The following is a 111,491-nucleotide window of genomic DNA, read 5'->3' as shown; positions in this document are numbered from 1 at the left end:
CGTGCCGTGGTCGAGGAGAACCAGCGTCGGGATCGACTGGACCTCGAACCGCCGGCTCACCGCCGGGTTGGCGTCGGCGCTGACCTTGACCCGCTTCAGCCTGCCGGCCAGCTCCCCGACCAGCTTCTCCAAGGCCGGGCTCACCATCCGGCAGGGGCCGCACCACGGGGCCATACGACGACCAGCACTGGCAGGCTCGACTCGTCGACGACGTCGCGGAACTCGTCGTCGCTCGCGTCCACCACCCAGCGCAGCGGAGTCCCGCACTTCCCGCAGCGTGGCGTGCCCTCGGCGACCGCGGGAACGCGGTTCCTGGTTCCGCAGCTGCCGCATGGGACCCTCGTCGACCTCTGCGTGGTCGCGGTCATGCCACGGCGCGCCCCTCTGACGGAGCACCGTCCGCAGTCACCGTGATCCGTCCGTCGACGACGTCGACCGAGATCGCGCCACCGTCGACCGCGTCCCCGCGCAGCAGCGCGCGGCCGACCTCCGTCTCCACCTCACGGGAGATGTACCGTCGCATCGGGCGGGCGCCGTACGCCGGGTCGAAGCCCTGGTCGGCGATGAAGCGACGCGCTGCGTCCGTGACGTCGAGAGTGATCCGCATGTCGGCCAGCCGCTCGCGCAGCTCCTCCAGCTGGAGGTCGACGATGCGCTCGATCTCGGCCAGCGTCAGCGGCTTGAACATCACGATCTCGTCGACGCGGTTGAGGAACTCCGGGCGGAAGTGCGACTGCAGGGTGCGCATCACCATCGACCGCGCGTCGTCCTTGACCTCGCCGCCCGCAGTGACCCCCTCGAGGAGGTACTCCGAGCCGATGTTGGAGGTCATGATCAGCACCGTGTTGCGGAAGTCGACCGTGCGGCCACGGGAGTCGGTCAACCGGCCGTCGTCGAGCACCTGCAGCAGCGTGTTGAAGACATCGACGTGGGCCTTCTCGATCTCGTCGAACAGGACCACCGAGTAGGGCTTGCGACGCACGGCCTCGGTGAGCTGACCACCCTCCTCGTAGCCGACGTACCCGGGAGGTGCTCCGACCAGCCGGCTGATCGTGTGCCGCTCCTGGTACTCGCTCATGTCGATCCGGACCATGTTCTCCTCGGTGTCGAACAGGGCGGCCGCCAGCGTCTTGGCCAGCTCCGTCTTGCCGACGCCTGTGGGGCCCAGGAAGATGAACGACCCGATGGGCCGCTGGGGGTTCTTGATGCCGGAGCGGGCGCGGACGACGGCGTCAGCCACCAGCTGGACCGCCTCGTCCTGGCCGATGACGCGTTCGTGGAGCACCTCGTCGAGGCGGAGCAGCTTGTCGCGCTCCCCTTCCTGCAGACGCGTGACCGGGATGCCGGTCCAGCGCGCCACGATGTCGGCGATCTCGTCGGCCGTCACGACCTCGCGCAGTAGCCGACGGCCGCCCTGCTTGCCGGCGAGCCGGGCCTCGGCCGCCTCCAGCCGCCGCTGGATCTCTGGCAGCTTGCCGTGTCGCAGGGATGCCGCCCGGTTGAGGTCGTACTCGCGCTCGGCCCGCTCGCTCTCCAGCCGTACCTGTTCCAGCTCCTGGCGTAGAGACTGCACCTCGCGAAGCGCCGACCGCTCGGCCTCCCACTGCGCGCGCATCGCATCGGCCTCGGCCCGCGCGTCGGCCAGCTCCTTGCCCAGTCCCTCGAGGCGGGTCCTGCTCGCCTCGTCCTCCTCCTGCGCGAGTGCCGCCTCCTCGATCTCCATCCGGGTGACGCGCCTGGTGAGCTCGTCGAGCTCGGCCGGCATCGAGTCGATCTCGGTGCGCAGCATCGCGCAGGCCTCGTCGACGAGGTCGATGGCCTTGTCGGGCAGGAAGCGGTCGGAGATGTAGCGGTGGCTCAGGGTCACCGCGGCCACCAACGCGCCATCGTGGATCTTCACACCGTGGAAGACCTCGAATCGTTCGCGGAGCCCGCGCAGGATCGAGAGCGCGTCCTCCTCGTCGGGCTCGTCGACCAGGACCGGCTGGAATCGGCGCTCGAGGGCTGCGTCTTTCTCGATGTGCGTGCGGTACTCGTCCAGCGTGGTCGCGCCGATCATGTGCAGCTCACCGCGGGCGAGCAGGGGTTTGAGCATGTTGCCGGCATCCATCGCCCCCTCGGCCGCACCGGCACCCACCACGGTGTGCAGCTCGTCGACGAACAGCAGGATGTGGCCCTCGGCGCTCTGCACCTCGTTGAGCACGGCCTTGAGCCGTTCCTCGAACTCGCCGCGGTACTTCGCCCCGGCGATGAGGGCCCCCAGGTCCAAGGCGAACACGGTCTTGTCCCGCAGGCCCTCTGGCACGTCCCCGTCGGCGATCCGCTGGGCCAGACCTTCCACGATCGCCGTCTTCCCGACCCCCGGCTCGCCGATCAGTACCGGGTTGTTCTTGCTCTTGCGCGACAGGATCTGGACGGTCCGCCGGATCTCCGAATCCCGGCCGATCACCGGCTCGAGCTGGCCCGAGGCCGCCGCCACGACGAGGTCGCGGCCGTACTTCTCCAGCGCCTCGTAGGTTCCCTCGGGGGTCGCCGACGTCACGCGCTGGTGACCGCGCACGTCGGTCAGCGCCGCCAGGAAGCTGTCGCGGGTCAACCCCTGAGCGTGGAGGAGCCGGCCGGCGGCCGATCCCGAGCCCTCCTCCACCAGGGCGATCACGAGGTGCTCGACCGAGACGTACTCGTCCTTCAGCCTCCGGGCCTCGCGGTCGGCTGTGTCGAGCACCCGCGAGAGCCGCTGCGTGATGTGGACCTGCCCGGGCGCCACACCCGACCCACTGACCCGCGGGCGGCGTCCGAGCTCGGCCTCGAGCTCCTCGCGCAGCCGGTCCGGATCGGCTCCCGCCCGGGCGAGCAGTGGCGAGACCAAGCCCTCCGCCTGGTCGAGCAGTGCCAGCAGCAGGTGCTCCCCGTCCACCTCCACGTGGCCGAACCGCAACGCCTTGGTCTGGGCGTCGTGCAGGGCCTCCTGCGACTTCTGGGTCAATCTGTTCATGTCCATGGAGCGCCTCCTCGTCGTGACATGCGCCGCTGTGCCTTCTCCAGCTCTGCGATCCGGTCGAGCAGCTCGACGACCAGCCCGATGGCGCCGTAGCTGAGGTTCAGGCTCATCCGCAGCCGCTGGATCCTGGCCATCGCCTTCACCTCGGCGGGGTCGAACCACAAGCGCCCCTGCGCATCGCGGGAGACGTCCAGCAGGCCGAGGGCGACCAGGCGCCGTGCGTGCTCGGGATGGATGCCGGTGAGCTGCGCGTAGCTGTCCAGACTCAACCGGTAGGGCCGAGCCAGGGCGAAATGCGTGACCGCTGTCATCGTCGGCTCCTCGCGTCGAAACCGGACACCTTCGCGAGCTCCTCGAAGAGGCGTTGCTCCTCGTCGGTGAGACTCCTGGGCACACGGAGCTGCAGCTCGGCGTAGAAGTCACCCGGCGTGCCTCGTCGATGGGGCAGCCCGCGGCCCTTGAGCCGTAGCCGCCGGTGGCTGGACGAGCCGGCCGGCACCTTCACGTCGGCGGCCCCTCCAGGAGTGTCGACGGACACCGACGCACCCAGCGCGGCCTCCCAAGGGGCGACCGGCAGGAGGGCATGCAGATCGCGACCCTCGACCCGGTAGCGCGGGTGGTCGGCGATGCGGACGACCAGGAACAGGTCGCCGGCAGCGGCCGATCCGCTGCCGGGGCCGCCCTGCCCGCGCAGCCGGATCCGCTGGCCGTCGACCACGCCCGCCGGGATGGTGACGTCGAGCGCACGCGGACCGTCGGGACCATTGATCGTGAAGCTGCGCTCGGTGCCGTGGTAGGCCTCCTCGACCGACACCTCCACCTCGGCTTCGTGGTCGGAACCCGCGACCGGGCCCGGACCCCAGCCGGCCCGACCCCGACCTCCCCGTCCCCGCCCGCCGAAGATGCCGCCGAGCAGGTCCTCGAGGTCGACCTCGTCACCGAAGTCGCCGGCTCCGAAGCCTCCCGACGGGCCGGCTGACGACCAGCCGGCGCGAGTGCCGGCGCCGGAGTCCGCGTACGCCCGGGCCTGCCGCCAGGCGGCAGGATCCGTGTCCGGGGGGACCCGCCGGAAGTCCTCGCCGAAGGCGTCGTAGCGGCGTCGCTGCTCCGGGTCGGACAGCACGTCGTACGCCTCGGCGATGTCCTTGAAACGCTCCTCGGCCCCGACCTCCTTGTTGACGTCCGGATGGTTCTGGCGCGCCAGTCTGCGGTAGGCGCGTTGGATCTCGGCCGGGTCGGCATCACGCGATACCCCGAGTACCTCGTAGAAGTCCGTGGCCATCAGGACGCCCGGGTGGCCACCACGACCGCGGCCGGACGCAGGAGCCTGTCGTCGGGCCCGTAGCCGGGACGGACCACCTGGGCCACGGTGCCGGGCGTCAAGCCCTCACCGGACACCGTGCTGACCGCCTCGTGCACGGCCGGGTCGAACGCCCTGCCGGCGTCGTCGCGACGTGGATACCCGAGGTCGGTCAGGACGCCCACCGCCTGTGCCAGCACTGCTCCCACACCATCGACCACCGACTCCGGGTCGGACGACGCGTGCTCGATCGCCCGCTCAAGGTTGTCCAGGACCGGCAACCAGCTCGCGGCCACGGCCGCGCGCTCCTGCTCGCGGCCGCGGACCACGTCGCGCGCGCACTGCTTGCGGAAGTTCTCCAGCTCGGCGGCGGTACGCCGCCACGCGTCCTCCAGCTCGGCGATCTGGCGTTCGTGGTCGCCGCGCTCGGGCGCTTCGTCCACCGGCGTCCCGTCGTCCGTGGCCTCGGTCGTCGGTGCCTCGTGCTCGGACATGGCGGTCAGCGGGCCGTGAACTCGGCGTCGATGACGTCGTCGTCGCTGCCCGACGTCTCATCGGAAGCGCCTGCCGACCCGGTCGACGGTCCACCGCCACCCCGGCCTGCGGCGCTGAGCACCTGGGTCAGCTGGTGGAGCTCCCCGGTCAGGGCACGAAGGCGGTCCACGGGCCCGTCGTCCTCGACGGCCTGACGGGCCTCCTCGACCAGCATCTCGGCACGGGCGCGGTCGTGCTCCGGCACCGCCGCGCCGGCCTCGTCCAGCACCTTGCGCACCTGGTAGGCCACCGAGTCGAGCTCGTTGCGCGCATCGACCCGCTCACGAAGGGCGGCGTCCTCACCGCGGTGGGTCTCGGCGTCCTTGATCATCCGGTCGACCTCGTCCTGGCTGAGCGTGGAGGTCTCACTGATCGTCACCTCCTGCTCGGCACCGGTGTCCTTATCGCGCGCCGAGACGTGCAGGATGCCGTTGGCGTCGATGTCGAAGGTGACCTCGATCTGGGGCACCCCGCGCGGCGCGGGCCGGATGTTCTCAAGCCGGAACCGCGCCAGCACGCGGTTGTCGGCGGCTCTCTCCCGCTCGCCCTGGAGCACGACGATGTCGACGGCGGACTGGTTGTCCTCCGCGGTGCTGAAGATCTCGGTGCGGCGCGCCGGGATGGTGGTGTTGCGCTCGATGACCCTGGTCATCACCCCGCCCATCGTCTCCAGCCCCAGCGACAGGGGCGTGACGTCGAGCAGTAGCACGTCCTTCACGTCGCCCTTGACGATCGCGGCCTGGACAGCGGCACCGATGGCGACGACCTCATCCGGGTTGACGGTCATGTTGGGCTCCTTGCCGCCGGTCAGGCGGCGCACCAGTGCCTGCACGGCCGGGATCCGCGTCGAACCACCCACGAGTATGACCTCGTCGATGTCGTCGGCAGTGATCTTGGCGTCCTCCATCGCCTGCTCGACCGGGCCGAGGCAGCGATCGACGAGGTCGGAGGTGACCTGCTCGAAGGTGGACCTCATCAGGTTGATGTTGAGGTGCTTGGGCCCGGAGGCGTCAGCGGTGACGAAAGGGAGGTTGACAGCGGTCTGGGTGACCGCCGACAGCTCCACCTTGGCCTTCTCGGCAGCCTCGAACAGGCGCTGGAGAGCCTGGGAGTCGTCACGGAGGTCGATGCCGTTGGACTTCTTGAAGTCGTCGGCCAGGTGGTCGACGATCCGCCGGTCGAAGTCGTCGCCGCCCAGATGCGTGTCCCCGGCCGTGGACCGCACCTCGACCACTCCGTCCCCGACGGTCAGGATGCTCACGTCGAACGTGCCGCCGCCGAGGTCGAAGACCAGCACGGTCTCGTTGTCGAGCTTGTCCATCCCGTACGCGAGGGCTGCAGCAGTCGGCTCGTTGACGATCCGGAGGACCTCGAGCCCGGCGATCTTGCCGGCGTCCTTCGTGGCCTGACGCTGCGCGTCGTTGAAGTGCGCCGGCACGGTGATGACCGCCTCGGTGACCCGCTCGCCGAGGAACTTCCCGGCGTCGTCGACCAGCTTGCGGAGCACCTGGGCCGAGATCTCCTCGGGCGCGTAGAGCTTGCCGTTGATCTGGAAGCGCGCCGCGCCGTCGGGGCCGGCGACGACGTCGAAGGAGACGGTGTTCATCTCGCTGCTGACCTCGTCGAACCTGTGTCCGATGAAGCGCTTCGCGGAGTAGATCGTTCCCTTCGGGTTCAGGATCGCCTGCCGCCGGGCCATCTGGCCGACCAGCCGCTCGCCGTTCTCCAAGAAGGCGACCACGGACGGCGTCGTCCGGTCGCCCTCCGCGTTGGGGATCACCTGCGGCTGGCCACCGTCCATCGCCGCGATCACCGAGTTCGTCGTTCCCAGGTCGATGCCGACTGCCCTGCCCATGACCACTCCATTCGCCGGAAGCACTGTCCACGGCCATGCTTCTCGCAGCGAACGCCACCTGCATCCCGTGAACGGGTGCTCTCACGGCCGAGAAGCGAGGTCTATGTCGGGACCTTGTCGGCCAGGATGTCGATCTTCTCGATCCGCGGCTTGGAGAAGAGGACGCCAGTGTTGGGCCCGAGCGCCTGGCCGACGCCGCCGGCGAGATGGGCGTCTCGGGCCTCGTCGTCGGGGAACACGTCGTACACGCCGAAGGTCGATGGCCCGAACCGGATGGCAAACCACGCGATGGTGCCTGGCTCCTCCATGACGATCGACCTCGCCTGGGTGAGGAAGTCTGCGAGTTCCTCTTCCTTGCCCGGCAGTGCCTCGAGACGCACGAGGAGAGCTTTGGTCAGCATGGGTCGGACTCCTTGCCTTGCGGGCGTCGCGGCGGCCCGGCGGCCGCGAGTGGACGAAACCGAGCACTTGTCTCCCGCGATGCTCCTTCGGCGCCCCGCCTGCCTGCATCCCGTGAACGGGTGTGCTTGGCACCCGGGATTGCTCCCGGCTACTTGAGGGGGAGGCGATGCTGCATGGCGAGCACGGTCAGCTCAACGCGGGAATGGATGTCGAGCTTGAGGTAGACGTGCTTCAGATGGGCGTCCACCGTGTGATGGGAGAGGTGAAGATCAGCGGCGATGGTGCGGTTGGTCATCCCTTGAGCCACACCGCCCACCACGCGGAGCTCACCATCGGTGAGTGCCGCCCACCCTTGGTACGCGCCGTCCTCGCCCGAAGAACCCACCCTGACCATCGGGTACCGATACGCGTCGGAGACGCGGACGGCGGGGTACTCCGCCGGCGGCAGGTAATGGGGATTGTCGATCACCGTTCGATCCAGCAGGACCTTGGGGTGGGTGTGCAGCACCTGGACAAGCATGTCGGCCCCGAACTTCTGCAGGTCGTAGAGGCAGAGGAGGATGGCCGACATGTGCTCGACGGCGTCGTTGAGGGCCGACTCGTAGCGGAAGACGTCGTCCCACCCCCGTGGCCCTGGCAGCACCCACGACATCTCACCGGCGGCCCGGAGAAGGTCGAAGTCGTCACCTTTCGCCGCGTCCGCGCTGTCGGAGAGGAAGCTCATCATGCCTTCGGCGCTGAACTCTCCCGTTTGGAGGTAGACGTCCGATGATCGTTCGACGTCGAGCTGTGCCGATCGTCGCGGGTACGCTGGGCCGGGCTGTCCTAGGGCGCGGTCCCGGACCAGCACCGGATCGACATCGTCGATCAGGCACAGACACTTGTCGCCCTGCCGCAGCCCTTCCTCGAGGAAGGGGTACAACAGCCGGTCGCGCTCGATCGGACCCGAGTAGAGCGCGCAGAAGTGGGTTCCTGAGCTGACGTCGCCGACCCCGGGGATCCCGAGGCTCAGACCATCCATTCTGTCCACCGTTCACCGGATCCGAGAACAGTCTCGACACTACGCGCACTTGACAGGGGGCGCACCATGCGTCGGCGTTCGCCTGTGCCGAAAAGGAGTTCCCTCGCCACGACGTGGCGCCCCGCCAGGATTTCTCGAAGGTCCGTGAACCCCAGGTGGTCGATCCCGTCCGCACTGTGCGTCGAGCGGCCCGAGCACAGCAACGTAGGCGCGGTCCCGGCATATCACTGCGGCAAACGTCACTTCAGGATCAGGCTGGACGATCTCGAGAACGCTCTCGAGCGCATCCCGGCGGTCGGCTGGTGAGGCCGTTCTGCGGACAATTTCCCGGTTCCTTGAACTACGTGGGAACTACGCCGAGAAAAGCGAAAACCCTGAAATCATTGCGATTCCCGGGTTGTCCTCGGGTGGGCGATACTGGGTTCGAACCAGTGACCTCTTCGGTGTGAACGAAGCGCGCTACCACTGCGCCAATCGCCCGAGTGCGACGACCAGACTAACGCACACCTCCGGCGCAGCACGAATGGGGGCATCCCCGATGCCCCTCATCCCTACGCCACCGCGCGAATCGTGCCGTCGCGCGAGTGCACGTGCGTGTGGCACACGGCGCAGCGTCCGGTCATCACGCCGAGGTCGGTGGGTCCGCCGAGCGACCACGGGATCTCGTGGTGGACGTGGTCGATCGGATTGCGGCACCCCTCGGTGGCACACTCACCGCCCTGCCGGAGCCAGATCGCGTGCCGCTGCTTGCGGGTGGCGAGACGCTCGGTCCGTCCGACGTCGAGGATCTTCAGATTCGGCTCGATCCGTTCGACGAGCACCGGCGTGAGAGTGGCGCCGCAGGCCAGGTGACGCAGCAGGTTCCGGCCGATCATCCCGAAGCCGACCAGGACCGCGGGCTCGCCGGCCTCGAAGGACGACTGCGCGCCCGGGGCGAGTGCCTCGCGCAGGGTTCCCGCCTCGACGATGACGTGCAGCTGGGGCGCGACGGTGCCGTCGGTGGGCAGACCCTCGGCGAGGACACGGTCGAGGAGGTCGTCGAGCGCATCGACACGGCGTTGCGCGGCCGTGCGGTCGTCGCAGGCCTCGGCGGGCACGGACGCGGCCGTCATGAAGGCCTGGAGGCGCGCGCCGGTCTGGATGGGCAGAAAGCCGTTCACGTGCCAGCCGTCCTCGAACCGGTGGAGCTGGAGGTCGCGACGATCCATCCCGCGCAGCCAGGCCTCGTCCAGCGCTTCGGGGTGCGTGACGTCCTTGAACCGGCGGGCGACGCGCCGCAGCTCTGCGGGCTCGGCCGCGAGCGCCACGTCGAGCAGTGCGGGCTCGAGCTCGACCGTCTCGGGCTCCCCCACGTGCCGCAGCGCGAAGTCGAACGCCTTGGCGTGGTCGGCCGAGATCCGGCCCTGACGGTGGGCCTCGGCCATCGCCGGCAGCCGTCGCATCGCCCGCGCCGAGCGCAGCCGCGAGCGCGTGTCAGCAGCGTCGAGCCGCGCCTCGCGCCGCGCCCAGGTCTGCACGGTGGCCGCGTCCTCCTCGCGGTGGACACCGGACTCCTCGATCGCGAGCAGCGACTCGGAGATCGCCGCGTCGAGCGCATCGCGCGCCGCGACCATCGCGCGCACCTCGTCGAGGGCGGACGACGAGACCGACCGCAGCGTCTGCGCGGCGTCGCGCAGGCGAGCGATCACGGCGTCGCCGGCGGTCGTCGAGGTCATGGAATCGACACTAGGGACGACCACCGACACCGGGTCAGGGCGTCGTCACGGGTCGGTCGACTCGGCCTCCCGAGCACGCCAGATCTCCTGCGCGCGCTGGGTGATCGGGCCGGGAGCGGGCAGCTCGCGCTCGTCCACGTGACTGATCGCCTGGATCGTGCGCGTGGTCCCCACGAGCATCACCTCGTCGGCGTCGAAGAGGACCTCCAGCGGGGCGTCGCGCTCGACGACGTCGAGCTCGCCGGAGAGCCACTCGATGGCCAGTGCGCGAGTGATCCCCGCGAGACAGCCCGAGTGGAGCGTCGGCGTGACGACCTGCCCGTCGAGCACGTACATGACGTTGGAGCCGGTGCCCTCGCACAGGTGGCCCCGCGTGTTGGCCATGACGGCCTCCGAGGCGCCACGCGCCTTCGCGTACTCGACCATCTTGGCGTTCTCGGCGTACGACGTGGTCTTGAGTCCGGCCAGCGCGCCCCGCTCGTTGCGCGTCCACGGGACGGTCGCGATCCGGCTGACGGCGGGCGGACGCTCGGCCGGCTCGGTCACCACCACGTGCGTGAGGCCGCTGCTCCCCCGCGGCGAGCCCAGCGGGCCCCGGCCCGAGGTCACCGTGATGCGGATGCGACCGAACGGCAGCTCCTGGCCGTCCATCGTCGCGGCGACGCCCTCGCGGAGCGCCTCGACGTCGGGCCGGCCGATCCCGAGCCCCTCGGCGGACGTCACGAGGCGGTCGAGGTGGCGCGTCATCGCGAACGGCTCACCGTCGATCACGGCGGCCGTCTCGAACACTCCGTCGCCGACGACGAGCCCGTGATCGAGCACACTCAGGACCGGTTCGTCCGGTGATTGCAGCAGCTCGCCGTTGATCCACGCCTTCATGACTCGACTGTAGGCCGACCCGGTTTTGAGTGCGCCACGACCATCGGCTAATGTTTCTTCTCGGCCGGTAACGCGGCCAGCGCGGATGTGGCTCAGTGGTAGAGCATCACCTTGCCAAGGTGAGGGTCGCGGGTTCGAATCCCGTCATCCGCTCGGAGAGGGTCTCGCCGGACCCATCTGCGGTGGGTTGGCCGAGAGGCGAGGCAACGGACTGCAAATCCGTTTACACGGGTTCAAATCCCGTACCCACCTCGCTGAAAATTGAACACCACGGGCGATTGGCGCAGCGGTAGCGCGCTTCCCTGACACGGAAGAGGTCACTGGTTCAAACCCAGTATCGCCCACACCAAGAGAACCCCCGGGAGACCGGGGGTTCTCGCACGTTCAGGGCTGGTCCCCGGGGAGGAGTGACACCACGTGTTCGGCGAGGTCCCCGTGCTCCCTGTGGTGGTCCCGCTCGCGGCCGTGGTCCTCCTCGTCCTGTTGTGGATCCTGCACCGTCGGGAGCAGCTCAGCGCACCGCGCGCGGCGGTCGCGCTCGCGCTGTGCGTCTACGCCGGCGGCGTCGTGGCGAACACCGTGTTCCCGATCTACCTGGACATGCCCGGCGGCGATCGCCCCTGGCACGCGTCCCTGTCCACCGTGCCCCTCGTGGACTACGAGCTCGCGGACGCGGTGATGAACATCGCCGTCTTCGTGCCGGTCGGGGTGCTCGTCCCGCTGCTCGTGGCCGGTGCGTCCTGGCGGCGCGTCGTGGCGGTGGGGGCGGCGTTCAGCCTGGCGATCGAGGTCTCCCAGTACGTCGCGGCACACCTGTTCCACGGCGGCCACGTCGCCGACGTGAACGACCTCCTCTTCAACGTCCTGGGAGCCGTGCTCGGCTTCGGTCTCCTCACGGCGCTCTCGCGGGTGCCGCAGGTCGACGCTCTCGTGCGCCGCTTCAGCTGGCACTGACGCCATCGCGATTCGGGGACGAGGCCCTCGGCATGTGACAATCTCCGAGGCCCTTTCCGGGACCTCGTCCCGGATCCGGCCCACCCAGTGACGACACGCCGTCTCACTCCCGCGTGCCGAGGCACGGTCGGACGCGGCGGGCGCGCTATCTTCTACTGACTCAGCAGTAACGAACACTCGGAGGAACCGGCGTGACGAGCCGTGCTCACTTGCCCTGGCGGCGCCTCGGACTCGTGGCCCTGGCCATCGCCGGCACCCTGATCGCCCTCGTCACCGGCGCCGGAGCGGCCTCGCCGTCCACGACGCCCGCGGAGACCCCGACGATCGCCCCGGTCTCCGTCCCGGCGCAGCCCGAGACGATGCTCGTCATCGGCGACTCGTACTCCTCCTACTACGGCGACCGTCACAGCCGCTACCCCGGCTGGTGGGCCATGCTCGCCACCGATCTGGGCCTCGAGCCGCAGCTCGACGCGATGGGCGGCACCGGCTTCCTCTCGCGCAGCAGCAGCTGCGCGCACACCCGCTACAAGGCGCGCCTCGACACCGTGCGCGCCGTCGACCCGCGCATCCTGATGGTCGAGGGCGGCCGCAACGACTGGCGGCGCTGCACGCGCGACGGTCGTGTCGTCGAGGCCACCCGCACCGAGATCGAGCGGGCCACCGACGGCTTCTTCGCCGAGCTGGCCGGCGTCTGGGACGAGCTCGGCCACCCCCGCGCCGAGGTCTACGTCATGACGCCGTGGGGCACCACGAAGGCGCGCAAGGGCCGCATCATCCGCCCGATCGTGCAGGCGGCCGCCGAGCGCTACGGCTTCACGTGGGTGGACACCGAGTCCCTGACCCTGGCCCAGGCGCCCGACGGCATCCACCCCAACAACGACGGCAGCCGCTTCCTGCGCGACCAGGTCCTGCAGAACTCCGATCTCGCCGACCGCTTCCCCCGCGTCTGACGCCGTCGGGCAGGATCGACGCATGTCGATCGAGAGCGTGCAGGACTTCCTGAGCGAGCACGGCCGCGGCGGCGACATCCGCCGCACCGACGGATCCAGTGCCACCGTGGCCGAGGCCGCCGCGGCGTTCGGCGTCGAGCCGGCCCGCATCGCCAAGACGCTGTCCTTCCGCGGCGACTCCCCCGACACCTGCGTCCTGGTCGTGATGGCCGGGGACGCCCGCACCGACAACGCCGCGTTCAAGGCCCGCTTCGGCCGCAAGGCCTCGATGCTCAAGGCCGACGAGGTCGAGGCGCTCACGGGTCACCCCGTGGGCGGTGTCTGTCCCTTCGCGAACCCCGAGAGCGCCACCGTGTTCCTCGACACGTCGTTGAAGCGCTTCGACACGGTGTTCCCGGCAGCGGGCAGCCCCGACTCGGCGATCGAGCTCACGCCCGCCGAGCTGGAGGACCTCTCCGGCGCCTCCGCGTGGGTCACCGTGAGCCGACTGACCTGATCCTGCGACGCCGCGCAGCACGGAATTGGTGGGCCGACCAGCCGAACGAGACGTGCGTCACGTTCCACGCCGGTCGAAGGACGACACGATTTCTCCCTGGAATGACAGCATCGCGCTCGCAGATGTCTCGCGATACGGACGATCGTTCCATTATTCGAGACGTCCGTTTGTTGGACCACCATCTCACTGGACAGACTGTCTGCATGCTCGCCGCACAGACCACCTGGCTCGTGGAACGACTCCACGTCGACCTCGGTCGTGCGCGCTCCATGATGTGTCGTTGATCTGCCCCACCCCGCAGTCCTCAGCGCCGAGGCGACGACGCCCGCGCACCCGCACCGCGACAGAGAGCAACGATGTCCTCCTCCCCCGCAGCACCCGCACGTCCCCGCCGTCGTAAGGGCGAGGGCCAGTGGGCCCTGGGCTACCGCGAGCCCCTCAACGCCAACGAGCAGTCCAAGAAGGACGACAACCCGCTCAACGTGCGTGCTCGCATCGAGAACATCTACGCGCACCGTGGCTTCGAGAGCATCGACGGCGGCGACCTGCGCGGCCGCTTCCGCTGGTGGGGCCTCTACACCCAGCGCAAGGCCGGCATCGACGGCGGCAAGACCGCGACGCTCGAGCCCGAGGAGCTCGACGACTCCTACTTCATGATGCGCGTGCGCATCGACGGCGGTCAGCTCTCGCTCGAGCAGCTGCGCGCGATCGCCGACGTCTCGGTCGACTTCGGCCGCGGCTCCGCCGACGTCACCGACCGCCAGAACATCCAGTTCCACTGGATCGACGTCCGCGACGTCCCCACGATCTGGCAGCGACTCGAGTCGGTCGGCCTGTCCACCCAGGAGGCGTGCGGCGACTGCCCCCGCGTCATCATGGGCAGCCCGGTCGCCGGCGTCTCCGCCGACGAGCTGATCGACGGCCGCCCCGCGATCGACGCGATCGAGAGCCGCTACATCGGCGACCAGGCCTTCTCGAACCTGCCCCGCAAGTTCAAGACCGCGATCAGCGGCCACCCCGGCCACGACGTCGTCCCGCAGATCAACGACGTCGCGTTCGTCGGCGCGGTCCACCCCGAGCACGGCCCCGGCTTCGACGTCTGGGTCGGCGGCGGCCTGTCCACCAACCCGCACCTGGCCCTGCGCCTGGGCGCGTGGGTGCCCCTCGACGAGGTGCCCGAGGTGTGGGAGGGCGTCGTCAGCATCTTCCGCGACTACGGCTACCGCCGGCTGCGCTCGCGTGCCCGCCTGAAGTTCCTCGTGCAGGACTGGGGCATCGAGAAGTTCCGCGAGGTCCTGGAGACCAAGTACCTCGAGCGCTCGCTGATCGACCTCGACGCTCCCCCGGTCCCCGACACCCCGGTCGACCACGTGGGCGTGCACCGCCAGGTCGACGGCCGCTTCTACGTCGGCGCCGCCACCACGGTGGGCCGCATCTCCGGACCGCTGCTGCAGCGGCTCGCCGACGTCGTCGAGGCCCACGGCTCCGCCCGCGTCGCGCTCACGCCGATGCAGAAGATCGTCGTCCTCGACGTCGAGGAGGATCGCGTCGAGTCGCTCGTCGCGGCGCTCGCCGACCTCGGCCTGCACGCGCGTCCGTCGCAGTGGCGCCAGCACACGATGGCCTGCACCGGCATCGAGTACTGCAAGCTCGCGATCGTCAACACCAAGGACCGCGCCGCGGCCCTCATCGACGAGCTCGAGCAGCGCGTCCCCGAGCTCGACACGCCGATCACGGTCAACGTCAACGGCTGCCCGAACTCGTGCGCGCGGATCCAGACCGCCGACATCGGCCTCAAGGGCCAGCTGGTCCTGAACGACCAGGGACAGCAGGTCGAGGGCTTCCAGGTCCACCTCGGCGGCGCGCTCGGCATGGACGCCGGCTTCGGCCGCAAGCTGCGCGCCCACAAGGTCACCGGCGACGAGCTGCCCGACTACGTCGAGAAGCTCTCGCGCACCTACCTGGCGAACCGCGAGGACGGCGAGTCCTTCGCCGCGTGGGTCGCCCGGGCCGACGAGGAGGTCTTGCGATGAGCGAGCGACTCGTCCCCTATTCGTGCCCGTACTGCGCCGACGAGGACCTGCGTCCTCACGGCGAGACGCACGGCGAGTGGGAGTGCCGCAGCTGTCTGCGCGCGTTCCGACTCAAGTTCCTGGGCCACCTGGCCCGCACCGACATCACCAGCACAGCACCGCAGGAAGGGAGGAATGCACGATGACCGCACCCGCACTGATCGCCCTGGCCCATGGCAGCCGCGATCCGCGATCGGCCGAGACCATCAACGCCCTCACGGAGGTGGTGGCGTGCATGCGTCCCGACCTGCGTGTGGAGACGGCGTTCCTGGACCTGTGCGGCCCGAGCTTCGACGAGGTCGTCGAGCAGCTGGCCGCGGAGGGCTTCGGCGAGATCGTCGTCGTCCCGCTGCTGCTGACCGAGGCGTACCACGCCAAGGTCGACGTCCCGGAGGTCGCGAAGGCCGCCTCGGCGAAGCACGACGTCCGCATCGAGGTCACGAAGGTCCTGGGCATCGAGGGCACGTTCCTCAACGTCCTCGACCGTCGCCTGCGCGAGGCGCTGCGCGAGAACCGCGTGCGTGAGCTCGACGCGCTCGTGCTGACCGGCGCCGGCTCGTCCGACCCGATGGCCAACGCGATGATCTCCCGCGCCGCTCGGGCGTGGGGTGCGCACCACAAGCTGCCCACGATCGCCGCGTTCGCCTCCAGCGTCCCGCCGGCGGCCAGCGAGGCCGTGCGCGCGCACCGCGCGGACGGTCGTCGCCACATCGCCGTGGGCATGCTGTTCCTGGCGCCGGGCGTCCTGCCCGACCGCGCCAAGGAGCTGGCGCTCGAGGCCGGCGCCGTGGCGGTCGCCGAGCCGCTGGGCGTCGCCGACGAGGTGGCCGAGGTGATCCTGGCCCGCTACGCCGTGGGCGCGGTGGACCTGGTCCCGATGGACGCGCTCTTCGCCGACGTCTGAGAGCAACCGCCCGAGGGCGGAGGGAGGCGCCTGGTCACATCGTGGCCAGGCGCCTCTTCTGCTCCTCCACGTCGAAGTCGGCGGCGGGCCAGTCGAGGCCGAGCTCGGCCAGCGTCTCGCCGAGCATCGTGGCGATGGCCCAGTTGCGGTACCACTTGCGGCCCGCGGGAACCACGTGCCACGGGGCGTACGCGGTGGAGCACCGCTCGAGGACGATCTCGTAGGCCTGCTGGTACTGCGGCCACAGGCTGCGCTCGTCGAGGTCGCCCGGGTTGTACTTCCAGAACTTCGTGGGGTCCTCGAGCCGCTCGGCGAGGCGCTCGCGCTGATCGTCCGGGCTGATGTGCAGGAAGCACTTGAGCAGGACTCCCCCGCCGTCCGTGAACTCGCGCTCGAACGCGTTGATCTGCTCGTACCGCTGCTCGATCTCGTCGGCCGGAACCAGCTCGCGCACGCGGCCGATCAGCACGTCCTCGTACTGCGAGCGGTCGAAGACGCCGATCATGCCGGGCTCGGGCAGCCGCCGGGCGATCCTCCAGAGGAAGTCGTGCTCGCGCTCCTCCTCGGTGGGGGCCTTGAAGGCGGTGATCGCGAGGCCCTGCGGGTCGACGAGGCCGGCCACGTGGCGCAGCGTCCCGCCCTTGCCGGAGGTGTCCATGCCCTGCAGCAGCAGGAGCACCTTGCGGTCGGTGGTGCCCGCGCGGCCGTTGGCGAACAGCAGCTCCTGCAGGTCCATCAGCCGCTCCCCGATCTCGGGCAGCAGGCGCTTCGCGTCGCGCTTCGTCCCCGTGAATCCGGGGGTCGCGTCGGAGGGGTGCGCGGCGAGGTCGATCGGTCCGGTGGTCGCGAGGGTCGAGCGCAGGTCCGTCATCTCGGCAGTATGCCTCAGGTCGCCCTACGGTGGAGCCATGCCGGATCTGGATGAGCTCGCCGACCTGTACGCCTACCCCGAGTCCCACAAGCCGTGGCTGCGCACGAACTTCGTCGCCTCGGTCGACGGAGCGGTGCAGAACTCGCAGGGCCTCTCGGGCACCCTCGGTGGCGACCAGGACGCGCAGCTGTTCAAGGTGCTCCGCAGCCTCGCCGACGTCGTGGTCGTGGGCGCGGGCACCGCGCGGGCCGAGGGATACCGCCCGATCGGCGCCGACTCCATCCACGAGTCACTCCGCGAGGGCCGTCCGCGGGTGCCGCAGCTGGCGGTCGTCAGTCGCCACCTCGACATCCCCGAGTCGCTGCTGACGCCCGGGCTCATGGTGATCGCGCCGGCCTCCTCCGACGCGGAGCGGCGCCAGGAGCTGTCACAGTCCGTCGAGGTGATCGTCGCGGGCGAGAACGAGGTCGACTGGCCCGCGGTGCTCGACGCGTTCGCGGCGCGTGGCCTCGACCGGATCCTGTGCGAGGGCGGACCCGACCTGCACGGGACCCTGGTCGACCTGGACCTCGTCGACGAGGCCTGCCTGACCATCTCGCCGCACCTCCTGGGCGGCGCGGCGAAGCGGATGACCGAGGGCGCGCGGCCCGTGGAGCTGCCGATGCGACTGGGTCACGCGATCGACGACGACGGCGTGCTGCTCACACGCTGGGTCCGTGATCGGCGCGCGGCCTAGGCTGGGGACATGTACAACGTGGCCCTGCTGGTGGAGCGCCAGCTCATCGACCTCGACGCCGACCAGATCCTCGCCCTGCACGAGGGCGTCGACGACGAGGTCACCTATCACATGCTGCTGCCCGTGGACTCGTCCCCGGCGGCACTGAGCGCGTCCATGACGGCGTTCGGCGGGGCCCAGTTCGTCCCGCTCGAGGAGCCCGCCGCCTACACGCGCATCGAGGACGAGCTGCGCGCGGACGGTCAGCAGGAGCTCGACGCGTCCGCCGCCCTGCTCGTCGAGCGCGGTCAGAAGGTCACCACGAAGCTCGTGGAGTACGACCCGATCGACGCGCTGGTCGACCTCGTGAAGGAGCAGTCCTGCGACGAGGTCATCATCCTCACCGAGCCGCACGTCGTGCGTGAGTTCCTTCACCTCGACTGGACGTCGCGCGCGAGAAGAAAACTGGACGTCCCGACGTTGCACCTGTTGGAACACCTGACCTTCGACGAACAGGCGGAGATGTGAGCAACCCCACCGACAAGACCTACGCGGTCGACCGCAGCGACGACCAGTGGCGCGAGGACCTCAGCGCCGCCGAGTACCACGTGCTGCGCCAGGCCGGCACCGAGCGACCCTTCAGCAGCGACTACGAGCACGACCCCACGGTCGGCGTGTACCGCTGCCGCGGCTGCGGAGCCGAGCTGTTCCGCAGCGAGACCAAGTTCGACGCCCAGTGCGGCTGGCCGTCGTTCTACTCCCCCCTGGCCGAGGACCGCGTCGAGTACATCGAGGACTCCACGCTCGGCATGAAGCGCACCGAGGTCCGCTGCGCCAACTGCGGCTCCCACCTCGGCCACGTCTTCGCCGGCGAGGGCTTCGCCACCCCGACCGACCTGCGGTACTGCATCAACGGCATCGCGCTGGACCTCCAGGCCGACTGACCTTCGGCCACGTCGCGCCTCCGGCGCGCGAGATCTGTAGCGGTATCCACCCTTTTTCGGCCCTTCGGCCGGAATTCGGGTGGGTACCGCTACACATTTTCTGAGGGTCGTCGGATCGGCCGTCCACAGGGCTGAGACGGAGGCTCCCGCACGGCTCCTCCGCTCGCTAGGGTTCCTGCAACTCGGGTTCACACCATCGAGTCAGGGGGAACGATGCGGCTGGTCACGTCTGCCGTCTTGGCGACACTCGCGCTCACGCTGAGCGCCTGCGGCGGGGACGACCCCCCGCCACCCGAGCCAAGCACCACGGCGACCACTCGTGAGACTCCGAGCGTTCCGAGACCACCTGACTTACCGGCGCTCGCTTCTGAGAAGACGGCCACAGGTGCATCGGCGTTCGTGGGTCACTACGTTCAGTTGCTCGACTTCGCGGCACTGACAGGTCGAGTTACCGAGCTCGAGCGGCTCTCGGAGCCCGATTGCAAGGGATGTTGGTACTACATCGACCTTTTCGAGCGTATCCATTCCAGCGGCGGGTCGGTGATCGGCCGCCGATGGACGAATTCCGAATCAACGATTCACATGCACTCGTCGCCGCCGATCAAGGCGAAAGTGCGCACGAAACTTCGCGTGACTGCGGGAAAGATTCAGATGGCTGCCGGCGAGCCGCTGAACACTCACGGGAGCTTTTCACGGCCGATAGAACTCTCCCTTAGGAATGACGGCCGGTGGCACGTCTTGGCAATTTCGAGCGGACACAGCAATTGATCGCCGCGCTTATCGGCCTTCTATGGACCGTTACGGCAAAGGACCCGGTGATCACCCCCGACCCCGTCGATCCCGTCATCGGCATCGGAGACGAAACGGACAGGGCGCCAATCGATCCAGCCCCAGATCAAGTCGGTACAGAACCAGACCCAAACGAGAACGAACTGATCGACTACGACTTGTACATCTGCTGGCCTGATCGCCCCGGGGACAACTGTGTGCTTGTGGAGGAGCCGACCACGGAAGAAATCACCCCGACGCTGGTACTCGCGGAGACAAGGCGCGTCGGGCTGCCTCGACTCCATGTCGCGGTCCAGCCCGCCGGCTCGACGCTGGTCAACCTCGAGACGATCTTCCACACCACCGCCGCACCGTTCGAACGATCAGTCGACATCCTCGACTCCACCGTCGCCCTCCGCGCCACGCCAGCGAGCTACACCTGGCACCACGGCGACGGCACCACCCAGACCACCACCAGCCCCGGACGGCCCTACCCCGCGCTCGACATCGTCCACCGCTACCGCGAGCCCGGACGAGCCAGCGCCCGAGTCGACGTCACCTACCGCGTCGCCTACCGCATCGACGACGGCGCCTGGCAGCAGCTCGACACCACCATCACCGCCACCGGACCGGCCACGACTCTCCGCATCCGCGAGGCCCGCCCGGTGCTGACGCGCTGATCTCGTCCACAGGGCTGAGACGGAGGCTCCCGCCGGGCTCTCTCGCTCGCTAGGGTTCCTGCAACTCGGGTTCACACCATCGAGTCAGGGGGAACGATGCGGCTGGTCACGTCTGCCGTCTTGGCGACACTCGCGCTCACGCTGAGCGCCTGCGGCGGGGACGACCCGCCGCCACCCGAACCCACCACCACGGCGACCACTCCGGCCTCTGTCACCGAAGCTCCACCGGCACTTCCGCCGAGAGCTGGTGATGACTCAGCGCAGGGTGTGACCGACTTCGTCTCGTATTACCTCAAGGTCTTGTCCTACGCCCACCGGACCGGCGAGACGGGAGAGCTGACCAAGCTCTCCGATCCAGCTTGCGACGCCTGTCAGTCCTACATCACAGCGATCCAGGATCTAGCGAAGGCGGGCGGGGCGATCACGGGCGGAGCTCGCACCTTCGAAGGCGCGAAGGGAGGCTACGTGCGAGACGGCGAGAGTCTCGTGACGATCGACATGAAGATCGCAGAGGGAACACACCGCGAAGACCGTTCGTCCGAGCCAGAGAGCATTGCCGCATCGGAGATGCGACTCACCTTCGGAGTCACGGGCTCTGCGGACGGACGTCGCGTGACCGCGATCTATCGAGGCGACGCGGAGTGATCGGGAACTTCATCGCGGCATCAGCGATGTTGCTCAGCACGGTCCTCGCTGGTGACCCGGAGGTTGGCGAAGATCCGTTTCACGAGGAAGGCGTCGTGATCTGGGACGAGAAGGAGACGTCGCCCCGCGAGCAGGCGCCGGACTGGAACGTCGACTACCGGCAGCCTCCGCCGACCGAGCACGTCCCCGATCCGTTCTACTGCCGTCCTGAGGCGCCGTTCCCGAACGATGACTGCATCACCCGCCCCGAGCCGGTCGACCCGACCGAGGCTCCGGAGCGCGAGGTCGGGCCTGGGGACATCGTCGAGGCGATCGAGCGCGTCGGACTCCCCCAGCTTCAGGTCTCAGTCCAGCCCGCCGGGTCGACCCTCGTGAACCTCGAGACGATCTTCCACACCACGACCACGCCGTTCGAACAGACTGTGGACATCCTCGACTCCACCGTCGACCTCCGCGCCACGCCCGCGAGCTACACCTGGCACCACGGCGACGGCACCACCCAGACCACCACCAGCCCCGGACGGCCCTACCCCGCGCTCGACATCGTCCACCGCTACCGCGAGCCCGGACGCGCCAGCGCCCGCGTCGACGTCACCTACCGCGTCACCTACCGCATCGACGACGGCGACTGGCAGCAGCTCGACACCACCATCACCGCCACCGGACCCGCCACGACTCTCCGCATCCGCGAGGCCAGACCAGTACTCACCCGCTCGCGAGAAGATGTGTAGCGGCATCCACGCCTTTCAGGCCCTCAGGCCCGAAAAAGGGTGGATACCGCGACACATCTCGCGCGCGGGGACCGCGTGACCGCGGCGGCGGTCAGGGCCAGAGCTGGGTGAGCTCGGGGAGCGAGAGGGCGCGGCCGGTGTAGAAGGGCAGCTCCTCGCGCACGTGGTTGCGGGCGCCGGTGGCGCGCAGCTCGCGCATGAGGTCGACGATGCGGTGCAGCTCGTCGGCCTCGAAGGCCAGCAGCCACTCGTAGTCGCCCAGCGCGAACGAGGCGATCGTGTTGGCGCGGACGTCCGCGTAGTCGCGGGCGGCCTCGCCGTGCTCACGCAGCAGGTGGCGGCGCTCGTCGTCGGGCAGCAGGTACCACTCGTACGAGCGGACGAACGGGTACACGCAGATGTACTTCAGCGTGTTCTCGTCGGCGAGGAAGTTGGGGACGTGCGAGCGGTTGAACTCGGCTGGCCGGTGCAGGCCCGCGTTGGACCACACGGGCGCCAGGTGCGAGCCCAGCTCGGTGCGGCGGAAGGCGTTGTAGGCGTCCTGAAGCGCGTCGGCCGTGGACGCGTGCCACCAGATCATCAGGTCGGCCTCGGCGCGCATGCCGCTCAGGTCGTAGGTGCCGCGCACGACGACGTCGTCGAGCTTGTCGAACAGCGCGTCGACCTCGGCCGCCATCGCGGCTCGGTCGCCGTCGCCCAGTGGACGCTCGACCCGGAACACCGAGTACATCGCGTACCGGATGGTGGAGTTGATCTGTTCGGGGTCGACCTCGTGCGAACTCATGCGTCCATTCTCACCCGGCCATGGTTCGCTCGGCAGCGGCCCTCCCGGTGGCCACCACCGCGGCGATCCCGACACCCTCGTACGCCGCGCCGCACACCTCGAGACCCGGCACGGCGGCGACGTCGTCGAGCACCGTGCGGACGAGCTCGCGATGGCCCACCTCGTACTGCGGGAGGCCGCCACCCCACCGCTGGACCGCCGACGCGGACACGGTGCCGAGCGAGCCGGACGACTGCAGCACGGACCGCAGGTCGGTGACGGCGAGGTCCACGAGGGCGGCGTCGTCACGCTGGAGCACCGCGGTGTCGCCGGCGCGGCCGATCGAGGCGCGCACGACGGTGGCGCCGCCGGCCTCCTCGGCCAGCCAGGCCCACTTGCGCGACGAGAACGTGGCCGCCTTGATCTCCATGGGCTCGACCGGCGGGACCAGGAACCCGGTGCCCGCGGGCAGCTCGGCACCCTCGAGCAGCAGCGACACGACCACCATCGAGGCGTAGTCGACCCCGGCCAGCGCGAACGCCGCACGGGGCGCGGCCTCGGCCAGCAGCCGCGCGGCCGCCGGCGCGGGCGCGGCCATGACGACGGCGTCGAAGCGCTCCCGCACGGCGGCGGTGGTCGGCCCGGCCACGAGCTCCCAGCCGTCGCCGTCGCGGCGCACCGAGCGCACGGTCGCGCCCGTGCGCACCTCGAAGCCGCCGGCGTCGACGACCGCGCCGGGCACGCGCCCGACTCCCCCACGGACGCCGACCAGCGCCGGACCGGAGGCCTTCGGCAGAGCGGCCCGCTCGGCCGCGCCCGCGAGGAGGTCGGGACCGAGCTCGGAGATCACGGGCGCCGCGGCACGCAGCGAGAGCCGATCGGCGTGACCGGCATAGACGCCGCCGAGCAACGGCTCGACGAGGCGGTCGACGACGTCGCGGCCCAGCCGGTCGCCGACGAACTGGGCCACCGACACGTCCTCGTCGGGCACGGCCACCGAGGTCGATGTCACCGGACCGGAGAGGATCCCGGATGCGTCGAGCGCGGGCAGGTCGGTCGGCACGCCCATGATCGTGGGCGGCAGCGGCCGGAGCGCGCCGTGGCTCCACACCATCGAGGGGATCGGCTCGGGCGCGACGACGTCGCCGGACAGCCCCGCCGCGGCGACGAGGTCGAGCGCCTCGGGGCGCCGCGCCAGCATCGCCTCGGCGCCGACGTCCACGGTCAGGTCGCCCAGCCGCGCCTGGCGCAGCTTGCCGCCGACCTCGGGCGAGCCCTCGAGCACGACCGGCTCGGCGCCCGCGGCCGCGAGGTGGAACGCGGCGGAGAGTCCGGCGATGCCACCGCCGACGACGGCGACCCGCACGTCAGGCCTCCGGCTCGTAGGAGTGGACGAAGTCGACCAGCCGCGTCAGCGCGTCGGGATCGGTGGCCGGCAGCACGCCGTGACCGAGGTTGAACACGTGGCCCTGCGCGGCGCGCCCGGCCTCGATGACCTCGGCGGCCCGCGCGTGCACGACGTCGGTGGGCGCGAAGAGCAGCGTGGGGTCGAGGTTGCCCTGCACGGCGCGCGGCCCGACCCGGCCGATCGCGTCGGCCAACGGCACGCGCCAGTCGACGCCCACGACGTCGGCGCCGGCCTCGCCCATCCGCGACAGCAGCTCGCCCGTGCCGACACCGAAGTGGATCCGCGGCACGTCGAGGTCGGCCACCGACTCGAGCACGGCGGCCGAGTGCGGCCGCACGTAGGTGTCGTAGTCCGCGGGCGACAGCGCGCCCGCCCACGAGTCGAACAGCTGGATCGCCGAGGCGCCGGCCTCGACCTGCAGCCGCAGGAACTGGCCGGCGATCGCCGCGATCCGCTCCAGCAGCGCGTGCCACAGGTCGGGGTTGCCGTACATCAGCTCCTTGGTGCGGCGGTGGTCGCGCGAGGGCCCGCCCTCGACGAGGTAGGACGCGAGCGTGAACGGCGCGCCCGCGAAGCCGATGAGCGGCGTGCCGTCGAGCTCCTGCACGAGGCCACGGACGGCGTCGGTGATCGAGGTGACGTCGTCAGGCTCGAGGTCGCGCAGCGCGGTCACCTGGTCGGCGGAGCGGATCGGCTCGGCCACGACCGGCCCGGTGCCCGGCACGATGTCCAGGTCGACGCCGATCGCCTTCAGCGGCACCACGATGTCGGAGAAGAAGATGGCCGCGTCCACGCCGTGACGGCGGACGGGCTGCATCGTGATCTCGACGACCATGTCGGTGCGGAAGCACGACTCGAGCATCGGCACGCCCTCGCGGATCGCGAGATACTCCGGCAGCGACCGCCCGGCCTGACGCATGAACCACACCGGCGTGTGGGAGGGCTCCAGACCCCGGCAGGCCCGCAGGAACGGGCTCGTGATGGCATCGTCGAGGGAGGTGGCGCGAGCATCGGTGGTCACGTCCCGAGTCTGTCACGCCCTGCGTGTCGAGCCCCCGGCCCCCGCGATCCGTGCCTAAGATCACCGTGTGGGCGCCCGAACCAAGCTTGAAGGCATCCCGGCACCGTTCACGCGGGCTGTCGAGGAGGTCAAGCGTGCCGTCGCGCGCCCCGAGCTCGAGATCGGCGAGATGCCGGCCCCGCAGCGGATCGCTCCCTTCGCCCACGCCATGACCGCCGACGTCGTCGTCGCGGGCGCGGACCTCGGCACCGGGCGCTTCATCCTGCTGCACGACCCGGCCGGCAACGAGGCCTGGGACGGCACGTTCCGCTGTGTCACGTTCGCTCGGGCCGACATCGAGCAGGAGATGGCCTCCGACCCGCTCATCACGCAGGTCGGCTGGAGCTGGCTCACCGACGCGCTCGACGGCGCCGGGGCCGAGCACGCGAACCCCGCCGGCAGCATCACCGTGGTCCGCTCCGAGGGCTTCGGTGCGATGGCCGACGACGAGACCGACGCGCAGATCGAGGTCCGCGCTTCGTGGACGCCGCACGGCGACCTCGAGCCGCACGCCTCGGCGTGGATGGAGCTGCTGGGCAAGCTGGCCGGCCTGCCCCCGATGGCGCCCGGCGTCGTCCCCCTCACGCGTAGGCGCGCGGCCCGTTGACGAACGAACCCGAAGAGATCATCCCCGACGAGGCGCCCGAGCCCGTCCTCCCCCGCCTCGGCCTCCGCGAGCCGCTGACCCCGGTCGTCGACACCGAGGACGCCCTGGCGCGCGCCTGCGCCGAGATCTCCCTCGGCGAGGGCCCGATCGCGCTCGACGCCGAGCGCGCGTCCGGCTACCGCTACTCCCAGCGCGCGTACCTCGTGCAGGTGCGTCGCGAGGGCTCCGGCTCGTGGCTGATCGACCCCATCGCCTTCCCCGATCTCACCGAGCTCGGCCTGGCCTTCGGCGACGCGGAGTGGATCCTGCACGCCGCCACCCAGGACCTGCCGTGCCTGGCCGAGGTCGGCCTGCGCCCCGCGTCGCTGTTCGACACCGAGCTGGCCGGGCGCCTGCTGAACCTGCCGCGCGTGGGCTTGGCGGCCCTCGTCGAGCACTACCTCGGGATGAGCCTGGCCAAGGAGTTCTCCGCGGCCGACTGGTCCACGCGGCCGCTGCCCGAGCCGTGGCTGGAGTACGCGGCCCTCGACGTGGAGGTGCTGCTCGAGCTCCGCGAGCTCGTGCTGGCCGACCTCGTCGCCGCCGGCAAGGACGGCTGGGCGCGCGAGGAGTTCGACGCGCTGCTGTCGTTCACCGGACCGCCGGAGCGCAAGGACCCGTGGCGCCGCACCTCGAGCATCCACAAGATCCGCAGCCGCCGGTCGCTGGCCATCGTGCGCGCCCTCTGGCACGCGCGCGACGCCATCGCCGCCGACCGTGACGTCACGCCCGGACGAATCCTGCCCGACGCGTCGATCGTCGCCCTCGCCACGCAGGCGCCGTCCAGCCTCTCGGCGCTCAAGGACGACCCCACGATGCGTCGCCGCGGACCCCGTCGGTTCCTGGACCACTGGTTCACCGCGATCGAGTCGGCGCTCGGCCTGCCCGAGGACGAGCTGCCCACCTCGGGCCAGCGCTCCGAGGGTCCGCCGCCGCCGCGCGCCTGGGCCGACAAGGACCCGGTCGCCGCGGCCCGCCTCGTGCGGGTGCGCGCCGTGGTCGCCGGCATCGCCGAGGAGCACAACCTGCCGGCCGAGAACCTCGTCGGCCCCGCGCTCGTCCGCGGGCTGGCCTGGCAGCCGCCGGCCGACCTCGATCCCGAGTCGATCGCGGCCGAGCTGCGCGAGCGCGGCAGCCGGAACTGGCAGATCGAGCTGGTCGCGGCGCCCATCGCCGCAGCCCTCGTCGACCCCTGAGCGGGATCCTCGCCAACCTGCGCGTCACCTCACCGCCGCGGGTCTACGCTCGAACGCATGGCCGACTTCCACAAGCCGTCGCTGCCCGGTGCCGCCCTGTTCGACGCGGTGCCCGACCGGGACGACCCGGCCGAGCGCACGGCGGCAGGCCACCGCATCGCGAACCTGTTGGTGCGCGGTGCACACGATCCGAGTGATCGCGACCTGATCGACCGCGTGCTGCACCTGGCCGACACCGAGGGCATGGGCGTCATCGCCGAGCTGTGGTCCAAGGCGCCGCCCGAGACCGTGGCCGGCGCCCTGTGGCGGCTCTACGTCCTGCGCACATGGGTGCGGAACAACCCCATGCAGGCGTCGCGCGAGTTCGCGGCCGGACGGGCCTACGCGCCCGTGCAGGAGGTCCTGGCCGGCGTCGTGGACCCGCCCGGACCGAACGAGGTCATCGAGCTCGCGGACACCGTTGTGCGGGGCATCGTCACCGCCGACTTCGACGTCGCGCTCGACCGCGCCGCGGCCTTCGCGCACATCGTCGGGGTCGGTCGCGGACAGATCGACGACAGCGATCCCGCGAGCGCCGCGCGTCTCGTCGACACGGCCCGCCACCTGCGTGCCGCGGCCGAGGCCGAGCGACACGGAGAGCTCCACTGAGTTTGGGTCCGGTCGTCTAGGCTGGTTCCCGCGCCGGGTCGAGGTAGCCCCGGGTCCCAACATCAGCCGCTACGAGCGGCCACGCGCCGTGAGGCGCTCCCGACCCGGCGCGCCCCTCCTCCTCCGTGCCCTCAGCGGGGCGCGAACGTCGTGTACGAGTGCGCGGGCGCCATCAGCGCGTCGAGCGCCTCGGAGTCCTGCGGCGTCGGGGTCCACTCCGCGGCCCGCGCGTTCGCGGCCACCTGCTCCGGACGCGAGACGCCGGCGATCACCGAGGCCACCGCGGGACGCGACGCGAGACCGCCCATCGCGAGCTCGAGCAGGCTGATCCCCCGCGCGTCGGCGAACGCCTGGAGGGCATCGATCCGCTCCCAGTCCGCGCCCTCCCAGCGCGCCCGCTGGGCCGCGAGGCGGGTGCCCGCCTCGGGCTCGGCGTCGCGCGAGTACTTGCCCGTCAGCAGCCCGTAGGCGAGCGGGAAGTACGGCAGGATCCCCACCTCCAGCTCGAGGCACGCCGGCACCAGCTCGACCTCGGCCGCCGGGTTGTAGAGCGAGTACTCGTTCTGCGCCGTCACGAAGTGCGCGAGGTCGGCCGTGCGCGACACCCAGTCGGCGTCGACGAGCTGCCACGCCGTGAAGTTCGAGCAGCCGATCGCGCGGACCTTGCCCTCGTCGACGAGCTCGGTCATCGCGCCGAGGGTCTCCTCGACCGGGGTGCCCGGATCGGGCGTGTGCAGCTGGTAGAGGTCGATGACGTCGGTGCCGAGCCGCCGCAGGCTGGCCTCGGCCGCCCGGCGCACGTAGGCCGCGCTGCCGCGGCGTCCACCGTCGTCGCCGTTGCGTCCCTGCATGTCCATGCCGAACTTCGTCGCGATCACCACCTCGTCGCGCCGGCCGCGCAGCGCGGCGCCCAGGAGGGTCTCGCTCTCGCCCAGCGAGTAGGTGTCGGCGGTGTCGAAGAACCGCACCCCGTGCTCGAAGGCCGCGTCGACGACGGCGACCACCTGGTCGCCGTCGATGCGCGCTCCGAACGCGTTGCAGCCGATCCCCACCGGTCCGACCTCGATGCCGCTCGTGCCCAGGACGTGTCGTGTGCTCACGCCCCCACCGTAGGACGGTTACACTCGCCGGGTGATCCGGACCACCCACGCCGCGCGACGCCTCGTCGCGGCCCTGGCCGCCGTGCTGCTCGCCGGCATGCTGGGACTGGGTGCCGTCGCCGGCTTCTCCGGCTCGGACCGTCGGGCCAGCGGCACGACGATGTCGGCCGGCCAGGACGGTCCCGCGCAGCCCCGGGTCACGGTCGCGAAGGCGACCTCCGACGATCACGTGATCTCCGTCGACCTGCCCGCGGGCACGATCGACGCCGCACTGACCCTCACGGCGGCCGGCCTCGTGGCCCTGGCCGTGGCACTCGTCGTCGCGCAGGTGGGCCGGGCGGTCCCGGCCCCCGCGGGTCGCGCCCCGCCGCTGGCCTGACCGGCTCACCGGTCCGTCCCGCCACCCCTGTTCTTCCTCGCCGCGCTCCGCGGCCCCCATCGAAAGTCACCCATGCGCTCCAAGACCAATTTCTGGCGCGGGCTGATCTGTCTCGCCGTCATCGTCGGGTCGATCGCCGTCGCGTTCACCATGAAGCCCAACCTGGGCCTCGACCTGCGTGGCGGCACGCAGCTCACCCTCGAGACGAAGTCCACCGATCGCGTCACGGCCGACGCCGAGTCCACCGACCGGGCCCTCGAGGTCCTGCGCGGCCGCGTCGACGCCCTCGGCGTCTCCGAGCCCACGCTCGCGCGCTCGGGCGACAAGCGCATCATCGTCGAGCTGCCCAACGTCCAGGACCCGAAGAAGGCCGCCGAGGTCATCGGCCAGACGGCCAGCCTCGAGTTCCGCGAGGTCAAGGCCCCCGCCGACGAGAGCACCAAGCCCGCCGAGGGCGAGGTCGTCCTGCCCGACGAGTCCGGCCAGAGCCTGCTGCTCGGCCCGGTCGCCTTCGACGGCAACGGCATCAGCGACGCCAACGCGGCGCTCCCCCAGCAGGGCCTGGGCGACTGGGTCGTCAACGTGGAGTTCAACGGCACGGGCCGCGGGCCGTGGCGCGACCTGGTCACCTCGGCCTGCCAGAACACCGCCGCGGGCAACCGCATCGCGATCATCCTGGACAACGAGGTCATCTCCTCGCCCGGCATCGTCCCCGAGCTGTGCCAGTCCGGCGGCGGCAGCTCCACCAGCATCACCGGTGACTTCACGCAGGCCAGCGCCGAGGACCTCGCCGCGCTGATCAAGGGCGGCGCGCTGCCCGTGCCGGTCGAGATCATCGACCAGCGCACCGTCGGCCCGACGCTCGGCGCCGCGGCCATCGACGCCTCCATCCAGGCCTCCATCATCGGCCTGGCCCTCACCGGCCTCTTCATCATCTTCATCTACCGCCTCACCGGCGTGATGGCCACGATCGCCCTGTGCGTCTACGCCCTCATCTCCTACGGCGCCCTGGTCCTGCTGGGCGCCACCCTGACCCTGCCGGGCCTCGCCGGCTTCGTGCTCGCGATCGGCCTGGCCATCGACGCCAACGTCCTGGTCTACGAACGTGCGCGCGAGGAGTACCACGAGAATCCGAAGGCCGGTCTGCTCTCGGCCCTGACCACCGGCTTCTCCAAGGCCTGGTCCGCGATCATCGACTCCAACGTCACCACCGTCCTCGCGGCGCTGCTGCTGTTCTTCCTGTCCGCCGGACCGGTCAAGGGCTTCGGCATCACGCTGACCATCGGCGTCATCGCGTCGATGTTCTCCGCGCTGGTCGTGGCCCGCTGGCTGACCGAGTGGCTGGTCAAGCGCGGCTGGGTGCGCCAGCACCCGCAGGTCAGCGGCATCGCCGGCATCTCCAGCGTGCGCCGCTGGCTCAACGACCACGGCCCGTACCTCGTGCGCCGTGCCGGCATGTGGGTCGCGGTCTCCCTGGCCGTGGCCGCGGTCGCCATCGGCGGCATCGTGGTGCGCGGCCTCGACCTCGGCGTCGAGTTCGCCGGCGGTCGTCAGATCGAGTACACGACCGCCGAGGAGATCACGCCCGACCAGGCCCGTGAGGCCGTCGCGGACGCCGGCTTCCCCGAGGCCGTGGTCCAGTCGTCCTCGGGCGACGGTGGCGAGAACATCTCGGTGCGCCTGCCCAACATCGACGAGGACCAGGCCGAGCAGGTCCGTGCCTCGATCGCCGAGGTCGGCGGCGAGACCGTCCAGGTCCGCTCCGACACGATCGACCCCACGCTCGGCAAGGAGCTGCGCAACAAGGCGATCCTGGCGTTCCTCATCGCGGTGGCCGCCCAGATGGCGTACCTCGCCTGGCGGTTCCGCTGGACCTGGGCCGCGGCGGCCATCGTCTCGATGGCGTCGGTCGTGCTCGCCGTGGTCGGCGTGTTCGCCTGGTGGGGCAAGCCGATCGACGGCGTGTTCCTGGCCGCGATCCTGTCCATCATCGGCCTGGCGGTCAACGACTCGATCGTCGTCCTCGACCGCATCCGAGAACGCACGCGCACCCGGGACATCCCGTTGCGCGAGATGGTCAACGAGGCGATCCTGTCGACGCTGCCACGAACGATCAACACCGCCATGGGCGCCACGTTCATCCTCGCGGCGCTCATGTTCCTCGGCGGCGACTCGCTGCGCGACTTCTCGATCGCGGTGCTGCTGGGCCTGCTGTTCGGCCACTTCTCCACGGTGTTCACGGCGGCCACGCTCGGCCTGCTGCTGGAGGAGCGCTGGCCGTACAACCCGGACAAGGACCCGCGGAACAAGGTCGATCCGTACGCCCACATCGTCGACGGGCGCGGCATGCCCGACGAGGGCGCGATCGTCTGACCGCGCGGTAGCGTTCGGGTCATGACGACCCCGCCGAACGACCCGCAGCGCGATCCCGATCCGCACGCGGGCGACCACGATCCGACGGTGCGGTTCGGCGGGGCGCAGCCGCCGCCTCCCCCGCCTCCGCCGCCTCCGGGTGCGTCCTTCCCGCCCCCGCCCCCTCCGGGGCAGGGTCCGGGCTGGGGCGTCCCGGGGGCGCCGTACGGGATCGATCCGAAGACCGGCATCCCGTTCTCGGACAAGTCCAAGATCGTCGCGGGGCTGCTCCAGCTGATCATCCCGCTGGGGATCGGGCGCTTCTACACCGGACACACGAGCATGGGCGTCGCCCAGCTGGTGGTCACGCTCGTCACGTGCGGCATCGGCGCGCTCTGGCCGTTCATCGACGGGATCCTGATCCTGGTGTCGGACTCGCGCGACGCGAACGGGCGCCCGCTCAGGTCCTGATCGGGCGCGTGTGTCGCACGGTGCGATGATGGGGTCATGGCCATCGCGAACCACGTGGTCGACCTCATCGGCGACACTCCCCTAGTCCGGCTGAACTCCGTCGTACCCGAGGGCGCGGCCACCGTCGTGGCCAAGCTCGAGTACCTCAACCCCGGAGGCAGCGCCAAGGACCGCATCGCGGTCAAGATGGTCGACGAGGCCGAGGCGTCCGGCGCGCTCAAGCCCGGCGGCACCATCGTCGAGCCCACCTCGGGCAACACGGGTGTCGGCCTCGCGCTCGTCGCGCAGCAGCGCGGCTACTCGTGCATCTTCGTGTGCCCCGACAAGGTCAGCGAGGACAAGCGCAACACGCTCAAGGCCTACGGCGCGCAGGTCGTCGTCTGCCCCACGGCCGTCCCGCCGGACCATCCGGACTCCTACTACAACGTCTCCGACCGCCTCGTGCGCGAGACGCCGAACGCCTGGAAGCCCGACCAGTACTCGAACCCGGCCGGCCCGGCCAGCCACTTCGAGACCACGGGCCCGGAGATCTGGCGGGACACCGAGGGGCGCGTCACGCACTTCGTCGCGGGCGTCGGCACCGGCGGCACCATCACGGGCGCCGGTCGCTACCTCAAGCAGCAGAACCCCGACCTCAAGGTCATCGGCGCCGACCCGGAGGGCTCGGTCTACTCCGGTGGCTCGGGTCGCCCGTACCTCGTCGAGGGCGTCGGCGAGGACTTCTGGCCGTCGGCGTACGACCCCGCGATCCCCGACGAGATCATCGCCGTCTCCGACGCCGACTCGTTCGACATGACGCGCCGCCTCGCCCGCGAGGAGGGCCTGCTGGTCGGCGGCTCGTGCGGCATGGCGGTCGTCGCCGCCGTGCGCGTGGCCGAGCGCCTCGGTCCCGACGACCTCGTCGTCGTGCTGCTGCCCGACGGCGGCCGTGGCTACCTGTCGAAGATCTTCAACGACGACTGGATGGCGTCCTACGGCTTCCTGCGGACGCCGCTCGACGGTCACCCCGCCGACCTGCACGTGAGCGACATCCTGCGCCGCAAGAGCGGCGCCATGCCGGCGCTGGTGCACACGCATCCGTCCGAGACGGTCCGCGACGCGATCGAGATCCTGCGCGAGTACAACGTCTCGCAGATGCCGGTCGTCGGTCCCGAGCCGCCGGTCGTGATCGGCGAGGTGGCCGGCAGCGTGAGCGAGCGCGAGCTCGTCAGCGCCGTCTTCGAGGGCCGCGCGCAGCTGACCGACGCGGTCGCGCAGCACATGGAGCCGCCGCTGCCGATCATCGGCTCGGGCGAGGACCTCGCGGCCGCCCTCGACGCGTTCAAGGGCAACGACGCGCTGATGGTCGTCGACGAGGGCAAGCCGCTCGGCGTCCTCACCCGCCACGACCTGCTGGGAGTGCACGTATGAGCGAGAACGGCGGAGGCTTCTCCACCCGCGCGATCCACGCCGGCCAGGACCCCGACCCGCGCACCGGGGCGGTCAACATCCCGATCTACGCCAGCTCCACGTTCGCGCAGGACGGCGTCGGCGGGATGCGCGAGGGCTTCGAGTACGCCCGCACCGGCAACCCCACCCGCCGGGCGCTCGAGGCCAACCTGGCCGCACTCGAGGGCGGCACGTACGGCCGGGCGTTCTCGTCCGGCATGGCGGCCACCGACACGGCGCTGCGCGCGATCCTGCGTCCCGGCGACCACCTCGTGATCCCCGACGACGCCTACGGCGGCACGTTCCGGCTCATCGACAAGGTGTTCTCGCACTGGGGCATCGAGCACACGCCGGCTCCGGTCAACGATCCCGAGGCCATCGCCGCCGCGATCACCGACCGCACGAAGCTGGTCTGGCTCGAGACGCCCACGAACCCGCTGCTCAACGTGGCCGACATCGAGGCCGTCTCGGCGATCGCGCGCGACGCCGGCGCGAGGCTCCTCGTCGACAGCACCTTCGCCTCGCCGTACCTCCAGCAGCCGCTGGCCCTCGGCGCCGACATCGTGCTGCACTCGTCCACGAAGTACCTGGGCGGCCACAGCGACGTCGTGGGCGGCGCCCTCGTGACGTCGGACGCGGAGCTCGACGAGGCGTTCGCCTTCCTCCAGAACGGCGCGGGCGGCGTGCCCGGGCCGTTCGACGCCTACCTCACGATGCGGGGGATCAAGACCCTCGCCGTGCGGATGGACCGCCACTGCGACAACGCCGAGGCGATCGCGCGGATGCTCGTCGACCACGACGCCGTCAGTCACGTCAGCTACCCCGGTTTGCCCGACCACCCCGGTCACGAGGTGGCCGCGCGCCAGATGCGTCGCTTCGGCGGCATGATCTCGCTGCGCCTGGCCGGCGGTCGCGAGGCGGCGCTCGACCTGTGCTCGCGGACGAAGGTGTTCACGCTCGCCGAGAGCCTCGGCGGCGTCGAGTCGCTCATCGAGCACCCCGGCGCGATGACCCACGCCTCCACGGCCGGGTCGCAGCTCGAGGTGCCCGAGGACCTGGTCCGGCTGTCGGTCGGCATCGAGGACGTCGAGGACCTCCTGGAGGACCTCGAGCAGGCGCTCGCCTGAGACTCGAGTCACTACGGCGGCGATCGGCCGTTCGTTAGGCTCGAGGTCATGTCTCGCAAAGGTCCTGCCACCGGTCTGTCCTGGCTCCAGCTGGTGGCCGGTGCACTCGCCGCGATGACCTCTGCGTGGGTCGCGTCGTACCTCGGCGTGGCCGGCACGATCATCGGTGCGGCGGTCGGCAGCCTCGTCGCGTCGATCGCCAGCGCCCTCTACGTGCGCGGCCTCGACCGCGGCACGACGTTCATCACCGAGAGCGGCACCGTGGTCTCGCGCGCGGTGCCCGCCGGCGAGGTCGAGGGCGCCGACGAGGGCGAGATCCTCGTCACGGAGCACGAGTCGACCGTGGCCGTGGAGGACTCCGAGCGAGCCTTCTCCTGGAAGCGCGTGCTGACGTGGACCGCGCTCGGCCTGGGCACGGCTCTGCTGGTCATCGGCGGCTACGAGCTGGCCACCGGGTCCTCGTTCGGCAAGGCCGACAACCCCACGATCAGCCGCCCGTGGCAGGACCGCGGCACCGGCGGCGGGTCGAACGACGAGCCGGCGCCGACGGAGTCGACGCAGCCCACCGAGGACCCGACCGCCGACCCCACCACGGCACCGACGACAGCGCCCACGACGGCCCCGACGACGGCTCCGGCCCCCGCCCCGCAGGTGCCCGACCCGACGACGGCTCCCACCACGGAGCCCACCGTCGAGCCCTCCCCCGGCGCCCAGGAGTAGGCGGGAACATTCCGGCCCCTCCCTCCGTTGGAAGCGGTGACGAAAGGAGAGCGGAATGACCATCTGGATGAAGCCCACGCTGACCGACGAGAAGATCGAGGCGATGGAGCCCTTGGCGGCCTTCCGCTACGCCGAGGAGCTGCTGGACTCGCGCTTCCCGCGCGAGGCCGCCCGCGTCCTGCGGCCGCTCACCGAGGCCGAGCCGCGCAACGCCGCCGTGTGGGAGCTGCTGGGACGCGCCCACTTCGCCGCCGCGCACCTGGGCCCGGCCGAGGAGGCGTTCCGCACGCTGGTCGACCTCGAGCCCACGAGCGCCTGGGCTCAGACCGCGCTCGGCCTGTCGCTCGACCGGCAGAGCCGCCACCGCGAGGGCGCGGTGCACCACCGCCTCGCCGCGGCGATGGGCTCCAGCGAGCGCGACGCCACGCGCGTCGAGCTCGTCGACCGCCCCGGCGACTGACCGCGAGCACGGCCCCGTCTGTTTGGATGGGGCCGTGTTCACCGTCGGAAGCACCCTGCCGGACGCCCCCGGAAGATCGGGCACCATCGAGACCCCTCACGGCTCGATCCGGACCCCCGCCTTCGTGCCCGTGGGGACGAAGGCCACGGTCAAGGCCGTGCTCCCGGAGTCGATCTCCGAGCTGGGCGGGCAGGCCGTGCTGGCCAACGCGTACCACCTGTACCTGCAGCCCGGCGCCGACATCGTGGAGGAGGCGGGCGGGCTCGGCGCCTTCATGAACTGGCGCGGCCCCACCTTCACCGACTCGGGCGGCTTCCAGGTGCTGAGCCTGGGAGCCGGGTTCCGCAAGACCCTCGCGATGGACGCGGTGGGCACCGAGGCCGACGACGTCATCGCGCCCGGCAAGGACCGCCTCGCGCACGTGGACGACGACGGCGTCACGTTCAAGAGCCACCTCGACGGCTCGAAGCACCGCTTCACGCCCGAGGTCTCGATGGGGATCCAGCACCAGCTCGGCGCGGACGTGATCTTCGCGTTCGACGAGCTGACCACGCTGATGAACTCCCGCGAGTACCAGGAGGAGTCGCTGGAGCGCACGCAGGCGTGGGCGCAGCGGTGCCTCGACGAGATCGAGCGGCTGCGCGCGCTGCACCCCGACCGCCCCCGCCAGGCGCTCTACGGCGTCGTCCAGGGCGCCCAGCACGAGGACCTGCGCCGCCGCGCCGCCCGCGGCCTGGCCGAGCTGGCCTTCGACGGCTACGGGGTCGGCGGCGCGATCGAGAAGGAGAGCCTCGGCACGATCGTGCGCTGGGTCACCGACGAGCTGCCCGACGACCGCCCGCGGCACCTGCTCGGCATCGGCGAGCCCGAGGACCTCTTCGAGGGCGTCGAGGCCGGCTGCGACACGTTCGACTGCGTCACGCCCACCCGGGTGGCGCGCTCGTCACGGGTCTACAGCGCGACCGGTCGCTACAACCTCATGGTGGCCGCCTCGCGCCGCGACTTCGGACCCATCGAGGACGGCTGCGACTGCTACACCTGCACGCACTACACGAAGGCGTACCTGCACCACCTGTTCAAGGCGAACGAGTACAACGCCGCGACGCTGTGCTCGATCCACAACGAGCGGTTCTTCGTGCGGCTCGTCGACGCGATGCGCGCCGCCATCGAGAATGGCGACTTCGACGAGCTGAAGCAGGACTGGCTGGGCCGCTACCTGGCGGGCCGGCGCTGACTCAGGCCGCGAGGTAGCTGGGCTCGCGGCGCTTGAGCCGCGCGATGACCCGCACCGTGACCGGCATGACGAGCAGCTCGACGCCGACCTTCAGCACGACGCCCATCACGAAGTAGTTCACGAACGCGCCGAACGTGGTGACGCCGATCGCCGAGGCCGCGATCGCGCAGAAGATCAGCGTGTCCGCGACCTCGCCCACGCCGGTGGAGCCGATGAGACGCGCGACGAGGCGACGCTCGGCCGAGCGCTGCTTCATCCGCACCAGGACCCACGAGTTGAGGAGCTGGCCGACCACGTAGCCGGCGAGGCTGGCCAGCACGATCTGCGCCACGGGGCCGAGGACGGCCTCGTAGGCCGCCTGGTTCTCGTACCAGGACGCGCCGGGCAGCAGCTGGACGACGAAGAACGTGGCGGTGGCGAGCGCGGCGGCCGCGAAGCCGGTGAGGATCGCGCGACGCGCGGCACGCAGTCCGTAGACCTCGGAGATCACGTCGCCGAGCACGTAGGCCAGCGGGAACAGCACGACGCCGCCGTCGACGACGAGCGGCCACAGCTGCACCGGACCCAGCATCACCTGGCCGGAGCCGATCTCGACGGCCTTGCTCGCGACGATGTTCGACACGACGATCACGACGCAGAACATCGCGATCAGGACGTCGTAGTGAGTGGAGCCGCGGGAGGCGAACCGGACGACGTCGGGGCTCGGCGTGGACGTGTGGGACACGACCGCCATCCTCCCACGGCGCGCCCCACGCCGACTCGGCGTGGGGGCGGTGGGAGAATCGTCACATGAGCCTGCCGACCACCACCGACGTCCTCGTCGTCGGCGCCGGTCCCGCCGGCTCCTCCGCCGCCGCGTGGACCTCGCGACTCGGGCTGGACACCGTCCTGGCCGACGCGGCCACGTTCCCGCGCGACAAGACCTGCGGCGACGGGCTCACCCCGCGCGCGATCGCCGAGCTCGAGCGTCTCGACCTGGGCGACTGGGTGCGCGGCCACACCGTGAACCGCGGCCTGCGCGCGGCCGGCTTCGGCCAGGAGCTGCTGCTGCCGTGGCCCGGCGGCTCGCTGCCCGACCACGGCTCGGCCGTCCCCCGCACCGAGCTCGACGACCGCATCCGCCAGCGCGCGATCGACGCCGGGGCCACCGGGGTCGACGGCGCCCGCGCGGTCGACGTCGAGCGTGGTCCCGACGGCTCGGTCACCGGCGTCGTCTTCGACACGTCCGCCGGCCGCCACACGATCGCCTGCCGCCGCTTGGTCGTCGCCGACGGCGTCCGCTCGCCGCTGGGCCGCGTCCTGGGGCGGGAGTGGCACCGCGAGACCGCCTACGGCGTCGCCGGCCGCAGCTACGTGAAGTCCGGGCGCGGCGACGACCCGTGGATCTCCTCGCACCTCGAGCTGCGCGGCGAGGGCGGCGAGCTGCTGCCCGGGTACGGCTGGATCTTCCCTCTTGGCGACGGCCGCGTGAACCTCGGCGTCGGCGCGCTGGCCACCGCGAAGCGCCCGGCGAAGGTCCAGATCCGCCCGCTCATGGAGTACTACGCCACCCTGCGCCGCGAGGACTGGGACCTCGGCGCCGACCTGGACCTGCCCACTTCGGCACTGCTGCCGATGGGTGGCGCGGTGTCGGGCGTGGCCGGACCCAACTGGATCGTCATCGGCGACGCCGCGGGCTGCGTCAACCCGCTCAACGGCGAGGGCATCGACTACGGACTCGAGACCGGTCGCATCGGCGCCGAGCTGCTCGCCACGGGCGACTCCCCCGCCGCGGCGTGGCCGGCCATGCTGACCGCGCACTACGGACCCGCGTTCTCGATCGCACGCCGACTCGCCGGCCTGCTCACGGTGCCGCACCTGCTGCCGGCCGCGGGGCCGATCGGCATGCGCTCGCACGCGCTCATGACGATCGCCCTGCGCGTCATGGGCAACCTCGTGACCGACGAGGACCGCGACCTCACCGCGCGCGTCTGGCGCTGGGCCGGCCGCCGGTCGATCCGCCTCGACGAGCGCCCGCCCTTCTCCGACTGACTGTCGCCCGCCCGCCCTCCCCACTTCTGGAACGGGATGCACGCTTTCGCGCGGCGAAAGCGTGCATCCCGTTCCAAAAGTGGTGGGTGGGGGCCGGTAGCCTCGCGGGGTGCTGAGGATCTCGACCGTCAACGTCAATGGCATCCGCGCCGCGTGGCGCAAGGGGATGAAGGAGTGGCTCGAGGGCCGCGACGCCGACATCATCACCCTGCAGGAGGTGCGCGCTCCCGACGCCATCGTGCACGAGATCCTCGAGGGCACCGGCTACCACGTGGTGCACACCGAGGCCGCGGCGAAGGGCCGCGCCGGCGTCGCCGTGATCAGCCGCCTCGAGCCCACCAGCCACCGCGTGGGCAACGGCGACGCGTTCTTCGACGACGCCGGCCGCTGGATCGAGTCCGACCTCACCCTGGCCGACGGCTCGGTCCTCACGGTCGTCAGCGTCTACGTGCACTCGGGCGAGGCGGGCACGCCCCGCCAGGAGGAGAAGTACCGCTTCCTCGACCAGATGACCAAGCGGATGGCCGAGCTCGGCGGCATGGACGGGCACGCGCTCGTCACCGGCGACCTCAACGTCGGCCACACCGAGCTCGACATCCGGAACTGGAAGGGCAACCGCAAGAAGGCCGGCTTCCTGCCCGAGGAGCGCGCGTACTTCGACCAGTTCTTCGGCGACCTGGGCTGGTACGACGTCCACCGCCACCTCGCCGGGCCGGTCGAGGGCCCGTACACGTGGTGGTCGATGCGCGGGCAGGCCTTCGACAACGACACTGGCTGGCGCATCGACTACCAGATCGCGACCCCCGAGCTGGCGCAGTCGGCCCGCACCGCGACGGTCGACCGTGCGGCCAGCTGGGGCGAGCGCTGGTCCGACCACGCACCGCTCACGATCGACTACGACCTCGGCTGATCGAAGATGCATAGCCCCGTGATATAACGGGGTTATGGAAGAGATCGCCGACATCACCGACGTGCTGCGTCGGCTGAGCAACACGATCACGCGCCGCACGCCCCGGCTGGAGACCAGCCGGGCGGCGGCGAGCAGCCTGGCGATCCTCGACTCCGAGGGTCCCCAGCGCATCACCGCCCTCGCCGAGCGCGAGGCGGTGTCGCAGCCCGCGATGACCAACCTCGTGCAGCGACTCGAGGCACAGGGCCTCGTCACGCGCGCCGCCGACCCCGCCGACGCGCGGGCCAGCCTGATCTCGATCACGCCCGAGGGCCTCGCCGTGCTGCACGAGCGACTGCGCCTGCAGGACGAGCTCATCGCCGCGACCGTCGCGCGCCTCTCCCCCGACGACCGCGCCGCGATCGCCGGCGCCCTGTCCGCCCTCACCCACTTCACGGAGTCGCATGAGTCACGCTGAAGCCCCGCACCTGTTCCGCCAGCCGAAGGCCGTCTACGCCGTCGCCTTCGCCTGCGTCATCTCCTTCATGGGGATCGGCCTGGTCGACCCGATCCTGCCGGCGCTGTCGTCCGAGCTGGACGCGACGCCGAGCCAGGTCACGCTGCTGTTCACGAGCTACCTCGTCGTCACCGCGGTGATGATGCTCGTCACCGGGTGGGTGTCCAGCCGCATCGGCGCCAAGCGCACCCTGCTCGTCGGACTCGCGATCATCGTGGTCTTCAGCGCGCTGGCCGGCTCGGCCGACAGCATCGGCGGCATCGTCGCGTTCCGTGCGGGCTGGGGCCTGGGCAACGCGCTGTTCATCGCCACGAGCCTCGCGGCCATCGTCTCCAGCGCCCGCGGCGGCTTCGCCGGCGCGATCATCCTCTACGAGGCGGCGCTCGGGCTCGGGATCGCGGCCGGACCCCTGCTCGGCGGCGTGCTGGGCGACATCAGCTGGCGCGGCCCGTTCTACGGCGTGGCCCTGCTCATGTCGCTGGCCCTGGTCGCGACGACGCTGCTGCTGCCGGCCACCCCGAAGCCCGCCACCCGGACCTCGCTGTCGGCTCCGCTGCGCGCCCTGCGTCACCGCGGCCTGCTCCTCATGAGCCTCACCGCCCTGCTCTACAACTGGGCCTTCTTCACGATGCTGGGCTACGCGCCGTTCCCGATGGAGCTCGAGGCGATGCAGCTGGGCTGGGTGTTCTTCGGGTGGGGCGTGCTGGTCGCGATCTTCTCGGTCGTCGGCGCACCGCGGCTGCAGGCCCGCTTCGGAACCGCCGTGTCGCTCTACGGAGCACTGGCCGGGTTCGCGGTCGTGCTGGCGTGCATCGCGGCCTTCCCCGAGGACCGAACCGTCCTGGTGACCTGCGTGATCGTGTCGGGCGTCTTCATCGGCATCAACAACACGCTCACCACCCAGGCCGTCATGGTCATCTCGCCCGTCGAGCGGCCGGTGGCATCGGCGGCGTACGGCTTCGTGCGCTTCATCGGCGGCGGGCTCGCACCGTTCGCGGCGGGCAAGCTCGTCGAGGCCACGAACCTGCACGTGCCGTTCGCGATCGCCTCGCTCGCCTGCCTCGCGGCCATCGCCGTCCTGACCACGAACCACGCCGCCCTGCGCCGCGCGGACGCCGGGATGGACGAGGACGCGCACGCCGATCGCGAGCCCGGTGAGGTCGCGGGCGAGGTCGCCGACGAGTTCGGCGGAGCGCCCGGCGCGATCGACGACTTCGAGACCGCGGAGCGCCGCTGAGCGGGGCTGGAACAGGTGCGGGGGACGCGCCGTCCCCCCGGATGCACGCCCCCCGCTCGGCCCTCCGGCGGACCGGCGGGCACCACCCCTGGCGGGTGGTTCTTCCTGACTATACCGACGTAGTCACTCGGGTGGGTGTCGCGGCGCGCCGCGTTCACGCGACATTCACTCCGACGCGGTGTCTCAGGGGCCTGCCCGGACCCCTTCCCGTGTCGTAGGGTGGTGCCAGTTGCACGACGTTGGACGGCAAAAGGATGCGGTTCCCTCCGGAGCGTGGTTCCTCTCGCAGTTGGATGTGCGTCGCGACCGTCGGCCGTGACCATCGCGTCCGACCATCGCCAGAAGGATCAAGAGGAGAAAGACCATGGCCACCGGTACCGTCAAGTGGTTCAACGCCGACAAGGGCTTCGGATTCATCGCCCCCGACGACGGCGGCGAGGACGTCTTCGCGCACTACAGCGCGATCCAGTCCAGCGGCTACCGCTCGCTGAACGAGAACCAGAAGGTCGAGTTCGACGTCGAGCAGGGCCAGAAGGGCCTCCAGGCCGCGAACATCCGTCCCCTCTGAGACGGGCTCACTGCCTGACGGCTGCACAGCCTGAACGCCAAGAACCCCACCACCGCGAGGTGGTGGGGTTCTTGCTGTCAGTGCCGGGAGGGAGCCGGACTCACAGGGCGGCGAACCGCCTCCACCCGCTCGCGTCTCCGAAGCAGTCACGAGGGGTGACGGAAGGACGATTCGAAAAGCCGCGCGGGCCCGTGGCCCAGAGGCGCTGCATTCCCCATGACGTCGGCGAGCCGAGTCGTCCCCCACCGACGACGATAACCGACCCGCACCCCGAAACGCCAGTGAAATCTCAGGCGGATATCGCGACGCGCACGATCCGGTCGTCGCCGTCGCGGGGACGACCGCGACCGTCGGTGTTGGAGGTGCCGAGCCACAGCGAGCCGTCGGGCGCGGCGGCCACGGCGCGCAGCCGGCCGAGCTCGCGCGTGAAGAACGCGCGCGGCTCCCCCGTGGACGTGCCCTCGAGCGGCACCTGCCACAGACGCTCGCCGCGCAGCGCCGCCACGAACGCACGGTCGCCGCTGATCGCGAGCCCCGCCGGGGAGGCGTCGGCGGTGGGCCAGGTGACCTTCGGGCGGACGAAGCGACCGTCGTCGCTGTCGCCCTCGACGATCGGCCAGCCGTAGTTGCCGCCCTTGACGATCCGGTTGAGCTCGTCCTGGCTGCGGTCGCCGAACTCGCTGGCCCACAGCCGGCCCTCGCCGTCCCACGCGAGACCCTCGACGTTGCGGTGGCCGTACGACCAGACCTCGTTGCCGAACGGGTTGCCGGCGACGGCACGCCCCTCGGTGTCGATGCGCAGGATCTTGCCGTTGAGCGAGTCGCGGTCCTGGGGCGTGCCGGTGTTCGCGGCGTCGCCCACGGCGACGAAGAGGCGGCCTCGACGGTCGAAGGTCAGCGCGCCGCCCTGGTGGTTGAAGGCCTTGGCGAGGCCGGTGAGGATCGGCTCGGCGCGACCGATGCGCTCGCCGTCGAACGCCAGCCGCACGACGCGGTTGTCCTCCGGACCGGTGAGGTAGACGTAGAGCGCCGACTCGTCGGGAGCGACGGCCAGTCCCTGGAGGCCGCCCTCTCCCCCGGGAGCCACGCCGGGCACGTCGCCGACCTGCGAGACGTCGCCGTCGGCGGTGACCCGCACGATCGAGGCGTCGTCGCGCTGGGTGACCAGCGCCGTGCCGTCGGCGAGGAACGCGATCGCCCACGGCACGTTGAGGCCGGTGGCCACGGTGCCGTCGATCCGCGGGTCGATGGCCTCGGGAGCCGGCGGCGTGGTCGTGGTGGCGGTGGTCGTGGGCGAGGCGGAGGGGCTGGTGCTCGTGGACCGGCTGGGACTCGGCTCGGGGTCGTCCCCGCTGCACCCGGCCAGCCAGGCGGCGCCCAGCGCGGCTCCGCCGACGATGACGCTCCTGCGATCCATGACCCGATCATGCCGCAACCAGCGGGCGGACCCTAGTCGTGGAATGTCACAGTGGAGGAGGACGTTGAACCAGCAGTACCCGACGAAAGGCCATCATGACCACGATCAACCTGACCGCCGACACGTTCCAGGACACCGTGACCTCGGACGGCATCACCCTGGTGGACTGGTGGGCCGGCTGGTGCGGGCCCTGCATGCAGTTCGCGCCGGTCTACGAGGCCGCCAGCGACCGCCACCCCGACATCACGTTCGCCAAGATCGACACCGAGGCCGAGCAGGAGCTGTCCGCCGCCGTGCAGATCTCCTCGATCCCCACGCTGATGGCGTTCCGCGACGGCGTGCTGCTGTACGCCCAGCCCGGCGCGCTGCCCGCCGACGCACTGGACGAGATCATCGGCCAGGTCCGCGCCCTCGACATGGACCAGGTGCGCCGCGAGATCGCCGCGCAGGAGGAGGGCCAGTCCGACCTCCCCGAGGCCTCGCAGAACTGACTCCCCGCGCGGGGATACTGGGGTCATGAGTCGTGTGACCTGCCCCGAGGTGTCCCCGCGCATCATGACCGCCGAGGAGGCGGTCGAGTTCATCCGTCCCGGCGACAACGTCGGGATGAGCGGCTTCACCGGCGCGGGCTACCCCAAGGCGGTCCCGGCGGCGCTCGCCGCCCGGGCCCGCGCCGCGCACGACGCCGGCGAGGACTTCCGGATCGGCCTGTGGACCGGTGCCTCCACCGCTCCGCAGGCCGACGGCGTCCTGGCCGAGGCGCACGCGATCTCCAAGCGCCTCCCCTACAACTCGGACCCGCTGCTGCGGCGCCAGATCAACGCCGGCGAGGTCGACTACGTCGACGCCCACCTGAGTCACTCGGCGCAGCAGATGTGGTTCGGCTTCTACGGCCCGCTCGACGTGGCCGTCATCGAGGTCACCGCGATCCTGCCCGACGGGCTGCTCGTGCCGGGCAGCTCGGTGGGCAACAACAAGACCTGGCTCGACCAGGCCGACCGCGTGATCCTCGAGGTCAACCACTGGCAGCCCCGCGAGCTCGAGGGCTTCCACGACATCTACTCCGGCACGGCGCTGCCGCCGCACCGACGCCCCCTCGTGCTGACCGAGCCGATGCAGCGCATCGGCGAGCCGTACCTCAAGGTCGATCCCGCGAAGGTCGTCGCCGTCGTGGAGACCCGCGAGCCCGACGCCGGCGCCGCGTTCTCCGCTCCCGACGACGTGTCGCGCGCGATCGCCGGTCACGCGCTGGACTTCCTGCGCGGCGAGGTCGGCGCCGGGCGGATGCCGCCCGAGCTGCTGCCGCTGCAGTCCGGTGTCGGCAACGTCGCCAACGCGGTGCTCCAGGGCCTCGACGACAGCGAGTTCACCAGCCTCGTGGCCTACACCGAGGTGCTCCAGGACGGCATGCTCGACCTGCTCGACTCGGGCACCCTGCGGGCGGCGTCGACCGCCTCGTTCGGCCTGTCCCGCGAGGGCATGGAGCGGTTCCACTCCGGGATCAACGGCTACAAGGGCCGCATCCTCATGCGCAGCGAGGAGATCTCGAACCACCCCGAGGTCGTGCGTCGCCTCGGCGTCATCGCGATGAACGGGATGATCGAGGCCGACATCTACGGCAACGTGAACTCGACCCACGTCATGGGCAGCTCGGTGATGAACGGGATCGGCGGCAGCGGCGACTTCGCCCGCAACGCCTACCTCAACTTCTTCCTGACGCCGTCGACCGCGAAGGGCGGTGCGATCTCCACGATCGTGCCGATGGTGAGCCACGTCGACCACACCGAGCACGACGTGCACGTGGTCGTCACCGAGCACGGCCTGGCGGACCTGCGGGGGCTGTCGCCGCGGGCGCGCGCCGAGCGGATCATCGCGAACTGCGCGCACCCGGACTTCCGGCCGCGACTGCGCGACTACCTCGAGCGCGCGCTGGCGAAGCGACCCGACGCCCGCCACACCCCGCACCTGCTGGACGAGGCCCTCTCGTGGCACCAGCGCTACCTCGACACCGGACGCATGTGACCCGCCGCCGACTCTCCACTTCTGGAGCGCGTTGCACCGTTCTGGCACCAGAAAGGGTGCAACTCGTTCCAAAAGTGGCGACGTGGGGGCGCGCTGCGACCGTCCTCGTGGCGTGCGCCGCGCTGGCCTCCTGCACGACCGACGCTCCCGGAAGGACCGACTTGTCCGACGCCTCGCTGCCCACCGTGTCCGCCTCGCCGGCCCCGGAGCCGGAGCCGACTCCCCCGCCGGACTTCGCGGCGCTCGACCGGCTCGTCGACGGGTCCGGGTCCACGTGCACGCTCGTGCTGCGCGGCGACGAGGTCGTCCACGAGCACCCGGCCGACTCGCGCCACGCGGCGCGGCGGGTCTACTCGATCACCAAGTCGGTCACCGGCGTGCTGCTGGCCATCGCCGCGGCCGAGGGCGAGCTCGATCTCGACGACCCCGTCGCGCGCCACGTGCAGCAGTGGCCCGACGAGTCCGCCGACGTGACGATCCGCCACCTCATGTCCATGACGTCGGGCCGCGCCTGGACCGAGGCGCTCGACGCCGCGATGATCCGCTCGGGCGACCAGACCGCGGCCGCGCTGGCGACCGGGCAGCAGGACCCGGCGGGCGAGCAGTGGCGCTATGACAACCTCGCCAGCCAGGTGCTGTCGGCCGTCCTGGAGTCCACGGTGGGCGACGTCGAGGCCTACGCGCGCGAGCGGCTCTTCGACCCGCTCGGACTCGCCGACACCTCGTGGGAGCGCGACGGCGCCGGGAACGTCAAGACCTACGCCGGCATCGTCTCCTCGTGCGCCGACCTGGCCCGGCTCGGCGTCATGATGCGCGACGGCGGGCGGTTCGACGGACGGCAAGTCCTATCTCCCGCGGCCGTGTCCGAGCTGACCACGACCTCGTCCGACCACAACGCCGCGTACGGCCTGCTGTGGTGGACGAACGCCGAGGGTCGCGTCGTGGAGGTGCGGCGCGCCGCCGGCTTCGACGTCGACCGCGAGCCGTACGAGGGACGACTGGCACCGTCCGCGCCCGCGGACGCGTTCTGGGCGCTGGGCTGGGGCAACCAGCTGCTCGCGGTGGTGCCGTCGCAGGACCTCGTCGCGGTCCGGCTGGGCCCGAAGCCCGCCGGCCCGGACGACCTCACCTTCGCGTCGTTCACGGGGGCCGTGCTGGACGGCTGGGACGTCAGGCAGCGGTGATGAACGAGCGCATGCCGATCGAGCCGAGGTCGATCTCGGTGTTGAAGAAGCCGATCTCCTCGTCGGGCTCGAGCAGGCTGAGGGCGGCGACCATCGGGCGGTAGTGGTCGTCGGTGGGCACCGCGATGCGCGCCGCCGACCAGCTCCGGTACGGGTCGACCAGCCTGGCCACGTCGCGCGTGGTGAGGGCGTCGGCGGTCTGGGTGTCGAACTCCTGCGCCCAGTCCCACGCCGGTCCGCCGCCCCAGCGGACGCGGCCGAGCGCGTGCACGATGTTGCCGCTGCCGATGAACACGACGCCGCGGCGGCGCAGGTCGCGCAGGCGCGCGAAGAGCTCGTACAGCTGCGGCAGGGGCATCGAGTAGTCGATGCTGATCTGCAGCACGGGCACCCGCGGCGCCGGCGCGAGGAACTTCAGGACGCTCCACGTGCCGTGGTCGAGGCCCCACTGGCTGTCGAGGCGGGCCTCGTAGTCGACCAGGTGCTCGGCCAGGATGCGGGCGACCTGCTCGTCGCCGTGGGACTCGTACGTCACCCGGTAGAGCTCGTCGGGGAAGCCGCCGAAGTCGTAGATGATCGGGTTCCTGGGCGCGTCGGTGATGTGCGTGCCGCCCGGCGTCAGCCAGTGCGCGCTGATGACGACGATCGCCTGGGCGGCGGGCAGACCGGCGCCGACGCGCTCCCACTCGCGCGTGAACGTGTTGTCCGCGAGCGCGTTCATGGGGTTGCCGTGACCGACGAAGAGCACGGGCATCCGCGGGCTCGGGACGAGCCGGTTCGTGAGGTCGGAGAGCGAGTGCGTGGGCACGGTCTCGGGGCGCAGGTTCATCATCGACTCCTGATAGTTGATGATTCAACTATACCAGACGACAGGGCGTTTGAGAGCGTGCGCGACAATGGAGGGATGGCCACCCCGACCGAGTTGCAGATCGCACTCCGGCACCCGGTCAGGTTCATCCCGGACCCCGAGGATCCGTCCCGGTCCCTCTTCGTCTTCGACACCCCGAACGGGCCCGTCGAGGCCTCCGCGAACGAGGCCGTCGGCCCGCTCAGCGGCGGCATCCGCGCCCTGACGGCCGACCCGAGCGTCCGCGCGTGGGCCACCCCGTCGATCGTCGCGCTGCGGCTGATGGCCACGGGCACGCTCGCCTCCCCCGGCTCGTCGGAGCTCCAGCAGATGCTCGACGCCGGCCGTGCGGTCGGCCCCACGCCGGCCGAGGGCCAGGCCGCCATCCGGGCCTTCCTCGCCGCGCTGATCGCGGGCGCGCCCGCCGTGGCCACGACACCGCAGCGCCGCCGCGAGACCGAGCAGCCGCGTCCCACGATCGAGCGGCCCACGAGCTTCTCCTACCGCCTCGACATCACGCTGAGCGAGGACGCCGACGCGATGGCCGACCTCGAGCTGCAGGTGCGCCCGCAGGCCATGAACCGTGCGTCCGTGCCCGCGCCGACCGTGCTGACGCGCGACGACCACCACCTCGGCGAGGCCGCCCGTCCCGCGCTCGTCGCCATGCTCGAGCGCCTCGCCGTCAGCTGGCCGCCTGCCGACCAGCTCGCCCGCGAGGGCCGCGCCCGCGTGACCCCCGAGGAGCTCGGCGAACTCGGTCAGGGCCGGCCGCTCGTCGCCGCGCTGGCCAACCGCATCGAGATCGTGTGGCCCGAGGGGCTGCGCCGCGACGTGCAGGCCACCGGCGTCGTCAGCCGCGTCGACCGCGACGAGCCCCGTCTCGACCGCGAGCACGACCGGCCCCGTGCCTTCACGTCCGACCAGCTGTTCCGGTTCGACTGGAGCGTCTCGGTCGGCGGCGAGCACCTCACGCGCGCCGAGGTGGAGCAGCTCGCCGAGTCGCAGTCGGGCATGCTCCACCTGCGCGACCGCTGGGTCATGGTCGACCAGGCGCAGGTCGCACGCGTGCTGGAGGGCCACGGCCGCACCCTGGGCGCCGGCGAGGCCCTGCGCGCCGCCGTCACCGGAAGCCTGGAGATCGACGGGCTGCAGACCGAGGTCGACACCGTCGGCTGGCTCGAGGACGTGCGCCGGCGACTGGCCGAGCAGGACGCCGACATCGCTCCCGCCGTGCAGCCCGACGGACTCGACGGCAGCCTGCGCGAGTACCAGCTGCGCGGCCTGCGCTGGATGAGCCAGCTCGTCGACCTCGGGCTCGGCGGCATCCTCGCCGACGACATGGGCCTGGGCAAGACGCTCATGCTCATCTCGCTGCACCTGCACCTCGACTCCCCCGAGCCCACGCTGGTCGTGTGCCCGGCGTCGGTGCTGGCCACGTGGGAGCGCGAGATCGCCCGGTTCGCGCCCGGCGTGCCCGTGTACCGCTACCACGGCCCGCGCCGCAGCCTCGACGACGCCAAGACCGGCTTCGTCGTCACGACCTACGCCACGATGCGCTCCAGTGTCGAGGAGCTGCGCCGCCACCGCTGGAACCTCGTCGTCGCCGACGAGGCGCAGCACGTGAAGAACCCCGGCAGCGGCGCCGCGCAGGCGCTCCGCCGGATCGACTCCGAGGCCCGCATGGCCCTGACCGGCACGCCCGTGGAGAACCACCTCGGCGAGCTGTGGGCCCTGCTCGACTGGACCACCCCCGGCCTGCTGGGCACGCGCGAGCAGTTCCGTCGCGAGTGGTCGCGCCAGATCGAGCGCGACCAGGACACCGAGCGCGCCGCCCAGCTCTCGCAGCTGATCCGGCCGTTCGTGCTCCGCCGTCGCAAGTCCGACCCCGGCATCGCGCCCGAGCTGCCGCCGAAGATCGAGACCGACCACCGCGTGCCGCTCACGCGCGAGCAGGTGGGTCTCTACGAGGCCGTCGTCCAGCGCACGATGTCCGAGATCGCCGACTCCACCGGCATCCGACGCCGTGGCCTCGTCGTCAAGCTGCTGACCCAGCTCAAGCAGATCTGCAACCACCCGGCGCAGTTCCTGCACGAGCCGGAGGCCCGGCTGCCCGGACGCTCGGGCAAGCTCGAGGCCTTCGACGAGCTCGTCGAGGAGATCGTCGACGAGGGCGGCGCCGCGCTCGTGTTCACCCAGTACGCGCAGATGGGCCGGCTGCTCGCGCGGCGGCTCGGCGAGCGCAAGGTGCGCCACGACTTCCTGCACGGCGGCACGCCCGTCAGCCGCCGCGAGCAGATGGTGCGCGCATTCCAGGACGGCCAGACCGACGTCTTCGTGCTGTCGCTCAAGGCCGCCGGAACGGGCCTCAACCTGACCCGCGCCGACCACGTCGTGCACTACGACCGCTGGTGGAACCCGGCCGTCGAGGACCAGGCCACCGACCGCGCCCACCGCATCGGCCAGACGAAGAACGTCCAGGTGCACCGACTCGTGGCCGAGGGCACGATCGAGGAGTCGATCGCCGAGCTGATCAGCGCCAAGCGCGCGCTGGCCGACGCGGTCGTCAACGCCGGCGAGGGCGCGCTCACCGAGCTCACCGACGCCGAGCTCGAGGTCCTGGTCCAGCTGCGCTACTGAGCGCCTCGGGTCAGGCGGTGCCGCCGAGGCGGCGACGCGACCCCACCGGACGGCGCTGCGCGATGGTCAGCACCATCCCCAGGTCGAGCTCGAGCTCGTTGACGACGCGGGCCATGCCCCCGCTCTCGCCGAGACCCGACGGGTCGACGGTGAGCAGGTGCAGCATCGACGGTCCCCCGGCCTCGCGCACGCGCATCTGCGTGCCGGGGCGCAGGCCCATGCTGGCGGGGAACACGATCGCGACGTCCGACGCGCCCAGACCGCGGCCGGCGGAGATCAGCCCCGCGGCGATCTCGTCCGCGAGGTCCTCGGTGTAGTCGCGGGCGCACACCGACGCGGCGACGAGCTCGGCGTCGGACTCGACGATCGTGTCGACGGTGCCCGCGGTGGCGGCGGCGTCGTTGAGACGGCGGGAGCGGCCGCCGCGGTAGGCGGTGAAGCCGGCCGACTTCGCGGCCCTCTCGGCCACGACCTGGACGAAGTCGCCGAACAGCTGCTCGGTGCTCCACAGGAACGCGCGGGTCGGGCCGTCGGCGCGACCCCCGGTGCCGTTCTGCGGGCCCATCGCCAGCATCCGCGCGACGTCGAGCGCCTCGCCGAGGAAGCCGAACTGCGGCGTCAGCTGGAGGCCGTCCATGATCGCCGGCGGCGGCAGCTCGCGGGAGGCCTCGGGGAAGAGGTCGGCGTAGGCGCGCAGCTCGGACTCGAGCCACGGCTGCTGCACGGCACCCGCGAGCTCGGCGCACGCCCACTTGAGAGCGGAGGTGACCGGGCCGTCGGCGACGAACTCGGAGAAGCGGCAGTCGACGCTGTACGGGTCGACGACGCGTCGCCACATCCGGCCGGCGTCGAGCTGCCCGCGGATCGAGGGGGTGACGGCCGTGCGCTCGACGTAGGTGCGCGGGACGCCCTCGGACGAGGCGCGGCCCATCGCACCGGCCACGATCATGCCGAGCAGGTCGGAGAGGCCGGCGTGACGCGTGCCGCGGTCGACCCGGGGCACCCACTCGAGGTGGTGCACGGTGGTCAGGATCGTCAGCATCGAGACGCGCCAGCCCGGATCGTGGCGCAGGAAGTGCGGCATGATCTCGATCGTCGAGTCGCCGAGCGAGACGAAGCCCGCGACGCCGCGCACCTCGACCGTGCCCGCGGCCTCGTCGATGACGAACGGCTCCTCGGCCAGTCCCAGGCGGGAGGCCAGCTCGGACGAGCGCAGGCGCAGCTCGTCGAGGTCCGACGCCGTGCCCGTGAACGGCTGGGCGGGGCCGCCCTCGAGGAGGGTCTGCGCGCCGATCATCCGCGCACCAGGAAGTCGAGCGCGATCGCGGTGTCCTCGTGGGACTGGCCCATGAGGTTGTCGACCGCCAGCGCCCGGCCCGTGAGGGTCCGGGTACGGAACGGGTAGTTCGGCGGAGCGTTGCGCGAGTTCACGCGCAGCAGGTCGGCGAGCTGGTCGGGGCGCGCGCCGAAGCGGTCCCGGATCTGCGGCCAGATGTCGTGGTCCCACACGCGCTGCAGGTCCTCCCATGTCGCGATCTTCCAGAAGTACAGGTGCCCGAGCTCGTAGTCCTGGCCGAGCCGCTCGGTGATCTCGTCGTTCAGGTAGGCCAGCAGCGCGACGGCCGCGGCCTGGGGCGTCCAGTGCTCGGCGTCGATGTCCGGCGCCGTGGCGACCTCGAGGCTGACCCCGAGGTGCTGGGCGAGGAAGTCCAGGTCGGCGTAGGCGTCGATGCGCTCGAAGCGGCGGCCGATCGCCGAGTCCAGCGGTGCGACGGCGCGGTCGACCGAGTTCATGGTGGCCAGGATGTGCACGTCGTGGGGGAAGGTCCACGGCTGCGGCAGCATGTACGAGTCGCCCGAGAGCATCCAGATGGGCTCGGTGACCGGGTCACCCGTGGGGCTGCGCTGCACCTTCGGCAGGTTCACGGGGATGGCCGAGCGGGTGTCCCCGTCGCGGCCCCGGCGGTAGGACGTGTCCATGTAGGTCATGAAGTCGCCGAGGATCTTCGGCACGTTGCCGCGGTTGATCTCGTCGATGACGAGCAGCGCCGAGCCGCGGCCCTGACGGTCGAGCCGGATGGCGAGGTCGAGCAGGCGGCCCGCGAACGGCGCCAGGCGGATGCCCTCGCCGGTGGGTCGCAGGCCCACGATGAAGTCCTCGTAGCCGTAGTCCTGGTGGAAGGTGACCCAGTCGGTGATGACGGGCGGCACGACCGGCGACGCCTCGAAGCCCGAGCTGAACGGCTGGTCGACGCGGTGGGGGTCGATCTCGATGGCCTCGCCGCCGGTCCACTTGTCGTCGAGGATCTGGCGGACCTGCGCGACGGCGTGCGTCTTGCCGGTGGCCGGCGGGCCGTAGATGAGGACGTTCTTGCGATCGCGGAAGGCGTCGAGGATCTTGCGCGCGAGCGGCGTCAGGCTCTGCACCGAGCCGCTGCCGACGCTGATGACGCCCGAGTCCGAGCCCGTGAACAGCGGCTGGCACGACGACGGCCAGCCGGGCGGCAGCGAGGCGCCCGTGGTGTGGCCCGCGAAGTACTGGCCGCTCACGGTGCGCGCGACGTACACGTGCAGGCCGCCGAGCTCGGCCAGGACGGCCTTGGCGTCCTCGACGGACGTCGGGATGCGCAGGTCCGGCCACCCGTGCAGCGGGAGCCACGCGGGGTGGCGCTCGTGCCGCTCGTCGTGGCGGTTCTGCCCGGTCAGCTCGTAGACGCCGTGGCGGCGGTGGGCCTTGAAGACGAGCGGCGCGGAGACGTCGGGGTCGCCGACGACGCGCGGGACGATGCGCACGTCCTGCCACCCATCGGGCGAGGCGAAGCGGTCGAGGCCCGCGAACTCCAGCAGGTCGGCGACCTGGCGGATCTCCACGCTGGTCTTCCCGCGCAGCACTCGCGTGGACTTCTCCATGGAGTAGTAGTCCTCGGGGCTGATCTCGCGCCACCAGATGCGTTCGACCTTCACCGTCCCGCCTCCCTTCGTCCGCCGCTCGGTCCTGTCGCCTGCGACGGTGAGACGGCACTGCACGCGCCCCATGACGCAACTCTCGTCACATTTCTTCCATGAGTCACCCTGGTTGTCCCGCGTACCCTACGAGTGTGGGCTGGTTCACACGTCGTCACCGCGATCGAGCGATCGCCCTCGCGACCCCGACGCTCGACGGTCGCACCTGGCCCGCCGACGACCCTGCGGCCAGCACGGGATTCGGCGCGGCCACGACACACCGGCTCGGCCTGGACGCCGCGTTCACGCCCGAGGCGCACGAGGTCGCCGACCTCCTGACCGCGCGCCTCGTGCCGCTGCTCCCGATCGACGCCTCCCCCGAGGACCTCCCGCACGTGGTCGACGTGCTGCGCAGCGCCGCCCAGGCCGGAGCCGGACTCGGGATCGTGGACGCGCGCAGCACGACGCTCGCAGCCGACCGGATCGGCCCCGAGGTCGCCGGCGCGCTGGGCGAGGCCGAGCGCGACCTGCCACCGCTGCCGCCGGAGCTGCACCGGCAGGCCCGCTTCCTGATGCACGCCGGGCACCACGTGGCGCGGCTCGGTCCGGGCGTCCTGCCCACCCTCGAGGCCGAGGTCACCGGCTCGACGGCGACCGGCTGAGCCCACCGCCGAGCGGCGACGACGGCCCCGGGACGACCGTTCGTCGCAGAATCGGGTCGTTCGTCGCACGTGCGCCGCGCCGGGACGGCGCCGACGGGCCACCCCACCTAGCGTCGGATGTGACCGCCGTCACTGTGATGCCGGTCACGCACTCCGATCATCACCCTGGAGGTGAAGCTGTGAGCAAGTCGACCGAATCCGACTCGGCGTCCCCGGCGCCGACCGAGCGCGAGGCCGCGTACATCGCCGTCCTCGCGTCGCCGGAGTTCCAGGAGCTGAAGCGCAAGCACCGGAACTGGGTCCTGCCGGCCACGGGCGCGGCCCTGGTCTTCTACTTCGTCTACGTCCTGGCGTCCACGTACGCCGTCGACTTCATGAGCGAGAAGCTGTTCGGCAACATCAACGTCGGGCTCGTCTTCGGGCTGCTGCAGTTCGTCGCGACCTTCGTGGTGACCATGGCGTACGTCCGCTACGCCGACCGAGAGCTCGATCCCCGCTCGGCCAAGATCCGCGACGAGATGGAAGCCGAGGGCCTCGCATGATCGCCACCTCCCTGCCCACCCTCGCGCGGGCCGCCGAGGCCGAGCAGGTCGGCAACACCACCCTGAACATCGCGATCTTCGCGGCCTTCGTGGTGCTGACCCTCGTCTTCGTGATCCGGGCCAGCCGCACCAACAAGAGCACGTCGCAGATGTACACCGCCGGCGCGTCCTTCACGGGTCGCCAGAACGGCTTCGCCATCTCGGGCGACTACCTGTCGGCCGCCTCGTTCCTGGGCATCGCCGGCGCCATCGCGCTGACCGGCTACGACGGCTTCCTCTACAGCATCGGCTTCCTCGTGGCCTGGGTCATCGCCCTGCTGCTGGTGGCCGAGCTGCTGCGCAACACCGGCCGCTTCACGATGGCCGACGTGCTGAGCTTCCGCATGCAGGAGCGCCCCGTGCGCACCGCCGCGGCCGTCTCGACGCTCGTCGTGTCGTTCTTCTACCTGCTGGCCCAGATGGCCGGCGCCGGCGGCCTGGTCGCCCTGCTGCTCAACATCAACGACTCCTTCGGCCAGGCCCTCGTGATCGCGGCCGTCGGCGCGCTGATGATCGTGTACGTCCTCGTCGGCGGCATGAAGGGCACCACCTACGTCCAGATCATCAAGGCGATCCTGCTGATCGGCGCCGCGCTGCTCATGACCGTGTGGGTGCTGGCGCAGTACGGCTTCAACTTCTCCGACCTGCTCGGTGACGGCGCCGCCGCCGGTGCCGCCCTGGAGCCGGGCAAGAAGTACGGCCTCGACGGCGTGACGAAGATCGACTTCATCTCGCTGTCGGTCGCCCTGGTGCTGGGCACCGCGGGCCTGCCGCACATCCTGATGCGCTTCTACACCGTGCCCACGGCCAAGGAGGCCCGGAAGTCGGTCGTGTGGGCCATCTGGCTGATCGGCCTGTTCTACCTGTTCACGCTGACCCTGGGCTACGGCGCCGCGGCGCTGGTCGGCCCCGAGCGGATCGCGGCGGCACCCGGCGCGGCCAACTCGGCGGCACCGCTGCTGGCGTACGAGCTGGGCGGCACCCTCCTGCTCGGCATCGTGTCGGCGGTGGCGTTCGCGACGATCCTCGCGGTCGTCGCCGGCCTCACCATCACCGCGTCGGCCTCGTTCGCGCACGACATCTACACGAACGTGATCCACCGCGGCAAGGCGCCGGACGGCCAGGAGGTCAAGGTCGCCCGCATCGCGGCGATCGTCATCGGCATCGTGGCGATCTTCGGCGGCATCGCGGCCAACGGCCAGAACATCGCGTTCCTCGTGGCGCTGGCGTTCGCGGTCGCGGCCTCGGCCAACCTGCCGACGATCCTCTACTCGCTGTTCTGGAAGCGGTTCAACACCCGCGGCTGCCTCTGGAGCATCTACGGCGGCCTCGTCATCACCGTCGGGCTGATCGTCTTCAGCCCCGCGGTGTCGGGCTCCGAGACGGCGATGTTCCCCGACCAGGACTGGTCGTGGTTCCCGCTGGCGAACCCGGGCCTGGTGTCGATCCCGGCCTCCTTCCTGCTGGGCATCATCGGCACGCTCACCAGCAAGGAGCACCTGGAGATCAAGGCCGCGGAGATGGAGGTCCGCGCCCTCACCGGTGCGGGCGCGGAGGGCAAGGCGCTCGACCACTGAGGACGAGCACCTGACAGACGCGACGATGGGGCGGACCCGAGAGGCCGCCCCATCGTCGTCTTCGCGCGTCAGCTGCGCACGAGGCGGCGCGAGAGGTCGCGGTGCAGCGCCTCGACCTCGCGCTCGTCCAGGGGTCCGCCGGACCGCAGCCGGCGCAGGGTCGAGCGGACCGAGAGCACCCGCACGCCGTCGACCTCGAGCGGCCGCATCGGCAGCTCGCCCTCGACGAAGCAGTAGCTCGTGTGCACGGGCGCCTCGGGCAGCGGGCCCATCGAGACGGCCGCCTGCAGCGCCTCGGCGTGCTCGGCCATCTGCTCCGAGAGCCGGGTGTGGCGCACGCCGTCGATCTCGAACGTGCTGCCGTCGCGGCACGCGCGGACCTTCTTGCCCGGGTACGAGCGCGGCTCGACCAGGTGCACGCCGGTGGACGTCACGGCGATGACCGGCAGGTCGCCCGTCTGGCCGGGGATGCGGCGGTGGAACAGGAACAGGACCCGGTCGCCGAAGGCGTCGATCAGGATCGTGGAGAGCACGTCGGTGGCGTCGGCGCGCTCAGGTGCGGGATCGGGGTCGGCGGCGGCCTCGCCGCGCACGACCGTCAGTCTGGGGCGCGACAGCGGGTCGACGCTGCGCACCGTCCTTCTGCTCATGCCAGTGAGACGCGTCTCCCGGCGGCCCATGACGCGGTTTCGCCGATTTGTGTGAGACCGAGGTCCCATCCGTTCACCGGGGCCGCTCCGCCTGTCGGTCGGACACGGCAGACTGAGGCTCGACATGACCTTCCACCTGCACCGCGCCGAGCGCACCGACGTGCTCGCCGACGGCCTCGCGGCGCTGCTGGCCGAGCCCACCGACGACCCGTTCGCCACCGAGCTCGTCGTCGTCGCGGCCCTCGGCACCGAGCGCTGGCTGTCGCAGCGGCTCAGCCACCGGCTGGGAGCGTCCCCCGGTGGGGGCGACGGGGTCACGGCCGGCATCCGGTTCGCCCGGCCGCACTCGATCGTCGCCGAGCTGCTCGGCGAGGACGACCGGGACCCGTGGCGTCCCGATGCCCTGGTGTGGCGGGTGCTCGAGGTCCTCGACGCCTCCCTCGACGAGTCGTGGCTGGCCCCCGTCGCGCGCCACGTCGGCCGGGGCCACTCCGGACTCGAGCGCGAGCTGCGGCTCGACCGGCGGCTCGGCGTCGCGCGGAACGTCGCCGGCCGCCTGCACGCCTACGCGCGCCAGCGCCCCACGATGACGCAGGCGTGGTCGCAGGGTCGCGACGAAGACGGCACCGGCGCGGCGCTGCCCGCCGACGTGCGCTGGCAGGCCGAGGTCTGGCGCCGCGTGCGCGCGCGGATCGACGCCCCCTCGCCCGACGAGCGCATCGCCACCGCGATCGCCGGCCTCGGCACCTCTGCGGCGGCCGCCGACCTCCCCACCCGCGTCAGCCTCTTCGGCCACAGCCGGCTGCCGCTGGGCGAGCTCCAGGTGCTGGCCGCCCTCGCCGACCAGCGCGGGGTGCACCTGTGGCTGCCGCACGCCTCCCCCGTCGCCTGGGAGCGCCAGGGCGACGTCGGCGCGATCGTCCCGCGCGCGGACGACGACACGGCCGAGCGGCTCGGGAACCCCCTGCTGGCCGCCCTCGGCCGCGACGCGCGCGAGCTCCAGCGATCGCTCGCCTCGGTCGCGCCCGACGCCGTCGTGCACCCGTCGCTGCCGGTCCCCCGCCGCGACACGCTGCTCGGACGATTGCAGGCCGACGTCGCCGCCGACCGCCCCGGTGCCGGCGGGCCCGCGCCGCTGCCCTCCGACCGCTCGGTGCAGGTGCACGCGTGCCACGGCCGCGCCCGTCAGGTCGACGTGCTGCGCGACGTCGTCGTCGGCCTGCTCGAGGACGACCCCACCCTCGAGCCGCGCGACGTGCTCGTCATGGTGCCCGACATCGAGGCCTACGCCCCCCTGTTCCACGCGGCCTTCGGCCAGTCCGAGATCCTCGGCGACACGCCGCACCACCCCGGCCACCGGCTGCGCGTCATGCTCGCCGACCGAGCCGCCTCGCGCACCAATCCCCTGCTCGGGCTGACCGTCGCGGTGCTCGAGCTGGCCCGACGTGGCCGCGCGACGAACGCGGAGGTGCTCGACCTGCTCGGCACCGAGCCCGTGCGGCACCGCTTCGACCTCGACGACGACGCGATCGAGCGGATCGCCGGCTGGGTCGAGTCCAGTGGCGTGCGCTGGGGCTTCGACGCCGAGCACCGACGGCGCTTCGGCCTGCGGGTCGAGCAGAACACGTGGCGCGCGGGGCTCGACCGGCTCGTCGCGGGGGTCGTGGCCACCGAGGACCCCACGCGTCCCGTGGCCGACGTGCTCCCGCTCGACGACGTCCCCAGCGGAGACGTCGACCTCGCGGGCCGGCTCGTCACGTTCGTCGACGGCCTGGAGCGGGCGGTCGAGGCATTCGGTCGGGACGCCACCATGGCGCAGTGGTCGGCGCGGATCGCGGCGATGCTCGACGACCTCGCCGAGGTCCCGCAGCGCGACGCGTGGCAGCGCCAGCAGGTCGAGCGCGAGCTGGAGCGCCTCGACGACGAGTCCACCGTGCTGCGTCCGGGCGAGGTCCTCTCGACGGTCCGCGAGCGCTGGGCCGGGCGCCCGTCGCGCGCCAACTTCCGCACCGGCAGCCTCACCGTCTGCACGATGGTGCCGATGCGCTCGGTGCCGCACCGCGTCGTGTGCCTCGTGGGCCTCGACGACGGCACGTTCCCGCGCGCCACCCACGTCGACGGCGACGACGTGCTGGCCCGCCGTCCCCTCACGGGCGAGCGCGACGCGCGCGCCGAGGACCGCCAGCTGCTGCTCGACGCGGTGATGTCGGCCACCGAGACCCTCGTCGTCACCTACACCGGCGCCGACGAGCACCGCGGCCAGCCGCGCCCGCCGGCCGTCCCGCTCGGCGAGCTGCTCGACCAGGTGCGACGCACGGCGGGCGACGTCGACGTCGTCACGCACCACCCCCTCCAGCCGTTCGACCCGCGCAACCTGCGCCCCGGCGCGATCACCGCCGACGGGCGTCCCTTCAGCTTCGACCCGGCGGCGCTGGCCGGGGCCCGGGCCAGCCTGCGCCCGCGCACCGAGCCCCCGCCCTTCCTCACCGAACCGCTCCCCGAGGCCGCCCGCGACGACCTCGTGCTGGCCGACCTCGTCGGGTTCGTCCAGAACCCGGTCCGCGCGTTCTGGCGGCAGCGGCTCGACGTGCTGCTGCGCGGCGAGGAGGACCTGCTCGACGAGGACCTGCCCATCACGCTCGACGGGCTCGAGCGCTGGCGCATCGGCCAGCGCCTGCTCGACGACGCCGTGCGCGGCGTCGCCCCGGCCGACGCCTGGTCGGCCGTGTGGCGCGCCGGCATGATGCCGCCGGGCCGGCTGGGCGAGGCCGTGGGCGCCGATGTCGGCACCCGCGTGGCCACCCTCGTCGCCGGCACCGCCGCCCTGCGCACCGGCGACGCCTCCACGGTCGACGTCGACGTCGCACTGCCCGACGGACGCCGCCTCACCGGAACGGTCGAGGGCGTCCACGACGAGCGCCTCGTCACGGTCTCCTACTCCACGGTGCACGGCCGTCACCGGCTGCGCGACTGGGTGCGGCTGCTCGCGCTGGCGTGCGAGCGTCCCGAGGTCCCGTGGGTCGCCCACCTCGCCGGGAAGGTCGGACGCGGCACGGCCCAGGTGGTCACGCGCGCGCCCGGCTCGCGCGAGGAGGCGCTCGGTCTGCTGGCCGACCTCGTCGAGCTGCGCGACGCGGGGCTCGTGCGGCCCCTCCCGCTTCCGGTCGAGCTGGCCCGCCTGTTCGCGTTCCACCAGCGGGCCCGCGGTCCGCAGGCCGCCGCCCGCATCGCCGCGCGCGAGTGGCAACGCGAGCCGAAGGCCTACGGCCCGCCCGCCGACCGCGACGCCGAGGAGATCGTGCGCGTGTGGGGCCCGAAGGCTCCCTTCGAGGCGCTCGTCGCCGACGGGTTCACGTCGCTCGCCGCGCGCCTGTGGGACGGCGCGCTCGACCACCAGCAGGAGGCCGCGCTGTGACCGAGCCCTTCGCGGACGACCGCCCCGCCGACCTGCGTCCCTTCGACATCACCGACCCGCTGCCGAGCGGCACGACGCTGCTCGAGGCCAGCGCCGGCACCGGCAAGACCTGGACCATCGGCGCGCTCGTCACGCGCTACGTCGCCGAGGGCGTCGTCACCCTGCCCGAGCTGCTCGTCATCACGTTCGGGCGGGCCGCCAGCCGCGAGATGCGCGAGCGGGTCCGCGACCAGCTCGTGGCGGCCGAGGCCGCGCTCGCCGACCCCGGAGCCCACCGCGACGGCGACGACCCGCTGCTCGCCCTGCTCGTCGACGTCCCCGACGCCGAGCTCGTCGCCCGCCGCGCCCGCCTGCGTGCGGCGCTGGCGGACTTCGACGGCGCGACGATCGCCACGACCCACCAGTTCTGCCAGACCGTGCTGCGCAGCCTCGGCACGGCCGGCGACTCCGACGGCTCGGCCGAGCTCACGGACGACCTCACCGAGCTGGTCGACCAGATCGTCGACGACCTCTACGTGGCGAAGTATGCGAACGAGGACGGGCCCGTCCTGTCGCACCCCCAGGCCCGCACCCTGGCCCAGGCCGTCGTCGCCGACCCGCACGCGGCCCTCGTCCCGGTCGAGGCCGAGCCGGAGTCACCGGCCGGCGTGCGCGTCCGGTTCGCCCACGCCGTCCGGCGCCGCCTCGACCAGCGCAAGCGCGAGCTCGGCCTGCTCGACTACGACGACCTGCTGAAGCGGCTCGAGACCGTGCTGGAGGACCCCGACTCCCCCGCGCGCGCCCTCATGCGGTCGCGCTGGCGGGTCGTCCTCGTCGACGAGTTCCAGGACACCGACCCGGTCCAGTGGAACGTGCTCGACCGGGCGTTCAGCGGCGAGGCCACGCTCGTGCTCATCGGCGACCCGAAGCAGGCGATCTACGCGTTCCGCGGCGGCGACGTCCACACCTACCTGCGCGCCGCGGCCACGGCCACCGAGCGACGCACCCTGCCGGTCAACTGGCGCAGCGACGCGCCCCTCGTCGACGCCCTCGGCGCCACCTTCGCCGGCGCGCAGCTGGGCCACCCCGACATCGCGGTGCGTCCCGTCCGGGCCCGGCACGCGGGCAGCCGGCTGGCGGGGCTGCCGCACCCCGCGGCGTTCCGGCTGCGGGTGCTCGACCGCGAGGACGCCGACGAGCCCGAGCGCGACCTGCCGGTGGCGGCCGCGCGCGAGCGGATCGTCGCGGACCTGGCGCTCGACGTCGCGGAGGCGCTGGCGTCCGGCGCCACCTACGACGCGGGCAGCGAGGTGCGACCTCTCGGCGCCGGCGACATCGCCGTCCTCGTGGCCACCGGCGTCGAGGCCGACCTCGTGCGCCGCACGTTCGCCCGGCACGGGATCCCCGCGGTCCTCGGCGGCGGCAGCAACGTGCTCGTCAGCCAGGCGGCCGACGACTGGCTCACCCTGCTCGAGGCGATGGAGTCCCCCCAGCGCTCCGGGCTGGTGCGCGCCGCCGGACTCACCGACCTCCTCGGCCACGACGCCGCCACGCTGGTCGCGGGCGGCGACCGGCTCACCGACGCCCTCGCCACCCGCGTCCGCGACCTGACCGACCTGCTGGGTGCCCGCGGCGTCGCCGCGGTCGTCGAGTCCCTCACCGACGAGGTCTTCGCCGCGCGCATCCTGGCCCGTCCCGACGGCTACCGGCGGATGACCGACCTGCGCCATGTCGCGCACCTGCTGCACGAGGTCGCGCTGCGCGAGCGGCTCGGCCTCTCGGGCCTCGTCCAGTGGCTGCGGCGCAAGCGCGCCGAGACCGGCGAGTCGGCCGAGCTGACCCGCCGGCTCGACAGCGACGCGAAGGCCGTCCAGGTCCTCACGATCCACGCCAGCAAGGGCCTGGAGTTCCCGATCGTGCACCTGCCGTTCCTCTTCAACCGCTGGCGCCCCGACCGCGACGAGCGGCCGCGCTTCCACGACGCGTCCGGCGCCCGGATCCTCGACGTCGGCGGCCCGGGCTCGCCCGACTTCGCCGCGCACTCCCGCGCCGCCCAGACCGAGGACGCCGGCGAGGTGCTGCGGCTGGCCTACGTCGCGATGACGCGCGCGAAGTCCCAGCTGGTCGCGTGGTGGGCGCCCACGCGCGACGCCCGCAACTCGGGCCTGCACCGCCTGCTGTTCCGGCCCGACCCCGCGCGACCCGAGGTGCCCGACGAGGTCCCGGCGCCCGACGACCCCACCGCCTGGTCGGTGCTGCGCGGCTGGCACGAGCGCGGCGGACCCGAGCTCGAGCGGGTCGACCCGCGCACCAGCCCCGTGCCGGTGCCGGGCGCCGAGCCCGCCGACCTCGCCGTGCGCACCTTCGACCGCGAGCTCGACACGGCGTGGCGGCGTACCTCCTACTCGGGCCTGATCCGGGCCGAGCAGGAGGCCACCCCTCACGTCGGCAGCGAGCCCGAGGCCGAGGGCACCACCGACGAGATCGACCTGCCCGTCGTGGCCACCGAGCGCGACGAGCGGCCCTCCCCCATGGCCGACCTGCCCAAGGGCGCCACGTTCGGCAGCCTCGTGCACGCGGTCCTCGAGGAGGTCGACGTCGCCGCCGTCGACCTGCGCGCCGAGCTCGAGGAGCGCGTGCGCGAGCAGATCGCGCTGTGGCCGGTCGAGCTCGACGTCGACGCCACGGTGGCCGCGTTCCAGGCCATCCTCACCACTCCGCTCGGGCCGCTGGCCGACGACCTCGACCTGGCGACGGTGCTGCGCGAGCGCCAGTTCAAGGAGCTCGACTTCGAGCTGCCGATGGGCGGCGGCGACGACCCCGTGGCCACGATCGGGCGACTCGGCCAGCTGGCCGACCTGCTCGAGGCGCACCTGCCCGCCGACGACCCATTGCGCCCCTTCGCCGACCGGCTGCGCTCCCCCGCTCTCGCCGACCAGCCGCTGCGGGGCTACCTGACCGGCTCGATCGACCTCGCGCTGCGGCTGCCGTCCGGGCGGTTCCTCGTGGTCGACCACAAGACCAACTGGCTCGGAGCACCCGACGTGCCCCTCACGATCGGCGGCTACCGGCCCGACGCGCTCGCCACCGCGATGAACTCGGGCACGTACCCGCTGCAGGCGCTGCTGTACGCGGTCGTCCTGCACCGCTTCCTGCGGTGGCGCGTGCGCGGCTACGACCCGCACGAGCACCTCGGCGGGGTCCTCTACCTGTACGTGCGCGGCATGGTCGGTCATGACGCACCGCGGGTCGACGGGGTGCCCTACGGCGTGTTCTCGTGGCAGCCGCCCACCGGCCTCGTCCTCGCCCTGTCCGACCTGCTCGACGGCACCACCCGCGAGGAGGCCTCATGACCGCGCACGCCACGATCGACGACTTCGTCGCCGCCGAGGAGCTCACCACCGGTGACGCGCTCATGACGGCCCGCCTCGCCCGGCTCATGGGCGAGACCGCCCCCCTGCCGCTGCTCGCGCTGGCGTTCGCGGTCCGCGCGGTCCGGCACGGGTCCACCTGCTTCGACCCGCGCCAGGACCCCGAGGTCCCCGGCCTGGCCTGGCCGGATCCGCAGGCCTGGCTCGACGCCGTCCGCTCCAGCCGGCTCGGGCGCGTGCTCGTCGTCGAGCACGACCTGCTCTACCTCGACCGCTATCGCGAGCTCGAGGTCGCGCTGTGCGACGACCTCGGCGCCCGCGCCGCCGCCGCGCCGCCGGCGCTCGACGAGGAGCGGCTCGTGGCCGACCTCGACCGGCTGTTCCCCGGCGCCGAGCACCTCGACCAGCGCGCCGCGGCCGAGCGCGCCGCACGGGTCGGCACGATCGTGCTGACGGGTGGTCCGGGCACGGGCAAGACCACCACGGTGGCCGGTGTCCTGGCGATCCTCCAGGCTCAGTCGCTGGCCACCCTCGGACGTCCGCTGCGCGTCGCGCTGACGGCGCCGACGGGCAAGGCCGCCGCCCGCATGCGCGAGGCGGTGGCGGCCACGGCCGCGCGGCTCGACCTCACCTCCGACGAGCGCGAGTGGCTCACGGGACTGCCCGCCTCGACGATGCACCGCCTGCTGGGCTGGCGCCACGACAACCACACGCGGTTCCGCCACGACCGCACGCGGAGGCTCCCGCACGACGTCGTGGTCGTCGACGAGACCTCGATGGCGTCGCTGGAGAACGTCGCGCGGCTGCTCGAGGCGCTGCGCCCCGACACCCGGCTCATCCTCGTCGGCGACGCCGACCAGCTCGCCTCGGTCGAGGCGGGTGCGGTGCTGCACGACGTCGTGGCCGGCTGGTCCGACCAGCACGTCGTCCGGCTCACCCGCAGCCACCGCTTCGGGGTGGGCATCGGCCGACTCGCCGAGGCCGTCCGCGACGGCGACGCCGACATCGCGGTCGCCCTGCTGACGGCCGGCGACCCGGCCATCCGCCTCGTCGACCCGGCCCGCGCCCAGGCCGAGCTCGAGGGCACCCTGCTCCCCCTCGCCCGCGATCTCGTCGCCGCCGGTCGCGCCGGCGACGCCGTCACGGCGCTGCGCCGGCTCGGTGAGCACCGCCTGCTGTGCGCCCACCGCGACGGCCCCACGGGCGCCACCACCTGGAACGACCACGTCACGGCGTGGCTGCGTCCCGACGTCGGCTACGACGACTGGTACGCGGGCCGGCCCGTCCTCGTCACCCGCAACGACGCGCCGCTGAACGTGTTCAACGGCGACGGCGGCGTCGTGGTCGCCCGCGACGAGCACGTCGAGGTCGCACTCGACGGCGATCCCGTGCGCGAGCTGGCCACGTCGCGGCTGCCCGACGTCCAGACCGGCTACGCCATGACGATCCACCGCAGCCAGGGCAGCGAGTTCGAGCACGTCACCGTCCTGCTGCCCGGCGCCGACTCGCGCGCCATGACGCGCGAGCTGCTCTACACGGCGATCACGCGCGCGGTCGCGAAGGTGACCGTGATCGGCACGCCCGAGGACATCCGGACGGCGATCGGGCGGCGAGTCGCCCGATCCAGTGGGATCGCGGAGCGACTCGCCGCCCGAGCGGCGGTGCGGTAGGTCAGCGCTCGGCGCCGGTCATCGCCTCCGTGGCGTCGAGGGCCTGCTCGCCCAGCGACTCCTCCTGCTTGGACGCCTCGATCGTGTGGCGCAGCGGCTTCTCGTGCACGAACCACAGCACGAGGGCCGAGACCAGCGTCAGCGGCGCCAGCCACAGGAAGATCGGCATCAGCGCGCCGTTGTAGGCGGTCACGACGATGTCGTGGATCTCCTGCGGGAGGTGGGCCACCGAGTCGGGCGTCAGCGAGGACGACCCGCTGTGCGCCTCGCCTGCCGACGGCAGCTTCGTCGCGAGCGACTCGGTCAGGCGCGACGTGAAGATCGAGCCCACGGCCGCGGCACCGAGCGTGCCGCCCACCTGGCGGAAGTAGTTGTTCGCCGCGGTGGCCGTGCCGACGATGCGGTGCGAGAAGGAGTTCTGCACGATCAGCGTCAGGATCTGCATGCCCAGGCCGATGCCGATGCCGAGCACCAGCAGCGAGCCCTCGATCTGCCAGCGCGAGTCACCGATCTCGATCGTGGAGAGCAGGAACAGGCCGAGGCCCGTGACGAGCGCGCCGGCGATCGGGTACCAGCGGTACGTGCCTGTGCGGCTGACGGCCTGGCCCACCACGATCGACGTGACGAGCATGCCGCCCATCATCGGGATCATCATGAGGCCCGCGTGGGTGGCGTCGACGCCGACCGACATCTGCAGGTAGGTGGGCAGGTACGACAGCGAGCCGAACATCGCGACGCCGAGGATGATGACGCCGACGGTCGTGAGGTTGAAGTTCCGGTCGCGGAACAGCGCCAGCGGCATGACCGGCTCCTCCGCGCGCCGCTCGACGGCGACGAACGCGATCGCGCCGACGACGGTCGCCACGGCGAGGCCGATGATCTGGGGGCTGTCCCAGTCGTACTGGTGACCGCCCCACGTCGCGGCGAGGATCAGCGCGCTCGTGGCGATGGCCAGCAGCGCCATGCCGAGGAAGTCGACCCGCGTGCGCGCCCGCTCGGCGGCCGGCTTGTGCAGCAGCGCGACCACGGCGACGGCCGCGATGATGCCCAGCGGCACGTTGATCCAGAAGGTCCAGCGCCAGCCGGGACCCTCGGTGAACCAGCCGCCGAGCAGCGGCCCGGCGACCGAGGACAGGCCGAACACGGCGCCGAGGATGCCCATGTACTTGCCGCGGTCGCGGGCGGGCACCACGTCGGCGATGGCGGCCTGCGACAGCACCATGAGGCCGCCGCCGCCGAGGCCCTGCACGGCGCGACCGGCGATCAGCACGGTCATGTCCTGGGCGAGGGCGCCCACGAGCGAGCCGATGGTGAACAGGGTGATGGCCACGAGCAGCATGGGCTTGCGGCCGACGCGGTCGCCGAGGCGGCCGTAGATCGGCATCGTCACGGTCATGCCCAGCAGGTAGGCGGTCATGACCCAGGCGATGTGGTCGGCGCCGTCGAGCGAGCCGACGATCGTGGGCAGCGCGGTCGACAGGACCGTCTGGCTCAGGGACGCGAGCAGCATGACGAGCATGAGCGCGGCGAAGACGAGGGTGACGGTGCGCTTCTCGTGCGTCGAGGTGGAGGGGGATGTCGTGGTCATAGGGCGGTGGAGGTGACCTTCCGGAAGGTGGCGATGGCCGCGTCGAGGGCGTCGTCGCGGTGGGACATGAGCTGGTCGGGGTCGGTCGTCCACGCGAGCGTGACGACCGAGCCGGCCAGCAGGATCAGGGCGCGGGCCTCGTGCAGGTTGGCCGGCAGGCCGGCGATGCCGAGCCACGGGGTCTCGACGTCCTCGACGAAGCGGGCGACGACGAGCTTGCGCGCGTCGGTGAAGACCTGGGTGAGTCGCGAGCGCAGCCGAGGGTTGGCCGCGGACAGCGCACGCCGCTGGGCGAGGTCGACCTCGGGACCGATGGTGCTGGAGGCGACCTCCAGCACCAGCAGGCTGACGCGCTTGAGCGCGGGCTCCGCCTCGGAGTCGCGCAGCGCCTGCAGCGTCTCCTCGGTCACCCGTGCGGGGCGGACGCCGACGATGGCGTCCTCCTTGGACTCGAAGTAGTTGAAGAAGGTGCGCGGCGAGATGCCGGCGGTGGCCGCGATCTGCGCGACCGTGACGGCGTCGGGACCGTGCTCGAGGGCGGCCGTGGCCGCGGCATGGTGGATGGCGGTCCACGTCTGGCGCTGGCGCTCGGCCACGAGAGGGCTGACGACTTCTGTTTGCACAACTGCATTTTATGCAGTCGTGCAAACCTTGCACCAGTGCAGGGCGGGTGTAACTCGGGGTTGCTCCCGTGTCGTTCGTCACCTACGGTCGAGGGGTCCCGCGCACGCCCCCGCAGCTCGGGACGGGGCCCCGGGAGGTGTGGTGCAGACCGGGGCCCCACCCTGGGGAGCCCGGCTCAGCTCAGGTCGGTGAGCTCCGAGCGGTCCACCTGGGTGCCGACCATCTCCCGCAGCGTGTCGTTCACGTCCCAGATCCCCACGTTCATGCCCGCGGTCAGCCGCGACTCGTCGTCGATCCAGTAGGCGATGAACGCGTTCGCCTCGAGGTCGCCGCGGATCTCGACCGTGTCCTTCGCCCCGGGGCGCCCGACGTACTCCATCGAGAACTCGAACTGATCGGTGAAGAAGTACGGGTACCAGTCGTGCACCGTGTCGCGGCCCAGCAGCACGTCGGCCACGGCACGACCCTGGCGGATCGCGTTGTCCCAGTGCTCGACGCGGAGCCGGTCCTCCAGCGTGACGTTCCACGAGCCGGCGACGTCGCCGATCGCCAGGACGTGCTCGTCGGCGGTCTGGAACCGCTCGTCGACCACGATTCCGTCGTCGACCTCGAGGCCGGACTCCTCCGCGAGCCCGGTCGACGGCACCGCGCCGATGGCGACGAGGACGTGGTCGGCCTCGACGGTCTCGCCCGAGGCGCGGACGCCGACGGGCCCGTCGTCCCCCAGCACGATCTCCTCCACGGTGACGCCGGTCCGCAGGTCGACGCCGTGCGACCGGTGCAGCGCGGCCAGGTGCGTGGCCAGCTCGTCGCCGAGCACCCGCTGCAACGGCAGGTCGTCGCGCTCGAGCACGGTGACCTCGACGTCGTGGCTGCGCGCCGCGGCGGCCACCTCGAGACCGATCCAGCCCGCGCCGACGATGACCAGGCGGCTGCCGGACTCCAGGGTGGCGAGGATCCGGTCCTTGTCCTCCAGGGTGCGCAGGTACAGCGCCTGGTCGGCGCCGGGCAGGTCGGGCACGCGCGGCTCGGCGCCCGTGGCCAGCACCAGCAGGTCGTAGTCGAGCCGCTCCCCCGTGTCGAGGGTGACCCGTCGCGCCTCCCGGTCGAGCGCGGTGACCCGCGTGCCCGTCATCAGCTGCACGTCGTGCTCGGACCACCAGGCCGCGTCGAGCACCGTCGGGTCGGTGTCCTTGCCGAGCAGCAGGTCCTTCGACAGCGGCGGCCGCTCGTACGGCGGGCTGCCCTCGGCGCCCACGATGGTCACCGCCCCGTCGTACCCCTCCTCACGCAGCCGCTCGACCGCCTTCGCGGCAGCCAGTCCTCCTCCGACGATCACGAGTCGCTCCATGCCCCCATCGTCCGCCCCGGCGGCCACGGCGCAACCCCGCACGCGGGGACGATGTGCCCCCACGCACCCCCGAGGTGCCGTAGGTTGGCCACTCGGCCGCCCCGCGAGGAGATCCACGTGAACGACGACCTGACCATCCGCACCGCGACCCCGGAGGACGTGTCCTGGGCCCTCGCCCTGCGCCACCGCGTGTACGCCGAGGAGCTCGGACAGCACCCGACCAACGCCGACGGGCGTCTCACCGACGCGCTGGACGGCGACAACGTCTATCTCGTCGCGGCACGCGGCGACGAGCCGGTCGGCTTCGTGAGCGTCACGCCGCCGTGGGTGGGCCGGTTCGGCCTCGACAAGTACGTCACCCGCGAGGATCTCCCACTGCTCGACGAGCCCGACGTGTTCGAGGTCCGCATCCTCACGGTGCGACCCGACCAGCGGCACACCGGCGTCGCCACGCTGCTGATGTACGCCGCGATGCGCTGGGTGGCCAGCCGCGGCGGCCGCACCATCGTCGCGATGGGACGCAGCGAGGTCATGGACCTCTACCGCGCCGTCGGGCTCGTGCCCACCGGTCGCACCGTGACCAGCGGCTCGGTCGACTTCGAGGTCATGACCACGTCCGTCGCCGCCCTCACGTCGCTCGCGCTCGGACCGTTCGCGGAGCTCGTCGAGCGCTGGCGGGCCACCGTCGCCTGGGAGCTCGACGCCCCGTTCGCCACGCGCCCCGACGGCTGCGAGCACGGCGGTGCGTCGTTCGGCGCGATCGGCACGGCCTTCCGCACGCTCGAGCGCCGGACCGAGGTCGTCGCCGCCGACGTCCTCGACGCCTGGTTCGACCCGGCCCCGGGAGCGCAGGCCCTGCTCGCGGAGGATCCGGGGTGGCTCGCCCGCACGTCGCCGCCGTCCGACGCCGAGGGACTGCTCGCCGAGATCGCCGCCCACCGCGGTCTGCCGGTCGAGTCCCTCGCCGTCGGGTCGGGCTCCTCCGACCTCATCTTCCGCGCCTTCACGTCCTGGCTCACCCCGTCCAGCCGGGTCCTGCTCGTCGACCCCGGGTACGGCGAGTACGCGCACGTCACCGAGCGCGTCGTCGGCTGCCACGTCGAGCGCTTCGCCCTGCGGCGCGAGGACGGCTGGCGCGTCGACACCGAGCGGCTCGCCGCCACGGTGGCGGACGGCGCCTACGAGCTCGTCGTCGTCGTGAACCCGAACAACCCCACGGGCCGGCTCACGCCCGCTGACGACCTCCGTCGCGCGGTCACGGCCGCGCCGTCCGGGACCCGCTGGTGGGTCGACGAGGCCTACCTGGGCTATGTCGGCCCCGAGGAGTCCCTGGCCGAGCTCGCCACGAGCGACCCACGCCTCGTCGTGTGCACGTCGCTGTCGAAGATGTACGCGCTCTCGGGAATGCGTGCGGCGTACCTCGTGGCGCACCCCGAGACAGCGACCGCGATGCGCCGTCTCACCCCGCCGTGGCAGGTCAGCCTCCCGGCGCAGGTCGCGGCGGTCGCCGCCCTGCGCGACCCCGACCACTACCGCGACGTCTGGGACCGGACCCATGAGCTGCGCCGTGACCTCGCGAAGCGGCTCGACGCTCTCGGCGGCCTCGAGGTCGAGGACTCCGTCGCGAACTTCCTGTGCCTCACCCTGCCGCGGGGCGGACCGAGTGCGGCGTCGTTCGTCGCGGCGCTGCGCGAGCGCGACGTCTTCCTGCGCGACCTGTCGCCGCTCTCGCCGGCGTACGAGGGCCGCACCGTGCGCGTCGCGGTGCGCGACCTCGCGGAGAACGACCGCATCGTCGCCGCGTGCGCCGAGGTGCTGGGCCGCTGATGGTCTCCGTCGAGTCGCTCGTCCCCTGGATCGGCGGCGCCCTCGTGGTCGGCGGTGTCGCGGTCCTGGCGTCCCGGCGCGGGGAGCTCATCCGTCGCTGGCTCATCTGGGTCGCAGCCGTGCCCGTCGTCGTGGCCCTGTTCTGGGGGGGCGAGCCCGGGACGGCACTGCTCGCCTCCGTGGCCGGCGTCGTCGCCGCGGTTGAGCTCGGCCTGCTGCTCGGACTGCGACGCGAGGACGTCGCCGCGCTCGGCGTGGCGCTGGTGGGTGTCATCGGCACGGCCTGGCTGGAGCCCGACCTCGTCCTGCACGCCCTGGGTGCCGGTGCCCTGCTCGTCGTGGCGCCGGCGTTGCTCCAGGGCGACGCGGACGACGGACTGCGCCGGGTCAGCGGCGGGCTGCTCGGCCTCGCGTGGCTGGCTCCGCTCGCCGGGCTCGTGACGCTCGGCGGCACCGCCCTGGCCCTGTTCGTCGCCGTCTCGGTCGCGGACATCGTCGCGTTCTTCGCCGGACCGCGGCTCGGTGGGCCGCGACTGTCGCCCCTGTCCCCGGCGAAGCGGTGGAGCGGTCTGCTGGGCGGTGCCGCGGCGGGCATCGCGGTGCTGGCGCTGCTCGGTGCGCTGGCATGGCCCATCGCGATCGCCGTCGCCGTCGGCGCCCCGGCCGGCGACCTCCTGGAGTCCCTCGTCAAGCGCGGCGTCCGCGCCAAGGACTCCGGCAGCCTCATGGCCGGAGCCGGCGGTCTCCTGGACCGGATCGACTCCACGCTCCTCGCCCTCGCGACCGTCCTGCTCCTGTCCTGAGCTCCGCACAGGTTCCGGACAGACGAGAGCGGCGCGGCCGACCCCTTCCCCAGGGTCGACCGCGCCGCGGCTCGTGGACGGTCAGCTGCAGCCGCTGGTGCTGCCGCAGCCCTCGCAGACGTGGCAGGAGCCGGCCGGCCGCATCTTCGTGCCGCAGGTCATGCACAGCGGGCTGTCGACCGCCGCGCCCGTGATCTCCTCCAGCAGCTCCGCCGACGTGTGCGCCTGGCCGGAGGCCGGACGCGCCGTCTCGATCTGGACCTCGACCGCCGCGGCGTCGGCGACCTGCGCCTCGGCCTTCAGCTCGGCCGCGGCCTCGCTCGAGGCGCCCGCGGGCTCCTCGGAGACCAGCTCGGCCGCCGTGGTGCCGTCACCCTTGACCGGCTCGTACGAACCGGTGTCCAGGTAGCGCTGACGCTCCTCGACCGAGTGGATCGACATCGCCGAACGCGTGTCGAAGTCCAGGTAGTCCAGCGCCACCCGGCGGAACACGTAGTCCATGATCGACTGCGCCATCCGCACGTCCGGGTCGTCGGTCAGACCGGCGGGCTCGAACTTGAGGTTCGTGAACTTGCTGACGAAGGTCTCCAGCGGCACGCCGTACTGCAGGCCGATCGACACCGCGATGCTGAAGGCGTCCATCACGCCGGCCAGGGTCGAGCCCTGCTTGCCGAGCTTGAGGAAGATCTCGCCCAGCGTGCCGTCGTCGTGGGCACCGGAGGTCATGTAGCCCTCGGCACCGCCGACGCTGAAGCTGGTCGTGATCGAGGCGCGCGACTTCGGCAGGCGACGACGGATCGGCTTCTCGACGATCTTCTCGACGACCTGGACCTCGGTGGCCTTCGGCGCGTCGGTCTTGTCGTCCTGGGCCTTCTGGCTGGACAGCGGCTGGCCGACCTTGCAGTTGTCGCGGTAGACCGCGAGCGCCTTGAGGCCGAGCTTCCAGCCCTGGAAGTAGACGTCGGCGATCTCGTCGACCGTGGAGGTCTCGGGCATGTTGACCGTCTTGCTGATGGCGCCCGAGAGGAACGGCTGGCAGGCCGCCATCATCCGGACGTGGCCCATCGGCTTGATGGCACGCTCGCCGACCGCGCAGTCGAAGACCTCGTAGTGCTCGGGGCGCAGGCCCGGGGCATCGATGACGTGGCCCTTCTCGGCGATGTACTCCACGATCGCCTCGATGGTCTCGCCGGTGTAGCCCAGCTTCTCCAGCGCGACGGGGATCGTCTGGTTGACGACCTGCAGCGAGCCGCCGCCGACGAGCTTCTTGAACTTGACCAGCGAGAAGTCCGGCTCGATGCCGGTCGTGTCGCAGTCCATCATGAAGCCGATCGTGCCGGTGGGCGCCAGGACCGAGGCCTGCGAGTTGCGCCAGCCGTTCTTCTCACCGATCTTCAGGTTGGCCGCCCACTGCTTGGTGGCCTCCTTCTGCACGGCGATGTCCATCGCGTGCTTGGAGCGGATCTCGTCGTTGGCCGCCTGGTGCTTGCGCATGACGCGCTGGTGTCCGTCGACGTTGGCCGCGTAGCCCTCGTAGGCGCCGACGACACCGGCGAGCTCGGCGCTGCGACGGTAGGACGTGCCCGTCATGAGCGACGTGATCGACGCGGCGAGCGCGCGGCCGCCCTCGGAGTCGTACGCCAGGCCCGAGGCCATCAGCAGGGCGCCGAGGTTGGCGTAGCCGATGCCGAGCTGGCGGAACTTGCGGGTGGTGTCGCCGATCGCCTCGGTCGGGAAGTCGGCGAAGCAGATCGAGATGTCCATCGCGGTGATGATGAACTCGACGCTCTTGACGAACTTCTGCGTGTCGAAGGTGCCCTCGTCGGTGAGGAACTTCAGCAGGTTGAGGCTGGCCAGGTTGCAGCTGGAGTTGTCCAGGTGCATGTACTCGCTGCACGGGTTCGAGGCGGTGATGCGGCCCGACTCCGGCGTGGTGTGCCAGTCGTTGATCGTCGAGTCGTACTGGATGCCCGGGTCGGCGCAGGCCCACGCGGCCTGGGCCATCTTGCCCCACAGGTCGCGGGCGTCGATCTCCTCGATGACCTCGCCGGTGGTGCGCGCGCGCAGGCCGAAGGGCGTGCCGGCCTCGACGGCCTCCATGAACTCGTCGTTCACGCGGACCGAGTTGTTGGCGTTCTGGTACTGGACGCTGGTGATGTCGGAGCCACCCAGGTCCATGTCGAAGCCCGCGTCACGCAGCACGCGGATCTTCTCCTCCTCGCGCTCCTTGGTCTCGACGAACTCGACGATGTCGGGGTGGTCGACGTCGAGCACGACCATCTTGGCGGCGCGACGGGTGGCGCCACCGGACTTGATCGTGCCGGCGGAGGCGTCGGCACCACGCATGAAGGAGACCGGGCCCGAGGCGGTGCCGCCGGAGGAGCGGAGCAGCTCCTTGCTCGAGCGGATGCGCGACAGGTTCAGGCCGGCACCGGAGCCACCCTTGAAGATCAGGCCCTCCTCGCGGTACCAGTTCAGGATCGAGTCCATCGAGTCGTCGACCGCCAGGATGAAGCACGCGCTGACCTGCTGCGGGCTGGACGTGCCCACGTTGAACCACACCGGGCTGTTGAAGCTGAAGACCTGGTGCAGGAGCATGTACGTCAGCTCGTGCTCGAAGATCTCGGCGTCGGCGTCGGAGGAGAAGTAGCCGAAGTCCTTGCCGGCCTTGACGTACGTGAGCACCACGCGGTCGAGCAGCTGGCGCAGGCTCTGCTCACGCTCGGGCGTGCCCACGGCGCCGCGGAAGTACTTGGTGGTGACGATGGTGGAGGCGTTGAGGCTCCAGAAGTCGGGGAACTCCACGCCACGCTGCTCGAAGACGGTCTCGCCGGTCTTCCAGTTGGTCTGGACGACGTCGCGTCGCTCCCACGTGACCGCGTCGTAGGGGTGCACGCCTTCGGTGGTGTGGACGCGCTCGATCTTGAGTCCTGCCCTGGTGGACTTGCGGCTGGTGCGAGGGGCGGGTCCCGAGTTCCCGCCGACCGTCTCGGTCATGTGGTGCTCCTGTCCTGGTGGTGCTGCGTGGTTGGTGTGGCGTCTGGGGTGGTCCGTCAGGACCCGTGTCCGGGGTCGGCCGCGTCGAGCTCGGCCTCGTCCAGCGTGGAGATGTCGGCGTGATCGGCCATCAGCCCGGCGATCTCGGCGACGAAGTCGTCGGCGGAGTCGAAGGACTTGTAGACCGAGGCGAACCGCAGGTACGCGACCTCGTCGAGGGTGCGCAGCGGCTCGAGGATGGCCAGTCCGATGTCCTGCGTGTTGATCTCGGCCTGGCCCGAGGCCCGCAGGGTGTCCTCGACCTGCTGGCCCAGGCACGCGAGGTCGTCGGTGGAGACCGGGCGCCCCTTGCAGGCCTTGGCCACGCCGGCGACCGCCTTCTCGCGGACGAACGGCTCGGTGGCGCCCGAGCGCTTCACGACCATGAGCTGCATCTGCTCGATCGTGGTGAAGCGCTTCTCGCACTGCGAGCAGGCACGACGACGACGGATCGAGCCGCCCTCGTCGGCGACGCGGGAGTCGAGGACGCGGGTGTCGGTGTTGCGGCAGAACGGGCAGTGCATGGCTTCCTCCTCGCGTCGGGCGGGTCGGGTCCCCGTGGACGAGCCTGGGGATGAGCTGTGGACAGATCTCCGCATCGTGTGGGCAACAGGGGTGTTGCTGTGGACCTATATGTGGAGAATCACATCCGTGTAACTACTAGATGTAGTGGTCACTCTACGTGCCTGTGAGTCCGTAAGCAACAACTTCGCAGACAAGTCCGACAGAATCCGTCGACACTCCTGCAACCCCGGCGTTTGCGCTGGTGGGAGCGGGGGCGAGGGTCTCTCGAGTCGCGGAGTCCCGGCGTGTCGGCCACCATCGAGGGGTCACCCGCCCGCGATCGCCGACCCGAGAATCGAGAGGAGTCCGCGCCGCCACCGCGTCGCCCGTCACCCGATGACCACGTCCCTGCCTCGCGAGCTCCGTTCCGCACGCCTGCGCGCCCTGGCCGTTCTGACCGACCGCCTGGGCGACATCACGGCTGCCCGCACCGCTCTCGACAGCGTGCTCGCCTCGCCCGACCGCGGGGGCGACGACTGGGATCCCGATGCGCTCTTGGCGCGCGCGTGGGAGGCGGCCGGGCTGGAGCGGCCTCCCGAGAGGGTCCCCACGGACGACACCGCTCCCGTCCTGCGACTGCTGGCGACCTGCGCTCATCGATCCCTCCCGGAAGCGGCACGCATCGCGCTCGTGCTCAGCGCAGCCGCAGGGATGTCCATCGATGACACCGGGCACGTGTTCGCCGCCCCCGAGTCGGTCATGGCCCAGCGGATCGCCTGGGCCGAGATGCGGGTGCGACCGAGCCTCGCCGAGCCGATCGCCGAGGAGGACGTCTCGGCGCAGCTCGGTCGTGTGCTCGACGTCCTCATGCTGATCTTCGACGACGGCGTCGTGCACCCCCACGCGCCCGTCGACCTGCCGTGGGAGGCGGTCGAGACCACCCGGGTGCTCATCGAGCTCTTCCATGGCGAGCAGGAGCCACGCGCCCTGCTGGCGCTCATGCTGCTCACCCGGGCACGACGCGACGCACGTCAGGAGTCCGACGGCACCCTGCGCGCGCTCGAGGTCCAGGACCGCGACCTGTGGCACCACGCCGAGATCGAGGAAGGGCTGTTCCTGCTGCGGGGCAGCCAGCGCAAGGGGCGCACCGGCCCCTACCAGGTCCGCGCCTCCATTCAGGCCGCGCACGTCACGGCCCACGAGGCGTCCGACACCGACTGGCCCCGCCTGCTGACGCTATACGACCGCCTCATGGAGCTCGCACCCTCCGACGCCGTCGCGCTCGGGCGGGCGTGTGCGGTGGCCGAGGTGACGGGCCCCGAAGCCGCGCTGGAGTCGGTCGAGCGCATGGGCGTCGACACGCACCTCTTCCACGCCACCCGGGCCGAGCTGCTACGCCGGATGGGCCGCGCCGAGGAGGCAGACCGAGCGTGGACCGCAGCCGTCGCACGCGCGCGCAGCGCGTCGGAGCACCAGCGCCTGCGCGGCGAGGTGCAGCGCTAGGCACGTCACATCCGCTGCGGTTGCGATGGGCTCCGATCACCCTACGGTGGAGGCATGGCCACCCAACCCAAGTACACGGTTCCCGGTCTCAGCATCGCCGATGGCGAGAGCATCGCGAAGACGCTGCAGGACCGGTTGAACGCACTCAACGACCTGATGCTGACCCTGAAGCATGTGCACTGGAACGTCGTGGGACCCCACTTCATCGCCGTGCACGAGATGATCGACCCGCACGTCGTGGAGGTGCGCGACATGGTCGACGAGACCGCGGAGCGCATCGCCACCCTCGGCGCCGTGCCCCTCGGCACGCCCGCCGCGATCGTCGAGGGCCGCTCGTGGGACGACTACCCGCTGGGCCGAGCGACCACGACCGAGCACCTCAAGGCGCTCGACGACGTCTACATCGGCCTCATCGACGACCACCGCAAGGCCCAGGCCGCCGTCGCCGACCTCGATCCGGTGACCGAGGACATGGTCATCGGTCAGATCAAGACGCTGGAACTGTTCCACTGGTTCGTCCGTGCGCACCTCGAGAGCGCCGGGGGCGAGCTGAAGAGCTGACACTCCCCCACACGCGAGAACGCCCCCGGTCTCCGGACCGGGGGCGTTCTGCGTGCAGGAGTCAGGCTGCGCCGGCCTCGGAGCGCCGGGCCTGCAGCACGGCGATGCCGTGGCCGGCCAGCGCGGCGAGGACCTGCAGGGTCATCGAGGTGATGACGACGGCCGAGCCGAGCCACCAGTAGACCGGTCCCTCACCCAGTCCGCTGACGAGCACGATGGCGAGGGAGACGAAGCCGAGCACTCCCCCGGCCACGACCCAGGCGAGGGCGCCCATGTCGGCCGGACGTCCGCGCTGCCAGGCCCAGCCGACCACCGCGAGGACGACGAGCAGGGCGGCCGCGGCGGGCCAGACGATCTCGGTGAGGGCGCTGCCGAGCCAGGCTGCGGGCGCGTCGATCCCGTGGGCTCCGGCGCGGTCGGGCACGAGCCAGGTGGCCGCGCTGGCGAGCAGCAGCACCGCCGCGCGACCGATCACCTGACGGCGGAACCGCGTCATCACGTGGATGTGGTGACCGTGGGCGACGATGGCCATGGCGACGACCTCCTCGACATCGTTGTCCTCGTCCACGCTACGCCGCCCCGGCGTCCGGCGGGACCACTACCGCACGAAGGCGTGTCGAACGGCGGGAGAACAGACGCACACGGCGCCCACCGGCCCCTTCCCCGAGGCAACGATGGGCGCCGTGTGCGGGCGCGGGCGGACGACCGGCGAGGTCAGTCCTGGACCGGCACCGCGAGGGTGGAGCCGATCGGCAGCGACGCGCCGTCCTCGAGCGCGTTCAGCTTGACGATCTCGTCGACGGTCGAGCGGATGTCGGCGTCGGGACGCGCCTCGGCGGCGATGCTCCACAGGGTCTGACCGGGCTGCACCGTGACGGTGGTGACGATGCCCGGCTCCGAGGCCGAGTCGGTGGCCGCGACCGCGGAGCCGAACACGATCGCGAGCGTCGTGATGACGGCGAGCGCCACGGCCACGATCACGGCACGACCACGGCCCGTGAGCCGCAGCGGAGCCGCGGGCTGTGCGGCGGCCGACACGTAGGTCGTGCGGGTCACGGCGGGGCGACGCAGGTCGAGGGCCGGGAACGGCGTGTGGTCGAGGGTGATGCTCATGATGGCCTCCGGGGAAGTTCGGCTGTCGTGCTGTTCGATTCGATCAGGTGTTCTATCGAACACACGAACGACTGTACGGGTCACCTCCGACAGAATCGAGCACCATCGAAATTTTGTTCGAATCGGCGTGTCGTGCGGGCGGCCACCAGCGCCGATAGCGTCGAGCCATGTCGATCGTGCGCACCTTCCTCACCGCGTGGCGTCAGGCCTCGGCCCGTCAGGCGCCGCTGCTGGCCGCGGGCGTCGCCTTCTACCTGTTCACGTCGCTGTTCCCCGCGCTCATCGCGGCCGTCTCGATCTACGGCCTGGTCGCCGACCCCGAGACCGTGGCCGAGCAGACGGCCCGGATCTCCGATGCGCTGCCCGCCGACGCGGCGTCGCTCGTCAACGGGCAGATCGAGCAGCTGACCTCCGCGCCGTCCGGCTCGCTGGGCCTCGGCGCCGTGATCGCCATCGTCCTCGCCGTCTACGCCGCGTCCGGCGGCATCGGCAACCTCGTCACGGCGATCAACCAGCTCTACGGCGTGCAGGACGCACGCGGGTTCGTGAAGAGCAAGGCGCTCGCCCTCGGCCTGACGGGCGCCGGCGTCGTGTTCGGCCTCGTCGCGATCTCCCTGGTGGCCGTGGTCCCCGCGGTCCTCAACCTCGTCGACGTCGTGCCCGGGGTCAGGCTGCTGGCCAACGTGCTGCGCTGGGTGCTCCTGGCCGGCGGCATCGTCGTGGCGATCGGCGTGCTCTACCGGCTGGCGCCCGACCGTCCGGCCACGGGCAGCATCGTCACGAAGGGCGTGCTGATGGCCTCCGCACTGTGGCTGCTGGTGTCGGTCGGCTTCTCGCTCTACGTCGACCTCTTCGGCAACTACTCAAAGACCTACGGCGCGCTCGCGGGCGTGGTCGTGCTGCTGCTGTGGCTCTGGATCGGCATGTACGCGATCCTGCTGGGCGCCTGCGTCGAGGCCACGCGCGAGCACATCGTCACCCGCGACACCCTCAGCGAGGACGAGGAGCTGGCCCGCCGGCGCTCCCACGACGCCGAGATCGCCGCGGGACTCGACCGCTTCACCGACGAGCTCGACGACCGGGCCGGGCGCTAGGACTCAGCCCAGCAGGCGGCCGAGGAGGAAGGCGAGCGCGCCCACCACGACGACCAGCGCGATGACGCCGCTCACGATCGCGACCGGACGCAGGTTGTGGTCGGGCATGCCGCGGTGCTCGAGGTCGACCTCGAAGTCCGGCAGCAGGAGCTGCAGGTCGACCGTGGCGTGGTCGGCGACGCCGTGCTCGCGCAGCACCTCGCGGGCCGAGGCCTCGATCTCGGCCAGGTCACCGGCAGTGGACCGCCCGACCCCCGACACGTCGACCGTCCAGCCGTCACCCTCGCGCGTACCCACGACCACGTAGCTCACGCCCACACCCTAGGCCACCGCCACCGGACACGCCGTATCGAACACGTGTTTGATCCGCGGTCGCGCCGCGGCTACGGTCGTGCCATGAGCGAGAACCTGGACGAGCCGGTCGACCTGACGGGACTGACCAAGCGCCAGCGGCGCATCCTGGTCTTCCTGAAGGACCACATCGAGTCGCGCGGCTACCCGCCGAGCATGCGCGAGGTCGGCGCCGCGTGCGACCTGGCCAGCACCTCCTCGGTCTCGCACCAGCTCCGGATGCTCGAGCGCAAGGGCTTCATCCGCCGCGACCCGAACCGTCCACGCGCGCTCGAGATCTTCCTGCCCGACGCGAAGCCCGCGATGCGCAGCCGTCCGGTCGAGGTCGACGAGACCGACAGCGGCGACGCCGTCCCCCAGCCGGCCTACGTGCCGATGGTGGGCCGCATCGCGGCCGGTGGCCCGATCCTGGCCGAGGAGCGCGTCGAGGAGGTCATGCCGCTGCCCCGCTCGCTCGTCGGCGACGGCACCCTCTTCCTGCTCGAGGTCAAGGGCGACTCGATGGTCGAGGCGGCGATCTGCGACGGCGACTACGTCGTGATCCGTCAGCAGCAGGTCGCCGAGAACGGCGAGATCGTGGCCGCCCTGATCGACGGCGAGGCCACGGTCAAGACGCTCAGCCGCAAGGACGGCCGGGTCTGGCTGCTGCCGCAGAACGCGGCCTACGAGCCGATCGACGGCACCGACGCGCAGATCATCGGCAAGGTCACCGCCGTCCTGCGTCGCGTCTGACGCTCAGTCGTCGGCGGGCTCGACCGGTCGGGCCTGCCACGCACTGGCGACCATGTCGTCGAGGGTGTGCGTGAGCTTCCAGTCCAGGTCGCGCGCCGCCCGCTCTCCCGAGGCCACGATGCGGGCCGGGTCGCCGGGGCGTCGTCCCATCACCTCGGGCTCGAAGTCCACGCCCGTGGCGGCCGAGACCGCCTGCATGATCTGGCGCACGGACACGCCGTCGCCGTTGCCGAGGTTGTAGACCGGCTCGAGGTCACGGCCGTCCAGCAGTCGCCGCACCGCGGTGACGTGCGCCTCGGCGAGGTCGGCGACGTGCACGTAGTCGCGCACGCACGTGCCGTCGGGCGTCGGGTAGTCCTCACCGAAGATCCGCGGGCGATGTCCCTGCGAGAGCGCCTTGATCACCAGCGGGAAGAGGTTGTGCGGGCTCGAGTCGTACAGGTCGGGCTCACCCGACCCGACCACGTTGAAGTACCTCAGCGACGTGTGGCGCAGTCCCGTGGCGACCGCCTGGTCGCGGATCATCCACTCCCCCACGAGCTTGGACTCGCCGTAGGGCGACTCCGGGCGGGTCGGCGTGTCCTCGGTGACCACTTCGACGTCGGGCGTGCCGTAGACCGCCGCACTGCTGGAGAACACGATCGCGCCGATCTCCAGACGCTCCATCGCGCGCAGCAGGCTCAGCGTGCCGCCGACGTTCTGGCGCCAGGTGTGCACCGGCTGCTCCACCGAGACGCCCGCGTACTTGAACGCCGCGAGGTGGATGACCGCGTCGATCTGGTGATCGGCGAGCTGGTCGACCAGCTGCTTCGCGTGCAGGACGTTGAGGTCGATGAACGGGACGCCGGGCCGGACGAACTCGCGGTGGCCGCTGGAGAGATCGTCGACGACGACCGACTCCAGACCCGCCCGCTCGAGCGCCCGGACCACGTGCGCGCCGATGTAGCCGGCTCCGCCGGTGACCAGGATCGCCATGATGGCAGCCTAGGGCGCCGGACTACTGCCGGAAGCGCAGGGTGCCGACCGACTTGTTCTTGCCCCGGGTGACCTTGACGGTCTTGGGGCCGGAGAAGCCACGCGAGATGCCGCGCCACGAGTCGGCGTTGACGACGATGCGGTAGCGACCCGACGCCAAGCCGGTGACCTTGAACTTGCCGGCGCCGTCGGTCATCGCCGTGCGGTAGACCTTCTTGCCGTCGGTGGACGTCAGGCGGATCATCAGCTCGGTGCGGGGCTTGACCTTCGCCGCCGTCACGCGGCCGCTGACCGAGCCGCCCTTGTAGTTCTTCAGGCCGACCCGCATCGACGAGCCCTTGACGTAGACCAGCTTGTACGTGCCGGAGGTCCAGGCACGGCAGTGCTGGCGGTACATCCGGTAGTTCTTGGCCTTCCACTTCTCGAAGCCGCGGTCGAGGCCGTTGAAGTATCCGTCGTTGTTCTTGTAGCGGCTCTTGTACCAGGCGTGGCAGCCGGTGCGGCGGCCCATCTCGAACCAGTACCAGCCCTCACCGAGGCTGACCTTGCGGCCGGTGCCGGCGCGGACGACGTCGGAGGCCAGGATCTTGCGGCCCTTGGCGTACTCGCGGACCGTGAGGTAGCGGTCGACCTTGGCCGAGCTGGCCTTGCCCTGGTAGCCACCGGCGACCACGCTGACCGTCGTGCGGCCGCGACCGATGTTCTGCACGCGTCCGGTCAGACCGGCGTTCGGCAGGTGCAGCATGCGCGCGGTGGAGCGCGACTCCCCGCGGTTGTTCACGACGGCGTGGCACGTGCCCCAGGCGCGGTCGTTGGAGCCGAACCACAGGCTGCCCGCGGGCTTGACGGCGTAGATGCGGTTCGCGGACGTGGGCAGGAAGCCGACCTCGTAGCGGCCGCTGGAGTTCGTGCGGGTGCGCCCGTAGACGTTGCCACAGGACATGAAGTCGAGGTCGCGCAGCACGCGCGAGGACTTCGACCAGTACGGCGGACGGCCGACGATCGTGACCTCGGTGCCGGAGACGGCCTTCGAGCCGTTGACGACCTGGCCGCGGATCGAGGAGTAGCGGGCGTTCGCCACGTAGCGGTAGTTGAGGCCGCGGGTCACCTTGATCTTCGTGCCGGCGCCCATGTCGCGCGCACCGCCGGCGAAGGCGCCCTTGCCGTTGCCCCGCCACCACCACGAGCGGCGCTCGCCGCCGGAGGTGCCGATGACGTGCAGCTTGTACGTGGCCGAGGGCGAGTTGTTGGCGCCCATGCGGACGCGGAACGCGAACCGACCGGCGTTGCGCTCGACGTCGGAGGCGGTGGAGACCAGCACGTTGCGGTTGCGCGAGCCGATGCGCCACAGCTCGACCTTGACGCCGGTGGCGGCCGCGCCGCCCGTGCGGGCCACGGTGCCGGCGATCGTGCCGTAGGTGACCTTGGCCTGCTGGGTGATGGGACGCGGGGACGCGCCGCTCATGCGCACCACGGCCTTGGGCTTGGCGCGCCAGTTCGTGTTGCGGAAGGTGACGTAGCCGGCGGACCTCGCCTTGACCTTGAAGCTGCGCTTCTGGGCGGAGGCGCCCTCGACCCAGATCGTGCCCTTGCAGGCCTTCTTCTTGGTGCAGCGCGCCCAGACCGAGCCGTAGCCGGCATTGGTCATGGCGACGAGGGACGTCTTGGTCGACAGCGTGCCCGCGGCCTCCGCGGGTGCGACGGTGACGAAGAGAGATCCGACGAGCGCCAGGCATGCAGCGGCGAGCGAGGGAAGACGGAACGGCATGGGATCCCCGAGCTGGTTGAGCGATGAGTCCGGGCCACGGTATCAAACCGCGGCCTGATCCCCCGCCTTCGCCGACTCGTCGAGGCGTCGCAGCGCGGCGGTCACGACCTGACGGTCGGTGGTGCGCCACAGCGGCGGCAGGGAGGACGCGAGGAAGCCGCCGTACCGCGCCGTGGCGATGCGCGGGTCGAGGATCGCGACCACGCCGCGGTCGGTGGACCGCCGGATGAGGCGCCCCACACCCTGTGCCAGCAGCAGCGCGGCGTGCTGTGCGGCGACCTGCATGAAGCCGTTGCCGCCGCGTCGCTCGACCAGTCGCTGACGCGCACTGCTGAGCGGGTCGTCGGGGCGCGGGAACGGGATCCGGTCGATCAGCACGAGCGTGCACGTGTCGCCGGGCAGGTCGACGCCCTGCCACAGGCTCAGGGTGCCGAACAGGCACGCGCTGGGCTCGTCGGCGAAGCGGCGCGCGAGCTCGGGCAGCTGCGCGTCGCCCTGGCACAGGATCTCGAGGTCGGGCAGCGACTCGCGCACGTACTGGGCGGCGCGCTCGGCCGCGCGGCGCGACGAGAAGAGCCCGAGGGTGCGGCCTCCGGCCGCCTTGATGAGCGCCGTGATCTCGCCGAGCTGCTCGGCCTCGAGGCCGTCCCGGCCGGGGGCGGGCAGGTGCTTCGCGACGTAGAGGATGCCCTGGCGCTGGTAGTCGAACGGCGAGCCGACGTCGAGCCCGGTCCAGTCCGATCCCTTGAGGTCGAGGCCGAGCGAGGCGGCGACGGGGGCGAACGAGCCACCGAGCGTCAGGGTGGCACTGGTGAGCACGACGGTCTTCTCGCCGAAGAGCTTCTCGCGCAGGGCGCCCGACACGTCGATCGGCGCGATGCGCAGGTGCAGACCGCTGCGGCCCTCGCCCAGCCACAGCACCTCGGTCTCGCGGCCGGCCGCCATCCGCTCGGCCACCTGACGGACGTCGTCGATCGTGCTGCGCGCCTGCTGGCGGCCGGGGTCGGCCTCCTCGCCCTTCTCCTTCGTGAAGTTCGAGAAGCAGGCGCGGGCGCTGTCGCGCACGAGCGCGAGCGCGCCGGCCAGGGCCGGGTCGATCGCGTCGATGCGGCCCGGCTGCACGTGGGTGAGGGCGTCGGCGAGCGCGTCGGCCGCGTCGCCGAGATCGTCGGCCGTGCCGCCGTCGTCGAGGTACGGGCGGGCCCGGCGGGCGGCCCGCTCGACGAGGCCGGGATCGAGCTCGTCGGTGGAGGCCTGGGTGACGCGCGCGGCCAGCTCGTGGGCCTCGTCGACCACCACGGCGTCGAACTCGGGCAGCATCGGCACGCCCTCGATCGCGTCGATCGCGAGCATCGCGTGGTTCGTGACGACGACGTGGGCGTTGGCGGCGTCCTCCTTCGCCCGCTCGGCGAAGCACTCGGTGGCGTACTCGCAGCGGGAGGCGCCCAGGCACTCACGCGACGAGACGCTGACCTGGCGCCAGGCTCGCTCGCCGTGGGACGGGGCGCCGTCGCGATCGCCGGTGTGGCCGCCCTCGGCCTGCTCCTCGGCCCACTCGCGCAGCTGGACGACCTCGGCCCCCAGCGACCCCTCGGGCACCTCGACGAGGACGCCCTGGTCGTCGGGGGCGCCCTGGCGCACGCGGTGCAGGCAGGCGTAGTTCGCGCGACCCTTCAGCACGGCGTGGTGCGGCACCGTGGACATCGTGTCGCGGGCCGCCTCCTTGAGGGCCGGGATGTCGCGCTCGACCAGCTGGTGCTGGAGGTTGAGCGTGGCGGTGGCGACGACGACGCGCTTGTCGTGCAGCAACGCCGGGACGAGGTAGCCCAGCGACTTGCCAGTGCCGGTGCCCGCCTGCACGAGCAGGTGGCGCTCGTCGGCGAGGGCCTGCGCGACGGCCTCGGCCATCGCGACCTGCCCGGGGCGCTCGGCACCGCCGACCGCCGCGACGGCGGCACCGAGAACGTCGGTCACACCGGGTCGGGAGGGCATGCGAGAACGCTACCCGGCTCTCCCCCGGTCCGGATCACCGATCCACAGCCCGCGCACCCCGGACTGACCTGGGCGGGCGGTGAGTCCTCAACCTCTCCGCCCAACCTCCGGTGAGCCCTCAACCGCATCCAGCTCCGATGGGGTTGATCACCCACCGGGCCCGGCACGGAAGGGTTGACTGCTCACCGCCGACCGCAGGCGGACCGACTCAGGGGCGCTGCGCGAAGGGGGCGAGCTCGTTGGCGAGCTCGGGATGCACCCGGGCGACCACGTGGGTGCCGTCGGCGACGTGCTCGAGGGACTCGATCTCGGCGTGCAGGTGCAGCTGGTTGACCAGGTCGCCGCGCGAGTACGGGACGACCGCGTCGACGAGGACCTCCGGGACCGGCAGATCCGCCTCGATGGCGCTCAGCAGCTCGTCGATGCCCTCGCCCGTGCGGGCGCTGACGACGACGGCGTGCGGCTCGCGCGCCAGCAGCGCCTTCAGCACGAGCGGGTCGGCCTGGTCGGCCTTGTTGATCACGATGATCTCGGGCACCTTGAAGGCCTCGATCTGCGCGAACACCTCGCGCACCGCGGCGATCTGGCTCTCGGGATCGGGGTGCGAGCCGTCGACGACGTGTAGCACGAGGTCGGCGTCGGCCACCTCCTCCAGCGTGGACCGGAACGCCTCGACCAGCTGGTGGGGCAGGTGCCGGACGAAGCCGACCGTGTCGGACAGCGTGTAGACGCGGCCGTCCGAGGTCTCGGCGCGACGCGTGGTGGGGTCGAGGGTGGCGAACAGCGCGTCCTCGACGAGCACGCCCGCGCCCGTGAGGCGGTTCAGCAGGCTCGACTTGCCGGCGTTCGTGTAGCCCGCGATCGCCACGGACGGGATCTTGTTGCGGCGGCGCTCGGCCTTCTTCGTCTCGCGCGTGCCGCGCAGCTCCTTGAGCTCGCGGCGCAGCTTGGCCATCTTGGCCTGGATGCGACGGCGGTCGGTCTCGAGCTTGGTCTCACCGGGGCCACGGCCGCCGATGCCCTCGCCGCCGGCCGCCCGGCCGCCGGCCTGGCGCGACAGGTTGCCGCCCCAGCCGCGCAGGCGCTGGGTCTGGTATTGCAGCTGGGCCAGCTCGACCTGGGCCTTGCCCTCGGCGCTCTTGGCGTGCTGGGCGAAGATGTCGAGGATCAGCGCGACGCGGTCGACGACCTTGACCTTGACGCGGTCCTCGAGGTTGCGCAGCTGGCTGGGCGCGAGCTCGCCGTCGCAGATCACGGTGTCGGCGCCGGTCGCCTGCACCGCGTCACGCAGCTCGTCGACCTTGCCCCGGCCGATGAAGGTGGCCGGGTCGGGCTTCTGGCGCCGCTGGATGAGGGCGTCGAGCACGTCGGAGCCGGCCGTCTCGGCCAGTGCCTTGAGCTCGGTGAGCGAGTTCTCGGCGTCCTCGACCGATCCCTCGGTCCACACGCCGACGAGGACGACCCGCTCCAGCCGCAGCTGGCGGTACTCGACCTCGGTGATGTCCTCGAGCTCGGTGGACAGGCCCGCGACGCGGCGCAGCGAGGACCGGTCCTGCAGGTCCATCTCGCCGGGCTGGAGCTCGACGTCGGGACGCGTCTCCTCGGTCATCCGCGCCACTCCATGGTGCCCGCGGCGACGATGCGCGCCGGGCCCCGCAGGATCGTGCGGTCGGGTGAGACGGTGACGTGCAAGGTGCCTCCGGGGACGTCGACGCGGTAGGTGGTGGGGTCGGGCGCGCCGTCGGCCTTCGCGGTGGCGATCGCCACGGCGCAGGCGCCGGTGCCGCACGAGCGGGTCTCGCCCGAGCCGCGCTCGTGCACGCGCATCGCGACGTGGTGCGTGCCGCGGCGCTCGACGAATTCGATGTTGACGCCCTCGGGGTAGACGGACTCGGCGTAACCGGGCTGCTCGAGCAGGGGGCCGGCGTCGGCCACCCGGTCGACGAACGCGACCGCGTGGGGGTTGCCGGTGTGCACCTCGAGCGCCTCCCACGACTGGCCGGCAGCCGAGACCTTCGAGTGGGTGCCGGTGGTGAACGCGCCCATGTCGACGGCGATCTCGTCGCCGACGACGGTGAGGAACTTGAGGCCGTCGCGGGTGTCGATCGGGAACTCGGGACCCTCGACGAGGCCCTCCTCCAGCAGGTGCTGCGCGAAGACGCGGATGCCGTTGCCGCACATCTGGCTCAGCGAGCCGTCGGCGTTGCGGTAGTCCATGAACCACTCGGCGGGCGAGTTGTGGCCCAGCGCGGTGCACCGCACCACCCGCATGACGCCGTCGGCGCCGATGCCGCGACGACGGTCGCACAGGGCGGCCACGAAGGCGGGGTCGAGGTCACCGTGCAGGGTGCCGTCGTGGTCGGGCAGCAGCACGAAGTCGTTCTCGGTGCCGTGCCCCTTGAACCACGTGAATTCCATGTCCTCAGCCTACGGGGCTCCGGCGAGTGCCACAGCACGCGCGAGCAGGTCGGGATCGTCGAAGGGCAGCCAGTGGATCCGGGGGTCCTTGCGCATCATCCGGTCCTGACGGCGGGCGAAGCGACGGGTGCCCGACTTCGTCTCCTCCTTCGCCTCCTCCTCGGTGAGGTCGCCGGCGAGCATGGCGAGCACCTGCTGGTAGCCCAGCGCCCGCGAGGCGGTGGGCGAGCCGGCGAGTCCGGGGAGTCCGCGCACCTCGTCGACGAGGCCGTCGGCCCACATTTGCTCGACCCGGGCGTCGATGCGCGCGTCGAGCACGTCGCGTGGCACGTCGAGGCCGATCATGACGACCTCGGGGTAGATCGACGCGTAGGCCGGCATCGTGGCGACGAAGGGCGCGCCCGTGAGCTCGCCGACCTCCAGGGCGCGCACGATGCGGCGCCCGTTGGTGGGCAGGATCGCCGCCGCGGCCGCCGGGTCGCGCCGCGCGAGCTCGGCGTGCAGCGCCTCCGGTCCGACCTCGTCCAGGCGCTCGGCCCAGCGACGGCGCACGGCCGGATCGGTGCCCGGAAAGTCCAGCGGGTCGAGGACCGCCCGCACGTAGAGGGAGGACCCGCCGACGAGGATCGGCACGGCGTCGCGGCCGTGGATCTGCTCGATCGCGGTGCGCGCTGCGCGCTGGAACGCGGCGACGCTGGCCTCCTGCGCCGGGTCGAGCACGTCGAGCAGGTGGTGCGGCACTCCCCCGCGCTCGTCCGCGGTGGCCTTCGCGCTGCCCACGTCCATGCCGCGGTAGAGCTGCACCGAGTCGGCATTCACGACCTCGCCGCGCACGGCCCGGGCGAGGTCGACCGACAGCCGCGTCTTGCCCGACGCCGTCGGGCCGACGACGGCGACGACGGGACGGGGCGCGCTCATGGGGCCAGTCTTTCAGGCCGCCGGCGCCGGTCCGCAGTACCGTGACGACCGGGACCCGATCGGCGGGACCGCGACACACGAGAGGGGAACGCCGTGGGCTTCCTGGACAAGTTCAAGGGCAAGGACGCCGAGCAGCTGGTGGACCGGGTGAAGGACGAGGTCGCGCAGCGCGACGAGGAGGTCGACGCCGCGATCGACAAGGTGGCCGACCTCGCCGACCGCGCCACCGACGGCAAGTTCACGGAGAAGATCGACGACGCCGCCGCGAAGCTCAAGGAGGCCGCCGAGCGCCTCGACGACGAGCCGAAGGCCTGATGAAGCGCTGGGCGTGACGTTTGCGGGCCGATTACGGCGTGTCGGCCCCGGAAACGTCACGCTCAGCGCTCTCGCGCCACCTGCGGCCGGCCCAGACGAAGTACGCGAGGGCGAGGGAGAAGACCACGATCGAGGTCCAGATGTTCAGCCGGAACGGGCCGATGTGGTTGACGGTGTCGATGCGCAGGGCCTCGATCCAGCCGCGGCCGAGCGTGTAGAGCATGACGTAGAGCGCGAACACCCGGCCGTGGGTCAGCGCGAACCGCTTGCCCAGCCACACCAGCAGCGCGGCCGCCGCCAGGTTCCACAGCGCCTCGTAGAGGAACGTGGGGTGGAAGGTGGCGAACTGCTCGTAGCCGTCGGGGCGGTGGCGCTCGGAGATCTCCAGGGCCCACGGCACCGTGGTGGGGCGGCCGAAGAGCTCCTGGTTGAAGTAGTTGCCCAGGCGCCCGATCGCCTGCGCGACGAGCAGACCGGGCGCCAGCGCGTCGGCCATCGTCAGGAAGTCGATGTCGTACCGCTTGCAGGCGATCCAGGCGCCGACGCCGCCGAAGGCGATGGCGCCCCAGATGCCCAGGCCGCCCTCCCAGATCTTCAGCGCGTCGATCGGGTTGCGACCGTCGCCGAAGTAGAGCTCGGGGTCGGTGAGGACGTGGTAGATCCGTCCGCCGATGATGCCGAACGGCACGGCCCAGATCGCGATGTCGCCGATCGCGCCCGGGCGGCCGCCCGCGGCCACGAAGCGCTTCTCGCCGATCCAGATCGCGGCCACGACGCCCGCGATGATGCACAGGGCGTAGGCGCGCAGCGGCAGCGGCCCGAGGTGCCAGACGGCCTGCTCGGGCGACGGGATGAAGGTGGCGATCGTCATGTCAGTCCCGTTCGACGCCGGCGCGCAGGTCGGCCGCGAGGTCGCGGATGGCGGCGAGGGCGGACGCCTCGTCGGGCTGGTCGAGCAGGCAGCGCACGAGCGCCGATCCCACGATGACCGCGTCGGAGAACGCGGCGATCTCGTGGGCCTGGGCGCCGTTGCTGACGCCGAGGCCGACGCCGACCGGCTTGTCGGTGACCTTCCGCAGGCGGCCCACGAGCTCGGGGGCGAGGCTGCTGGTCTGCTCACGCTGGCCGGTGACGCCCATGACAGCCGTGGCGTAGATGAACCCGCTGGCCGCGTCGGCCGTCATCGCGAGCCGCTCGTCGGACGAGGACGGCGAGACGAGGAAGATGCGGTCGAGGTCGTGGGCGCGGGAGGCGCGGTCCCACTCGGTGGCCTCGTCGGGGATCAGGTCGGGCGTGATGAGGCCCGATCCCCCGGCGGCGGCGAGGTCGGCGGCGAACCGGTCGACGCCGCGGCGCTCGACCGGGTTCCAGTAGGTCATCACGACGGTGACGGCGCCGGCGGCGGAGGCCGCCTCCACCACGCGGAACACGTCGTCGACGCGGGTGCCGTTGACGAGCGCGGCCTCGGCGGCCGCCTGGATCGTGGGCCCGTCCATGACGGGATCGCTGTAGGGAAGGCCGACCTCGACCAGGTCGACCCCGGCCTCGACCATCGCCTCGATCGCACGGATCGAGCCGTCGACCGTGGGGAATCCGGCGGGCAGGTAGCCCACCAGCGCAGCCCGGTTCTCGGCGCGCGTGCGCGCGAACAGCTCGTCGATCGCGCTCATCGGTCGGTCTCCGCCCGGTCGTTCTCGTCCAGCAGGCCGAAGTAGGTGGCCGCGGTGTGCACGTCCTTGTCGCCGCGACCCGAGAGGTTGACCAGGATCGTGGCGTCGGGGCCCAGCTCCTCGGCCAGGGCCACGGCGCCGGCCAGCGCGTGCGCCGACTCGATGGCCGGGATGATGCCCTCGGTCTTGCACAGCAGGTCGAACGCGGCCATCGCCTGCGCGTCGGTGGCCGGGCGGTACTCGGCACGACCGGTGTCGGCCAGGTACGCGTGCTCGGGGCCGACGCCCGGGTAGTCCAGGCCGGCGCTGATCGAGTGCGACTCGATGGTCTGGCCGTCCTCGTCCTGCAGCAGGAAGGAGCGCGCGCCGTGCAGCACGCCGACCTCGCCCGCCGTGATCGTGGCGGCGTGGCGGCCGGTCTCGAAGCCGTCGCCGCCGGCCTCGATGCCCACGAGGCGCACGCCCTCGTCGGGCACGAAGGCGGTGAAGAGGCCGATCGCGTTGGAGCCGCCGCCGACGCACGCGACCGCGGCGTCGGGCAGCCGGCCGGTGAGCTCGAGCACCTGGGCCCGGGCCTCGTCGCCGATGCCGCGGGTCAGCTCGCGCACCATCGTGGGGAACGGGTGCGGGCCGGCCGCGGTGCCGAACAGGTAGTGCGTCGTGTCGACCGTGGTGACCCAGTCGCGCAGGGCCTCGTTGATCGCGTCCTTGAGCGTGGCGCTGCCGGTGGTGACCGGGATGACCTCGGCGCCCAGCATCTGCATGCGGGCGACGTTGAGCGCCTGGCGCTCGGTGTCGACCTGCCCCATGTAGACGGTGCACTCGAGGTCGAGGTAGGCGCACGCGGTGGCCGAGGCGACGCCGTGCTGGCCGGCGCCGGTCTCGGCGATGCAGCGCGGCTTGCCGATGCGCTTGGCCAGCAGGGCCTGGCCGATCACGTTGCGGATCTTGTGCGCGCCGGTGTGGTTGAGGTCCTCGCGCTTGAGCAGGATCCGAGCGCCGACGGCCCGGCTGAAGCGATGCGCCTCGTACAGCGGGCTCGGCACGTTGGCGTACTCGCGCAGCATCCGGTCGAGCTCGTTCCGGAACGCGGGATCGGCCTGCGCGGCCTCCCACTCGCGGGTGATCTCGTCGAGCGGGGCGATGAGGGCCTCGGGCATGAAGCGACCGCCGAAGCGGCCGAAGTGCCCGGGCCCGTCGGGAAGTGCCGATCGCGACGGCGATCGGCCGGAGATGTCAGTCATGGTCGTCCTGGGTGAGGGGTCGGCAGGGAGCTGGAGGAGTCAGCTGGGCTGCCATCGATGCTGCAGGGCTGGGTGGAGCCCGGCGGCGACCAGGTCGGCGACGGAGGCGCGCGGGTCGTCGCCCTTGACGAGCGTCTCGCCGACGAGCACGACGTTGGCGCCGAAGCGCGCGTACTCGATGACGTCATGGGGTCCACGGACGCCGGACTCGGCGACCTTGACGATCGAGTCGGGGATCTGCGGCGCGAGCCGCTCGAACGTCTGGCGGTCGACCTCGAGCGTCTTGAGGTTGCGGGCGTTCACGCCGATGAGGTCGGCGTCGGCCGCGACGGCGCGGCGCACCTCCTCCTCGTCGTGGACCTCCACGAGCGGCGTGAGGCCGATCGAGCGAGCGCGGTCGATGAGCGACTCGAGGGCGTTCTGGTCGAGCGCGGCGACGATGAGCAGCGCCATGTCGGCGCCGGCGGCCCGGGCCTCCCACAGCTCGTACGAGGTGGTGATGAAGTCCTTGCGCAGCACCGGCACGTGGACGTCGGCGCGGACGGCGCGCAGGTCGTCGAGCGAGCCACCGAACCGGCGCTGCTCGGTGAGCACGCTGATGGCGGAGGCGCCACCGGCGGCGTAGTCGCCGGCCAGGGCGGCGGGATCCTTGATGTCGGCGAGCGCGCCCTTGCTGGGGCTGGACCGCTTGACCTCGGCGATCACGGAGACGCCGTCGGACCGGAAGGCGGGCATCGGGTCGAGCGCGGGCGGCTGCTTGTCGGCCTGCCGCTTGAGATCGTCCAGGCTCACCCGGGCCTGACGCTCGGCCCGGTCCTCGGCCACCCCCGCCAGGATGTCGTCGAGCACGGTCATCGCACTCTCCCTTCCCCTGTCGGGACTCGGCTCCGAACTGACCTCCAGCGTAGCCCCGGGACGCCCGGAAGTGGCACGCGCCCTCCGTTTCGGGACGACAACGCGGGCGCGAGGCGGTATACGGTCCGCTCGATCCTCCCTATGCTCGGCGCATGTCGACGAACGAACCGCCCCTCGGCCCCGACCCCGAGCGCCCGGACGGTCCCGTGCCTCCGCCGCCCCCTTCCCCGCCGCCGTCCGACGGCCCGGCCTACCCGCCCCCGCCCGGCGACGCGCCCGGCTACGGCGGCAGCGCCTATCCCCCGCCGCCGCCAGGTGGTGGCTACCCGCCCCCGCCCGGCGGCGGAGGCTATGGCTCCTTCCCGCCGCCCCCGCCCGGCGATCCCGGGTTCGCCGCCCCGTTCAGCCCGACGGACGCCATCGGCTACGGCTGGCAGCGATTCCTGGCCAACGCCGGCCAGTGGATCATCGCCGGCCTGGCGATCTTCGCGGTCACGGTGATCTTCGGCTTCCTCGGCTTCCTCGTGCAGCCCTCGGTCGATCCCGGCACCACGAACCCGTTCGCGGGATTCAGCGTCGCGAGCATCGCCGTGAACCTCCTGTCGACGATCGTGAGCTACGTCATCACCGCGTTCGTCTACCGCGGCGCGCTCGACGAGACCGAGGGTCGACCGTTCTCGCTCGCTGACACGTTCTCCCGCGTGCCGATCGGACCCGTGATCATCACGTCGCTGCTCGTGTCGATCGGCATCTGGATCGGCTTCGTGCTGTGCATCGTCCCGGGCATCCTGTTCGCGTTCCTGTCCTACTTCGCGCTGCTGTTCGTGGTGGACCAGAACCAGTCCCCGGTCGACGCGATCACGTCGAGCGTCAAGCTCATCTGGGCGAACTTCGGCCAGGCGCTGCTGCTCGCGCTGCTCTCGTTCGTGATCATCCTCGTCGGCGCGTGCCTGTGCGGCGTCGGCCTGCTGGTCGCCTACCCCGTGGTCACCATCGCCTCGGCGTACGCCTACAAGAAGTTCCAGGGCCAGCCGGTCGCCTGAGCACCCACGGCGCGGCCCGGCGATCTGCCGGGTCGCGCCGTCCTATGCTCGTCCGGTGACGAGCTATCCCCCGCCGCCGGGCGGCCAGCCCCCGTACGGCTACGGCTACGGTCAGCCGGTCCCCGGCGACAGCAACCAGGGCGTGTGGGCGCTGGTCATCGGCATCGTCAGCATCGCCGCGGCCTGCTGCTGCGGGTTCCTGTCGATCCCCGGCGGCATCGTCGCCATCGTGCTCGCGCGCGCCGAGCGCAGCCGCCTCCAGCAGTGGGGCGGCCCCTACGCCGACACGACGCTGGCGACGGCGGCGTTCTGGGTGGGCGTCGCCGCGATCGTCGTGGGCACGCTGTCGTTCCTCGGCTCCATCGTGAGCCTGTTCCTGGACCCGATGCTGTTCAGCTGACCCGGCGCGGCAGCAGCAGCGCCCCGACCGCCGCCGCGACCGCGAGCGCACCGGCCAGGATCCACGCCGACGTGTAGTCGCCCGACGCCGCGCGCATCGCGCCGCTGGCCGCAGCGGCGACGCCCGCGCCGATCATGTGGGCGGCGAACACCCAGCCGAAGACGATGCCGCCGCGCTCGGCGCCGAAGGCGGAGCGGCACAGCACCACCGTGGGCGGCACGGTGGCGACCCAGTCGAGGCCGAAGAGCGCGATCACGACGAGCAGCGGCGGCTCCACCGACGGCCCCAGCAGCGCCGGAACGGCGAGCAGCGCCAGACCGCGCAGTCCGTAGTAGGCCGCGAGGAGGACACGCGGGTCGTAGCGATCGGTGAGCCAGCCGGACCCGATCGTGCCGACGATGTCGAAGATGCCCACCACCGCGAGCAGTCCCGCCGCCGTGGTCGCTGCCATCCCGTGGTCGTGCGCGGCCGGCACGAAGTGGCTGCTGATGATGCCGTTGGTGGTCCAGCCGCAGACAAAGAAGGTGCCGGCCAGCAGCAGGAACGCGCGGGTCGCGAAGACCTCGCGCAGCACGGTGACGGCATGGACGACGGCCGCCGCCGCGGAGGGCGGCGCGGTCACGACCTCGTCCTCGTCGACACCGCCGTAGGGCTCCAGGCCGACATCGGACGGGCGGTCACGCAGCACGAGGGCGACGACCGGCAGCAGCACGGCGCAGCAGCCCGCGATGACGTAGGCGGCGGCGCGCCAGCCGAACGCGTCGACCGTGGCGGCGAGCAGCGGCAGGAAGATCAGCTGGCCGGTGGCCCACGCGGCGCCCAGGATGCCCAGCACGAGACCGCGGCGGGCGACGAACCAGCGGTTGACGACGATGGCGCCGAAGACGAGCGCGACCGAGCCGGTGGCGACGCCGATGACGCCACCCCACAGGGCGGACAGCTGCCACGGGGCCGTCATGACGGTGGAGGCCAGGCAGCCCAGGCAGATGAGCAGGAGGGCCGCGACGGCCGTGCGGCGGACGCCGATGCGCTCGAGCAGTGCCGCCGCGAACGGGGCGGCGACGCCGTAGACGATGAGGTTGATCGAGACGGCGATCGAGGTGTCGGTGCGGCTCCAGCCGAGGTCCTCCTCGATCGGCACCAGCAGGACGCCCAGGCTCGACCGGAACGCGGCGGAGGCCAGCAGGACGAGGAACGTGACCCCGGCGACCAGCCAGGCCCGGTGGATCCTGGGCAGCGTGCGCACTCGCGCGCCGGTCTCCGTCATGTCCCTCCCTTCAGATGTGTAGCAGTATCCACCGGAATTCCGGGGATTCGACAGGATTTCGGTGGCTGGTGCTACACATCTGGCTCACGTCAGGGAGCGAGCCAGGCGCCCCACGGGGTGAGGCGAACGACGCCGAAGACGGCGGCGGCCACGCCCAGCGCCGTGATGGTGCGCCCCGACCAGGTGAGGTAGCGCGCCGGGATGCCGCGAGCGCGGCGCACGAGCCACACGGCCCAGGCCACCACGGCGATCACGACGAGGCCGACGGCGAACAGGTTGCTCGACACCGCGGCGAGGAGGTCGCCCCGCGTCAGCAGGTTGACGGCCCGCAGGCCTCCGCATCCGGGGCACGGCTCGCCCGTAAGCACCAAGAAGGGGCAGAACCCGTAGGAGCCCTGCACGTGGGGATCGCGTACGTGGAGCAGCGCGAAGGCGGCGGCGCCGGCGGCACCCGCGATCAGCGGGCCGCGCAGCAGGTGACCGCGCGAGGCGGTCGTCGGGATGACCGGGCTGGTCAGTGCTCCTTCACCCGGCTGGTGCCGTAACCGGCGAGCGACATGACCTTGCCGAGCGGCAGGGCACCCACCGCGAGCACGACGCCGATCGTGAAGATGACCCAGTTCGGCTCGGGGATCAGGCCGATCCCGCCGACGAGGAAGCCGGCGAGGCTGACGAGGACGGCGGTCCAGGCGGCCGGCGACGATCCGTGCGACATGGGGTGTGCTCCTAGAGGTGCTCGGGGTGGTTCGGACGACAGCCTACTCGGTCGTCAGGCGGTGGGATCGACGCCGTCGTCCATCGCCTTCCAGAGGTCGCTCGCGTCGGGCTCGCGGGCGGCCGGGGCGTCGTACTTACGGCCCATCGTGGCCCAGCGTGGACCGAGCCACGCGACCGCGGCGCCGACCACGACCACGAGCACGAACCCGGCGACCGCGAGGGGCTGAGCGACGGTGGTGCTCCACTGCACGTCGATGCCCGAGGCGGCTGCCTCGTCGATCGCGCGACGCTGGGCCGTGGCGATCGCGTCGCCCGCGCGGGCGGTCATGAAGACGCCGACGACCCCGGCCAGCACGACGAGCGCGCCGATCGCGCGCCGCAGCCTGGGGCCGCCCGCGAGCACGCCGAGCCCGGCCGCCATGACCAGCACCGCGAGGCCGGCGGCGCCGGGCACCGCGTCGGCGCCCGAGACACTGAGCTCGACCTCGGGCAGTCCCGCGGCCTGCGCGGTGGCCGTGGCCCACGCCGCGCGGACGGCGAGCAGCGTGCCGCCGCCCAGCGCCAGCAGCAGCAGGACGGACGGACCGAGCAGGTTGCGCCTCACGTCAGCAGGTCCTCGTCGAAGCACGTGGTGGCGCCGGTGTGGCACGCGGGGCCGACCTGGTCGACGACGACGAGCAGCGTGTCGCCGTCGCAGTCGAGACGGACCTCGCGCACGTGCTGGGTGTGGCCCGACGTCTCGCCCTTGACCCAGTACTCGCCGCGGCTGCGGCTCCAGAACGTGGAGCGGCCGGTCGTGAGGGTGCGGTGCAGGGCCTCGTCGTCCATCCAGCCGACCATGAGGACGGCGCGGGACGTCGCGTCCTGCACCACCGCCGGGACCAGGCCCGAGTCGTCACGCTTCAGCCGGCCGGCGATCGCCGCATCGAGAGAGCTCACGTCCCTCATTGTCTCAGGCCGCGCCCGGCGGCCCGCATCAGGCGAGCGTGGCCTGCGCGACCCACGAGGCGTGCAGGCGGGCGTAGACGCCGCCGGCGGCCACGAGGTCGCGGTGGTGGCCGTCCTCGACGAGCCGGCCCTGGTCGAAGACGAGCACGCGGTCGGCGTTCTCGGCGGTGGAGAGCCGGTGCGCGATCGTGACGCTGGTGCGTCCCTCGAGCAGCCAGTCGAGGGCGCGCGTGGCGCGCAGCTCGGTCTGGGGGTCAACGGCGCTCGTGGCCTCGTCGAGGACGAGCAGCGCCGGGTCGGCCAGCGCCGACCGCACGAGCGCGACGAGCTGGCGCTCCCCCGCCGACAGCGACTCGCCGCGCTGACCGACGCGGGTCTCCAGGCCTCGCGGCAGGGCCGCGAACCAGTCGGCCAGGCCCAGCCGCTCGACGGCGGAGACGAGGTCGGCGTCGGTGGCCTCGCGGGCTCCGTAGCGCAGGTTCTCGCCCAGCGTGGCGTCGAACAGGAAGCCCTCCTGCGGCACCATCAGCACGTGGCGGCGCAGGTCCTCGAAGGCCACGCGCGAGATGTCGACGCCGCCGAGCACGACGCGCCCCTCGACGGGATCCATGAGCCGGGTGAGCAGCTTCGCGAACGTGGTCTTGCCCGAGCCCGTCTCGCCGACGACCGCCACGCGCTGGCGCGCCTCGATCGTGACGTCGACGCCCGCCAGGACGGTGGGTCCCTCCGGGTACGCGAACGAGACCTTTTCGAAGCGGGCGTCGAGGTCGCCCGCGGGCAGCGGCTCGGCCTCGGCACCGGGGTCGACGACGTCGGCGGGGGTGTCCAGCAGGTCGAGCACGCGGCGCCACGAGGAGATCGCGTTCTGCGCCTCGGAGATCACCTGGGTGGCCATCTGTGCCGGACCGGTGAACAGCCCGACGAGGAAGACGAACGCGACGATCGTGCCGACGGACAGGTCGCCCAGGACGCCCAGCCACACGCCGATCGCGAGCACCGCGGCGTTCGCGATGCCGCCGACGAGGATCGCGGCCGAGAACGCCCCGGCGGTGATCGTCTGGGCGCGGATGTTGTTCCGGTAGTTGGCACGCACGGCGACGTCGACGCGCTGCTGCGTGCGGTCCTCGATGCCGTACGAGCGCACGACGGAGGCGCCGACGACCGGCTCGGCGATGACCGCGAGCATCTCGCCCACGCTGGCGCGCACGCGGTCGTAGGCCCGCGACATCGCGCCGGCCAGCCACCGCAGGCTCAGGGCCAGCGGCACGAAGCTGATGAGGACGACGAGGGTGAGCTGCCACGACAGGAACGCCATGACGATCGTCGCGACGATCATCTGCCCGACGCTGATGATCATCATGATCCCGGTGAACTGCAGGAACTGGCTGATCTGGTCGACGTCGGAGGTGACCCGTGAGACGAGCGAGCCGCGGCGCTGCGTGTTCTGCGTGAGCATCGACAGGTCGTGCACGTGGCGGAAGGCCGCGACCCGGAGGTTGGCCAGTCCGCGCTCGCTCGCGGTGAAGATCCGCACCTTGGACCAGTAGCCGGCGATCGCGATGCCTACCATGAGGACGGCGGCGATCGCGACGTAGCGGGTGACGAGGCCCGTGTCGACGTCGCCGGCCGCGAAGCCGTCGTCGAGGGCGGCGCGGACGACGATCGGCACGAGGGAGCCGCCCGCGGTGCTGAGCAGGGCCAGCAGCAGGGTCACCCAGATGCCCTCGGTGATCTCGGGGTTGCGACGCATGCCGCGCGCCAGGACGGACAGGCCGCCCTCGCGCTCCTTCGGGTCACTCATGGTCGACCTCCTCCCGGGCCTGGTCGTACGCGTCGACGAGGTTGCGGTAGGCCGCGGACCGCGCGCGGAGCTCGGCGTCGGTGCCGCGGTCGGCCACGCTGCCGTCGGCGAGGAACACGACCTCGTCGGCGAGCGCGATCGTGGCCTTGCGGTACGCCACGACCACCGTGGTGGGCGAGCCGGCGCGATCGGCCAGCGCGCGCAGGATCCGCTGCTCGACCTCGGGGTCGAGCGCGCTGGTGGCGTCGTCCATCACGAGCACGCGCGGGTCGCGCACCAGGGCGCGGGCGAGGGCGAGGCGCTGGCGCTGGCCGCCCGAGAGCGACGTGCCGCGCTCCCCCAGCTGGGTGTCGAGGCCGTCGGGCAGGGCGGAGACGAAGCGGTCGGCCTGCACGATCCGCAGCACCTCCCAGACCCGCTCGTCGGGGACGTCGAGGTCGAGCGCGACGTTGGCGCGCACGGTGTCGTCGAACAGGAACGTGGACTGCGGCACGAGGGCCACGGCGCGCGTGAGCGCCTGCTGCGAGAGGGCGCGGGCGTCGGTGCCGCCGACGCGCACGGAGCCGCGGTCGGGATCGACGAGGCGTGTGACGAGCGAGGTCAGGGTGCTCTTGCCGCTGCCGGTGGCGCCGACGACCGCGGTCACCTTCCCCGCGGGGACCTCGAACGCGATGTCGCGCAGGACGGCGGTGTCGGGCTCGTCGGGGTGGCTGTAGTCGAGCCCGTCGACGGTGAGGGCGACCGGGCCGGCGCCGGGGACGTCCTCGGTGCCGTAGTCCATCGCGTCGTCCTCGTCGATGACGCGCGAGACGCGGTCCCAGCCGACGACGGCGCGGGGCAGCTCGCCCAGCACCCAGCCGAACGAGCGGATCTGCATGCCGATCACGGTGAACAGGTAGGCGACCTGGACGACGTCGCCCGCGTCGGCCGCGTCGGAGCCGACCCGCCAGGCGCCGATCGCCAGGACCGCGAGCACGGCGAGGTTGGGCAGCGCCTCGATGACGGGGTCGAAGATCGCGCGCACGCGGCCGATGCCGATCGCGGCGTCGCGCAGCCGCTCGCTGGCGGCGCGGAAGCGGGCGGTCTCGTCGGCCTCGCGGCCGAGCGACTTCACGACGAGCGCCCCGTCGAAGGACTCGTGGGCGACGGTGGAGACGTCGCCGCGCAGGCTCTGGGCCAGCGCGATCCGCGGACCCTGCCAGCGCTGGTAGACCGCGTTCGCGGCGAACAGCAGCGGGATCACGACGAGGCCGACGATGGTGAGGACTGGATCGGCCAGGACCATCGTGACGATCGCCGCGACGAGCATCGCGATCGTGCCGAGGGCCATCGGCAGCGGCATGAACACCGACCACGTGGCCTCGACGTCGGCGTTGGCGTTGCTGAGCAGCTGGCCCGCCGGATGGCGGTGGTGCCAGCGCAGCGGCAGCTGGAGGTAGCGGCGCGTGACGCGCAGGCGGTCGTCGCGCACGAGGCGGTAGAAGACGACGCCGCCCAGGAGGCGACGACCGACGACGCCCACGGTGCGCAGCAGCGCCGCGAGGAGGAACAGCCCGACGCCGGTCCACAGCGTGGACCAGTCGATGGCGCCGGCCTCGACCGACGGCGTGATGACGTGGTCGGTGGCCCAGCCCAGGACCCACGCGTCGGCGACGGTCATGACGCCGAACAGCAGCGAGGCCAGCGCGGCCCACGTGAACATGACCTTCTGGCGGGCGATGCCGCGTCCCATGACGCGGAAGCCGCGCCGGGTCAGCCGGTCGGTGCCGCCGCCGCTGAGGGTGTCGAGAGCCGGGGCGCTCACCGGACCACGTGTCCGGCGGCTCGCAGCGTCTCCTTCACCGCGGGGATCGTCAGCGTGCCGAAGTGGAAGACGCTGGCCGCGAGCACGGCATCGGCGCCCGCGTCGACCGCGGGGGCGAAGTGCTCGAGGCGGCCGGCGCCGCCGCTGGCGATGAGGGGGACGTCGGTGGCGCCGCGCGCGGCACGGATCATCTCGAGGTCGAACCCGGCCTGCGTGCCGTCGGCGTCCATCGAGTTGAGCAGGATCTCGCCCGCGCCGAGCTCGGAGCCGCGGCGCACCCACTCGATCGCGTCGATGCCGGCGGAGCGCCGGCCGCCGTGGGTGGTCACCTCGAACCCGCTGGGCTGATCATCTGCACGTCGAGCGTCAACGCTCAGCACGAGCACCTGATTCCCGAAGCGGTGCGCGATCTCGCCGATCACCTCGGGACGGGCGATCGCGGCCGTGTTGATGCCGACCTTGTCGGCACCCGCGCGCAGCAGCCGGTCGACGTCGTCGACGGTGCGCACTCCCCCGCCGACGGTGAGCGGGATGAAGACCTGCTCGGCGGTCTGCCCGACGATGTCGAAGGTGGTGGAGCGATCGCCGCTGGAGGCGGTGATGTCGAGGAACGTGAGCTCGTCGGCGCCCTCGGCGTCGTACACGCGTGCCATCTCGACCGGGTCGCCCGCATCGCGCAGGTCGACGAAGTTGACGCCCTTGACGACGCGACCGCCGTCCACGTCCAAACAGGGGATCACACGGACGGCTAGGCTCACGGCCATGAGCGTAGTCCGTGGGTCCGCCGTCGCGACGAGCCGCCTGTGGGTGGTCGCCGCGGTCGCCGCCCTGACCCTCGCCGCCTGCTCGGACTCGCCCGAGGAGACGCCCGGTCCCACGGAGTCCACGACCTCCGCCTCGCCCAGCGCGACCACCGCGTCGCCCACCACCGAGGCACCCGAGGCGCTGCCGGCGATCGAGGAGCTCACGGTCGTTCCCGGCGCCGTCGGACCCGTCACCACCGGCATGTCGAAGGACGAGGCGCTCGCCACCGGCCTGTTCGACGCCGACGTCGAGGTGCCCGGCGAGGAGTGCGGACGCACCGAGCCGCTGGGCTGGAAGTCCGACTACGCCTCGTCGCTCGACGTGCTGACCACGGAGGACGGCACCGTGGTGTCGCTGGGCGTGCGGGGCGAGCAGCCGCGCACCGCCGACGGCCTCGGCGTCGGCAGCACCCTGAAGGACGTCACGGGCGTCTACGAGACCGCCGAGATGACCGAGGCCGGCTACGGCCAGACCGGCGTGTTCGTCACTGAGGGCGACGCGTGGCTCGGCTTCCTGTTCGCCGAGGACACCGAGGCGGTCGGGCCCACCAGCGAGGTGCTGATGCTCGAGGTCACCACGGGCACGCGCCCCGACCTCATGCGCGACGGCTGCTGAGCCTCAGTCCTCGGTCGACTCGTGGCGGCGCCGCAGGATGCGGCGCTCGTGGTGCTCGATGCGGTCCTGGCGCTTGAGCACCTGCATCAGCCAGCCGGCGCCGACGCCCAGGATCGGGAAGACGGGCCAGAAGAAGTGGGGATCCCCGTCGAGGAGGGCGCCGAAGTTCGTGGCGCCCCAGATGCCCGTGGTCAGGACGCTGATGCCGACGAACCCGTTGCGCGCGTCCCGGGACTCGCGGCGGTAGCGCCGCACGGCCTCCGCGTGGACCGACGCCACCTGCGGCAGCTGCGGTTCGAGGTCCTGCAGCAGCGGGGCGAACTCGCCCAGCAGGGTCGCGGCCAGCGCTTCGGCCGAGCGTCGGTCGAACTCGATGCGGTCGAGTCGGCCGTCGGCGTAGGCCTCGCGCAGGGACTCGATCGCGGCCTCGCGGTCGGCGTCCGACGCGCGCACCCCCGCGACCTCGGGACGGCGCGGGTCGGCGCTGAAGCGACTCCAGTCGACCCGCGCGCCCATGTCAGTCCCGGACCGCGTCGAGGGCCTCGGGCAGCGTGAACGCTCCCGCGTAGAGCGCCTTGCCGACGATCGCACCCTCGACGCCGATCCCCGTGAGGGACGCGATCGCGCGCAGGTCGTCGAGGCTGGAGACGCCGCCGGAGGCGACCACGGGCTTCTCGGTCTGCTCGCAGACCTGGCGCAGCAGGTCGAGGTTGGGACCGGACAGCGTGCCGTCCTTCGTCACGTCGGTGACGACGTAGCGGGCGCAGCCGTCGGCGTCGAGCCGCGCCAGCGTCTCGAAGAGGTCGCCGCCCTCCTTGACCCACCCGCGGGCGGCCAGCGTGCGGCCGCGGACGTCGAGGCCCACGGCGACGCGGTCGCCGTAGCGGGCGATCGCCGAGCGGCACCAGTCGGGATCCTCGATCGCGGCGGTGCCGAGGTTGACCCGGCGGCAGCCGGTGGCCATCGCGGCGTCGAGCGACTCGTCGTCGCGAATGCCACCCGAGAGCTCGACCTTCACGTCGAGGCGGCCGACGACCTCGGCCAGCAGCTCGCGGTTGCTGCCCTTCCCGAACGCGGCGTCGAGATCGACCAGATGGATCCACTCGGCGCCGTCGGCCTGCCACTGCAGGGCCGCGTCGAGCGGGGAGCCGTAGGACGTCTCGCTGCCGAGCTCGCCCTGGACGAGGCGCACGGCCTGTCCCTCGGCGACGTCGACGGCGGGGAGGAGTTCGAGAGTCACCCCGCGATCGTATCGAGGCACCTCCGTAGAGTGAGCGGGCCATGAACGACAGCCACGCCGAGCACCCGTCCCCCGAGGACGAGGACCCCACCGAGCCGACCGCCGTCACGCTGCCCCACACCCCCGCCGAGGACGTCCTGGGCGTCCTGACGGGCACGTGGCTCGCCTCGCTGGGCCTGCACCTGCTCTACGAGGCGCACGCGGTCACCGGCGGCACGGCAGGACTGTCGCTGCTCATCACCTACGCCGTGGCGCTGCCGCTGCCGGTGGTGCTGCTCCTGGCCAACGTGCCGTTCTTCGCGCTCGCGCTGTGGAAGAAGGGCCTGCAGTTCACGGTCCGGTCGGTGATCGCGGTCGCGCTGCTGTCCTTCTTCACCGCGATCCACGCCGAGATGATCCCCTCCCCCGACCTCGCGCCGGTCTACGGCATCGTCACCGGCAACCTGCTGGCCGGCACCGGCATCCTCATCCTGTTCCGGCACGGCTCGAGCCTCGGCGGCTTCAGCGTGCTGGCGCTCATCGCGCAGGAGCAGGCGGGCCTGCGGGCCGGCTACGTGCAGATGGCGCTCGACGTCCTCGTGGTCCTCGCGGCGATCCTCGTCGTGCCGTGGGACAACGTGCTGCTCTCCGCGATGGGGGCGGTCATCCTCAACATCGTGCTCGCGTTCAACCACCGTCCCGAGCGCTACCGGGCCTGACGGGGACGCACGATGAGGCATTCGGCCCCGCTGGGGTACCCGAATGCCTCTTCGTTCGTCGACTAGAGGGTCGCGATCCAGTTCTCGAGCAGGCGGCGGCCCGCGTCACCCGACTTCTCGGGGTGGAACTGCGTGGCCCACAGCGGGCCGTGCTCGACGGCGGAGACGAAGCGGTCGCCGCCGTACGAGGTCCACGTGACGCCGGGCGGCGTGAACGCGGTGCCCTCGGCGTCGACGAGCCAGTCGCGCACGCCGTAGGAGTGCACGAAGTAGAACCGCTCGGACTCCAGGCCCGCGAACATCCGCGACTCGGCGGGAGGCTCGATCGTGTTCCAGCCCATGTGGGGCACGATCGGCGCCTGGAGGCGCTCGACCGTGCCGGGCCACTCGCCGCAGCCGGTGGTCCGCACGCCGTGCTCGATGCCCTCGGCGAACAGGATCTGCATGCCGACGCAGATGCCCAGCACGGGACGGCCCGCGATGAGCCGGCGCTCGATGATCCGCTCGCCGTCGACCTCGCGCAGGCCCCGCATGCACGCCGCGAACGCGCCGACGCCCGGCACCAGCAGTCCGTCGGCCTGCTCGGCGACCTCACGGTCGGAGGTGAGCACGACGGAGACGCCGCTGGCCTCACCGGCCCGCTCGACCGCCCGCACGGCGGAGCGCAGGTTGCCCGAGCCGTAGTCCAGGACCGCGACCGTGGTCATCGGGCCGCTCCGCTCACAGCGCGCCCTTCGTGGACGGGATGCCCGTCTCGCGCGGGTCGGGCTCGACGGCCGTGCGCAGCGCCCGCGCGAGCGCCTTGAACTGGCACTCGGCGATGTGGTGCGGGTCGCGACCCGCGAGCAGGTTCATGTGCAGCGTGATCCCGGCGTGGTGCGCGATCGACTCGAAGACGTGCGACGTCAGCGAGCCGATGTAGGAGCCGCCGATGATCGCGGTGATCTGACGCTCCGGCTCGCCGGTGTGCACGAAGTAGGGACGGCCCGAGACGTCGACCACGCACTGCGCGATGGCCTCGTCGAGCGGCACCATCGCGTTGCCGTAGCGGCGGATGCCGGCCTTGTCGCCGAGCGCCTCGCGGATCGCCTGGCCGATGCAGATGGCGGTGTCCTCCACCGTGTGGTGGGCGTCGATGTGCAGGTCGCCCTCGGAGCGCACCGTCAGGTCCATCAGCGAGTGGCGGCCCAGCGCCGTGAGCATGTGGTCGTAGAAGCCCACGCCCGTGCTGATCTCCGTGCGGCCGCTGCCGTCGAGGTCGAGCTCGACGACGACGTGCGACTCGGAGGTCTTCCGCTCGATCCGCGAAGTCCTGCTCATCGGGGGTCTACCTCCATCAGTGCGGCGCGGAACGCCTGCATCTCCTCGGGGGTGCCGATCGACACCCGCAGCCAGCCGTCGGGCCCCACCTCGCGGATGAGGACGCCTCGGTCGACCAAACCCTCCCACACCGCGTGGCGATCGGCGAAATGCCCGAACAGCACGAAGTTGGCGTCGGAGGCGGCCACGTCGTACCCGCGTCCGGACAGCCAGGCGGCGGTCTCGTCGCGGGTCTCGCGCAGCGCGTCGACCTGCGCGAGCAGCTCGTCGGTGTGCCGCAGGGCGCCGAGCGCGGTGGCCTGCGTGACGGCCGAGAGGTGGTACGGCAGCCGCACGATGCGCAACGCGTCGACCACTGCGGCGTCGGCCGCGAGGTAGCCGAGCCGGCCACCGGCCAGCGCGAACGCCTTGCTCATGGTGCGGGTGACGATGAGCCGCGGGTGGTCGTCCAGCAGCTCCAGCGCTGTGGGCGTGCCGGCGCGACGGAACTCCGCGTACGCCTCGTCGACCACGACGATGCCGGGAGCGACGTCGAGCACGGCCCGCAGCTCCTCGGGCGCCAGCGCGGTGCCCGTGGGATTGTTCGGCGAGGTCAGGAACACCACCTCGGGCTGCTCGGCCTCGATCAGCGCGACCGCCGCGGGGATGTCGATCGCGAAGTCCTCGCGTCGGCGTCCCGCCACCCAGCGGGTGTGGGTGTTGCGGGCGTACTCGGGGTACATCGAGTAGGTCGGCGCGAAGGACACGGCCGTGCGGCCGGGGCCTCCGAACGCCTGCAGGATCTGCTGCATGACCTCGTTGGAGCCGTTGGCGGCCCACACGCGCTCGGCCGTGAGGCCGTGCCCGAGGTAGCCGGCGAGGCCCTCGCGCAACGCCCACGCCTCGCGGTCGGGGTACCGGTTCAGCTCGAGCGCAGCCTCCTGCACGGCCGCGGCGATGTCGGCCGCGGCCTCCTTGCTGGGACCGTACGGGTTCTCGTTCGTGTTGAGGCGCACCGGGACGTCGATCTGCGGGGCGCCGTAGGGCACTTGGTCGCGCAGCTCGTCACGGATGGGCACCCAGGCGGGGACCTTCATCGCGTCGTCGCCTCGCGCTCGAGGCGGACGGTCACGGCGGCGCCGTGCGAGGGCAGGTCCTCGGCCTCGGCGAGCGTGACCACCTGCGGTCCAACCTCGCGCAGGGCGGCGTCGGTGTACGTCACGACGTGCATGTTCTTGACGAACGCGCGCACCGAGAGTCCCGACGAGTGGCACGCGCAGCCCGCGGTGGGGAGCACGTGGTTCGAGCCGGCCGCGTAGTCGCCCAGCGACACGGGCGCGAAGGACCCGACGAAGACCGCACCCGCGTTGACGATCCGGTCGGCCACGGCCGCCGAGTCGGCGGTCTGGATCTCGAGGTGCTCGGCGGCGTACGCGTTGGCGACGTCGACGCCCTGGTCGGTGTCGCGGACCAGGACGGTGGCCGACTGCTGGCCCGCGAGGGCGGTGCGGATGCGCTCCTCGTGGCGCGCGGTCGGCACCTGGCGCTCCAGCTCGGCGTCGACCGCGTCGGCCAGCTCGAGCGAGTCGGTGATCAGCACGGCGGCGGCCATCGGGTCGTGCTCGGCCTGGCTGATGAGGTCGGCCGCGACGAAGGCGGGGTCGGCGGTGGCGTCGGCCACGATCGCGATCTCGGTGGGACCGGCCTCGGAGTCGATCGCGACGACGCCCTGCAGGTGGCGCTTCGCCGCGGCGACGTAGATGTTGCCCGGACCCGTGATGAGGTTGACCGGCTCGCTCTCCTGCGTGCCGTACGCCAGCATCGCCAACGCCTGGGCGCCGCCGACCGCGTAGACCTCCTCGATGCCCAGGCGCGCGCACGCGGCCAGGATCGTGGGGTGCGGGAGGCCGCCGAACTCGGCCTGGGGCGGGCTCGCGAGGGCGATGCCCGGGACGCCGGCGACCTGCGCCGGGACGGCGTTCATGATCACGGTGCTGACCAGCGGAGCGAGACCGCCGGGCACGTAGAGGCCGACACGCTGCATCGGCACGATCCGCCGCTCGACGGTGGCGCCGGGCGCGACCTCGATCTCGACGGTGCGCTCCAACTCAGCCTCGCACGTCGCGCGCAGCCGGCGGATCGACTCGTCGATCGCGTCGAGGACGGCCGGGTCGAGTCCGGCGCGGGCCTTCTCGATGTCCTCGGCCGAGACGCGCAGCCGCTCGGGGCGGACGCCGTCGAAGCGCTCGCCCGCGTCCAGCACCGCGTCGGCGCCGCGGTCGCGCACGTCGTCGCAGATCGGGACGACGGCCGCGAGGGCATGCTCGACGTCGACCTCGGCACGGGGCACCGCGTCGCGATAGCCGTCGGTCTGGTCTCTCAGGTCGAGTCGTCGAAGCACGTGTGAAGTCTAGGTCGCGCCATGGCCTAGCCTCGCAGCGTGTCCCGCTCCCCCGACGCCGTGCGCTGGCAGCAGCCCGTCACGGCCGGCGTCGTCACCGCCCTCGTCGGCTTCACGTCGTCGTTCGCCGTCGTGCTGGCGGGCCTGCGCGCCGTCGGGGCCTCGCCGTCGCAGGCGGCCAGCGGCCTGCTCGCGCTGACCGTGGTCTTCGGCCTGCTCATCGTCGGACTCGCGCTCGTGCACCGCGTCCCGGTGACCTTGGCGTGGTCCACGCCGGGTGCCGCGCTGCTGGTCTCCACGGGCGCCGTCGAGGGAGGCTGGCCAGCCGCCGTCGGCGCGTTCGTCGTCACGGGCGTGCTCATCGCCCTGATCGGCGCGGTGCCGCTGCTCGGCGGGCTCGTGGCCCGGATCCCCGCCGAGATCGCCCAGGCGATGCTGGCCGGCATTCTGCTGCAGCTGTGCCTCGCGCCGTTCCTCGCCCTGTCGGACTCCCCCGGATACGTCCTGCCCGTGATCCTCGCGTGGCTCGTGACGACCCGCGTGGCGCCGCGGTGGGCCGTGCCGGTGGCGCTGCTCGTCGCCGTCGGGGCGATCGCCGTGGCGGCGAACCGCTCGGGACAGTCGCTCGACACGGCATCGCTCGTGCCCCGGCTGGAGTGGACGACCCCCACGTGGACGTGGCCCGCACTCGTCGGCATCGCCCTGCCGCTGACGATCGTCACGATGGCGTCGCAGAACCTGCCGGGTGCCGCCGTGCTGCGCAGCTTCGGCTTCTCCGTGCCGTGGCGCTCCTCGGTCGTGGCGACCGGAGTGGGCACCGCGATCGTCGCCCCGTTCGGCGGTCACGCGATGAACCTCGCCGCGCTGTCGGCGGCGCTCGCGGCCGGGGACGAGGCCGGACCACGCGAGCGCCGCTGGGTCGCCGCCGTGTCCGCCGGCGTGGGCTACCTCGTCATCGCGGCCGCCGCGGGACTCGTCGTCGCGCTGGCCGCGGTCGCCCCTCCCGGGATCATCGAGGCCGTCGCCGGACTCGCCCTGATCGGCGCGCTCGTCGGCGCGCTGCAGGGCGCGTTCGAGCAGCCCAGGCACCGCACGAGCGCAGGACTGACGTTCCTGCTCGCCGCCTCGGGCATCAGCCTGCTGTCGGTGGGAGCGGCGTTCTGGGCCCTGCTGCTGGGACTGGCGGTGCGCGCCACGCTCGAGCGCGACTGAGCCGAGTCCTCGACGGAGGAAATGGTCCGTAACGCCGGAAATCTGACCCCGGACGGAGGTAGCCTCTCGCTCGTGGCCAACAAGAAGGTCGGCGAGGCGACCCCCGCGCTTGCGGCACTGCACCGTGCCGGCGTCGAGGTCACCGCCCACACGTACGAGCACGACCCCCGCGCCCGGTCCTACGGGCACGAGGCCGCCGAGGCGCTGGGCCTCGAGCACGCCCGGGTCTTCAAGACCCTCATGATCGACGTGGACGGGATCCTGGCGGTCGCGGTGGTGCCGGTCTCGGGCAGCCTCGACCTCAAGCGCGCCGCCTCGGCGCTGAACGGCAAGCGGGCGCAGCTGGCGGACGCCGCCGCGGCCCAGCGGGCCACCGGCTACGTGCTGGGCGGGATCAGCCCGTTCGGCCAGCGCAAGCTGCACCGCACGGTGGTCGACGTCAGTGCGCTGACGCACCCGACCGTGTTCGTCTCGGGCGGCCGGCGCGGCCTCGACCTCGAGCTCTCGCCGGAGGACCTCGTGGCGCACACCCGGGCGGTCACCGCTCGGATCGCGCGCTGACCTCGTCGATCTCCTCGTCGTCCTCGGCCCCGTCGGTGCTGAGGTAGAGCGAGAGCGTGTAGCTCAGCACGGAGACGAGCGGCCACACCAGGAACGGGACGAGGGCGTCCACCGCGAGCGGGGCCGACACCTGCTCCCCCGCCTTCAGGCCCGTGACCTCCTCGAGCGGGCCGGGGCCGAGCCAGATGCCGAGGCGCCAGCACAGCAGCGCGGCGGCCGTGGACGCCGCCGTGAGACCGAGGACGATCTCCCAGCGGGCGGCCCGGGTGACGCGGTGCACCGCGACTCCCGACACGATGCCCAGCACGATCCCGAGGATCGTGAACACGGCCACGACCTGGAACGTGCCGGCGGCGTTGCCCTCGGTGAGGACGAGGCCGCGCTCGGTGGCCAGCCACTGCGACGGGCGCGCGAACGCCCACCACGCGAACGCCGCGGGGATCCCGGAGGCGACGACGGCCAGCAGCACCTTGGTGGTGCGGGTCATGCGAGACATCCCGGGCCGAGCAGCTCCTTGAGGTCGGCGAACAGCGACGACGTCGTGGAGACGCGCAGCCCCTTGTCGAGGCGCATCGTGGTGGTCTTGCCCTGGCCGGTGAGGCGCAGGTGCACCTCGGTGACGCCCGGGTGCGAGCCCAGCACCTGCTTGAACGCGTTGATCGTGTCGATCGTGCAGCGCGAGGCGGCCAGGCTGACGACGAGCGGCTGGTCGGTGCGGCCCTCGCCGATCGCGGGCCGGGTGACCTCGTTGGCCGACAGGTCCATGCCCTCGTCGTTGCGCCGCACCCGCACCTTGACCACGACCAGCGAGTCCTGGGTGAGCACCGACGACGCGAGGTTGTAGGCCGCCGGGAAGACGGCGATGTCGACCGAGCCCTCGAGGTCCTCGAGGGTGATGGTGGCCCACGTGTCGCCCTTCTTGCTCATGCGGCGCTGCACGTTGGTGACGAGGCCGCACAGCTTGAAGACGTCGCCGTCGGGGCGGTCGCCGTCGAGCAGGGTGCCGATCGTGGAGTCGGAGTTGGCTGCCAGCACGTGCTCGAGGCCGCCGAGCGGATGGTCGGAGACGTAGAGGCCCAGCATGTCGCGCTCGAACGCGAGCTTCTGCGTCTTGTCCCAGTCGGCGATGTCGGGGACGGTGATGCCGAGCCCGTCGAACTCCTCCTCGAACGCGCCGAAGAGCGAGTCCTGGCCGATCGCGGCGTTGCGCTTGATGTCGATGTACTGGTCGACCGCCTCCTCGGCGATCGACGCGAGCGCGCGCCGCCCGTGACCGAGGGAGTCGAACGCGCCCGCCTTGATGAGCGAGTCGAGCACGCGCTTGTTGCACACCTGCGTGGGGACCTTGTCGAGGAAGTCGGCGAAGTCCGTGAACGCGCCCTTGGTCTCGCGGGCCTCGATGATGCCGGCCACGACGTTGGCGCCGACGTTGCGCACGGCGGTGAGGCCGAAGCGGATGTCGGGGCCGACCGACGCGAAGTTCGCGACCGAGTCGTTGACGTCCGGCGGCAGCACCTTGATGCCCAGGCGCCGGCACTCGGCCAGGTAGAGCGCGGACTTGTCCTTGTCGTCCTTGACGCTGGTGAGCAGGGCCGCCATGTACTCGGCGGGATAGCGCGCCTTGAGGTAGGCGGTCCAGTAGCTGATGACGCCGTACGAGGCCGAGTGCGCCTTGTTGAAGGCGTAGTCGGCGAACGGGACGAGGATCTCCCACAGCGTCTTGACCGCGGCCTTGGAGAAGCCGCGCTCGATCATGCCGGCCTCGAAGCCCACGAACTCCTGCTGGAGGACCTCGCGCTTCTTCTTTCCCATCGCGCGGCGCAGGTTGTCGGCCTGTCCCAGGGAGTACCCGGCGAGCACCTGGGCGATCTCCATGACCTGCTCCTGGTACACGATCAGCCCGTAGGTGGTGCCCAGGATCGGCTTGAGCGCCTCGGTCAGCTCAGGATGGATGTAGTCGATCTCCTGGCGACCGTTCTTGCGCTTCGCGTAGTTCGTGTGGCTGTCGGCGCCCATCGGTCCGGGGCGGTACAGCGCGATGACGGCGCTGATGTCCTCGAAGTTGTCCGGCTGCATCTGCTTGAGCAGCTGGCGGATGGGCGGCGAGTCGAGCTGGAAGACGCCGAGCGTGTCGCCGCGGCACAGCAGCGCGTAGGCCTCGGGGTCGTCGAAGCCCAGGTCCTCCAGCACGAGGTCGACGTCGCGGTTGGCCTTGATGTTCTCGATGGCGTCGTTGAGCACCGTGAGGTTGCGCAGGCCCAGGAAGTCCATCTTGACCAGCCCGAGCGACTCGCACATCGGGTAGTCGAACTGGGTGATGACCGAGCCGTCGGCCTCGCGCTTCATGATGGGCACGATGTCCAGCAGCGGGTCGCTGCTCATGATGACGCCGGCGGCGTGCACGCCCCAGTTGCGGATCTGGCCCTCGAGGCCGAGCGCGATGTCGTACACCTTGCGGACGTCGGGGTCCTGGGCGTGCAGGTCGCGGAAGTCCTTGCCGTCGTTGTAGCGGCCGTGCGACTCGTCGAAGATGTCGCCGAGCTTGACGCCCTTGCCCATGACGTCGGCGGGCATCGCCTTGGTGATCTTGTCGCCCATCGCGAACGGGTAGTCCAGGATGCGGCTGGCGTCCTTGACCGCGGCCTTGGACTTGAGCCGGCCGAACGTGGCGATCTGGGCGACCTTGTCGGTGCCGTACTTGCGCGTGACGTACTGGATGACCTCGCCGCGACGACGCTCGTCGAAGTCGATGTCGAAGTCGGGCATCGAGGGGCGCTCGGGGTTGAGGAAGCGCTCGAAGATCAGGCCGTTCT

The 111,491-nt window shown here is 71.8% G+C and carries 108 protein-coding genes and 4 tRNA genes (2 of these 112 cut by a window edge); 54 read left to right on the top strand and 58 right to left on the bottom strand.

Annotation, left to right across the window (positions count from 1 at the left end):
- From ACK99Q_RS11550 to ACK99Q_RS11500, 11 genes are all read right to left on the bottom strand, one after another.
- A protein-coding gene (locus ACK99Q_RS11550; RefSeq protein WP_410186279.1) for a thioredoxin family protein crosses the window boundary here: on the bottom strand, window positions 1-132 show its 5' portion. The gene continues 84 nt to the left of window position 1, outside the view; only the first 132 of its 216 coding nucleotides appear in the window; the start codon lies at window positions 130-132; its stop codon lies off the left edge, out of view.
- Window positions 133-364: 232 nt separating this feature from the next.
- Window positions 365-3,001, bottom strand: a complete 2,637-nt coding sequence (gene clpB / locus ACK99Q_RS11545) for an ATP-dependent chaperone ClpB (protein ID WP_410186278.1) — start codon at window positions 2,999-3,001, stop codon at window positions 365-367.
- Complete coding sequence (locus ACK99Q_RS11540) at window positions 2,992-3,312, bottom strand: chaperone modulator CbpM (protein WP_410186277.1); 321 nt, start codon at window positions 3,310-3,312, stop codon at window positions 2,992-2,994. The genes clpB and ACK99Q_RS11540 overlap by 10 nt, the downstream gene beginning before the upstream one ends.
- A complete protein-coding gene (locus tag ACK99Q_RS11535) occupies window positions 3,309-4,283 on the bottom strand; it encodes a DnaJ C-terminal domain-containing protein (RefSeq protein WP_410186276.1) in 975 nt (324 codons plus the stop codon). The genes ACK99Q_RS11540 and ACK99Q_RS11535 overlap by 4 nt, the downstream gene beginning before the upstream one ends.
- Window positions 4,283-4,795, bottom strand: coding sequence for a nucleotide exchange factor GrpE (locus ACK99Q_RS11530; RefSeq protein WP_410186275.1), 513 nt, complete (start codon window positions 4,793-4,795; stop codon window positions 4,283-4,285). Before ACK99Q_RS11530 ends, ACK99Q_RS11535 begins: the two co-directional genes overlap by 1 nt.
- A gap of 5 nt (window positions 4,796-4,800) precedes the next feature.
- Window positions 4,801-6,690, bottom strand: coding sequence for a molecular chaperone DnaK (gene dnaK, locus ACK99Q_RS11525; RefSeq protein WP_410186274.1), 1,890 nt, complete (start codon window positions 6,688-6,690; stop codon window positions 4,801-4,803).
- 101 nt (window positions 6,691-6,791) lie between these two features.
- A complete protein-coding gene (locus tag ACK99Q_RS11520) occupies window positions 6,792-7,091 on the bottom strand; it encodes a putative quinol monooxygenase (RefSeq protein WP_410186273.1) in 300 nt (99 codons plus the stop codon).
- A gap of 149 nt (window positions 7,092-7,240) precedes the next feature.
- Window positions 7,241-8,113: an MEDS domain-containing protein gene (locus ACK99Q_RS11515; RefSeq protein WP_410186272.1), complete on the bottom strand. Its 873-nt coding sequence runs from the start codon at window positions 8,111-8,113 to the stop codon at window positions 7,241-7,243.
- 408 nt (window positions 8,114-8,521) lie between these two features.
- Window positions 8,522-8,593, bottom strand: a tRNA-Val gene (locus ACK99Q_RS11510).
- Between the two features lie 71 nt (window positions 8,594-8,664).
- Window positions 8,665-9,828: a DUF222 domain-containing protein gene (locus ACK99Q_RS11505; protein WP_410186271.1), complete on the bottom strand. Its 1,164-nt coding sequence runs from the start codon at window positions 9,826-9,828 to the stop codon at window positions 8,665-8,667.
- Between the two features lie 45 nt (window positions 9,829-9,873).
- Window positions 9,874-10,707 (bottom strand): aminotransferase class IV, encoded by an 834-nt coding sequence (locus tag ACK99Q_RS11500; RefSeq protein WP_410186270.1) that lies wholly within the window; start codon window positions 10,705-10,707, stop codon window positions 9,874-9,876.
- 81 nt (window positions 10,708-10,788) lie between these two features.
- On the opposite strand from ACK99Q_RS11500, the gene ACK99Q_RS11495 reads away from it, so the two are divergent.
- From ACK99Q_RS11495 to ACK99Q_RS11455, 9 genes are all read left to right on the top strand, one after another.
- Window positions 10,789-10,860 (top strand) — tRNA-Gly (locus ACK99Q_RS11495).
- A 28-nt stretch (window positions 10,861-10,888) separates the two neighbouring features.
- A tRNA-Cys gene (locus tag ACK99Q_RS11490) sits at window positions 10,889-10,959 on the top strand.
- 20 nt (window positions 10,960-10,979) lie between these two features.
- Window positions 10,980-11,051: transfer RNA gene (locus ACK99Q_RS11485), tRNA-Val, on the top strand.
- A gap of 73 nt (window positions 11,052-11,124) precedes the next feature.
- Window positions 11,125-11,661, top strand: coding sequence for a VanZ family protein (locus ACK99Q_RS11480; protein ID WP_410186269.1), 537 nt, complete (start codon window positions 11,125-11,127; stop codon window positions 11,659-11,661).
- A gap of 191 nt (window positions 11,662-11,852) precedes the next feature.
- Complete coding sequence (locus tag ACK99Q_RS11475; RefSeq protein ID WP_410186268.1) at window positions 11,853-12,611, top strand: SGNH/GDSL hydrolase family protein; 759 nt, start codon at window positions 11,853-11,855, stop codon at window positions 12,609-12,611.
- 22 nt (window positions 12,612-12,633) lie between these two features.
- Window positions 12,634-13,107, top strand: coding sequence for a YbaK/EbsC family protein (locus ACK99Q_RS11470; protein ID WP_410186267.1), 474 nt, complete (start codon window positions 12,634-12,636; stop codon window positions 13,105-13,107).
- Window positions 13,108-13,463: 356 nt separating this feature from the next.
- Window positions 13,464-15,140, top strand: coding sequence for a nitrite/sulfite reductase (locus tag ACK99Q_RS11465; protein ID WP_410186266.1), 1,677 nt, complete (start codon window positions 13,464-13,466; stop codon window positions 15,138-15,140).
- Window positions 15,137-15,325 (top strand): hypothetical protein, encoded by a 189-nt coding sequence (locus tag ACK99Q_RS11460; RefSeq protein WP_179424203.1) that lies wholly within the window; start codon window positions 15,137-15,139, stop codon window positions 15,323-15,325. The genes ACK99Q_RS11465 and ACK99Q_RS11460 overlap by 4 nt, the downstream gene beginning before the upstream one ends.
- Complete coding sequence (locus ACK99Q_RS11455) at window positions 15,322-16,083, top strand: sirohydrochlorin chelatase (RefSeq protein WP_410186265.1); 762 nt, start codon at window positions 15,322-15,324, stop codon at window positions 16,081-16,083. Before ACK99Q_RS11460 ends, ACK99Q_RS11455 begins: the two co-directional genes overlap by 4 nt.
- A gap of 34 nt (window positions 16,084-16,117) precedes the next feature.
- Here ACK99Q_RS11455 and ACK99Q_RS11450 read toward each other — a convergent pair whose 3' ends face one another.
- Window positions 16,118-16,954, bottom strand: coding sequence for a PPK2 family polyphosphate kinase (locus tag ACK99Q_RS11450; protein WP_410186264.1), 837 nt, complete (start codon window positions 16,952-16,954; stop codon window positions 16,118-16,120).
- Window positions 16,955-16,991: 37 nt separating this feature from the next.
- Between ACK99Q_RS11450 and ACK99Q_RS11445 the strand changes: the two genes are divergently transcribed.
- The 7 genes from ACK99Q_RS11445 (at window position 16,992) to ACK99Q_RS11415 (ending at window position 21,437) form a co-directional block, all read left to right on the top strand.
- Complete coding sequence (locus ACK99Q_RS11445; RefSeq protein WP_410186263.1) at window positions 16,992-17,690, top strand: pyrimidine reductase family protein; 699 nt, start codon at window positions 16,992-16,994, stop codon at window positions 17,688-17,690.
- A 9-nt stretch (window positions 17,691-17,699) separates the two neighbouring features.
- Complete coding sequence (locus tag ACK99Q_RS11440; protein ID WP_410186262.1) at window positions 17,700-18,197, top strand: universal stress protein; 498 nt, start codon at window positions 17,700-17,702, stop codon at window positions 18,195-18,197.
- Window positions 18,194-18,613 carry a peptide-methionine (R)-S-oxide reductase MsrB gene (gene msrB / locus ACK99Q_RS11435; RefSeq protein WP_179424198.1) on the top strand — a complete coding sequence of 140 codons (420 nt, stop codon included), beginning with the start codon at window positions 18,194-18,196 and terminating at the stop codon, window positions 18,611-18,613. Before ACK99Q_RS11440 ends, msrB begins: the two co-directional genes overlap by 4 nt.
- A 213-nt stretch (window positions 18,614-18,826) precedes the next feature.
- Window positions 18,827-19,381, top strand: coding sequence for a DUF6318 family protein (locus ACK99Q_RS11430; RefSeq protein WP_410186261.1), 555 nt, complete (start codon window positions 18,827-18,829; stop codon window positions 19,379-19,381).
- The gene (locus ACK99Q_RS11425) at window positions 19,342-20,061 is read left to right on the top strand and encodes a hypothetical protein (RefSeq protein WP_410186260.1); all 720 of its coding nucleotides are present in this window, start codon (window positions 19,342-19,344) and stop codon (window positions 20,059-20,061) included. Before ACK99Q_RS11430 ends, ACK99Q_RS11425 begins: the two co-directional genes overlap by 40 nt.
- A gap of 96 nt (window positions 20,062-20,157) precedes the next feature.
- The gene (locus ACK99Q_RS11420; protein WP_410186259.1) at window positions 20,158-20,706 is read left to right on the top strand and encodes a DUF6318 family protein; all 549 of its coding nucleotides are present in this window, start codon (window positions 20,158-20,160) and stop codon (window positions 20,704-20,706) included.
- A 95-nt stretch (window positions 20,707-20,801) separates the two neighbouring features.
- On the top strand, window positions 20,802-21,437 hold the full coding sequence (locus ACK99Q_RS11415; RefSeq protein ID WP_410186258.1) for a hypothetical protein: 636 nt from the start codon (window positions 20,802-20,804) through the stop codon (window positions 21,435-21,437).
- Window positions 21,438-21,528: 91 nt separating this feature from the next.
- On the opposite strand, the gene hemQ is transcribed toward ACK99Q_RS11415, so the two are convergent.
- Genes hemQ through hemE form a run of 3 tightly spaced genes read right to left on the bottom strand, consistent with a single transcriptional unit; the run spans window position 21,529 to window position 24,629 of the window.
- Window positions 21,529-22,221 (bottom strand): hydrogen peroxide-dependent heme synthase, encoded by a 693-nt coding sequence (hemQ, locus tag ACK99Q_RS11410; RefSeq protein ID WP_410186257.1) that lies wholly within the window; start codon window positions 22,219-22,221, stop codon window positions 21,529-21,531.
- Between the two features lie 10 nt (window positions 22,222-22,231).
- A complete protein-coding gene (hemG, locus tag ACK99Q_RS11405) occupies window positions 22,232-23,566 on the bottom strand; it encodes a protoporphyrinogen oxidase (RefSeq protein ID WP_410186256.1) in 1,335 nt (444 codons plus the stop codon).
- A 1-nt stretch (window position 23,567) separates the two neighbouring features.
- Window positions 23,568-24,629: a uroporphyrinogen decarboxylase gene (gene hemE, locus ACK99Q_RS11400; RefSeq protein ID WP_410186255.1), complete on the bottom strand. Its 1,062-nt coding sequence runs from the start codon at window positions 24,627-24,629 to the stop codon at window positions 23,568-23,570.
- A gap of 67 nt (window positions 24,630-24,696) precedes the next feature.
- On the opposite strand from hemE, the gene ACK99Q_RS11395 reads away from it, so the two are divergent.
- From ACK99Q_RS11395 to ACK99Q_RS11385, 3 genes are read left to right on the top strand one after another with little or no spacing between them, the layout of a single operon-like run.
- Window positions 24,697-25,275: a DUF3000 domain-containing protein gene (locus tag ACK99Q_RS11395; protein WP_410186254.1), complete on the top strand. Its 579-nt coding sequence runs from the start codon at window positions 24,697-24,699 to the stop codon at window positions 25,273-25,275.
- Window positions 25,272-26,510 carry an HRDC domain-containing protein gene (locus tag ACK99Q_RS11390; RefSeq protein ID WP_410186253.1) on the top strand — a complete coding sequence of 413 codons (1,239 nt, stop codon included), beginning with the start codon at window positions 25,272-25,274 and terminating at the stop codon, window positions 26,508-26,510. The genes ACK99Q_RS11395 and ACK99Q_RS11390 overlap by 4 nt, the downstream gene beginning before the upstream one ends.
- A gap of 57 nt (window positions 26,511-26,567) precedes the next feature.
- Complete coding sequence (locus tag ACK99Q_RS11385; protein WP_410186252.1) at window positions 26,568-27,158, top strand: hypothetical protein; 591 nt, start codon at window positions 26,568-26,570, stop codon at window positions 27,156-27,158.
- A 131-nt stretch (window positions 27,159-27,289) separates the two neighbouring features.
- Here the strand turns inward: ACK99Q_RS11385 and ACK99Q_RS11380 are convergent, their stop codons facing one another.
- A complete protein-coding gene (locus tag ACK99Q_RS11380; protein ID WP_410186251.1) occupies window positions 27,290-28,258 on the bottom strand; it encodes an aldo/keto reductase in 969 nt (322 codons plus the stop codon).
- A 31-nt stretch (window positions 28,259-28,289) separates the two neighbouring features.
- Between ACK99Q_RS11380 and ACK99Q_RS11375 the strand changes: the two genes are divergently transcribed.
- The 5 genes from ACK99Q_RS11375 (at window position 28,290) to ACK99Q_RS11355 (ending at window position 34,015) form a co-directional block, all read left to right on the top strand.
- Window positions 28,290-28,637 carry a hypothetical protein gene (locus ACK99Q_RS11375; protein ID WP_410186250.1) on the top strand — a complete coding sequence of 116 codons (348 nt, stop codon included), beginning with the start codon at window positions 28,290-28,292 and terminating at the stop codon, window positions 28,635-28,637.
- Window positions 28,638-28,709: 72 nt separating this feature from the next.
- A complete protein-coding gene (gene secD, locus ACK99Q_RS11370) occupies window positions 28,710-31,010 on the top strand; it encodes a protein translocase subunit SecD (RefSeq protein WP_410186249.1) in 2,301 nt (766 codons plus the stop codon).
- A gap of 21 nt (window positions 31,011-31,031) precedes the next feature.
- Window positions 31,032-31,460, top strand: a complete 429-nt coding sequence (locus tag ACK99Q_RS11365) for a TM2 domain-containing protein (protein ID WP_410186248.1) — start codon at window positions 31,032-31,034, stop codon at window positions 31,458-31,460.
- Window positions 31,461-31,496: 36 nt separating this feature from the next.
- A complete protein-coding gene (locus tag ACK99Q_RS11360; protein ID WP_410186247.1) occupies window positions 31,497-32,870 on the top strand; it encodes a cystathionine beta-synthase in 1,374 nt (457 codons plus the stop codon).
- The gene (locus tag ACK99Q_RS11355) at window positions 32,867-34,015 is read left to right on the top strand and encodes a cystathionine gamma-synthase (protein WP_179424185.1); all 1,149 of its coding nucleotides are present in this window, start codon (window positions 32,867-32,869) and stop codon (window positions 34,013-34,015) included. Before ACK99Q_RS11360 ends, ACK99Q_RS11355 begins: the two co-directional genes overlap by 4 nt.
- A 209-nt stretch (window positions 34,016-34,224) precedes the next feature.
- On the opposite strand, the gene ACK99Q_RS11350 is transcribed toward ACK99Q_RS11355, so the two are convergent.
- The gene (locus ACK99Q_RS11350) at window positions 34,225-34,431 is read right to left on the bottom strand and encodes a hypothetical protein (RefSeq protein WP_410186246.1); all 207 of its coding nucleotides are present in this window, start codon (window positions 34,429-34,431) and stop codon (window positions 34,225-34,227) included.
- A 21-nt stretch (window positions 34,432-34,452) separates the two neighbouring features.
- Window positions 34,453-34,692, bottom strand: a complete 240-nt coding sequence (locus ACK99Q_RS11345; RefSeq protein WP_410186987.1) for a hypothetical protein — start codon at window positions 34,690-34,692, stop codon at window positions 34,453-34,455.
- Between the two features lie 98 nt (window positions 34,693-34,790).
- Between ACK99Q_RS11345 and ACK99Q_RS11340 the strand changes: the two genes are divergently transcribed.
- Both ACK99Q_RS11340 and tgt read left to right on the top strand, forming a co-directional pair.
- Window positions 34,791-35,195 carry a tetratricopeptide repeat protein gene (locus ACK99Q_RS11340; RefSeq protein ID WP_410186245.1) on the top strand — a complete coding sequence of 135 codons (405 nt, stop codon included), beginning with the start codon at window positions 34,791-34,793 and terminating at the stop codon, window positions 35,193-35,195.
- Between the two features lie 34 nt (window positions 35,196-35,229).
- The gene (gene tgt, locus ACK99Q_RS11335; RefSeq protein ID WP_410186244.1) at window positions 35,230-36,429 is read left to right on the top strand and encodes a tRNA guanosine(34) transglycosylase Tgt; all 1,200 of its coding nucleotides are present in this window, start codon (window positions 35,230-35,232) and stop codon (window positions 36,427-36,429) included.
- 1 nt (window position 36,430) lies between these two features.
- Here the strand turns inward: tgt and ACK99Q_RS11330 are convergent, their stop codons facing one another.
- Window positions 36,431-37,153, bottom strand: a complete 723-nt coding sequence (locus ACK99Q_RS11330) for a queuosine precursor transporter (protein ID WP_410186243.1) — start codon at window positions 37,151-37,153, stop codon at window positions 36,431-36,433.
- Between the two features lie 65 nt (window positions 37,154-37,218).
- Between ACK99Q_RS11330 and ACK99Q_RS11325 the strand changes: the two genes are divergently transcribed.
- From ACK99Q_RS11325 to ACK99Q_RS11305, 5 genes are all read left to right on the top strand, one after another.
- The gene (locus ACK99Q_RS11325; RefSeq protein ID WP_410186242.1) at window positions 37,219-38,460 is read left to right on the top strand and encodes a geranylgeranyl reductase family protein; all 1,242 of its coding nucleotides are present in this window, start codon (window positions 37,219-37,221) and stop codon (window positions 38,458-38,460) included.
- Window positions 38,461-38,569: 109 nt separating this feature from the next.
- Window positions 38,570-39,370, top strand: a complete 801-nt coding sequence (locus ACK99Q_RS11320) for an exodeoxyribonuclease III (protein WP_410186241.1) — start codon at window positions 38,570-38,572, stop codon at window positions 39,368-39,370.
- 34 nt (window positions 39,371-39,404) lie between these two features.
- Entirely contained in the window at window positions 39,405-39,827 is a 423-nt protein-coding gene (locus ACK99Q_RS11315; protein ID WP_410186240.1) for a MarR family winged helix-turn-helix transcriptional regulator, read from the top strand.
- A complete protein-coding gene (locus ACK99Q_RS11310) occupies window positions 39,814-41,103 on the top strand; it encodes an MFS transporter (RefSeq protein WP_410186239.1) in 1,290 nt (429 codons plus the stop codon). The genes ACK99Q_RS11315 and ACK99Q_RS11310 overlap by 14 nt, the downstream gene beginning before the upstream one ends.
- Before the next feature lie 364 nt (window positions 41,104-41,467).
- Window positions 41,468-41,671 (top strand): cold-shock protein, encoded by a 204-nt coding sequence (locus ACK99Q_RS11305; protein WP_179424176.1) that lies wholly within the window; start codon window positions 41,468-41,470, stop codon window positions 41,669-41,671.
- A 289-nt stretch (window positions 41,672-41,960) separates the two neighbouring features.
- Here ACK99Q_RS11305 and ACK99Q_RS11300 read toward each other — a convergent pair whose 3' ends face one another.
- The gene (locus ACK99Q_RS11300; protein ID WP_410186238.1) at window positions 41,961-43,088 is read right to left on the bottom strand and encodes a PQQ-dependent sugar dehydrogenase; all 1,128 of its coding nucleotides are present in this window, start codon (window positions 43,086-43,088) and stop codon (window positions 41,961-41,963) included.
- Between the two features lie 95 nt (window positions 43,089-43,183).
- Here ACK99Q_RS11300 and ACK99Q_RS11295 point away from each other — a divergent pair, with 95 nt between their 5' ends.
- The 3 genes from ACK99Q_RS11295 to ACK99Q_RS11285 all read left to right on the top strand — a co-directional run bounded on the left by ACK99Q_RS11295 (window position 43,184) and on the right by ACK99Q_RS11285 (window position 46,294).
- Window positions 43,184-43,579, top strand: coding sequence for a thioredoxin family protein (locus tag ACK99Q_RS11295; RefSeq protein ID WP_410186237.1), 396 nt, complete (start codon window positions 43,184-43,186; stop codon window positions 43,577-43,579).
- A gap of 25 nt (window positions 43,580-43,604) precedes the next feature.
- Entirely contained in the window at window positions 43,605-45,110 is a 1,506-nt protein-coding gene (locus tag ACK99Q_RS11290; protein ID WP_410186236.1) for an acetyl-CoA hydrolase/transferase family protein, read from the top strand.
- A gap of 161 nt (window positions 45,111-45,271) precedes the next feature.
- Window positions 45,272-46,294, top strand: coding sequence for a serine hydrolase domain-containing protein (locus ACK99Q_RS11285; protein ID WP_410186235.1), 1,023 nt, complete (start codon window positions 45,272-45,274; stop codon window positions 46,292-46,294).
- Here ACK99Q_RS11285 and ACK99Q_RS11280 read toward each other — a convergent pair.
- Window positions 46,281-47,123, bottom strand: coding sequence for a dioxygenase (locus ACK99Q_RS11280; RefSeq protein ID WP_410186234.1), 843 nt, complete (start codon window positions 47,121-47,123; stop codon window positions 46,281-46,283). The genes ACK99Q_RS11285 and ACK99Q_RS11280 overlap by 14 nt on opposite strands.
- Before the next feature lie 75 nt (window positions 47,124-47,198).
- Here ACK99Q_RS11280 and ACK99Q_RS11275 point away from each other — a divergent pair, with 75 nt between their 5' ends.
- Window positions 47,199-49,778 carry a DEAD/DEAH box helicase gene (locus tag ACK99Q_RS11275; protein WP_410186233.1) on the top strand — a complete coding sequence of 860 codons (2,580 nt, stop codon included), beginning with the start codon at window positions 47,199-47,201 and terminating at the stop codon, window positions 49,776-49,778.
- 10 nt (window positions 49,779-49,788) lie between these two features.
- On the opposite strand, the gene ACK99Q_RS11270 is transcribed toward ACK99Q_RS11275, so the two are convergent.
- Complete coding sequence (locus ACK99Q_RS11270) at window positions 49,789-51,075, bottom strand: 5-methylcytosine restriction system specificity protein McrC (protein ID WP_410186232.1); 1,287 nt, start codon at window positions 51,073-51,075, stop codon at window positions 49,789-49,791.
- The gene (locus ACK99Q_RS11265) at window positions 51,072-52,742 is read right to left on the bottom strand and encodes an AAA family ATPase (RefSeq protein ID WP_410186231.1); all 1,671 of its coding nucleotides are present in this window, start codon (window positions 52,740-52,742) and stop codon (window positions 51,072-51,074) included. Before ACK99Q_RS11265 ends, ACK99Q_RS11270 begins: the two co-directional genes overlap by 4 nt.
- 134 nt (window positions 52,743-52,876) lie before the next feature.
- Between ACK99Q_RS11265 and ACK99Q_RS11260 the strand changes: the two genes are divergently transcribed.
- From ACK99Q_RS11260 to ACK99Q_RS11250, 3 genes are all read left to right on the top strand, one after another.
- The gene (locus tag ACK99Q_RS11260; RefSeq protein WP_410186230.1) at window positions 52,877-53,383 is read left to right on the top strand and encodes a hypothetical protein; all 507 of its coding nucleotides are present in this window, start codon (window positions 52,877-52,879) and stop codon (window positions 53,381-53,383) included.
- 179 nt (window positions 53,384-53,562) lie between these two features.
- Window positions 53,563-53,925 (top strand): DUF485 domain-containing protein, encoded by a 363-nt coding sequence (locus ACK99Q_RS11255; protein ID WP_410186229.1) that lies wholly within the window; start codon window positions 53,563-53,565, stop codon window positions 53,923-53,925.
- Window positions 53,922-55,541: a cation acetate symporter gene (locus ACK99Q_RS11250; RefSeq protein ID WP_410186228.1), complete on the top strand. Its 1,620-nt coding sequence runs from the start codon at window positions 53,922-53,924 to the stop codon at window positions 55,539-55,541. The genes ACK99Q_RS11255 and ACK99Q_RS11250 overlap by 4 nt, the downstream gene beginning before the upstream one ends.
- 68 nt (window positions 55,542-55,609) lie before the next feature.
- Here the strand turns inward: ACK99Q_RS11250 and ACK99Q_RS11245 are convergent, their stop codons facing one another.
- Window positions 55,610-56,191 carry a hypothetical protein gene (locus ACK99Q_RS11245; RefSeq protein ID WP_410186227.1) on the bottom strand — a complete coding sequence of 194 codons (582 nt, stop codon included), beginning with the start codon at window positions 56,189-56,191 and terminating at the stop codon, window positions 55,610-55,612.
- Window positions 56,192-56,315: 124 nt separating this feature from the next.
- Here ACK99Q_RS11245 and recC point away from each other — a divergent pair, with 124 nt between their 5' ends.
- The 3 genes from recC to recD are packed head-to-tail and all read left to right on the top strand — an operon-like array spanning window position 56,316 to window position 64,626.
- Window positions 56,316-59,606: an exodeoxyribonuclease V subunit gamma gene (recC, locus tag ACK99Q_RS11240; protein WP_410186226.1), complete on the top strand. Its 3,291-nt coding sequence runs from the start codon at window positions 56,316-56,318 to the stop codon at window positions 59,604-59,606.
- The gene (locus ACK99Q_RS11235) at window positions 59,603-62,938 is read left to right on the top strand and encodes a UvrD-helicase domain-containing protein (RefSeq protein ID WP_410186225.1); all 3,336 of its coding nucleotides are present in this window, start codon (window positions 59,603-59,605) and stop codon (window positions 62,936-62,938) included. The genes recC and ACK99Q_RS11235 overlap by 4 nt, the downstream gene beginning before the upstream one ends.
- Window positions 62,935-64,626 carry an exodeoxyribonuclease V subunit alpha gene (gene recD / locus ACK99Q_RS11230; protein WP_410186224.1) on the top strand — a complete coding sequence of 564 codons (1,692 nt, stop codon included), beginning with the start codon at window positions 62,935-62,937 and terminating at the stop codon, window positions 64,624-64,626. The genes ACK99Q_RS11235 and recD overlap by 4 nt, the downstream gene beginning before the upstream one ends.
- Before the next feature lies 1 nt (window position 64,627).
- Here the strand turns inward: recD and ACK99Q_RS11225 are convergent, their stop codons facing one another.
- The 3 genes from ACK99Q_RS11225 to ACK99Q_RS11215 all read right to left on the bottom strand — a co-directional run bounded on the left by ACK99Q_RS11225 (window position 64,628) and on the right by ACK99Q_RS11215 (window position 68,189).
- Window positions 64,628-66,214, bottom strand: coding sequence for an MDR family MFS transporter (locus ACK99Q_RS11225; RefSeq protein ID WP_410186223.1), 1,587 nt, complete (start codon window positions 66,212-66,214; stop codon window positions 64,628-64,630).
- Window positions 66,211-66,837 carry a TetR/AcrR family transcriptional regulator gene (locus tag ACK99Q_RS11220; RefSeq protein ID WP_410186222.1) on the bottom strand — a complete coding sequence of 209 codons (627 nt, stop codon included), beginning with the start codon at window positions 66,835-66,837 and terminating at the stop codon, window positions 66,211-66,213. Before ACK99Q_RS11220 ends, ACK99Q_RS11225 begins: the two co-directional genes overlap by 4 nt.
- Before the next feature lie 176 nt (window positions 66,838-67,013).
- Window positions 67,014-68,189 carry an NAD(P)/FAD-dependent oxidoreductase gene (locus ACK99Q_RS11215; RefSeq protein ID WP_410186221.1) on the bottom strand — a complete coding sequence of 392 codons (1,176 nt, stop codon included), beginning with the start codon at window positions 68,187-68,189 and terminating at the stop codon, window positions 67,014-67,016.
- Between the two features lie 117 nt (window positions 68,190-68,306).
- Here ACK99Q_RS11215 and ACK99Q_RS11210 point away from each other — a divergent pair, with 117 nt between their 5' ends.
- Window positions 68,307-70,016, top strand: a complete 1,710-nt coding sequence (locus tag ACK99Q_RS11210; RefSeq protein WP_410186220.1) for an aminotransferase class I/II-fold pyridoxal phosphate-dependent enzyme — start codon at window positions 68,307-68,309, stop codon at window positions 70,014-70,016.
- Complete coding sequence (locus tag ACK99Q_RS11205) at window positions 69,992-70,819, top strand: phosphatidate cytidylyltransferase (protein WP_410186219.1); 828 nt, start codon at window positions 69,992-69,994, stop codon at window positions 70,817-70,819. The genes ACK99Q_RS11210 and ACK99Q_RS11205 overlap by 25 nt, the downstream gene beginning before the upstream one ends.
- Window positions 70,820-70,900: 81 nt before the next feature.
- Here ACK99Q_RS11205 and ACK99Q_RS11200 read toward each other — a convergent pair whose 3' ends face one another.
- Together ACK99Q_RS11200 and nrdR are read right to left on the bottom strand one after the other, a co-directional pair.
- Window positions 70,901-73,816, bottom strand: a complete 2,916-nt coding sequence (locus ACK99Q_RS11200; RefSeq protein ID WP_410186218.1) for a vitamin B12-dependent ribonucleotide reductase — start codon at window positions 73,814-73,816, stop codon at window positions 70,901-70,903.
- Window positions 73,817-73,872: 56 nt separating this feature from the next.
- The gene (nrdR, locus tag ACK99Q_RS11195; RefSeq protein ID WP_179424157.1) at window positions 73,873-74,379 is read right to left on the bottom strand and encodes a transcriptional regulator NrdR; all 507 of its coding nucleotides are present in this window, start codon (window positions 74,377-74,379) and stop codon (window positions 73,873-73,875) included.
- A gap of 376 nt (window positions 74,380-74,755) precedes the next feature.
- On the opposite strand from nrdR, the gene ACK99Q_RS11190 reads away from it, so the two are divergent.
- Both ACK99Q_RS11190 and ACK99Q_RS11185 read left to right on the top strand, forming a co-directional pair.
- A complete protein-coding gene (locus ACK99Q_RS11190; RefSeq protein WP_410186217.1) occupies window positions 74,756-75,862 on the top strand; it encodes a DUF6596 domain-containing protein in 1,107 nt (368 codons plus the stop codon).
- Window positions 75,863-75,916: 54 nt separating this feature from the next.
- On the top strand, window positions 75,917-76,423 hold the full coding sequence (locus tag ACK99Q_RS11185) for a Dps family protein (protein WP_410186216.1): 507 nt from the start codon (window positions 75,917-75,919) through the stop codon (window positions 76,421-76,423).
- A gap of 61 nt (window positions 76,424-76,484) precedes the next feature.
- Here the strand turns inward: ACK99Q_RS11185 and ACK99Q_RS11180 are convergent, their stop codons facing one another.
- Both ACK99Q_RS11180 and ACK99Q_RS11175 read right to left on the bottom strand, forming a co-directional pair.
- The gene (locus tag ACK99Q_RS11180) at window positions 76,485-76,991 is read right to left on the bottom strand and encodes a hypothetical protein (RefSeq protein ID WP_410186215.1); all 507 of its coding nucleotides are present in this window, start codon (window positions 76,989-76,991) and stop codon (window positions 76,485-76,487) included.
- A 146-nt stretch (window positions 76,992-77,137) separates the two neighbouring features.
- The gene (locus ACK99Q_RS11175) at window positions 77,138-77,536 is read right to left on the bottom strand and encodes a LysM peptidoglycan-binding domain-containing protein (RefSeq protein ID WP_410186214.1); all 399 of its coding nucleotides are present in this window, start codon (window positions 77,534-77,536) and stop codon (window positions 77,138-77,140) included.
- Between the two features lie 167 nt (window positions 77,537-77,703).
- Between ACK99Q_RS11175 and ACK99Q_RS11170 the strand changes: the two genes are divergently transcribed.
- Window positions 77,704-78,630 (top strand): YihY/virulence factor BrkB family protein, encoded by a 927-nt coding sequence (locus ACK99Q_RS11170; protein WP_410186213.1) that lies wholly within the window; start codon window positions 77,704-77,706, stop codon window positions 78,628-78,630.
- Window positions 78,631-78,633: 3 nt separating this feature from the next.
- On the opposite strand, the gene ACK99Q_RS11165 is transcribed toward ACK99Q_RS11170, so the two are convergent.
- Window positions 78,634-78,942, bottom strand: a complete 309-nt coding sequence (locus tag ACK99Q_RS11165; protein WP_410186212.1) for a hypothetical protein — start codon at window positions 78,940-78,942, stop codon at window positions 78,634-78,636.
- 84 nt (window positions 78,943-79,026) lie between these two features.
- On the opposite strand from ACK99Q_RS11165, the gene lexA reads away from it, so the two are divergent.
- Window positions 79,027-79,713, top strand: coding sequence for a transcriptional repressor LexA (gene lexA / locus ACK99Q_RS11160; RefSeq protein ID WP_410186211.1), 687 nt, complete (start codon window positions 79,027-79,029; stop codon window positions 79,711-79,713).
- 3 nt (window positions 79,714-79,716) lie between these two features.
- Here the strand turns inward: lexA and galE are convergent, their stop codons facing one another.
- From galE to miaA, 6 genes are all read right to left on the bottom strand, one after another.
- Window positions 79,717-80,688, bottom strand: a complete 972-nt coding sequence (gene galE / locus ACK99Q_RS11155) for a UDP-glucose 4-epimerase GalE (protein ID WP_410186210.1) — start codon at window positions 80,686-80,688, stop codon at window positions 79,717-79,719.
- 22 nt (window positions 80,689-80,710) lie between these two features.
- Complete coding sequence (locus ACK99Q_RS11150) at window positions 80,711-82,456, bottom strand: hypothetical protein (protein WP_410187006.1); 1,746 nt, start codon at window positions 82,454-82,456, stop codon at window positions 80,711-80,713.
- A gap of 42 nt (window positions 82,457-82,498) precedes the next feature.
- Entirely contained in the window at window positions 82,499-84,448 is a 1,950-nt protein-coding gene (locus tag ACK99Q_RS11145) for an ATP-dependent DNA helicase (RefSeq protein WP_410186209.1), read from the bottom strand.
- A gap of 208 nt (window positions 84,449-84,656) precedes the next feature.
- Window positions 84,657-86,057, bottom strand: coding sequence for a GTPase HflX (gene hflX, locus ACK99Q_RS11140; RefSeq protein ID WP_410186208.1), 1,401 nt, complete (start codon window positions 86,055-86,057; stop codon window positions 84,657-84,659).
- A complete protein-coding gene (gene dapF / locus ACK99Q_RS11135; protein WP_410186207.1) occupies window positions 86,054-86,866 on the bottom strand; it encodes a diaminopimelate epimerase in 813 nt (270 codons plus the stop codon). Before dapF ends, hflX begins: the two co-directional genes overlap by 4 nt.
- A gap of 9 nt (window positions 86,867-86,875) precedes the next feature.
- Entirely contained in the window at window positions 86,876-87,784 is a 909-nt protein-coding gene (gene miaA, locus ACK99Q_RS11130; RefSeq protein ID WP_410186206.1) for a tRNA (adenosine(37)-N6)-dimethylallyltransferase MiaA, read from the bottom strand.
- A 93-nt stretch (window positions 87,785-87,877) separates the two neighbouring features.
- On the opposite strand from miaA, the gene ACK99Q_RS11125 reads away from it, so the two are divergent.
- On the top strand, window positions 87,878-88,099 hold the full coding sequence (locus tag ACK99Q_RS11125) for an Rv0909 family putative TA system antitoxin (protein ID WP_410186205.1): 222 nt from the start codon (window positions 87,878-87,880) through the stop codon (window positions 88,097-88,099).
- Window positions 88,100-88,130: 31 nt separating this feature from the next.
- Here the strand turns inward: ACK99Q_RS11125 and lgt are convergent, their stop codons facing one another.
- Genes lgt through trpC form a run of 4 tightly spaced genes read right to left on the bottom strand, consistent with a single transcriptional unit; the run spans window position 88,131 to window position 91,868 of the window.
- Entirely contained in the window at window positions 88,131-88,970 is an 840-nt protein-coding gene (gene lgt, locus ACK99Q_RS11120; RefSeq protein WP_410186204.1) for a prolipoprotein diacylglyceryl transferase, read from the bottom strand.
- A gap of 1 nt (window position 88,971) precedes the next feature.
- Complete coding sequence (trpA, locus tag ACK99Q_RS11115) at window positions 88,972-89,769, bottom strand: tryptophan synthase subunit alpha (RefSeq protein WP_410186203.1); 798 nt, start codon at window positions 89,767-89,769, stop codon at window positions 88,972-88,974.
- A complete protein-coding gene (gene trpB / locus ACK99Q_RS11110; RefSeq protein ID WP_410186202.1) occupies window positions 89,766-91,013 on the bottom strand; it encodes a tryptophan synthase subunit beta in 1,248 nt (415 codons plus the stop codon). The genes trpA and trpB overlap by 4 nt, the downstream gene beginning before the upstream one ends.
- A gap of 39 nt (window positions 91,014-91,052) precedes the next feature.
- Window positions 91,053-91,868, bottom strand: a complete 816-nt coding sequence (gene trpC, locus ACK99Q_RS11105; RefSeq protein WP_410186201.1) for an indole-3-glycerol phosphate synthase TrpC — start codon at window positions 91,866-91,868, stop codon at window positions 91,053-91,055.
- A 152-nt stretch (window positions 91,869-92,020) separates the two neighbouring features.
- On the opposite strand from trpC, the gene ACK99Q_RS11100 reads away from it, so the two are divergent.
- Both ACK99Q_RS11100 and ACK99Q_RS11095 read left to right on the top strand, forming a co-directional pair.
- The gene (locus ACK99Q_RS11100; protein WP_410186200.1) at window positions 92,021-92,911 is read left to right on the top strand and encodes a hypothetical protein; all 891 of its coding nucleotides are present in this window, start codon (window positions 92,021-92,023) and stop codon (window positions 92,909-92,911) included.
- 55 nt (window positions 92,912-92,966) lie between these two features.
- Window positions 92,967-93,311, top strand: a complete 345-nt coding sequence (locus tag ACK99Q_RS11095; protein WP_410186199.1) for a hypothetical protein — start codon at window positions 92,967-92,969, stop codon at window positions 93,309-93,311.
- On the opposite strand, the gene ACK99Q_RS11090 is transcribed toward ACK99Q_RS11095, so the two are convergent.
- The 8 genes from ACK99Q_RS11090 to hisF all read right to left on the bottom strand — a co-directional run bounded on the left by ACK99Q_RS11090 (window position 93,304) and on the right by hisF (window position 100,606).
- A complete protein-coding gene (locus tag ACK99Q_RS11090) occupies window positions 93,304-94,578 on the bottom strand; it encodes an MFS transporter (protein ID WP_410186198.1) in 1,275 nt (424 codons plus the stop codon). The two genes, ACK99Q_RS11095 and ACK99Q_RS11090, sit on opposite strands and share 8 nt — an antisense overlap.
- 89 nt (window positions 94,579-94,667) lie before the next feature.
- Window positions 94,668-94,979: a DUF2752 domain-containing protein gene (locus ACK99Q_RS11085; RefSeq protein ID WP_410186197.1), complete on the bottom strand. Its 312-nt coding sequence runs from the start codon at window positions 94,977-94,979 to the stop codon at window positions 94,668-94,670.
- Window positions 94,980-95,092: 113 nt separating this feature from the next.
- Entirely contained in the window at window positions 95,093-95,293 is a 201-nt protein-coding gene (locus ACK99Q_RS11080) for an HGxxPAAW family protein (RefSeq protein ID WP_179424137.1), read from the bottom strand.
- A 54-nt stretch (window positions 95,294-95,347) separates the two neighbouring features.
- On the bottom strand, window positions 95,348-95,899 hold the full coding sequence (locus ACK99Q_RS11075) for a Trp biosynthesis-associated membrane protein (RefSeq protein WP_410186196.1): 552 nt from the start codon (window positions 95,897-95,899) through the stop codon (window positions 95,348-95,350).
- Complete coding sequence (gene hisI, locus ACK99Q_RS11070) at window positions 95,896-96,243, bottom strand: phosphoribosyl-AMP cyclohydrolase (protein ID WP_179424135.1); 348 nt, start codon at window positions 96,241-96,243, stop codon at window positions 95,896-95,898. Before hisI ends, ACK99Q_RS11075 begins: the two co-directional genes overlap by 4 nt.
- A 28-nt stretch (window positions 96,244-96,271) precedes the next feature.
- On the bottom strand, window positions 96,272-98,044 hold the full coding sequence (locus ACK99Q_RS11065; protein WP_410186195.1) for an ABC transporter ATP-binding protein: 1,773 nt from the start codon (window positions 98,042-98,044) through the stop codon (window positions 96,272-96,274).
- Window positions 98,037-99,848, bottom strand: coding sequence for an ABC transporter ATP-binding protein (locus ACK99Q_RS11060; RefSeq protein WP_410186194.1), 1,812 nt, complete (start codon window positions 99,846-99,848; stop codon window positions 98,037-98,039). The genes ACK99Q_RS11065 and ACK99Q_RS11060 overlap by 8 nt, the downstream gene beginning before the upstream one ends.
- A complete protein-coding gene (gene hisF, locus ACK99Q_RS11055; protein ID WP_410186193.1) occupies window positions 99,845-100,606 on the bottom strand; it encodes an imidazole glycerol phosphate synthase subunit HisF in 762 nt (253 codons plus the stop codon). Before hisF ends, ACK99Q_RS11060 begins: the two co-directional genes overlap by 4 nt.
- Before the next feature lie 4 nt (window positions 100,607-100,610).
- On the opposite strand from hisF, the gene ACK99Q_RS11050 reads away from it, so the two are divergent.
- The gene (locus ACK99Q_RS11050; protein WP_410186192.1) at window positions 100,611-101,267 is read left to right on the top strand and encodes a hypothetical protein; all 657 of its coding nucleotides are present in this window, start codon (window positions 100,611-100,613) and stop codon (window positions 101,265-101,267) included.
- A gap of 3 nt (window positions 101,268-101,270) precedes the next feature.
- Here the strand turns inward: ACK99Q_RS11050 and ACK99Q_RS11045 are convergent, their stop codons facing one another.
- A complete protein-coding gene (locus tag ACK99Q_RS11045) occupies window positions 101,271-101,783 on the bottom strand; it encodes a DUF1707 domain-containing protein (protein WP_410186191.1) in 513 nt (170 codons plus the stop codon).
- A 1-nt stretch (window position 101,784) separates the two neighbouring features.
- Window positions 101,785-102,507 (bottom strand): bifunctional 1-(5-phosphoribosyl)-5-((5-phosphoribosylamino)methylideneamino)imidazole-4-carboxamide isomerase/phosphoribosylanthranilate isomerase PriA, encoded by a 723-nt coding sequence (priA, locus tag ACK99Q_RS11040; RefSeq protein ID WP_410186190.1) that lies wholly within the window; start codon window positions 102,505-102,507, stop codon window positions 101,785-101,787.
- A 41-nt stretch (window positions 102,508-102,548) separates the two neighbouring features.
- On the opposite strand from priA, the gene ACK99Q_RS11035 reads away from it, so the two are divergent.
- Window positions 102,549-103,205 carry a YitT family protein gene (locus ACK99Q_RS11035; protein ID WP_410186189.1) on the top strand — a complete coding sequence of 219 codons (657 nt, stop codon included), beginning with the start codon at window positions 102,549-102,551 and terminating at the stop codon, window positions 103,203-103,205.
- Between the two features lie 62 nt (window positions 103,206-103,267).
- On the opposite strand, the gene hisH is transcribed toward ACK99Q_RS11035, so the two are convergent.
- From hisH to hisD, 4 genes are read right to left on the bottom strand one after another with little or no spacing between them, the layout of a single operon-like run.
- The gene (gene hisH / locus ACK99Q_RS11030) at window positions 103,268-103,912 is read right to left on the bottom strand and encodes an imidazole glycerol phosphate synthase subunit HisH (RefSeq protein WP_410186188.1); all 645 of its coding nucleotides are present in this window, start codon (window positions 103,910-103,912) and stop codon (window positions 103,268-103,270) included.
- Between the two features lie 13 nt (window positions 103,913-103,925).
- Window positions 103,926-104,525 (bottom strand): imidazoleglycerol-phosphate dehydratase HisB, encoded by a 600-nt coding sequence (gene hisB, locus ACK99Q_RS11025; protein WP_410186187.1) that lies wholly within the window; start codon window positions 104,523-104,525, stop codon window positions 103,926-103,928.
- Entirely contained in the window at window positions 104,522-105,601 is a 1,080-nt protein-coding gene (locus tag ACK99Q_RS11020; RefSeq protein WP_410186186.1) for a histidinol-phosphate transaminase, read from the bottom strand. The genes hisB and ACK99Q_RS11020 overlap by 4 nt, the downstream gene beginning before the upstream one ends.
- A complete protein-coding gene (gene hisD / locus ACK99Q_RS11015; RefSeq protein WP_410186185.1) occupies window positions 105,598-106,905 on the bottom strand; it encodes a histidinol dehydrogenase in 1,308 nt (435 codons plus the stop codon). Before hisD ends, ACK99Q_RS11020 begins: the two co-directional genes overlap by 4 nt.
- Window positions 106,906-106,944: 39 nt before the next feature.
- On the opposite strand from hisD, the gene ACK99Q_RS11010 reads away from it, so the two are divergent.
- Together ACK99Q_RS11010 and ybaK are read left to right on the top strand one after the other, a co-directional pair.
- On the top strand, window positions 106,945-108,117 hold the full coding sequence (locus ACK99Q_RS11010) for a benzoate/H(+) symporter BenE family transporter (RefSeq protein ID WP_410186184.1): 1,173 nt from the start codon (window positions 106,945-106,947) through the stop codon (window positions 108,115-108,117).
- A 72-nt stretch (window positions 108,118-108,189) separates the two neighbouring features.
- Complete coding sequence (gene ybaK / locus ACK99Q_RS11005; protein ID WP_410186183.1) at window positions 108,190-108,678, top strand: Cys-tRNA(Pro) deacylase; 489 nt, start codon at window positions 108,190-108,192, stop codon at window positions 108,676-108,678.
- Here ybaK and ACK99Q_RS11000 read toward each other — a convergent pair.
- Window positions 108,656-109,165 (bottom strand): hypothetical protein, encoded by a 510-nt coding sequence (locus ACK99Q_RS11000; RefSeq protein ID WP_410186182.1) that lies wholly within the window; start codon window positions 109,163-109,165, stop codon window positions 108,656-108,658. The genes ybaK and ACK99Q_RS11000 overlap by 23 nt on opposite strands.
- Window positions 109,162-111,491, bottom strand: partial view of a DNA polymerase III subunit alpha gene (dnaE, locus tag ACK99Q_RS10995; RefSeq protein WP_410186181.1) — the 3' portion only. The gene runs 1,210 nt beyond the window's last position; 2,330 of the gene's 3,540 nt are visible here — the last part of the coding sequence; the start codon falls outside the window, past its right edge — the gene reads right to left on this strand; its stop codon occupies window positions 109,162-109,164. Before dnaE ends, ACK99Q_RS11000 begins: the two co-directional genes overlap by 4 nt.

It is taken from the genome of Aeromicrobium sp. MLTX1 (assembly GCF_046452335.1).
In the GTDB taxonomy this organism is placed as follows: domain Bacteria; phylum Actinomycetota; class Actinomycetes; order Propionibacteriales; family Nocardioidaceae; genus Aeromicrobium.
Note: the sequence above shows the minus strand (reverse complement) of the source record. Positions and strands in the feature narration are given on the sequence as shown.

What these genes read in the sequence shown, in the direction of transcription:
- clpB (WP_410186278.1), bottom strand. Translation starts at nt 3,001, where the DNA reads ATGGACATGAACAGATTGACCCAGAAGTCGCAGGAGGCCCTGCACGAC.
- ACK99Q_RS11540 (WP_410186277.1), bottom strand. Translation starts at nt 3,312, where the DNA reads ATGACAGCGGTCACGCATTTCGCCCTGGCTCGGCCCTACCGGTTGAGT.
- ACK99Q_RS11535 (WP_410186276.1), bottom strand. Translation starts at nt 4,283, where the DNA reads ATGGCCACGGACTTCTACGAGGTACTCGGGGTATCGCGTGATGCCGAC.
- ACK99Q_RS11530 (WP_410186275.1), bottom strand. Translation starts at nt 4,795, where the DNA reads ATGTCCGAGCACGAGGCACCGACGACCGAGGCCACGGACGACGGGACG.
- dnaK (WP_410186274.1), bottom strand. Translation starts at nt 6,690, where the DNA reads ATGGGCAGGGCAGTCGGCATCGACCTGGGAACGACGAACTCGGTGATC.
- ACK99Q_RS11520 (WP_410186273.1), bottom strand. Translation starts at nt 7,091, where the DNA reads ATGCTGACCAAAGCTCTCCTCGTGCGTCTCGAGGCACTGCCGGGCAAG.
- ACK99Q_RS11515 (WP_410186272.1), bottom strand. Translation starts at nt 8,113, where the DNA reads ATGGATGGTCTGAGCCTCGGGATCCCCGGGGTCGGCGACGTCAGCTCA.
- ACK99Q_RS11505 (WP_410186271.1), bottom strand. Translation starts at nt 9,828, where the DNA reads ATGACCTCGACGACCGCCGGCGACGCCGTGATCGCTCGCCTGCGCGAC.
- ACK99Q_RS11500 (WP_410186270.1), bottom strand. Translation starts at nt 10,707, where the DNA reads ATGAAGGCGTGGATCAACGGCGAGCTGCTGCAATCACCGGACGAACCG.
- ACK99Q_RS11470 (WP_410186267.1), top strand. Translation starts at nt 12,634, where the DNA reads ATGTCGATCGAGAGCGTGCAGGACTTCCTGAGCGAGCACGGCCGCGGC.
- ACK99Q_RS11465 (WP_410186266.1), top strand. Translation starts at nt 13,464, where the DNA reads ATGTCCTCCTCCCCCGCAGCACCCGCACGTCCCCGCCGTCGTAAGGGC.
- ACK99Q_RS11460 (WP_179424203.1), top strand. Translation starts at nt 15,137, where the DNA reads ATGAGCGAGCGACTCGTCCCCTATTCGTGCCCGTACTGCGCCGACGAG.
- ACK99Q_RS11455 (WP_410186265.1), top strand. Translation starts at nt 15,322, where the DNA reads ATGACCGCACCCGCACTGATCGCCCTGGCCCATGGCAGCCGCGATCCG.
- ACK99Q_RS11450 (WP_410186264.1), bottom strand. Translation starts at nt 16,954, where the DNA reads ATGACGGACCTGCGCTCGACCCTCGCGACCACCGGACCGATCGACCTC.
- ACK99Q_RS11445 (WP_410186263.1), top strand. Translation starts at nt 16,992, where the DNA reads ATGCCGGATCTGGATGAGCTCGCCGACCTGTACGCCTACCCCGAGTCC.
- ACK99Q_RS11440 (WP_410186262.1), top strand. Translation starts at nt 17,700, where the DNA reads ATGTACAACGTGGCCCTGCTGGTGGAGCGCCAGCTCATCGACCTCGAC.
- ACK99Q_RS11430 (WP_410186261.1), top strand. Translation starts at nt 18,827, where the DNA reads ATGCGGCTGGTCACGTCTGCCGTCTTGGCGACACTCGCGCTCACGCTG.
- ACK99Q_RS11420 (WP_410186259.1), top strand. Translation starts at nt 20,158, where the DNA reads ATGCGGCTGGTCACGTCTGCCGTCTTGGCGACACTCGCGCTCACGCTG.
- hemQ (WP_410186257.1), bottom strand. Translation starts at nt 22,221, where the DNA reads ATGAGTTCGCACGAGGTCGACCCCGAACAGATCAACTCCACCATCCGG.
- ACK99Q_RS11385 (WP_410186252.1), top strand. Translation starts at nt 26,568, where the DNA reads ATGGCCGACTTCCACAAGCCGTCGCTGCCCGGTGCCGCCCTGTTCGAC.
- secD (WP_410186249.1), top strand. Translation starts at nt 28,710, where the DNA reads ATGCGCTCCAAGACCAATTTCTGGCGCGGGCTGATCTGTCTCGCCGTC.
- ACK99Q_RS11365 (WP_410186248.1), top strand. Translation starts at nt 31,032, where the DNA reads ATGACGACCCCGCCGAACGACCCGCAGCGCGATCCCGATCCGCACGCG.
- ACK99Q_RS11360 (WP_410186247.1), top strand. Translation starts at nt 31,497, where the DNA reads ATGGCCATCGCGAACCACGTGGTCGACCTCATCGGCGACACTCCCCTA.
- ACK99Q_RS11355 (WP_179424185.1), top strand. Translation starts at nt 32,867, where the DNA reads ATGAGCGAGAACGGCGGAGGCTTCTCCACCCGCGCGATCCACGCCGGC.
- ACK99Q_RS11340 (WP_410186245.1), top strand. Translation starts at nt 34,791, where the DNA reads ATGACCATCTGGATGAAGCCCACGCTGACCGACGAGAAGATCGAGGCG.
- ACK99Q_RS11325 (WP_410186242.1), top strand. Translation starts at nt 37,219, where the DNA reads ATGAGCCTGCCGACCACCACCGACGTCCTCGTCGTCGGCGCCGGTCCC.
- ACK99Q_RS11315 (WP_410186240.1), top strand. Translation starts at nt 39,405, where the DNA reads ATGGAAGAGATCGCCGACATCACCGACGTGCTGCGTCGGCTGAGCAAC.
- ACK99Q_RS11310 (WP_410186239.1), top strand. Translation starts at nt 39,814, where the DNA reads ATGAGTCACGCTGAAGCCCCGCACCTGTTCCGCCAGCCGAAGGCCGTC.
- ACK99Q_RS11305 (WP_179424176.1), top strand. Translation starts at nt 41,468, where the DNA reads ATGGCCACCGGTACCGTCAAGTGGTTCAACGCCGACAAGGGCTTCGGA.
- ACK99Q_RS11300 (WP_410186238.1), bottom strand. Translation starts at nt 43,088, where the DNA reads ATGGATCGCAGGAGCGTCATCGTCGGCGGAGCCGCGCTGGGCGCCGCC.
- ACK99Q_RS11295 (WP_410186237.1), top strand. Translation starts at nt 43,184, where the DNA reads ATGACCACGATCAACCTGACCGCCGACACGTTCCAGGACACCGTGACC.
- ACK99Q_RS11290 (WP_410186236.1), top strand. Translation starts at nt 43,605, where the DNA reads ATGAGTCGTGTGACCTGCCCCGAGGTGTCCCCGCGCATCATGACCGCC.
- ACK99Q_RS11280 (WP_410186234.1), bottom strand. Translation starts at nt 47,123, where the DNA reads ATGAACCTGCGCCCCGAGACCGTGCCCACGCACTCGCTCTCCGACCTC.
- ACK99Q_RS11275 (WP_410186233.1), top strand. Translation starts at nt 47,199, where the DNA reads ATGGCCACCCCGACCGAGTTGCAGATCGCACTCCGGCACCCGGTCAGG.
- ACK99Q_RS11270 (WP_410186232.1), bottom strand. Translation starts at nt 51,075, where the DNA reads ATGATCGGCGCGCAGACCCTCCTCGAGGGCGGCCCCGCCCAGCCGTTC.
- ACK99Q_RS11250 (WP_410186228.1), top strand. Translation starts at nt 53,922, where the DNA reads ATGATCGCCACCTCCCTGCCCACCCTCGCGCGGGCCGCCGAGGCCGAG.
- ACK99Q_RS11245 (WP_410186227.1), bottom strand. Translation starts at nt 56,191, where the DNA reads ATGAGCAGAAGGACGGTGCGCAGCGTCGACCCGCTGTCGCGCCCCAGA.
- recC (WP_410186226.1), top strand. Translation starts at nt 56,316, where the DNA reads ATGACCTTCCACCTGCACCGCGCCGAGCGCACCGACGTGCTCGCCGAC.
- recD (WP_410186224.1), top strand. Translation starts at nt 62,935, where the DNA reads ATGACCGCGCACGCCACGATCGACGACTTCGTCGCCGCCGAGGAGCTC.
- ACK99Q_RS11225 (WP_410186223.1), bottom strand. Translation starts at nt 66,214, where the DNA reads ATGACCACGACATCCCCCTCCACCTCGACGCACGAGAAGCGCACCGTC.
- ACK99Q_RS11215 (WP_410186221.1), bottom strand. Translation starts at nt 68,189, where the DNA reads ATGGAGCGACTCGTGATCGTCGGAGGAGGACTGGCTGCCGCGAAGGCG.
- ACK99Q_RS11200 (WP_410186218.1), bottom strand. Translation starts at nt 73,816, where the DNA reads ATGACCGAGACGGTCGGCGGGAACTCGGGACCCGCCCCTCGCACCAGC.
- nrdR (WP_179424157.1), bottom strand. Translation starts at nt 74,379, where the DNA reads ATGCACTGCCCGTTCTGCCGCAACACCGACACCCGCGTCCTCGACTCC.
- ACK99Q_RS11190 (WP_410186217.1), top strand. Translation starts at nt 74,756, where the DNA reads ATGACCACGTCCCTGCCTCGCGAGCTCCGTTCCGCACGCCTGCGCGCC.
- ACK99Q_RS11185 (WP_410186216.1), top strand. Translation starts at nt 75,917, where the DNA reads ATGGCCACCCAACCCAAGTACACGGTTCCCGGTCTCAGCATCGCCGAT.
- ACK99Q_RS11175 (WP_410186214.1), bottom strand. Translation starts at nt 77,536, where the DNA reads ATGAGCATCACCCTCGACCACACGCCGTTCCCGGCCCTCGACCTGCGT.
- ACK99Q_RS11170 (WP_410186213.1), top strand. Translation starts at nt 77,704, where the DNA reads ATGTCGATCGTGCGCACCTTCCTCACCGCGTGGCGTCAGGCCTCGGCC.
- lexA (WP_410186211.1), top strand. Translation starts at nt 79,027, where the DNA reads ATGAGCGAGAACCTGGACGAGCCGGTCGACCTGACGGGACTGACCAAG.
- galE (WP_410186210.1), bottom strand. Translation starts at nt 80,688, where the DNA reads ATGGCGATCCTGGTCACCGGCGGAGCCGGCTACATCGGCGCGCACGTG.
- ACK99Q_RS11150 (WP_410187006.1), bottom strand. Translation starts at nt 82,456, where the DNA reads ATGCCGTTCCGTCTTCCCTCGCTCGCCGCTGCATGCCTGGCGCTCGTC.
- ACK99Q_RS11145 (WP_410186209.1), bottom strand. Translation starts at nt 84,448, where the DNA reads ATGCCCTCCCGACCCGGTGTGACCGACGTTCTCGGTGCCGCCGTCGCG.
- hflX (WP_410186208.1), bottom strand. Translation starts at nt 86,057, where the DNA reads ATGACCGAGGAGACGCGTCCCGACGTCGAGCTCCAGCCCGGCGAGATG.
- dapF (WP_410186207.1), bottom strand. Translation starts at nt 86,866, where the DNA reads ATGGAATTCACGTGGTTCAAGGGGCACGGCACCGAGAACGACTTCGTG.
- miaA (WP_410186206.1), bottom strand. Translation starts at nt 87,784, where the DNA reads ATGAGCGCGCCCCGTCCCGTCGTCGCCGTCGTCGGCCCGACGGCGTCG.
- lgt (WP_410186204.1), bottom strand. Translation starts at nt 88,970, where the DNA reads ATGACGATCGCCACCTTCATCCCGTCGCCCGAGCAGGCCGTCTGGCAC.
- trpA (WP_410186203.1), bottom strand. Translation starts at nt 89,769, where the DNA reads ATGAGCGCGATCGACGAGCTGTTCGCGCGCACGCGCGCCGAGAACCGG.
- trpB (WP_410186202.1), bottom strand. Translation starts at nt 91,013, where the DNA reads ATGACTGACATCTCCGGCCGATCGCCGTCGCGATCGGCACTTCCCGAC.
- trpC (WP_410186201.1), bottom strand. Translation starts at nt 91,868, where the DNA reads ATGACCGTGCTCGACGACATCCTGGCGGGGGTGGCCGAGGACCGGGCC.
- ACK99Q_RS11100 (WP_410186200.1), top strand. Translation starts at nt 92,021, where the DNA reads ATGTCGACGAACGAACCGCCCCTCGGCCCCGACCCCGAGCGCCCGGAC.
- ACK99Q_RS11090 (WP_410186198.1), bottom strand. Translation starts at nt 94,578, where the DNA reads ATGACGGAGACCGGCGCGCGAGTGCGCACGCTGCCCAGGATCCACCGG.
- ACK99Q_RS11080 (WP_179424137.1), bottom strand. Translation starts at nt 95,293, where the DNA reads ATGTCGCACGGATCGTCGCCGGCCGCCTGGACCGCCGTCCTCGTCAGC.
- hisI (WP_179424135.1), bottom strand. Translation starts at nt 96,243, where the DNA reads ATGAGGGACGTGAGCTCTCTCGATGCGGCGATCGCCGGCCGGCTGAAG.
- ACK99Q_RS11065 (WP_410186195.1), bottom strand. Translation starts at nt 98,044, where the DNA reads ATGAGTGACCCGAAGGAGCGCGAGGGCGGCCTGTCCGTCCTGGCGCGC.
- ACK99Q_RS11050 (WP_410186192.1), top strand. Translation starts at nt 100,611, where the DNA reads ATGAGCGTAGTCCGTGGGTCCGCCGTCGCGACGAGCCGCCTGTGGGTG.
- ACK99Q_RS11045 (WP_410186191.1), bottom strand. Translation starts at nt 101,783, where the DNA reads ATGGGCGCGCGGGTCGACTGGAGTCGCTTCAGCGCCGACCCGCGCCGT.
- ACK99Q_RS11035 (WP_410186189.1), top strand. Translation starts at nt 102,549, where the DNA reads ATGAACGACAGCCACGCCGAGCACCCGTCCCCCGAGGACGAGGACCCC.
- hisH (WP_410186188.1), bottom strand. Translation starts at nt 103,912, where the DNA reads ATGACCACGGTCGCGGTCCTGGACTACGGCTCGGGCAACCTGCGCTCC.
- hisB (WP_410186187.1), bottom strand. Translation starts at nt 104,525, where the DNA reads ATGAGCAGGACTTCGCGGATCGAGCGGAAGACCTCCGAGTCGCACGTC.
- ACK99Q_RS11020 (WP_410186186.1), bottom strand. Translation starts at nt 105,601, where the DNA reads ATGAAGGTCCCCGCCTGGGTGCCCATCCGTGACGAGCTGCGCGACCAA.
- ACK99Q_RS11000 (WP_410186182.1), bottom strand. Translation starts at nt 109,165, where the DNA reads ATGACCCGCACCACCAAGGTGCTGCTGGCCGTCGTCGCCTCCGGGATC.